This window comes from Parapedobacter sp. (genome assembly GCF_035556095.1).
In the GTDB taxonomy this organism is placed as follows: Bacteria; Bacteroidota; Bacteroidia; order Sphingobacteriales; family Sphingobacteriaceae; genus Parapedobacter.
In genome coordinates, this window is the sequence record NZ_DATMFT010000021.1 from 288357 (window position 1) to 403699 (window position 115343).

General features: G+C 49.2%; 92 protein-coding genes, 1 tRNA gene and 1 pseudogene (2 of these 94 cut by a window edge). 50 read left to right on the forward strand and 44 right to left on the reverse strand.

The genetic code is table 11. The annotated features are described in order from the left end of the window. The 9 genes from VNQ80_RS11705 to VNQ80_RS11745 form a co-directional block, all read left to right on the forward strand. Positions 1 to 299: the 3' end of a sugar phosphate isomerase/epimerase family protein gene (locus tag VNQ80_RS11705; RefSeq protein ID WP_325638742.1), read on the forward strand. It extends 553 nt beyond the left edge of the window; only the last 299 of its 852 coding nucleotides appear in the window; its start codon lies beyond the left edge, outside the window; its stop codon occupies positions 297 to 299. Positions 300 to 426: 127 nt separating this feature from the next. Next, positions 427 to 1851, forward strand: coding sequence for a Gfo/Idh/MocA family oxidoreductase (locus VNQ80_RS11710; RefSeq protein ID WP_325638744.1), 1425 nt, complete (start codon positions 427 to 429; stop codon positions 1849 to 1851). Between the two features lie 94 nt (positions 1852 to 1945). Further along, the gene (locus VNQ80_RS11715; protein ID WP_325638746.1) at positions 1946 to 2740 is read left to right on the forward strand and encodes a hypothetical protein; all 795 of its coding nucleotides are present in this window, start codon (positions 1946 to 1948) and stop codon (positions 2738 to 2740) included. After that, positions 2730 to 4784 (forward strand): helix-hairpin-helix domain-containing protein, encoded by a 2055-nt coding sequence (locus tag VNQ80_RS11720; RefSeq protein ID WP_325638748.1) that lies wholly within the window; start codon positions 2730 to 2732, stop codon positions 4782 to 4784. Before VNQ80_RS11715 ends, VNQ80_RS11720 begins: the two co-directional genes overlap by 11 nt. Continuing rightward, positions 4772 to 6919 carry a ComEC/Rec2 family competence protein gene (locus VNQ80_RS11725; protein ID WP_325638750.1) on the forward strand — a complete coding sequence of 716 codons (2148 nt, stop codon included), beginning with the start codon at positions 4772 to 4774 and terminating at the stop codon, positions 6917 to 6919. Before VNQ80_RS11720 ends, VNQ80_RS11725 begins: the two co-directional genes overlap by 13 nt. Then, entirely contained in the window at positions 6916 to 8802 is a 1887-nt protein-coding gene (locus VNQ80_RS11730; protein WP_325638752.1) for an ATP-dependent DNA helicase RecQ, read from the forward strand. The genes VNQ80_RS11725 and VNQ80_RS11730 overlap by 4 nt, the downstream gene beginning before the upstream one ends. A gap of 57 nt (positions 8803 to 8859) precedes the next feature. Next, positions 8860 to 9345 carry a type II toxin-antitoxin system Xre/ParS family antitoxin gene (parS, locus tag VNQ80_RS11735; protein ID WP_325638754.1) on the forward strand — a complete coding sequence of 162 codons (486 nt, stop codon included), beginning with the start codon at positions 8860 to 8862 and terminating at the stop codon, positions 9343 to 9345. 1 nt (position 9346) lies between these two features. Further along, a complete protein-coding gene (locus VNQ80_RS11740; protein WP_325638756.1) occupies positions 9347 to 9808 on the forward strand; it encodes an RES family NAD+ phosphorylase in 462 nt (153 codons plus the stop codon). A gap of 97 nt (positions 9809 to 9905) precedes the next feature. Continuing rightward, positions 9906 to 12125, forward strand: coding sequence for an NADP-dependent isocitrate dehydrogenase (locus tag VNQ80_RS11745; protein ID WP_325638758.1), 2220 nt, complete (start codon positions 9906 to 9908; stop codon positions 12123 to 12125). A 154-nt stretch (positions 12126 to 12279) separates the two neighbouring features. On the opposite strand, the gene VNQ80_RS11750 is transcribed toward VNQ80_RS11745, so the two are convergent. Both VNQ80_RS11750 and rpsA read right to left on the reverse strand, forming a co-directional pair. After that, on the reverse strand, positions 12280 to 12804 hold the full coding sequence (locus tag VNQ80_RS11750; protein WP_325638760.1) for an SRPBCC family protein: 525 nt from the start codon (positions 12802 to 12804) through the stop codon (positions 12280 to 12282). Positions 12805 to 12921: 117 nt separating this feature from the next. After that, positions 12922 to 14859 (reverse strand): 30S ribosomal protein S1, encoded by a 1938-nt coding sequence (gene rpsA, locus VNQ80_RS11755; protein WP_325638762.1) that lies wholly within the window; start codon positions 14857 to 14859, stop codon positions 12922 to 12924. A 266-nt stretch (positions 14860 to 15125) separates the two neighbouring features. On the opposite strand from rpsA, the gene VNQ80_RS11760 reads away from it, so the two are divergent. Beyond that, a complete protein-coding gene (locus VNQ80_RS11760; RefSeq protein WP_325638764.1) occupies positions 15126 to 16052 on the forward strand; it encodes an OmpA family protein in 927 nt (308 codons plus the stop codon). A 37-nt stretch (positions 16053 to 16089) separates the two neighbouring features. Here VNQ80_RS11760 and VNQ80_RS11765 read toward each other — a convergent pair whose 3' ends face one another. The 4 genes from VNQ80_RS11765 to VNQ80_RS11780 form a co-directional block, all read right to left on the reverse strand. Further along, on the reverse strand, positions 16090 to 17103 hold the full coding sequence (locus VNQ80_RS11765) for a YihY/virulence factor BrkB family protein (RefSeq protein ID WP_325638766.1): 1014 nt from the start codon (positions 17101 to 17103) through the stop codon (positions 16090 to 16092). 3 nt (positions 17104 to 17106) lie between these two features. Further along, complete coding sequence (locus VNQ80_RS11770; RefSeq protein WP_325638768.1) at positions 17107 to 17514, reverse strand: thioesterase family protein; 408 nt, start codon at positions 17512 to 17514, stop codon at positions 17107 to 17109. Continuing rightward, positions 17514 to 18554, reverse strand: a complete 1041-nt coding sequence (gene mltG / locus VNQ80_RS11775) for an endolytic transglycosylase MltG (RefSeq protein WP_325638770.1) — start codon at positions 18552 to 18554, stop codon at positions 17514 to 17516. Before mltG ends, VNQ80_RS11770 begins: the two co-directional genes overlap by 1 nt. 67 nt (positions 18555 to 18621) lie before the next feature. Then, positions 18622 to 19383: a PASTA domain-containing protein gene (locus VNQ80_RS11780; RefSeq protein ID WP_325638772.1), complete on the reverse strand. Its 762-nt coding sequence runs from the start codon at positions 19381 to 19383 to the stop codon at positions 18622 to 18624. 203 nt (positions 19384 to 19586) lie between these two features. On the opposite strand from VNQ80_RS11780, the gene VNQ80_RS11785 reads away from it, so the two are divergent. Continuing rightward, a complete protein-coding gene (locus VNQ80_RS11785; RefSeq protein WP_325638774.1) occupies positions 19587 to 20588 on the forward strand; it encodes a D-alanine--D-alanine ligase in 1002 nt (333 codons plus the stop codon). Positions 20589 to 20644: 56 nt separating this feature from the next. Here the strand turns inward: VNQ80_RS11785 and VNQ80_RS11790 are convergent, their stop codons facing one another. From VNQ80_RS11790 to VNQ80_RS11800, 3 genes are all read right to left on the reverse strand, one after another. After that, complete coding sequence (locus VNQ80_RS11790) at positions 20645 to 26236, reverse strand: alpha-2-macroglobulin family protein (protein WP_325638776.1); 5592 nt, start codon at positions 26234 to 26236, stop codon at positions 20645 to 20647. Positions 26237 to 26341: 105 nt separating this feature from the next. After that, the gene (locus VNQ80_RS11795; protein WP_325638778.1) at positions 26342 to 27463 is read right to left on the reverse strand and encodes an MBL fold metallo-hydrolase; all 1122 of its coding nucleotides are present in this window, start codon (positions 27461 to 27463) and stop codon (positions 26342 to 26344) included. A gap of 96 nt (positions 27464 to 27559) precedes the next feature. Further along, entirely contained in the window at positions 27560 to 28396 is an 837-nt protein-coding gene (locus tag VNQ80_RS11800) for an alpha/beta fold hydrolase (RefSeq protein ID WP_325638779.1), read from the reverse strand. Positions 28397 to 28550: 154 nt separating this feature from the next. Between VNQ80_RS11800 and VNQ80_RS11805 the strand changes: the two genes are divergently transcribed. The 3 genes from VNQ80_RS11805 (at position 28551) to obgE (ending at position 30379) form a co-directional block, all read left to right on the forward strand. Then, positions 28551 to 28624: transfer RNA gene (locus VNQ80_RS11805), tRNA-Arg, on the forward strand. 63 nt (positions 28625 to 28687) lie between these two features. Further along, entirely contained in the window at positions 28688 to 29260 is a 573-nt protein-coding gene (locus tag VNQ80_RS11810; RefSeq protein ID WP_325639581.1) for an adenylate kinase, read from the forward strand. A 120-nt stretch (positions 29261 to 29380) separates the two neighbouring features. Then, the gene (obgE, locus tag VNQ80_RS11815) at positions 29381 to 30379 is read left to right on the forward strand and encodes a GTPase ObgE (RefSeq protein WP_325638780.1); all 999 of its coding nucleotides are present in this window, start codon (positions 29381 to 29383) and stop codon (positions 30377 to 30379) included. A 53-nt stretch (positions 30380 to 30432) separates the two neighbouring features. Here the strand turns inward: obgE and panB are convergent, their stop codons facing one another. Together panB and VNQ80_RS11825 are read right to left on the reverse strand one after the other, a co-directional pair. Next, entirely contained in the window at positions 30433 to 31248 is an 816-nt protein-coding gene (gene panB, locus VNQ80_RS11820; RefSeq protein WP_325638781.1) for a 3-methyl-2-oxobutanoate hydroxymethyltransferase, read from the reverse strand. Between the two features lie 155 nt (positions 31249 to 31403). Beyond that, on the reverse strand, positions 31404 to 31865 hold the full coding sequence (locus VNQ80_RS11825; RefSeq protein ID WP_325638783.1) for a cold shock domain-containing protein: 462 nt from the start codon (positions 31863 to 31865) through the stop codon (positions 31404 to 31406). A 218-nt stretch (positions 31866 to 32083) separates the two neighbouring features. Between VNQ80_RS11825 and VNQ80_RS11830 the strand changes: the two genes are divergently transcribed. Both VNQ80_RS11830 and VNQ80_RS20960 read left to right on the forward strand, forming a co-directional pair. After that, the gene (locus VNQ80_RS11830) at positions 32084 to 32806 is read left to right on the forward strand and encodes an SDR family NAD(P)-dependent oxidoreductase (protein WP_325638786.1); all 723 of its coding nucleotides are present in this window, start codon (positions 32084 to 32086) and stop codon (positions 32804 to 32806) included. 15 nt (positions 32807 to 32821) lie between these two features. Further along, positions 32822 to 33052: pseudogene (locus VNQ80_RS20960) on the forward strand (DoxX family membrane protein); the annotation flags it as partial. Here the strand turns inward: VNQ80_RS20960 and VNQ80_RS11835 are convergent. Both VNQ80_RS11835 and VNQ80_RS11840 read right to left on the reverse strand, forming a co-directional pair. Beyond that, entirely contained in the window at positions 32965 to 35784 is a 2820-nt protein-coding gene (locus tag VNQ80_RS11835; RefSeq protein WP_325638788.1) for an OstA-like protein, read from the reverse strand. The pseudogene VNQ80_RS20960 and the gene VNQ80_RS11835 sit on opposite strands and share 88 nt — an antisense overlap. Next, positions 35711 to 36511, reverse strand: coding sequence for a DUF6266 family protein (locus tag VNQ80_RS11840; RefSeq protein ID WP_325638790.1), 801 nt, complete (start codon positions 36509 to 36511; stop codon positions 35711 to 35713). Before VNQ80_RS11840 ends, VNQ80_RS11835 begins: the two co-directional genes overlap by 74 nt. A gap of 284 nt (positions 36512 to 36795) precedes the next feature. Between VNQ80_RS11840 and tilS the strand changes: the two genes are divergently transcribed. From tilS to VNQ80_RS11865, 5 genes are all read left to right on the forward strand, one after another. Next, positions 36796 to 38133: a tRNA lysidine(34) synthetase TilS gene (gene tilS / locus VNQ80_RS11845; protein WP_325638792.1), complete on the forward strand. Its 1338-nt coding sequence runs from the start codon at positions 36796 to 36798 to the stop codon at positions 38131 to 38133. A 4-nt stretch (positions 38134 to 38137) separates the two neighbouring features. Further along, the gene (locus VNQ80_RS11850) at positions 38138 to 38623 is read left to right on the forward strand and encodes a hypothetical protein (RefSeq protein WP_325638794.1); all 486 of its coding nucleotides are present in this window, start codon (positions 38138 to 38140) and stop codon (positions 38621 to 38623) included. A 166-nt stretch (positions 38624 to 38789) separates the two neighbouring features. Further along, on the forward strand, positions 38790 to 39086 hold the full coding sequence (locus VNQ80_RS11855; RefSeq protein WP_325638796.1) for a DUF4834 family protein: 297 nt from the start codon (positions 38790 to 38792) through the stop codon (positions 39084 to 39086). Positions 39087 to 39166: 80 nt separating this feature from the next. Further along, the gene (gene recF, locus VNQ80_RS11860; RefSeq protein ID WP_325638798.1) at positions 39167 to 40291 is read left to right on the forward strand and encodes a DNA replication/repair protein RecF; all 1125 of its coding nucleotides are present in this window, start codon (positions 39167 to 39169) and stop codon (positions 40289 to 40291) included. After that, the gene (locus tag VNQ80_RS11865) at positions 40278 to 40568 is read left to right on the forward strand and encodes a DUF721 domain-containing protein (protein ID WP_325638800.1); all 291 of its coding nucleotides are present in this window, start codon (positions 40278 to 40280) and stop codon (positions 40566 to 40568) included. Before recF ends, VNQ80_RS11865 begins: the two co-directional genes overlap by 14 nt. Here the strand turns inward: VNQ80_RS11865 and VNQ80_RS11870 are convergent. Next, on the reverse strand, positions 40560 to 41270 hold the full coding sequence (locus VNQ80_RS11870) for a response regulator transcription factor (protein WP_325638802.1): 711 nt from the start codon (positions 41268 to 41270) through the stop codon (positions 40560 to 40562). The two genes, VNQ80_RS11865 and VNQ80_RS11870, sit on opposite strands and share 9 nt — an antisense overlap. A 7-nt stretch (positions 41271 to 41277) precedes the next feature. After that, the gene (locus tag VNQ80_RS11875) at positions 41278 to 42708 is read right to left on the reverse strand and encodes a HAMP domain-containing sensor histidine kinase (RefSeq protein ID WP_325638804.1); all 1431 of its coding nucleotides are present in this window, start codon (positions 42706 to 42708) and stop codon (positions 41278 to 41280) included. A gap of 256 nt (positions 42709 to 42964) precedes the next feature. Here VNQ80_RS11875 and VNQ80_RS11880 point away from each other — a divergent pair, with 256 nt between their 5' ends. Continuing rightward, positions 42965 to 43675 (forward strand): basic secretory protein-like protein, encoded by a 711-nt coding sequence (locus tag VNQ80_RS11880; protein WP_325638806.1) that lies wholly within the window; start codon positions 42965 to 42967, stop codon positions 43673 to 43675. Here the strand turns inward: VNQ80_RS11880 and nhaA are convergent. From nhaA to sucC, 4 genes are all read right to left on the reverse strand, one after another. Beyond that, positions 43654 to 44841: a Na+/H+ antiporter NhaA gene (gene nhaA / locus VNQ80_RS11885; protein WP_325638808.1), complete on the reverse strand. Its 1188-nt coding sequence runs from the start codon at positions 44839 to 44841 to the stop codon at positions 43654 to 43656. The two genes, VNQ80_RS11880 and nhaA, sit on opposite strands and share 22 nt — an antisense overlap. 43 nt (positions 44842 to 44884) lie before the next feature. Beyond that, positions 44885 to 45505: an L-threonylcarbamoyladenylate synthase gene (locus tag VNQ80_RS11890; RefSeq protein WP_325638810.1), complete on the reverse strand. Its 621-nt coding sequence runs from the start codon at positions 45503 to 45505 to the stop codon at positions 44885 to 44887. A 43-nt stretch (positions 45506 to 45548) separates the two neighbouring features. Further along, positions 45549 to 46994: an asparagine--tRNA ligase gene (asnS, locus tag VNQ80_RS11895; protein WP_325638813.1), complete on the reverse strand. Its 1446-nt coding sequence runs from the start codon at positions 46992 to 46994 to the stop codon at positions 45549 to 45551. A gap of 193 nt (positions 46995 to 47187) precedes the next feature. Beyond that, positions 47188 to 48378, reverse strand: a complete 1191-nt coding sequence (gene sucC / locus VNQ80_RS11900; RefSeq protein ID WP_325638815.1) for an ADP-forming succinate--CoA ligase subunit beta — start codon at positions 48376 to 48378, stop codon at positions 47188 to 47190. A 122-nt stretch (positions 48379 to 48500) separates the two neighbouring features. Between sucC and VNQ80_RS11905 the strand changes: the two genes are divergently transcribed. The 5 genes from VNQ80_RS11905 to VNQ80_RS11925 all read left to right on the forward strand — a co-directional run bounded on the left by VNQ80_RS11905 (position 48501) and on the right by VNQ80_RS11925 (position 52949). Further along, positions 48501 to 49163, forward strand: a complete 663-nt coding sequence (locus VNQ80_RS11905; RefSeq protein ID WP_325638817.1) for an ABC transporter ATP-binding protein — start codon at positions 48501 to 48503, stop codon at positions 49161 to 49163. A gap of 6 nt (positions 49164 to 49169) precedes the next feature. Further along, positions 49170 to 49655, forward strand: coding sequence for a hypothetical protein (locus VNQ80_RS11910; RefSeq protein ID WP_325638821.1), 486 nt, complete (start codon positions 49170 to 49172; stop codon positions 49653 to 49655). 80 nt (positions 49656 to 49735) lie between these two features. Continuing rightward, positions 49736 to 50386, forward strand: coding sequence for an HAD family hydrolase (locus VNQ80_RS11915; protein WP_325638823.1), 651 nt, complete (start codon positions 49736 to 49738; stop codon positions 50384 to 50386). Then, a complete protein-coding gene (locus VNQ80_RS11920; RefSeq protein ID WP_325638825.1) occupies positions 50383 to 51837 on the forward strand; it encodes a S41 family peptidase in 1455 nt (484 codons plus the stop codon). The genes VNQ80_RS11915 and VNQ80_RS11920 overlap by 4 nt, the downstream gene beginning before the upstream one ends. 101 nt (positions 51838 to 51938) lie before the next feature. Next, on the forward strand, positions 51939 to 52949 hold the full coding sequence (locus VNQ80_RS11925; RefSeq protein WP_325638827.1) for a LacI family DNA-binding transcriptional regulator: 1011 nt from the start codon (positions 51939 to 51941) through the stop codon (positions 52947 to 52949). A gap of 76 nt (positions 52950 to 53025) precedes the next feature. Here the strand turns inward: VNQ80_RS11925 and lpdA (VNQ80_RS11930) are convergent, their stop codons facing one another. Continuing rightward, complete coding sequence (gene lpdA / locus VNQ80_RS11930; RefSeq protein WP_325638829.1) at positions 53026 to 54414, reverse strand: dihydrolipoyl dehydrogenase; 1389 nt, start codon at positions 54412 to 54414, stop codon at positions 53026 to 53028. Between the two features lie 243 nt (positions 54415 to 54657). On the opposite strand from lpdA (VNQ80_RS11930), the gene VNQ80_RS11935 reads away from it, so the two are divergent. Next, on the forward strand, positions 54658 to 54966 hold the full coding sequence (locus VNQ80_RS11935) for a DUF3817 domain-containing protein (protein WP_325638831.1): 309 nt from the start codon (positions 54658 to 54660) through the stop codon (positions 54964 to 54966). On the opposite strand, the gene VNQ80_RS11940 is transcribed toward VNQ80_RS11935, so the two are convergent. The 7 genes from VNQ80_RS11940 to VNQ80_RS11970 form a co-directional block, all read right to left on the reverse strand. Then, complete coding sequence (locus tag VNQ80_RS11940; protein WP_325638833.1) at positions 54951 to 55328, reverse strand: acyl-CoA thioesterase; 378 nt, start codon at positions 55326 to 55328, stop codon at positions 54951 to 54953. The two genes, VNQ80_RS11935 and VNQ80_RS11940, sit on opposite strands and share 16 nt — an antisense overlap. A 52-nt stretch (positions 55329 to 55380) precedes the next feature. Further along, entirely contained in the window at positions 55381 to 56787 is a 1407-nt protein-coding gene (gene lpdA, locus VNQ80_RS11945; RefSeq protein WP_325638835.1) for a dihydrolipoyl dehydrogenase, read from the reverse strand. Between the two features lie 120 nt (positions 56788 to 56907). Next, complete coding sequence (locus VNQ80_RS11950) at positions 56908 to 57441, reverse strand: azurin (RefSeq protein WP_325638837.1); 534 nt, start codon at positions 57439 to 57441, stop codon at positions 56908 to 56910. 135 nt (positions 57442 to 57576) lie between these two features. Next, a complete protein-coding gene (locus tag VNQ80_RS11955; protein WP_325638839.1) occupies positions 57577 to 59190 on the reverse strand; it encodes a response regulator in 1614 nt (537 codons plus the stop codon). A 69-nt stretch (positions 59191 to 59259) separates the two neighbouring features. Then, a complete protein-coding gene (locus VNQ80_RS11960) occupies positions 59260 to 60072 on the reverse strand; it encodes a protein-glutamate O-methyltransferase CheR (RefSeq protein WP_325638841.1) in 813 nt (270 codons plus the stop codon). A gap of 11 nt (positions 60073 to 60083) precedes the next feature. Further along, positions 60084 to 63101: a response regulator gene (locus VNQ80_RS11965; RefSeq protein ID WP_325638843.1), complete on the reverse strand. Its 3018-nt coding sequence runs from the start codon at positions 63099 to 63101 to the stop codon at positions 60084 to 60086. A 199-nt stretch (positions 63102 to 63300) separates the two neighbouring features. Continuing rightward, entirely contained in the window at positions 63301 to 64467 is a 1167-nt protein-coding gene (locus VNQ80_RS11970) for a hypothetical protein (RefSeq protein WP_325638845.1), read from the reverse strand. A gap of 145 nt (positions 64468 to 64612) precedes the next feature. Here VNQ80_RS11970 and VNQ80_RS11975 point away from each other — a divergent pair, with 145 nt between their 5' ends. The 4 genes from VNQ80_RS11975 to VNQ80_RS11990 all read left to right on the forward strand — a co-directional run bounded on the left by VNQ80_RS11975 (position 64613) and on the right by VNQ80_RS11990 (position 68039). Beyond that, the gene (locus VNQ80_RS11975) at positions 64613 to 65326 is read left to right on the forward strand and encodes a head GIN domain-containing protein (protein ID WP_325638847.1); all 714 of its coding nucleotides are present in this window, start codon (positions 64613 to 64615) and stop codon (positions 65324 to 65326) included. 118 nt (positions 65327 to 65444) lie between these two features. Next, positions 65445 to 66452, forward strand: coding sequence for a flotillin-like protein FloA (gene floA / locus VNQ80_RS11980; protein ID WP_325638849.1), 1008 nt, complete (start codon positions 65445 to 65447; stop codon positions 66450 to 66452). 481 nt (positions 66453 to 66933) lie between these two features. After that, positions 66934 to 67449, forward strand: coding sequence for a 3-deoxy-D-manno-octulosonate 8-phosphate phosphatase (locus tag VNQ80_RS11985; protein ID WP_325638851.1), 516 nt, complete (start codon positions 66934 to 66936; stop codon positions 67447 to 67449). Next, positions 67446 to 68039: a Maf family protein gene (locus tag VNQ80_RS11990; protein WP_325638852.1), complete on the forward strand. Its 594-nt coding sequence runs from the start codon at positions 67446 to 67448 to the stop codon at positions 68037 to 68039. Before VNQ80_RS11985 ends, VNQ80_RS11990 begins: the two co-directional genes overlap by 4 nt. Before the next feature lie 105 nt (positions 68040 to 68144). On the opposite strand, the gene VNQ80_RS11995 is transcribed toward VNQ80_RS11990, so the two are convergent. The 4 genes from VNQ80_RS11995 to VNQ80_RS12010 form a co-directional block, all read right to left on the reverse strand. Then, entirely contained in the window at positions 68145 to 70712 is a 2568-nt protein-coding gene (locus VNQ80_RS11995; RefSeq protein WP_325638854.1) for a TonB-dependent receptor plug domain-containing protein, read from the reverse strand. Between the two features lie 117 nt (positions 70713 to 70829). Beyond that, on the reverse strand, positions 70830 to 71282 hold the full coding sequence (locus VNQ80_RS12000) for a hypothetical protein (RefSeq protein ID WP_325638856.1): 453 nt from the start codon (positions 71280 to 71282) through the stop codon (positions 70830 to 70832). Between the two features lie 63 nt (positions 71283 to 71345). Continuing rightward, complete coding sequence (locus tag VNQ80_RS12005) at positions 71346 to 72926, reverse strand: flotillin family protein (RefSeq protein WP_325638859.1); 1581 nt, start codon at positions 72924 to 72926, stop codon at positions 71346 to 71348. 164 nt (positions 72927 to 73090) lie between these two features. Continuing rightward, complete coding sequence (locus VNQ80_RS12010; protein ID WP_325638861.1) at positions 73091 to 73687, reverse strand: hypothetical protein; 597 nt, start codon at positions 73685 to 73687, stop codon at positions 73091 to 73093. Positions 73688 to 73864: 177 nt separating this feature from the next. On the opposite strand from VNQ80_RS12010, the gene VNQ80_RS12015 reads away from it, so the two are divergent. Beyond that, complete coding sequence (locus VNQ80_RS12015) at positions 73865 to 74314, forward strand: PepSY-like domain-containing protein (protein ID WP_325638863.1); 450 nt, start codon at positions 73865 to 73867, stop codon at positions 74312 to 74314. 10 nt (positions 74315 to 74324) lie between these two features. Here VNQ80_RS12015 and trpA read toward each other — a convergent pair whose 3' ends face one another. The 8 genes from trpA to VNQ80_RS12055 form a co-directional block, all read right to left on the reverse strand. After that, a complete protein-coding gene (trpA, locus tag VNQ80_RS12020) occupies positions 74325 to 75098 on the reverse strand; it encodes a tryptophan synthase subunit alpha (RefSeq protein WP_325638865.1) in 774 nt (257 codons plus the stop codon). Between the two features lie 3 nt (positions 75099 to 75101). Continuing rightward, positions 75102 to 76286 (reverse strand): tryptophan synthase subunit beta, encoded by a 1185-nt coding sequence (gene trpB / locus VNQ80_RS12025; protein ID WP_325638867.1) that lies wholly within the window; start codon positions 76284 to 76286, stop codon positions 75102 to 75104. Then, positions 76279 to 76905, reverse strand: coding sequence for a phosphoribosylanthranilate isomerase (locus VNQ80_RS12030; protein ID WP_325638869.1), 627 nt, complete (start codon positions 76903 to 76905; stop codon positions 76279 to 76281). Before VNQ80_RS12030 ends, trpB begins: the two co-directional genes overlap by 8 nt. Positions 76906 to 76907: 2 nt before the next feature. Continuing rightward, on the reverse strand, positions 76908 to 77894 hold the full coding sequence (gene trpD, locus VNQ80_RS12035; protein ID WP_325638871.1) for an anthranilate phosphoribosyltransferase: 987 nt from the start codon (positions 77892 to 77894) through the stop codon (positions 76908 to 76910). 296 nt (positions 77895 to 78190) lie between these two features. Then, positions 78191 to 78412, reverse strand: coding sequence for a DUF2795 domain-containing protein (locus tag VNQ80_RS12040; RefSeq protein ID WP_017258669.1), 222 nt, complete (start codon positions 78410 to 78412; stop codon positions 78191 to 78193). Between the two features lie 222 nt (positions 78413 to 78634). After that, positions 78635 to 79393: an ABC transporter ATP-binding protein gene (locus VNQ80_RS12045; RefSeq protein WP_325638882.1), complete on the reverse strand. Its 759-nt coding sequence runs from the start codon at positions 79391 to 79393 to the stop codon at positions 78635 to 78637. Positions 79394 to 79434: 41 nt separating this feature from the next. Further along, positions 79435 to 80139 carry a lysophospholipid acyltransferase family protein gene (locus VNQ80_RS12050; protein WP_325638884.1) on the reverse strand — a complete coding sequence of 235 codons (705 nt, stop codon included), beginning with the start codon at positions 80137 to 80139 and terminating at the stop codon, positions 79435 to 79437. A gap of 68 nt (positions 80140 to 80207) precedes the next feature. Beyond that, entirely contained in the window at positions 80208 to 81575 is a 1368-nt protein-coding gene (locus tag VNQ80_RS12055) for a dipeptidase (RefSeq protein ID WP_325638886.1), read from the reverse strand. 419 nt (positions 81576 to 81994) lie between these two features. Here VNQ80_RS12055 and VNQ80_RS12060 point away from each other — a divergent pair, with 419 nt between their 5' ends. From VNQ80_RS12060 to VNQ80_RS12070, 3 genes are all read left to right on the forward strand, one after another. After that, the gene (locus VNQ80_RS12060; protein ID WP_325638888.1) at positions 81995 to 84793 is read left to right on the forward strand and encodes an outer membrane beta-barrel family protein; all 2799 of its coding nucleotides are present in this window, start codon (positions 81995 to 81997) and stop codon (positions 84791 to 84793) included. Positions 84794 to 84798: 5 nt separating this feature from the next. Then, positions 84799 to 85581 (forward strand): GLPGLI family protein, encoded by a 783-nt coding sequence (locus VNQ80_RS12065; protein WP_325638890.1) that lies wholly within the window; start codon positions 84799 to 84801, stop codon positions 85579 to 85581. Positions 85582 to 85650: 69 nt separating this feature from the next. Beyond that, entirely contained in the window at positions 85651 to 86595 is a 945-nt protein-coding gene (locus VNQ80_RS12070; RefSeq protein ID WP_325638892.1) for a homoserine O-succinyltransferase, read from the forward strand. Positions 86596 to 86624: 29 nt separating this feature from the next. Here VNQ80_RS12070 and VNQ80_RS12075 read toward each other — a convergent pair whose 3' ends face one another. Then, entirely contained in the window at positions 86625 to 87443 is an 819-nt protein-coding gene (locus tag VNQ80_RS12075) for an NYN domain-containing protein (protein WP_325638894.1), read from the reverse strand. A gap of 307 nt (positions 87444 to 87750) precedes the next feature. Between VNQ80_RS12075 and VNQ80_RS12080 the strand changes: the two genes are divergently transcribed. The 6 genes from VNQ80_RS12080 to VNQ80_RS12105 all read left to right on the forward strand — a co-directional run bounded on the left by VNQ80_RS12080 (position 87751) and on the right by VNQ80_RS12105 (position 94525). Next, on the forward strand, positions 87751 to 87942 hold the full coding sequence (locus VNQ80_RS12080) for a cold-shock protein (RefSeq protein WP_325638896.1): 192 nt from the start codon (positions 87751 to 87753) through the stop codon (positions 87940 to 87942). Between the two features lie 75 nt (positions 87943 to 88017). Further along, positions 88018 to 89082: a 3-oxoacyl-ACP synthase III family protein gene (locus tag VNQ80_RS12085; protein ID WP_325638898.1), complete on the forward strand. Its 1065-nt coding sequence runs from the start codon at positions 88018 to 88020 to the stop codon at positions 89080 to 89082. Between the two features lie 393 nt (positions 89083 to 89475). Further along, a complete protein-coding gene (locus VNQ80_RS12090) occupies positions 89476 to 91353 on the forward strand; it encodes a tetratricopeptide repeat-containing sensor histidine kinase (RefSeq protein WP_325638900.1) in 1878 nt (625 codons plus the stop codon). A gap of 203 nt (positions 91354 to 91556) precedes the next feature. After that, positions 91557 to 92678, forward strand: a complete 1122-nt coding sequence (carA, locus tag VNQ80_RS12095; protein WP_325638902.1) for a glutamine-hydrolyzing carbamoyl-phosphate synthase small subunit — start codon at positions 91557 to 91559, stop codon at positions 92676 to 92678. A 130-nt stretch (positions 92679 to 92808) separates the two neighbouring features. Further along, positions 92809 to 94101, forward strand: coding sequence for a phosphopyruvate hydratase (eno, locus tag VNQ80_RS12100; RefSeq protein WP_325638904.1), 1293 nt, complete (start codon positions 92809 to 92811; stop codon positions 94099 to 94101). Positions 94102 to 94228: 127 nt separating this feature from the next. Beyond that, positions 94229 to 94525: an FtsB family cell division protein gene (locus VNQ80_RS12105; RefSeq protein WP_325638906.1), complete on the forward strand. Its 297-nt coding sequence runs from the start codon at positions 94229 to 94231 to the stop codon at positions 94523 to 94525. A gap of 94 nt (positions 94526 to 94619) precedes the next feature. Here the strand turns inward: VNQ80_RS12105 and VNQ80_RS12110 are convergent, their stop codons facing one another. Then, on the reverse strand, positions 94620 to 95516 hold the full coding sequence (locus VNQ80_RS12110) for a DUF3078 domain-containing protein (RefSeq protein ID WP_325638908.1): 897 nt from the start codon (positions 95514 to 95516) through the stop codon (positions 94620 to 94622). A gap of 126 nt (positions 95517 to 95642) precedes the next feature. Here VNQ80_RS12110 and rlmH point away from each other — a divergent pair, with 126 nt between their 5' ends. After that, positions 95643 to 96116, forward strand: a complete 474-nt coding sequence (rlmH, locus tag VNQ80_RS12115) for a 23S rRNA (pseudouridine(1915)-N(3))-methyltransferase RlmH (RefSeq protein WP_325638910.1) — start codon at positions 95643 to 95645, stop codon at positions 96114 to 96116. Between the two features lie 418 nt (positions 96117 to 96534). Here the strand turns inward: rlmH and VNQ80_RS12120 are convergent, their stop codons facing one another. Both VNQ80_RS12120 and VNQ80_RS12125 read right to left on the reverse strand, forming a co-directional pair. Next, positions 96535 to 96969: a DUF5606 domain-containing protein gene (locus tag VNQ80_RS12120; RefSeq protein WP_325638912.1), complete on the reverse strand. Its 435-nt coding sequence runs from the start codon at positions 96967 to 96969 to the stop codon at positions 96535 to 96537. Then, on the reverse strand, positions 96966 to 97415 hold the full coding sequence (locus tag VNQ80_RS12125) for a peptidylprolyl isomerase (protein WP_325638914.1): 450 nt from the start codon (positions 97413 to 97415) through the stop codon (positions 96966 to 96968). The genes VNQ80_RS12120 and VNQ80_RS12125 overlap by 4 nt, the downstream gene beginning before the upstream one ends. A 205-nt stretch (positions 97416 to 97620) precedes the next feature. Between VNQ80_RS12125 and radC the strand changes: the two genes are divergently transcribed. The 6 genes from radC to VNQ80_RS12155 all read left to right on the forward strand — a co-directional run bounded on the left by radC (position 97621) and on the right by VNQ80_RS12155 (position 104141). Beyond that, the gene (gene radC, locus VNQ80_RS12130; protein WP_325638916.1) at positions 97621 to 98316 is read left to right on the forward strand and encodes a RadC family protein; all 696 of its coding nucleotides are present in this window, start codon (positions 97621 to 97623) and stop codon (positions 98314 to 98316) included. A 101-nt stretch (positions 98317 to 98417) separates the two neighbouring features. Continuing rightward, positions 98418 to 100814, forward strand: coding sequence for a phenylalanine--tRNA ligase subunit beta (gene pheT / locus VNQ80_RS12135; protein WP_325638918.1), 2397 nt, complete (start codon positions 98418 to 98420; stop codon positions 100812 to 100814). 78 nt (positions 100815 to 100892) lie between these two features. Further along, positions 100893 to 101201, forward strand: coding sequence for a hypothetical protein (locus tag VNQ80_RS12140; protein WP_325638920.1), 309 nt, complete (start codon positions 100893 to 100895; stop codon positions 101199 to 101201). A gap of 34 nt (positions 101202 to 101235) precedes the next feature. Next, a complete protein-coding gene (locus VNQ80_RS12145; RefSeq protein WP_325638922.1) occupies positions 101236 to 101526 on the forward strand; it encodes a cell division protein ZapA in 291 nt (96 codons plus the stop codon). A gap of 445 nt (positions 101527 to 101971) precedes the next feature. Further along, entirely contained in the window at positions 101972 to 103522 is a 1551-nt protein-coding gene (rny, locus tag VNQ80_RS12150; RefSeq protein WP_325638924.1) for a ribonuclease Y, read from the forward strand. An 85-nt stretch (positions 103523 to 103607) separates the two neighbouring features. Further along, positions 103608 to 104141 carry a hypothetical protein gene (locus VNQ80_RS12155; RefSeq protein ID WP_325638926.1) on the forward strand — a complete coding sequence of 178 codons (534 nt, stop codon included), beginning with the start codon at positions 103608 to 103610 and terminating at the stop codon, positions 104139 to 104141. Positions 104142 to 104146: 5 nt separating this feature from the next. Here the strand turns inward: VNQ80_RS12155 and VNQ80_RS12160 are convergent, their stop codons facing one another. Next, a complete protein-coding gene (locus VNQ80_RS12160; protein WP_325638928.1) occupies positions 104147 to 106657 on the reverse strand; it encodes a hypothetical protein in 2511 nt (836 codons plus the stop codon). 810 nt (positions 106658 to 107467) lie between these two features. Between VNQ80_RS12160 and VNQ80_RS12165 the strand changes: the two genes are divergently transcribed. Further along, positions 107468 to 115343 carry the 5' portion of a gliding motility-associated C-terminal domain-containing protein gene (locus tag VNQ80_RS12165; protein WP_325638930.1) on the forward strand. The gene runs 1979 nt beyond the window's last position, so only the first 7876 of its 9855 coding nucleotides appear in the window; the start codon lies at positions 107468 to 107470; its stop codon lies beyond the right edge, outside the window.

Sequence of the window (115343 nt, forward strand, 5' to 3'; positions counted from 1 at the left end):
TATGTTTCGATATGGGGCACAATATGCGAGACGGCCAAGACCCTGTTCGTGATATAAAACGGTACCATAAACGGATATTCGATATCCACTTAAAAAATGTAACGGCGGCCGATAAAGATGGTAAGACATGTGAATTAGGTAGGGGTGTGATTGACATTCCAGCATTCATCAAGGCTTTGCGTAAGGTAGGCTACGATGGAAAATGTAGCCTCGAATTCGAGAAAGACATGAAAGACCCACTGGCGGGGCTCGCGGAAAGCGTCGGTTATTTCAAAGGCGTATCGGACGCTTCTTCATAGCGGTAAGTATCGTTCGCGATGAACCCGATAGGATAAAAAAATAAAATGTTGCTTTTGCGTTCATTGGCCCTTCGGGGTGTAATCGCCAAAGGCTCCATCTGACCATTGAAGATTAAATTATAAACAGATGAATAAATATGAATATTCGAGGAGAGCATTCCTCAAGCAGGCTATGCTAGCCTCTGCTGCTGCGGCTGTTACGCCCAGTATACTGTCAGCTATGCCGAAATTGGCCGGTCCAAACGAGCGTGTTAACTTAGCATGTATCGGTATTGGCAATCGGGGCGCACAGATCATTGGCGATTTATACGCGACCGGGTTAGCCAATATCGTTGCACTTTGTGACGTGGATATGGGGGCACCGCATACGGTTAAAATATTGGAGCAATTCCCCGATGTGCCGCGCTTCCAAGATTTTCGGCAAATGTTCGATAAGATGGGCAACGAAATCGACGCCGTATCTATCGGCGTGCCCGACCATTCGCATTTTCCCATCACCATGCATGCCATGGGGCTCGGTAAGCACGTGTATGTGGAAAAACCGCTTGCCCGCACATTCCAGGAGTGTGAGCTGCTGATGCAAGCAGCACGCAAGTATAAGAACGTGGTTACACAGATGGGAAACCAAGGGCATTCGGAGGCAAACTACTTTCAGTTCAAGGCATGGGTGGATGCCGGTATTATTAAGGACGTGACCGCTATTACGGCTCATATGAACTCTCCACGCCGTTGGCATGGATGGGATCCTAATATCAAATCGTTCCCACCCGCAGAGCCGATACCGGATTCGCTAGACTGGGATCTTTGGCACATGGCCATTGCTGAGCAACACAACTATAACCATGATTACATCAATGGGCAGTGGCGTTGCTGGTATGATTTCGGTATGGGGGCACTGGGCGATTGGGGAGCGCATATCATCGATACGGCCCATGAATTCCTTGATCTAGGACTGCCTTATGAGGTAGAATGCACGAAAGCCACCGGGCATAACGACTTTTTCTTCCCCATGTCATCCACCATCGTATTCCGGTTTCCGAAACGCAAGCGAATGCCAGCGCTCGATATCACGTGGTACGATGGGCTCGACAACCTGCCTCCTATCCCGGAAGGGTACGGCGTATCGGGATTAGACCCCAATATTCCGCCGCCAAGTACGGGCGATATTGAACCTGTGAAGTTGAATCCGGGTAAAATCATTTACGGCAAGGATCTTACATTCAAGGGCGGATCTCACGGCAGCACACTCTCCATCATACCCGAAGAGAAGGCATTGGATATGGCATCGCGCCTACCCGAAGTGCCGGTGAGCCCATCCAACCACTTTGCCAATTTCCTGAAAGCATGTAAAGGAGAGGAAAAGACGCGGTCACGATTTGAGATTTCAGCGCCATTGAGCCAAGTATTCTCGTTAGGTGTCATGTCTCAGAGACTCCACACGAAATTGGAATTTGATCGGAAGAAAAAAATAATTACGAACAATAAAATAGCGAATGAACTTCTGGTAGGTCCACCGCCGCGTAAGGGCTGGGAACAATACTATAAAGTGTAACAGTTAATAATTGACAGTTGATAATTGATGGTTGGGAACTGTTTACGCTGTAATCGGTTTTCAACTATCAATTTTTCATTGTATATTCACCTCCATGATTGGAAGGTGCTTATTACTCCTCCTGATCTCCTATGAAAGCTTCGCCCAAACCTATGTCGGTCCAAGCCATCAAGCCATGGGTCAAACGGGCACTGCCCTTGAGGGGATTTATAGCATAACGGCGAATCCGGCAGGGTTGGCCGGATTGGAGCGTGTTGCCATGAGCGTTGGCTATCAATACCATTTTTTTGCAACCGATATTACTACGCAAGCCGCCTTATTGGGTATTCCAACTAGATTGGGTACCTGGGGGCTGGTGGCACGCCGGTTCGGGATGGATGGGGCGTATCACGACACCAAAATAGGGTTCGCCTTTGCCAGACGGCTCGGCCCTCGGTTATCAGCGGGAATGTCGGCGAGTTACCATCAACTTTATATCCCAAACTATTTAAGTGTCTATTCTTTCGTTGCCGATATCGGGGCTCAATACCATTTCGATCAAGGAGGAACCATCGGCATTCAATATACAAATGTAGGCAATGCCGACTATGGTGCCACGGTTTATGGCACTATCCCATCATTCGTTAAGGTCGGTTTCAGTTACCCGCTGGCGATGGTTACCCTCGCCGCCGATCTGGCCTATCGGTTTGAAAACAGCGTGAGTGGCCACCTCGGTATTGCGTATCGGATAGGCGATGTTTTGTGTTTGCGGGGCGGGTTATCGGTTAATCCCTTACTGCAACACGCGGGTTTCGGCTTCCGTTGGCAGCAGTTTGTATTTGACGCAGCGGCGACATTCCATCCGCACTTGGGGATGTCGCCACAAATCGGTGTGGGATATGCGTTTTAGTCGATGCTTCCTCGTGGCGGCTACGTTATGCTCGGCTTACGCTGCCCATGGGCAAACGGATGTGGATATGCTCATGGAGCAGCTCACGGAATTGGCTATTGAAGACCTTGGTGAAGATTTCGATTTGTCGGACCTTGCCGACCGTTTATATTACTACCAGCAGCATCCCATCGACTTAAACCGCACCGATGGTAGCGAATTGAGAGAACTCCAATTTGTACCCCAATTGTTTATCGATAATTTATTGGACCACCGTCGCCGCTCGGGAGCGTTTGTTGCGATCCAAGAGCTGCAGGCGATCGATGGACTGGAAACCGAATTGCTCCGTTTGCTATTGCCGTATGTAATGGTGGGGGAAAAGGCTCCACTGGCCGGTGTCGGCATGGGCGAATTGCTGCGAACCGGGTCGCACGACCTGATGGTGAGGTACGGCCGGACAGTGCAGCAACGACGAGGATACGCGATTACTGATACAAGCCGCTCGCGGTATCTTGGAACCCCCGATCAGGTATTCGTGCGCTATCGCTACCGATATGGCAACGACCTGCAGGTTGCGTTGAATATGAAAAAAGATGCTGGCGAATCGTTTTTCAACGGCGCACAGCGGCACGGGTTTGATTTTTACTCAGGGAGTATTTACCTACGTGACCAAGGCAGGTTCCGGAATATCGTGGTTGGCGACTACGCACTTCAATTCGGGCAGGGGTTGGCAATGTGGAATGGACTGGGATTCGGAAAGGGGGCCATGGTGCAGGGCATCGTTAAACAGGCTACGGGTTTACGGCCATATACCTCATCCAATGAGCTGTTGTTCTTAAGGGGCGGGGCGGCTACGGTGGCGTTTGGGAAATTCGAAATCACACCGTTTTTTTCGTGGCGTGGTCTCGATGGATCACTGTCGATGGCAGACAATGGCCGAATGAGCGTGGGTTCCCTTGGTCAAACCGGTTTGCACCGTACGCCTACGGAGGTTGCTAACCGCGATGCCGTGCAGCAATGGGTGTCGGGAGCGAACCTACTATATCAGCGCACACGGTTTCGCACCGGGTTATTGACCTATTATACCCGGTTCGACACGGCAATCGAACCGCAGCCGTTACTTCGCAACCAATACGCGTTTCGTGGCGACGCGCTTTGGAACAGCAGCTTATACTACAGTCACTCATGGCGGGGCGTGTACCTTTTTGGCGAGGCTGCACATAACTATGGTGGTGGTTTCGCGGTTATGCAGGGGTTGGTAGCCACGTTGCACCACCACCTGTCTTTGGCCTTACATTACCGCAACTATCAGCGCAACTACCAATCGTTTTTCAGTCAGGGACTAGCTGCCGGGAGCGATGTTGCTAATGAACGTGGCTTCTATGCCGGTTTGGTGTACCATCCTAACCGGAAAGTAGAATGGACGATGTACGGTGATTTTTTTCGATTCCCCTGGTTACGATACCGTATTGATGCGCCATCTTATGGTGTGGATTTGCTGACACAATTTACCTATAACTGGTATAAAAGGGCACATATTTCCGTGCGTTATCGGTATCGTCAGCGTCAGGAGAATGCGGTAGTGGGTGATGGGCAGTCCCATCGTCTCGTTGCCGATGTGCGGCACCAACAGATTCGGGTGAATGGTCAGTATAAACTCAGTGCCCGATGGACCATGCGCAATCGTGTCGAATTTTCCCATTACCGGAAGGAAGGAGTGAACACGGAATTGGGATTTATGGCCTACCATGATGTGATCTATAAGCCGCTTAGTGCGAAGCTGAGTGGTAACATGCGACTGGCGGTATTCGGTATCCCGAGTTACAATACGCGAATGTATGCTTATGAAAATGATGTATTGTATGGGTATTCGTTTCCAGTATACCATAACGATGGTGTCCGAGCGTATATCAACGCCCGTTACCGTATCGGTCGGCAAGTAGATTGCTGGCTGCGGTACGCTACATTTATTTACCGTGGTGTTGACGAGGTAGGCAGTGGTTTGGATGTTATTGCTGGCAATCGACGTTCGGACGTAAAAGTGCAGTTAAGATGGCAGTTTTAGCGACATCACAAACATATGATAATCACATTTACCATAGTGGCCATGCACCTTTTGTACGTTTCCTGATCGCGTTGATGGCTGGTATCGGGGTCGGATGTGCCGTAGTGCCAACGTGGCCATTATACCTCACAGCTTGGGGTGCGCTGGTCGTTGTTGTGAGTGTTTTTATAGCTATCCGATGTATGACACGGTTGCGCCAACACCGTTATTACAACATGATGGGTGTGTCTATCCTGCTGGCGTGGAGCGTCCTCGGTTGCCTGCTTACTTGGCAAACGGACCCGACGATCAACCGGACACATTTCAGCCATTTCAAATCCAAGGCACTGATCGGGTGGATTGCCGATGAACCCACAGTGCGGGGGAACCATATTCGGTTCCCTTTTAACACGACGCATGCGTATGCAGGCGATGGAATGCGCAACGTGACGGGTACGCTCATGCTTACCGTCCGGGTAGATGACAGTTTGATGTCCGAACAATTGAGTTATGGCGATGAATTCCTGGTTCCATCGGGCTACGAAACGGTTCCACCACCGTATAATCCTGGTGAATTGGATTACCAAAGCTACCTCGCCGGTAACCATATCTGGCATCAGGACTATCTTGTATTCAACGAATTGAAGAAGTTGAGCCGGGGAAAGGGGAACCCGATTATCGCTTATGCGCTGACCTTACGGCAGCGAATGGTCGCCAAGTTCGCTGAATACATCCACGATCGTGATGCCTACGCTGTGGCTTCTGCCTTAATTTTAGGCTACCGCGCCGAGATGAGCGATCGGTTAGTGCAGGCATTTTCCAATACAGGCACTATCCATGTATTAAGCGTGTCGGGCATGCATGTGGTTCTCGTGTTCTGGTTGCTAGCCAGATTGTTGTGGTGGATGGATCGGAGCAAGGGGTTGCGGGTAGCTAAGTTCATGCTCTTATTGCTTGCTGTGTGGGGTTATGCCTTGCTGACCGGATTTTCACCACCGGTATTGCGCGCGTCCATCATGGTGAGTTTTGTAATGGCGGCCACTATCTTCGGGCGGCAAAACCGGATTTACAACAGCATTGCGGCATCCGCGTTTTTCCTCTTGTTATATGAACCGAAGTTCATCATCGACATCGGGTTCCAGCTTTCCTATTTGGCAGTATTAGGTATTGTTTTCCTGCACCCTTTAATGCGTATTGTTTTTCCTGCAGGCAATCGGTGGCAGAAATCCGTAACCGACTATATTGGAATGTCAATCGGAGCCCAGGCCGGAGCGGGTCCACTAGCGGCGTATTATTTCCATCAATTTCCACTGTATTTCCTTCCTGCCAACCTGCTTATTGCCCTACCCGCCAGCGCCATTATGTATGTTGGGTTTGCATTATTGGTCTTGCCGGTTGGCCAACTGGCGCTATGGGCGGGAAAGGTATTAGAAAAGCTTATCCTTGCAACCAACACCTCGCTGGCATACGTTGAACAATGGCCGATGGCCAGTATTCGGGGTATTTGGGCGACTTGGTGGGAATCGCTGTTGGTATATGTGCTGATTTGGACGATAGCAACGGCCATTATGGCCCGGCGTAAGCCGTGGGTTTATGGTGCGCTGGGATGTGTCACCCTGTTGGTATGCACATCTTTTTCAGCGGCATTCAGCGATGTAGGTCCGCGAATCATCGTGTTTAATGTACGCCACAACCTGGCTGTTGGTTTGGTCAATCGGGAGGAAGCTTGGTTGTACACCAATCTGCCGTCTATGGACGACCGTACAATTGGTTACGCTGTTTTACCGGCACTGGAAGCCCATGCACCTACCGAAACCATTCATTTTGTGCCGGATGATAGTACATACGTTGACCGCCACGTGTACGCGAAAGGTGGTGTCTTACAATTCGGGGATGCCCGGTTCATGGTATACGATGGAACCCTCACATACGACGGTCGAATGAAGGTCGATGTTGTCATTTTACGTAATAATCCCCGAACATCGTTGGCCGTACTCTTGGAAGCCATTGATTGCAAGCAATTGGTGTTGGATGGATCTAATTACGATTCAACCATCGACCGATGGAAGGCCGAAGCCGAGGCCGCCGCACTTCCGGTGTATGTGTTAAAAGACAATTTTGCGTATGTTTGGCCATTGCAATCACCGGTCCCATGAACAGTGTAGACGTCCTTCGGAAATACTGGAAGCACGAGTCGTTTCGACCGTTGCAGGAAGAAGTCATCCGGTCGGTACTGGCAGGGCGTGATACGCTTGCGTTGATGCCGACCGGCGGCGGGAAATCGGTATGTTTCCAGGTGCCTGCCTTGATGAAGGAAGGCATATGTATCGTAGTGACACCGCTTATCGCGCTGATGAAAGACCAGGTTGAAAACCTGCAGGCTAAAGGCATTAAAGCGACAGCTGTTTTCTCGGGCATGACCAAGCGAGAGGTCGATATCGCACTCGATAACTGCATCTATGGTCCCATTAAGTTCTTATACCTCTCACCCGAGCGGCTTGGCAGCGATTTGGTGCAAGAGCGCATACGCCATATGAACGTCAATCTCCTGACGGTGGATGAAGCCCATTGTATTTCGCAGTGGGGGTATGATTTCCGGCCTTCATACCTGCATATCGCCACACTACGATCGTTGCACCCTCGCGTGCCCTTCCTTGCACTTACGGCCACGGCTACTGTCCGGGTGGTAGACGATATCCAAACACAGCTGCAGTTTTCTACGAACAATGTGCTGCGGAAGAGTTTCGTACGTGAAAACCTAGCGTATATGGCTTTTGATGAGGAAGATAAGCAAGGTCGCATGCTACGTGTCATCCGTAAGTTGCAGGGGAGTGGCATTATCTATGTGCGCAATAGGCGGGAAACGCAAGAGACGGCCCGTATCTTATTGAATGAGGGCATTTCGGCCGACTTCTACCACGCGGGTCTGGAAACCCCCGAGCGGGCGCGCAAGCAGGAAGCTTGGAAGGTGGGTGAGATCAGGGTGATTGTGGCCACCAATGCTTTCGGAATGGGCATCGATAAACCGGACGTACGATTCGTTATCCATCTCGATATTCCCGATTCGCTTGAGGCATACTACCAGGAAGCTGGACGGGCGGGACGGGACGGTAAGAAAGCCTTCGCAGTACTGCTCTACCACCAGAGCGACCGTAACCAACTGCTAAAAAATCATGAGCTGAGTTTTCCGGCAATCGAATATATCAAGCAGGTTTATCAACACTTGGCCAACTATTATCAATTGGCTCATGGCGCAGGAGAGGGGCTAGTGCTTGATTTTGACGTAGCCGACTTTTGCAACCGTTATAAGTTGGACGTGGTGATGACACTCAACGCCCTGAAATTCCTCGAACGTGACGGATGGATCAGCGTGAGTGAATCGGTATACATCCCTTCACGGGTGAAGTTCGAAGCAAACCAACAGGATTTATATAAATTCCAGGTGGAAAACGTTGCATACGACGGCCTGATTAAAACCGTCCTTCGCAGCCATGGTGGCGCATTTGATGATTTTGTACCGATTCGTGAGTATGAATTGGCCAGGAGGATGGGAAAGCAACGAGCCGCCATTGTTGACATGCTCGAATACCTTCAGCAGCTAGAAATCCTTTCTTATCTACCCCAGACCGATAGCCCGAAAATCCAGTTTTTACGGGCTCGGATTGACAGCAAACGGTTGCATGTAGATAGCCATTATATCCGTGAGCGGAAAACGGTCAAACAAGGCCAGCTGGATGCGGTCTTCGCCTATCTCGATGGTATGGATTGCCGGAGTAGGCAACTATTGGCTTATTTTGATGAGCACAATGCCAAACTTTGCGGCATCTGTGATCGTTGCCTGGTACGAAATAAGGTAGAGAACGTAGAGGAACGTCTTATGGCCGAAATGGCCGAGCTGCTTTCAGATGGGCCATTGAACATCGACCAGTTGGTGTTGGGACTGCAAACAGGCGATGAAACAACCCGGCTGGCATTTATACGCAAAAGGCTGGACGAAGGGCGGTTGAAAGTGAATGGCGACAAATACTATCTGGAATGATTGGTAAACCAAGAAAAATGTCTTATATTTGGAGACAGATTTCAAAAAGGAGGTGTCATGACCTACGAAAAGCAGCTAGACCAAGAAATTAGAAACATTTTCAAAGAATTTGATACGGATCGTTACCGTACATTGACCAACGACGGCCCCACCTTTAATGAACTTTTTACAGATCGGTTGATGATGACCACCGTGGTCCAAAGCGGTATATCCTATCGTTTTTTTGAAAAGATACAGCACATTACACCGTTTACAGAAAATGAATGGGCTGTTTTTCTCGAACTATCCACGAAAACACTAAACCGCTATAAGATGGAAAATCGTCATTTCAAAACACTGCATTCTGAGAAAATCATGGAACTGGCCGAAGTCACCCGCGAAGGGCTTGAAATATTTGGCCATGCCGAGCAATTTAAACAGTGGCTTCATACCACCAACTATGCCCTCGGAAACAAAAAGCCCATGGATCTTTTGAAAGATTCGTACGGTAAGGAACTTGTTTTGAGAGAGCTTACGCATATCAACCACGGTATTTTCGTGTAGTATGATTGTTTTCAGGTTGGTCCGCGAAAAGTTCTCTTCCACATTGTCGGGCAGAGGAGCTGCGTTGCGCGGTGCCCGTTGGAATTCCATAGGAGTTGAGCTGATTTACACGGCAGGGAACCGGTCGTTAGCGATGGCCGAGGTAGCGGTTCATCTTACATTGGCATCGCTGCCTTCGGATTACCTGATGATGGCGATATGGATTCCAGATGACTTGAAGGTAATCGACCTTTCCATAAATGATCTGCCGGATAATTGGAATGCGTTCCCACATCCACTGTCGACACAGCGGATTGGGAATGCTTTTGTGATGGATGCCAAATGTGCCGTATTAAAAATACCTTCTGTGGTCACATCGGGTGATTTTAATTACCTGATTAACCCGAAGCATCCCGATTTCCACTGCATAACGGTCGAATCGCTGGAAAGGTTTCCCTTCGATCGGCGCCTCTTTAAAAGTTAATCGTCCGATTGTAGAGTGTGCGGGTGCAGTGCATTCGCGATAAACTTGTAAAACAGCTTATTTTTAGCTATTTTCGCGACCGAAATTCATTCAGATTATGTCGAAAAATACCACCATTTCTTATACCAGGACAGATGAGGCCCCAGCGTTGGCCACGTTCTCTTTTTTACCCATTGTCAAAGCATTCACAGGTCCGGCCGGTATATTGGTCGAGGAAAAGGATATTTCATTGGCAGGGCGCATCATGGCAAATTTTCCAGAGCAGCTCACGGATAACCAGAAAATCACCGATGCGCTTGCCGAACTGGGGCAGTTAGCTACTACACCCGAGGCTAACATCATCAAGTTACCCAACATTTCGGCTTCCATTCCACAGTTGAAAGCCGCTATTGCCGAATTGCAAAGTAAAGGATATGCGGTACCCGATTATCCGGAGGAGCCGAAGAATGACGAGGAAAAGGCCATCCAAGTACGCTATGCGAAAGTGCTCGGGTCTGCAGTAAACCCGGTGTTGCGTGAAGGTAATTCCGACCGCCGCGCACCGCGTGCCGTTAAAAATTATGCCAAGCAGCACCCGCATTCCATGGGGGTGTGGGCCACAGATTCCAAAACCGAGGTGGCTTCGATGGCATCCGACGATTTCTATGGCAACGAAAAGTCGGTTACCGTGTCGCAGGCTACGACATTCAAGATTGAATTCGTAGATGAAAGTGGTAAAAAAACGGAGTTGAAAGCACCGGCTCCACTACAGGCAGGCGAAGTTATCGATTCATCGCATATGGGCATTTCCGCGCTGAAAAAATTCGTGGCGAAGCAAATCGGTACGGCCAAACAAACCGGTGTGCTGCTGTCGGCGCATTTGAAAGCGACGATGATGAAAGTTTCCGACCCCATTATCTTCGGTGCCATCGTGGAGGTCTATTTCAAGGACGTATTCAATGGATTTGCGGATCTTTTCAAAGAACTTGGTGTAGATACCCGCAACGGCTTGGGCGACGTATATGCGAAAATTGCTGGGCATCCGCAGGAGGACGAAGTGAAATCGGCCATTGCCGTGGCTATTGAGAACGGTCCAGACCTAGCCATGGTCAATTCCGACAAGGGAATCACCAACCTACACGTTCCGTCGGACGTCATAGTCGATGCCTCTATGCCGGCGATGATCCGTAATTCTGGCCAGATGTGGGATAAAAACGGCGAAGTTCGCGACACATTGGCACTGATTCCCGACCGTTCATATGCCGGTGTGTACGCAGCTACGATTGCCGATTGTAAGCAACATGGTGCATTTGACCCGGCGACTATGGGGTCTGTATCAAACGTCGGACTTATGGCCCAGAAAGCCGAAGAGTACGGCTCGCACGACAAAACCTTCCAAGCGGCCTCTAAAGGGACGATTCAAGTGGTGGATGCGGATGGAAATGTGCTGATGACCCAGGAAGTGGAAGCGGGAGATATCTTTCGGATGTGCCAGACTAAGGATGCACCGATTCGCGATTGGGTGAAATTGGCCGTTAACCGGGCACGCCTTTCCGATACACCTGCGGTCTTTTGGCTGGATGAAAATCGAGCCCACGATAGCCAACTCATCGAGAAAGTTAATACCTACCTGGCCGAGCACGATACATCGGGACTCGATATCCGTATCCTGAATCCGGTCGAAGCGACCAAGTTTTCTTTGGCACGCATCCGAAAAGGCGAAGATACGATTTCGGTAACAGGGAACGTACTCCGTGACTACCTTACCGACTTGTTCCCTATCCTGGAGCTAGGTACCTCGGCGAAGATGCTTTCCATTGTGCCGTTGATGAATGGTGGCGGACTTTTTGAAACCGGTGCCGGCGGATCAGCGCCCAAGCATGTGGATCAGTTCGTGAACGAGGGATACCTACGTTGGGATTCCTTGGGTGAGTTCTTGGCATTGGCCGTTTCATTGGAACATGTGGGGCAGACCCAGGGTAATGCCAAAGCACTGGTATTGGCAGAGGCGTTAGACACGGCTACCGAGAAGTTTTTGGAAACCAATAAATCGCCAGCACGAAAAGTTGGACAAATCGATAACAGAGGATCGCATTTCTACCTAGCGTTATATTGGGCCGAAGCTTTGGCAGCACAAACAAAAGACAGCGAATTGAGTACGCTATTTTCGCCGGTTGCGGAAAAGCTTCGTGCCAATGAAAGTAAAATCAATGACCAACTGATCGGTGCACAAGGCAAACCGCAGGATATCAATGGTTACTACTGGCCCGATAAAGCGAAAGCGGAAGCTGCCATGCGGCCAAGTGAAACGCTGAACGCTATTATCGCATCGGTATAACCTTTTTACTCGCTTCCAAATAGGTGGAGAGTGCCGCGGTCCATACCAATCAAAAAGCTCCGCTTCCAGGAGCTTTTCTTTTATGGCAGGGTCAGTTTGTAACATTGCCTCCACTTCCGCTCCTATAAGTATAAGGGAAGGCTTGCTTTCCTATCTATCGGCTTTCAAGTATGGTCTTTAAATGCTGCAATCCCTTGTCGAAATCGTCGCCCATATCGAAGAAGAGCGACATCAAGTTGAACGGGTAGGGCGACTTGCCCGAAATTCCCCATTTTACAACCGTTTGGTTTTCACCTTGCGCCTCGGTAAGTAGATAGCAAGATGCTTCCGATTCAAATGGTTCTTTGAATCGCAATTGTGTATCCATCCGCTCACCTTCAACGATGTTGGTGATTTCCTGTTCCCCTTTGCCTATTTTATCGCCGTCCCACGTATAAACGAAGCCGACGGTACCATCGGTACCACTGGTAGTTGTTTTGGCCTCAGGATCCATCTTATGCCAGGTGTCATATTCTTTCTGGTTGTTGAGATGTTTAATGTAATCGAATACTTCCTGCTTCGGTTTATTGATGGTGATTTGCCGTTCGCTGGTAAACTCACGCTTGACAAAAAGCGCCGCAATGAGCGGAATAGCGATGATAATCGCTAAGATGAGGAGGATTTTCTTTAAGGTGTTCATTGTACAGAGGTTAGTTATTTAAAACAAACTTAAGTAAACCACATTTTATATGCAATAAAAAACGCTCCCTGAAATTTCAGGGAGCGTTAATTTATGCATCAATAATAGCTTGGGCTATTATTTTTTTGACCGGCTTTCCTCGCCTTCCAACTGTTGCTTCAGTTGTGCAAGTACATCAAGGTCGCCCAGCGTGGATTTTTCTACGGATTCCTTCACTTTCTTCACCGCCGATGAAGCAGCTTTAGCTTCTTTCTTCCGGTTGTTGAAGTCTTCCATCCGCGCTTCAGCGCGTTGGTCTTCCCAAATACGGGAATGTGAGATCACCACACGCTTGTTGTCCTTGTTGAATTCAATGATCTTGAAATCAGCTACTTCATCAAGCTTCAATGGGCTACCATCTTCCTTGATGCTGTGTTTGGCAGGGGAGAACCCTTCCACACCATAAGGTAGGGCCACGATGTTACCTTTTTCGCCTACTTTGATTACCGTTCCCTCATGGATGGAATCAAGGGTGAAAATGGTTTCAAATGTGTCCCATGGGTTTTCTTCCAGTTGCTTGTGGCCAAGGCTCAGCTTACGGTTCTCTTCGTCGAGTTCCAGTACAACGACCTCCAGCTCTTCACCAACTTTGGTGAATTCGTTGGGGTGGTTGATTTTCTTTGACCAAGAAAGGTCAGAGATGTGGATTAACCCGTCGATACCTTCTTCGAGCTCAACAAACACACCGAAGTTGGTCATGTTTTTTACAACAGCTTTCTGTTTTGAACCGATGGGGTAGCGATCAGCAATGTTCTTCCAGGGGTCTGGAGTCAATTGCTTGATGCCAAGGCTCATCTTACGGTCCTCGCGGTCGAGCGTAAGGATTTGTGCTTCCACTTCATCGCCCACTTTGAGGAATTCCTGAGGGCTACGCAGGTTTTGCGACCACGACATTTCAGACACGTGGATAAGTCCTTCTACACCTGGAGTGATTTCGAGGAATGCTCCATAATCTGCCACGGTAACGATTTTGCCTTTCACTTTGGAGCCTACTTCCAACGAAGTGTCCAACGATTCCCAAGGATGCTCGGTAAGTTGTTTCAAGCCGAGTGCAATCCGTTTTTTCTCGTCGTCGAAATCAAGTACCACCACATTGACGGTCTCGTCAAGCTGCAACACTTCCCGCGGGTGCTCGATGCGACCCCAGGAAATGTCGGTAATGTGTAACAGGCCGTCCACACCGCCCAGGTCGATGAATACACCGAAATCTGTGATGTTTTTGACTGTACCTTCCAATACCTGTCCCTTTTCGAGTTTGGAGACAATCTCGGTTTTTTGGTTTTCCAAATCGTCTTCGATGAGCACTTTGTGAGACACGACAACATTCTTGAATTCATGGTTGATTTTCACCACCTTGAATTCCATGGTTTTGCCCACATAGATGTCGTAGTCACGGATGGGTTTAATGTCGATTTGAGAACCGGGCAAGAATGCCTCAACGCCTTTGATGTCTACAATAAGACCACCTTTGGTGCGGCTTTTCACGAAACCATCGATAATGGTGTCGTTCTCGAGCGCCTCGTTGATTTCTTCCCATGATTTCTGTGTTTTCGCACGTTTCCGTGAAAGTACCAACTGGCCGTTGGCGTCTTCCTGTGATTCGACGAAAACGTCAATCGGGTCACCTACCTTCAAATCGGGGGTGTCACGGAATTCAGAAAGGGATACCAAGCCATCGGATTTGAAACCGATATTAAGCACCACATCCTTGTTGTTTATGGAAACAACGGTGCCTGATACGATTTCACCCCGGTTGATTGAATTGAAGGTTCCTGCATACTGTTCTTCCAACTTAGCGCGTTCTTCGTCGCTGTAGTTGCCAAAACCTTTTTCGTCCTTGTCCCAATCGAAATCGTTCCCAGGGGTTTCCCAGGTAGTCGATTTGATTTCGTCAATGAACTTCGAATCGGCTTCCGACTCGATGTCCTCCTTTTCTTTCACCAAGGTCTCCTCAGTGTCTTGAAGTTCAGCTGTTTTAGCTGCTAATTCCTTTTCTGCTTCTTGTTTTTTTGCCATTAATTCATTTTTCTCCTTTTCCCCGATTTTTATCGGGACTGCAAAGGTATGAAAAACTTTTATTTATAGGGAGTTATTGTTTTTTTATTTAAAATAAAGCATCAGATTACAAGCACATTAGTTTGTAATCGTATGTTGACAATCCGTTTCGATTCCGATACATGTCGATATACCGTTTTATACCGGTGCCGGCCGCCTGGCCATTTTTGGCACCATGTTGGCATATATACGGGTAAAAACGTTAAAAACGAAAGGAGAATAGGTTTATGAAACGATTATCGATATACGCGGTGTCGGCTTTGGTGGCTACAGCATTACTCTTGCCCGGCTGCGTGAGCAATAAGAAATACCGTTCGCTGCAAGCAAATTATGACGAGATGCAGCGTAAAGAGCAGGAGTTGAACAAGCGCTACCAGGATGCCCAGCAGCAGCTGTCGTCAGTAAATACCCAAGTGAAAAGCCTGGAAGACCGGATTGCTTCCGAGCGTTCGAACGTGGCGGCGTTGCAAGACGCACTCAACAAGTGCCTCACTTCGTCCAACCAGGGGAATGTGAATATTTCCAAACTTGTTGACGAGATCAACGCATCTAACCGGTACATCCAACATCTGGTGAACACCAAAAATAAGAGTGATTCGCTGAACTTGGTATTGACCAACCGGTTGACACGGTCATTGAGCCGCGAGGAGATGCAGGATGTCGATGTGCAGGTGCTGAAGGGCGTCGTGTATATTTCGCTATCGGATAACATGCTTTACAAATCGGGAAGCTACGAAATATCCGACAGGGCCGGGGAGACGCTCAGCAAGATTGCGAAGATTATTATGGACTACAAAGACTACGACGTGCTTGTGGAAGGTAATACCGACAACGTGCCTATTTCGAAGCCGAACATACGCAACAACTGGGATTTGAGCGCATTGCGAGGTTCCTCAGTGGTTCAGGCCCTACAAGAAAATTACGGGGTAGACCCCAAGCGCCTTACCGCTGCCGGACGTGGTGAATACAATACCATCGCTAGCAATGCGAGCGAAAGCGGCAAAACACGTAACCGACGTACACAGATCATCATCACACCAAAACTCGACCAGTTTATGGAGTTGATCGATAAGGCGCCAGAGAGTGAACCGTCGACTGATACAGCGGTAATGCCAGCGGATACCACCATGGTCCTTCCCATTGAACAACCCTAGGTAGGCACCGAACCGATTTCTGCGGCCCGCAAAATTTTTAATCGCCGTGAATTTTTCGCTTGTCGGATTCCATCGATTTATCGGGGGTTTGGGCCGACTTGAAGGTGTTGAAGGAGCGGGGCCGTACGATCTTGATGCTTTGTTTCGATAGTGCAATGCTCGCGTTCAATTCAAAGCCTACGAGTAGGATAAGGGAATTGAGGTATAGCCAAATCATGATGACGATAAGCGTACCGATCGAGCCATAAAGTTTGTTATAGGCGTTGAAGTTATTGATGTAGAATGCAAATCCCGAAAAGGTCAAGATGGCGAGGATGGTTGCCAACATGGCGCCTGGGCTGAACAATTTCCACTTCCGTGACGAGGCAGGGCCAAATTTATAAAGGATGCTCACGGTAAGAAAATAGATTCCGAAAAGGATGACCCATCGCGCAGCTGCGATGATGAAGCCCCAAAATGCGGCATTGATTTCGATGTTCTTCCGGAGATAGCCCACCACGTAGCCCGCCGCGGTGAAGATGGTCATACCCACCGCCAACGCGATGATGATCATGAGTGTTAACCCAATGGCTACCAACCGTTGTTGGCCCCAACTGCGGCTTTCGATAAGCAGCGACGCCTTGTTAAAAGCCAGCATCAGGGAGCTGACACCGTTGGTGGCGAAAAAGGTTGCCAGGATAAAACCGACGGAGAGCAATCCGCTGTTTTGGTTTTTCACGATGTCTTCCAAGGTCGACTCAACCGTAAGGAACGCATTTTCGGGTATGACCACTTCCATGAAATCCAAAAGTTGTTCCTGGAAGTTATCTATCGGGATGTAGGGGATGAGCGTAAACAGGAAGATGATGCCCGGAAAAATGGCTAGCATAAAATTATAGGCCAGCGAAGACGCTTTGTTGAGGATGGATTCACGTGCGATTTCCTGGAAAAAGAAAGTCGCCACGGTATAAAGGGGCAATGCACCGAACCCGGGCAATACAACGATCTTGGTCCATTCGATGAATTGAAAATAGGGCCGGAATTTCAGTAATGTATTGTGAATCCAGTTCATTGCTTAATCGAAATACGCTGCTAACCGTTCCATGAAATCGCTCGGCGCTACGCATGGTTTGTTGCGTTTCATATCCACGAAAACCAATGTGGTGCTACCCGTGTTGAGCAATTCACCCCGTTGGTTAAACAATTCATATTCAAAGCGGATTTTAATACCGGGTTTTTCTTTCAGGTGTGTGCGTATGGTGATCTCCTCGTCATATCGCGAGGGCTTCAGAAAGCGGGAATGAAGCTCCAATACGGGCATCATTACCCCGCTATCTTCCAGTGCTTTATACGAAAAGCCAAGGCTGCGGAAGAGTTCCACGCGGCCTACCTCGTAGAAAGCGGCGTAATTTCCGTAGTAAACATACCCCATTTGGTCGGTCTCTGCGTAGCGAACCCGTACACTTGTTTCAAACGTATACATCAGCGCTTGATGTTTCGCTCGTTGAGAGCTTGTTGGAATTTGCGTGCGTTGATGTTGTGTTCAGCTTGCGTTACCGCGAAATTATGGTAACCCGAAAAATCATCTTTTGCACACATATAAATATAATCGTGTTGTTTGTAGTTTAATACCGCGTCGATCGCCGCAATGCTTGGCATCATGATGGGGCCCGGCGGCAATCCCCGATAGAGATAGGTGTTGTACGGTGAATCGGTACGCAGGTGCCGGTACAGCACACGCCGTATGGTAAAGTCGTTATTTGCAAAAATAACGGTGGGGTCGGCCTGTAGCAGCATGCCTTTCCGCAGCCGGTTCAGATACAGGCCGGCAATGGTGGGCATTTCGTCGGTATGCAGCGCTTCGCCTTTCACAATGGAAGCAAGGACGGCTACTTCCTGCGGATTGAGGTCGATTGCGTCGGCTTTCTTTCGGCGCTCATCCGTCCAGAATTTCTCGTACTCATTGTGCATGCGTTCGGCAAACTGTTCGGCAGACGTATTCCAATAAAGCTCGTAGGTGTTGGGTACGAACATGCTGAGGAAATTTTCGGCATCGAATCCAAAATGCGCTGCCAGGCTGTCATCGTTCAGCAAGTCGACAAAGGCGATGGAATCAGGCTCTAATTGCTTCGCCAATACGCTAGCCAAGTTTTCCTTGAGCCTTACGTTCTCGAATCGCAGCCTTACCGGCTCCTGGAAACCACCACCAAGCCTGTTTATCAATGTTCGGTTGTTCATGCCCGCTTCCAACTTGTATTTACCCGGTTTCACACGGCCGGGGTAATCCATTTTGGTAGCAGCCCACCTAAATGCGACCGTATCTTTCACAACGTGTAGCTCGCCAATACTTGTCATTACATCCTCGAAATCCCAGTGTGTGTAGATGTAAAGGTGTTCGGCGTCTGCCGTTACACTTGGGGCAAAAAAGGATTTGTAATACTTATAGGCGATAACCCCTCCGATGACGAGCGCTAGAACGGCGACGACGCCCAGTGTAATGAGTGTTCCTTTCTTCTTGTTCATGTGGCTATTTGCAGTTTCACTTGTCTGCCATTCCGTTTTTAACCGCTGGTTCTCTACCAGCGGTCACCTATTGCTGATTTGTTAGCGCAACATTAATGGGTGTCCCGATGCTTACTTTTGGGTCTGTGGGGGTAGGGGTTTGTGACACAACCGTTGCCCTGGCGGTATCGGTTACCAGCCCCATGTAGTTGACGGATCCCAACGTCAATGAATTGCCCTGTAATGCAAATTTCACCTGTTCCAGCGTGAGACCGGTCAGGTCGGGTACCAGTACCTCGTTGTCGCCGCGCCCATCACCCAATACAAGGTCTACGATGGAACCTTTGGGTATGGGGCGCCCCGCATTAAGCCGTTCGTTGCCAAACTTTACGTCGAGCACCACATCCCTGGCAATATCGGGGATATAGGTGGTGTCGCCGAGCTTGAGGCCATAACTATTAAGGACGGCACGTGCTTCCACAAATGTTTTCTCGACCAGATCCGGGAAAGCCACCTCGGGTGCCACGCGGGTAATGATGGTGAGATACAGTGTTCGGTTTTTCTTTACCTTGGTTTCGGGATCTGGGTCCTGTTCGATGACCAGTCCCGGTTTTGCATCTACTTGGTAAACCGAGTCGAGGTCGTATTCAAAACCCTCTGCCTGCAATTTTTTAATGGCTTCGTCAACCGATATTCCCCGAAGGTTGGGTACGACGACCGATTCATTGTGGCGCGTGTAGGTGCGTAGGCCAAATATAATGAGCAGGAAAAAAGCTGTCAGGCCAATAAGCGCACCGATGAGGTGTTTTCTGAAGGTCTCGGTCCGTAAGTATTTTAAAAATTTTACCATCGTTAAGTCTTAGCGTTTTTGCACTGCATGGGAATTCCCACCGGTGCAGAGCAATATTAGCGCCATTGTTTGATCAGTGTAAACGAAATGCCGCGCATATCGCACAAAATTATTCGTTTTTCTGGGCATAGCAAATTATATTTCATCCTTCCGAGGTTTTCCATCTTGTATAAAATCTGTAAGTTAGCTATGTTTGCCCAATCATGGGTATACGCATCGCATTAGTTACCGGTGGTTACACCGCCGAAGCCGAGGTTTCGCTGAAAAGCGCTGATTTTGTTTACCAGCAATTGGATAAGTCATTGTACGATGTTTATCCCATTACGATTACTACCGACAGTTGGTTCCATGTGGGCGACAATGGCGTAAAGTATCCTGTTAACCGCGATAACTTCACGCTTTCGATGGATGAGCGCACCATTCGTTTCGATTTGGCTTTCATCATGTTGCACGGGTCGCCGGGCGAAGATGGGCGTCTCCAGGGTTATTTTGACATGGTGGGGTTGCCCTACACATCGTGCGATGCCCTGACGTCGGCCCTGACGATGAATAAGGCCTATACCAAAGCGGTGTTGGTAGGTATCCCCGATTTACACGTGGCCAACTCCGTCCAATTGTTTGCGTCGCAACGCGAATCGGCGGTGGAGAGGGTACGCGATGCGCTTTCGTTGCCATATTTTGTCAAGCCTAACGCCGGGGGTAGTAGTATCGGTATGACTAAGGTGAAAACAGACGCGGAGCTTACTGAAGCGATTGATAAGGCGTTTAACGCAGCGAACACCGGCAACCAGGTTATCGTGGAGGAGTTTGTGGACGGTCGGGAATTCTCCGTCGGTGTATACCGTAGAAGAGGTGAGATGGTCGTGCTGCCCGTATCGGAGGTGATTACGGAAAGGGAGTTTTTCGATTTCGAGGCGAAATATATCGATGGACAGACCATTGAGATCACTCCTGCTGATTTAACTGTTGAGCAGCGTGACCGTGTGGAGCGTGTTGTCAAGTCCGTTTATACCCGTCTCAATTGCAAAGGTATGGCGCGGGTCGATTTTTTCCTCGAACGGACTACCGACCGGTTTTATTTCATTGAAATCAATACCATTCCTGGGCAGACGGCGCAGAGCTTCATCCCGCAGCAAGTGCGTGCAGCAGGAATGACAGAGACGGTGTTTTACAGCGAACTGATAGACGAAGCTTTGCGCAATTGATTTCTTAAATTGATAATTGATAATTCAATCAATTATCCACTATCTACTATCCACTATCAATTATCAACCACTTCCACCCATTGCCCCGGCGTGGTCGCTTGTATTCGGTTATCATACATGGCCTCTACGCTTACCGCTGGTAAAAAATACCGCCCAATATACGATGCGTTCAACATCACCCGGTAGGTCAGCGTTTCCTGCTGCCTGATGTTAAAATGGGTCAGTACACGATCATCCCTGATGTCTTGGTACGTAGATGGGGATGACTTCACTGCCGACTGCGTATCGTTCAGCCGTGTGTTGATGATTTCCCAGCCCGAAGGGAATATCTGCGCAAGTGCCATGTGTTCGTACGTACCCATGCCACCTGTGTTCTTGAGTGTTACCTCCGCAACGAAGTCCGTACCTTGTGGCAATGCCATGGGGTCTATCGATTGGCCCTCCTGATTCGTATAGCGCACGTTCATGGTGAGCAATTCAGGGTTGTTGCGCATCGGCGGATTTTCTCCCACGGGTAGTTGCCCCTCACGGATTATGCGGATATATAACTTATTCGTGCCTTTGTTCTGGATACCTAACGAATTGTTGGCCTTCTTCAAGTCTACATTGATGCGGTATAGGTACGTGTCGGCGTCTACGCTAGTCGATTCGCCATTCAATGTGTATTCGAAGCTATTTTTTCGCTGCTGGTTTCCTCCAAACTTACCAATGGCAAGCAAGGCGTAAGCGGTGGTCTGCGTACTATACCACTGCTCGTTGTCGAGGCCCGAGGCGACGGAAAGCAAGAGACGTTCGGCGTCCTGTCGACGGCCCATCAGGTCGAGCGTTTCCAGGATCATGGCGCGGTCGCGCAGTGCCGATCCGAATGTGTATCCAGCGTGTTCATAGGGTTTCACATCCATAGTCCGGCCTTTTACCAGCTGGTTGGCCACAATGCTTTGACCGGCAAGTTGGTATGCCGCGGCAAGCCGCCATGCGGCCTCGTCAGATAGATAGGGGAATTCTTTGAGCCGGTTCATTGCCCCGATCTCAGGGGCTTTAGCCAACGCCAGTAGGTAAAGCCGATAAGCCTGCACCAGATCGCCACCACGCCAATTGTATTGGTTGGGTGTCCATCCTTGCGCTGTGCTCCGTTGGAACCTGAGCCAACCGTCGAGGAATCCCGCGGGCAGCGTATACCCTTTGGCCTGTGCTTCCAAGACGAAGTGGCCAGCATAATTCGTGCTCCATTCGTTCGCTTCGGTAGCCCCGGGCCAGTATCCAAGCCCACCATTGGGCAGTTGGTAATTGCGTAGCCGGTTAATTCCGGCCTTGATGTTCCGTTCGACGGCCGTTTTATCTTGTTCCTTCAGTTCGACCAGCCTATCCAACATCAGCTGCGGGAATACGCTTGATGTCACCTGCTCCAGGCATCCATAAGGATAGCGGATCAGGTAATTGAGCCGTCTGGAGAGGTTAATGGGCGGCAGCGACGACACCTCCACCGAGGCGGTATTATTATTGCCCGGGCCAAGAGGTTCGATGGCCCGTTGCCACGATCCATTGCCTGCTATTTCATCTTTATCAACCGACGTGATGAACGGGTTGGGGTTTCGGATGTCGATCTCGATTTCGTACACCGCCGTTTCGGACCCACTTTTTGCCACGGCACGGAGCTTGCCCACACCGGTCTCGTTGCCCACCGTCACGGTAGTATAGGCCATTTGCTCGCCAGGTTTGGCGAAGGCCACCGTTTGTTTTCCGTTTTGCACGGTCAGTCCGCCCGATGCGGTGACATCGAGGCTCACTTGTTTCACCTGCTCTTCCATGGCAAATACGGTGAGCGGCAATTTGAACGTCTCGTTCGGTCCGATTACGCGCGGCAGGGTGGCTAGCAGCATCAGTGGTTTTTTCACGGCTGCGGCTTTTTCGGCAAACCCGTAAGCCCCGTCCTGCCCGGCGATAACCATGGCCCTCACCGAGCCGATGTATTGTGGCAGGGTGAAGTTGTGGGTATTGGTACGGCCCTTGCCCAGTGTGAACGGGCCGAGGAATTTGACCACCGGCTGGAACCTGTTTGCTTTGGCCGGGTTTACGTTGCGGTCGATTTCCCCATCGCCGCCGATACTGAGTATCCGCTCCAGGTCGCCGCCCCAAGCGCCGAGCACTTGGTCGAACAGGTCCCACGAGTTTACGCCCAGTGCTTCGCGGGCGTAGAAACTTGCGTGCGGATCAGGTGTTTTGAAGCGTGTAAGGTCGAGTAGCCCCTCGTCTACGATGGCGATGGTGTAGGTCATGGCCTTGCCACTCGATTCGGATACAGAGATGCGCGATTCGGTTTCCGGCCGTAGCGTCTCGGCAATGCCGATCTGTGGTTTGAGGACCGTTTTTGGATTTTCGATGAGCAACGGTATCACACCATACATGCGTATGGGCAGATCGTTTGCCGTTTGCTGGTGCGGTTGCAGCAGGGTTACATTCACAAACACATTGGGAGACATATCTTCGGTAGCCTCAAAGCTGTGTACGGTCTGCCCCTGTTCGGTATCTATCCACCAGCTTTTCAGTACGCGGCTACCATTTTCGATGCTGATGAGCCCACGTCCACCAGCCGAAGAGGGGATGGTGAGGGTGACCTTCTCGCCGGCGCGGTAAGTCTCCTTGTCGGCCGTGAATGACAGCATGGAAGCCTCGGTGGGGTTATTCTGTTGTTCACGCTGTGCCCAACCCGGCCAGTCGATGTATAGCGTTTTGCCTGTGGCGTGCCCGCTTTCAAGGTCCACCACGCGCACGAGGTAGCGGCCCCAGTCGGGATAATTTACCCGGACGTTCCACTTGCCAGTACCGTTCTCAAGGGCGATGGTCTCTTTTTTGAGCAGCTGGTTGTATTTGTCCTGTGTGAAATTGCCGAGGTATTCGTCCTCTTGGTTCCACCACCAACGCCAGCGTATTTTGTAAAATTCTACCTGTACGCGGCGCTTCCCTGTTAGTTTCTTGCCCGTCGCGTCTACCGCCACAATGTCTACTTCCTGATCTTCGTCGGTGAGCAGTCTTCCCGACAGGCGGTCGCCTTGGGGTGTACGCACGCCGATATAACTCGCATAGGGGCTATATGGCATGTTCACGTTGTCGATACTGAAATTTCCCCCCGGCTCGAATACACGGGTGGTAAAACTGGCGCGGAGCATGCCCGGCGTACCGTTTGTTCCGGTAATATCGGCGGAAAAAGCCGCCGTTCCCGAGCCATCCAACGTGCCATCAAACAGTACTTCGCTTTCCCTGGCAAAGCTGCGTGTCGGGTCGTCAAACGTATATGACCGATAGTCGTCGAAGGTGGTCGTTACCGGGGTCACCACGGCTTCCACACGGGCTTTTAGCCCTTGTACGTCGGCGCCGAATAGCCATTTCGCTGAAAGGTTGACAGGTATGGCGCTCCCTTTACTTAACACGGATTTGCCACCGAAGTCGAGGTCGATTTTTAGCCGGTTGGGCATCACGGTCTCGATTTTCAATGTCTTCTGGAATACGGCGCCGCCCACGCTTACCTTAGCGACCCAGTTGCCCGTGGGGGCGGTGGTTTCCGTTTTCGTCTTGAACGTATAAAAGCCGTTGGTGTGTTTTGATTCCACAAGCCGCTTGTTGAGCTGTCCTTTGGGATTGTACAGCTCGAAGGTGACCGGATGGCCTTCCGGTAGGTTGGCTGATTGGTTTTCCATGATGAAGCCCACGAATAGGGAATCGCCCGGCCGCCATACGCCACGTTCGCCATAGATAAACCCTTTGATGCCTCGCTGCACCACATCACCACCCACGTCAAAGCGACTCAGCGGAAGGGAAGAGCCATCGTCCAGCTTGAGGTAACCACGCTCTTCGTTTTTGGCAGCGACGAGCATGAAGGGTTTGCGCGGCACTTCTACTTTGGCAAATCCGTCGCTGTTTGTGCTGGCGGTTTGGATTACCTGCTGCTGGTAGTCGAGCAGTTTCACCTCTACGCCCGCCATCGGTTGGGCCGTAAGTATGCTGGTGGCGATTACGCTTACGCTATTGTCGTTGCCACGCTTGGCAATGAGCCCAATGTTCGATGCCAGCATGTCGCGGCTGGCCCAGCGCTCGGCAGTGTAGTAAGCACTGTGGCACGGGTTGTCTCGCTCATTCCAATCGTAATCATACGGGTAATAGCTGTCGTAGCGCCCCCAGAATTCATCCTCATCGTCAATTGGATCACCGTAGTAATAGCTGCGTTGCTGCGCCTCGGCCTCGGCGATGGCTTCTGTATCCGCATCGCTACACGGATACACGGAGTAGCTATGGCGGAATCCGATGAGTACGCGGTAGATTGCCCCTGGCTCGGCTTTGAGCAGCTGGTCGATATCAAGCGAGAAGCGGTTTTTGCGGTGCAGGTTTACGCTTTTGTCGGTATCGAGCGCAATGGTTTTCTGTACCACGGGCCTAGCCACACGCCGCAATTCGTATTTGCTGTCATACGTCTGCTGGAAATATTGCGGCACATTGTTTTCGAAAATCTTCACGATGGTTACATCCACGGCCTTCAGGTTTACCGCCTCAAATGGCATGGTGAGTTTGCCCGAGCCCGGTAGGATGGTTCCCTTCCCGGGAATGCTGACGGAAGGCAGCCGGTTTTCAAAGTTGACATTGGCAGCATAAGCAGCTGTTATTTTCTGGCTGTTGATGTTTTCCACGCCTTCGTTCACCGCAATGGCATAGTCGCCCTCCAGGCGGTCGGGTGCATATACCTTCACTTCGCTGCCATCGATGGTATAACGCAGGTCCTGCATATCCGCGATATCGATGAGGCCGCTGAGCTGCTGCGCAACAAGGATGGGGTCGGAGAATTGAACCAGTACGTATTGCTCAGGCTCGTGCACTGCGCGGATATCCAGTACCTTGAATGCGCCTTTGGCTGGTATTTCGATGTTTTTTTTACCGTCTTTTGAAGCCGCGATGGGGTTGCCATCCCAGTTTATGGTCAGGCTGCGTGCTTCATCGCCGCGTGGTATCGAGTCGATTATATAGGTGGACATTCGTGTTTGGCCATTATGCTGCCACTTGATGCCGTACGTTGTGCCATCTTGCGAGGATACCTTCAATATTTTCTCGATATGTTCCGGTTGTTCAACATCGGCAAAAGCGATGCGTCCAGTAAGTTTCATCAGGTCGGTAGCCGTGGTGGTTTGCGACGTCAGCCCGTCTATTTCCACGTTATATGATGGCTCGATGACCTTGAAATTAAAGATGAAATTTTTGAGGTCATCGCGTACGTCCGCAACTTCGTCGAGGTGGAACGTCACATGATACCCGCGGCCAGGTTTCAGTTGCTCGTCGGGCCTGAACTCCACCGTACGCGCGTCTATCCAATAGGTTTTGCCCTTTATGTGCGGGTTGATGGAGAAAAGCTGCCTGCTGTCTTCCTGATTGGTCTGCTGGAAGGTGCTTACCTGCGATGCCAGCCGTACGCGTATGGTACTTTCACGCGATACGACACCCGAGGTATAGGCTTCCACGTATTTGGCGAAAGCGGTATTGTTGGCATTTACCGGGTTAGTCTGGCCGTATTTCCAGAGGAACAGCGCAATGATGATGACAACGATAACTCCTCCCGCGGCAATCAGGGTAGTTTTGCGGGCGGGAATCCAATTGGCCTTGTTCATAGTGACGTATTTTATCAAGGCGAATGTACACAAACTGGGGGTAAATCCTTAAAATCCGCCAGACGAAATTGGAAAATAGCGGTTTTCGGGGACGGTTTGTCTGCATCAATTGATACCTTCCCACCACCGCGTGGAGGCCTGTACCGTGTCTTGCAGGTACACGGGCTGGCCGATCATGGGCGTAAGTAGCGGCAGATTAGCTTTCCCATTGGCCTCGGTAATTTCGATAAGCGGGTCGTCCCACGCGTGCATGGCCAGCGAGAACTTGGAATTATGTACAGGCAATACGCGCTTGGCACCTAAATCTCGTGCAGCGAGAAGTACCTGTTCAGGCAATGTATGGATATGTATCCAATAAGGGTGGTACTGCCCGTTTTCGAGGATGGCGAGGTCGAACGGTCCATATTGCTGGCCGATTTGTGAAAAATGCATCCCGTAGCCACTATCACCACCGATGAATATCCGCTGTGTCGGTGTGTTTAACACAAAAGAGGCCCATAACGTGCCGTTTCGTTTAAAGCCGCGGCCCGAGAAATGGCGTGCGGGTGTGGCACGCAGTGTGAACCCGTCTGCCAGCAAGGTTGATTCATGCCAATCCAACTCCACGATTTTTTCGGGCGGATAGCCCCAGTATTCGAGGTGCGCGCCCACACCCAAAGGGCAGATTACATGGCTGACTTTTGGCTGCAGTCGCTTGACGGTGTTATAATCCAGGTGGTCCCAATGATCATGCGTGATGATGAGGTAGTCGATGTTCGGCATATCCGTTACGTGATAGCCAGTGGTGCCCGGAAAGCTCTTCGTAGTAAACGACACCGGTGAGGCATGGCCGTTAAACACCGGGTCGATCAACAGCCTCTTGCCGTCTACCTGCATGAAATAAGACGAGTGGCCAAACCACACGAGCGCGTCGGTTTGGGTGTCGAGCCGATGGAGATCCGTTTTGACTGAAGGAATACTGTCTACAGGAACCTGCCGGGGTGTTTTCTTAAATAGAAAACTCCACAGTACGGTAAGCATATTAACGCCTTCAGCCAAATCGGGGGTATCTTCAAGATTCTGAAAGCGTCCGTTTTTATAATTCGGCGAGTTTTCGATCCGCTCCAACCGATGTCCTTGTGGAGCCCTGCCAAAAGGAGGCTGCCTGGTAAATACAACAATCCCCGCTGTGATTAGTGCACAGACGATAAACGTGTATAGTAACATGCGTATGATGGTTTTCTTCATGCCGGTGTAACGGGCGAAATACGCCGCAAAGTAACTATCCGACACTTGAAAATGCAATTCACTGCCCGATTTTTACATTGGCTTGACCGCGACGGTTTACCCAACGGGGATACGGTCAAGAAACCCGATCAGCTCCATATTGAAGCGGGTAGCATCTTCCAGGTTGGGTAAGTGGCCGCAATCGGGGATTTCCAGGTACGTTGCGTTGGGTATCTTGGATACCAGTATATCGGACTGCTCGCGTGGGGTGATGCGGTCCTCGGCACCGCGGATAACCAAGGTGGGTGCCGTGATATCTGCCAGGCTATCGGTCGTGTCGGTGCGTGATGCCAGCGCGAGCAAGGTGGCACAGATGCTGCTTTCGGTATTCCGGCGGATGCTACTTTTGATTAAGTCGATGGCTGCTTGATTTTCGGTTAGGGCCTTTTGTCCAAATACGTTATTGACAAACCCGATGGAAAACGCGCGCTTACCATTTTTAAGTACGGATTGAATGCTGTCAAACCGTTTTTGTTTTGCTGCGTTGTCATCGGCAAGGGAGTTTGTATCACACAGCACCAAGCCTGCAAATGTTTCGGGCTGGAGCTGGTATGCGCGGAGCGCAATGTACCCACCCATGGAAATTCCGCATAAGACGACACGGTCAAGTGCTGTTTTCCTCAAGAATACCAATAGGTCTTTGGCAAATACATCTACACTGAAAAAGCCATGGCCGGTGGTACTATTGCCGTGGCCCCGTACGTCCATCGCAATGGCCCTGATCGAAGGGGGTAGTCCCTCCAGTTGCGGTATCCACATGTTTTTGTTGAATGGGAAACCATGTACAAACACCACCGTCTGGTCGGCAGGTTCTGCTTCTTTCAATAAATAACTGATACTAATGTCACCGATGCGGATCCGCCGCCGTTTGATTAGGCTTTTATTGTAGTCCATAGAGGATTTAACATTTAATGCGATGAATATGTTTGCCTTAAAGGTAATAAAATCAGGGAACTAATGCAATACCGATCACGTTACCCGGTATTTTTTCCAAAAATATTTCGCTCGTATCAATCAGATTCCTATCTTTGCAAACCGAATCGGGAATGCGCTTGTAGCTTAACTGGATAGAGCACCTGACTACGGATCAGGAGGTTAGGGGTTCGACTCCCTTCAAGCGCACATGTTTTACCCACATAGCCTAATCAATACACCGGTTAGGCTATTATTTTTTACGGATATATGATGCTAAACCTTGTTTTATTTGGCCCTCCGGGAGCAGGGAAGGGAACCCAATCGCAGAAGCTTATCGAACAGTACCAACTGGTGCACATTTCTACGGGTGACATTTTCAGGGCACACATCAGTAACCAAACGGAATTGGGGCAGCGTGTAAGCAAACTGATTGCCGATGGCGAATTGGTGCCCGATTCCATTACCATTGCTATGCTGGAAGAGGAAATCGACCAAAACCCGGGAGCACAGGGCTTTATTTTCGATGGTTTCCCACGTACGGTGGCCCAAGCAGAGGCCCTCGACCGCTTTCTTGAATCGAAAGGGTCCGCTATTACCGGCGTAATTGCGCTCGATGTCACAGAGGAGGAGTTGACGGAACGTATCGCGAAGCGTAAAGCCATCAGCAACCGTGCAGACGACGATAGCGAGAAACTGAAAAAGCGCATCGAAGAATACTTCAATAAAACCATCCACGTGTTACCCTATTACGAGCAGCAGGGTAAACTCACTAAAGTAGACGGCATCGGCGACATCGAAGCGATTTTCAGCGAGATACGCGAAGTTGTTGATTCGTTGGTTTGATCATTCGGTGATGATTATTAATTGCGTGTTTGCTTTTAACAGAATTAATGAACCCTTCAGGGTTTGATAATATAGATTATCCACTATCAACTATTAATGATCAACTATCAATTGTAAAAGGTGGCACAAGGTTCAAACTTCGTCGATTATGTAAAGATATGCTGCCGCTCCGGCCGGGGCGGGGCAGGGTCTGCGCATTTGCATCGCGATAAGTTTACCTCCAAAGGCGGCCCTGATGGGGGCGATGGCGGCCGTGGCGGCCACATCTTCCTGAAAGGCAATGCACAATTGTGGACACTTTTGCACCTGAAGTACCGCAAGCACGTTATCGCAGAAGATGGTCAGCCCGGTGGAAGCGCATTGAAGCACGGAGCGAATGGTAAGGATGAAGCGTTGGAAGTGCCGTTGGGTACGGTGGCGCGTAATGCCGAAACCAATGAAGTGTTATTTGACATCACCGAAGATGGTGAGGTGAAGGTGCTTACCGCTGCGGGCCGCGGCGGATTGGGTAATTGGCATTTCAAAAGTCCCACGCAGCAGACGCCACGGTATGCGCAACCCGGTGAGCCAGGTAAGGAAGAGTGGATCATTTTGGAACTGAAAGTGTTGGCTGATGTAGGGCTGGTGGGTTTCCCTAACGCCGGAAAGTCCACGTTACTTTCGGTGGTATCGGCTGCAAAGCCCGAAATCGCAGATTACCCGTTTACCACACTGGTACCAAATCTAGGCATCGTTTCTTATCGCGACAATAAATCGTTTGTGATGGCCGATATCCCCGGTATCATCGAAGGGGCATCGGAGGGAAAGGGGCTTGGCCATCGCTTCCTGCGCCATATTGAGCGTAATTCTGTGTTGCTGTTCATGGTGCCTGCAGATACCGACCGAACCATCGCTGAGGAATATGGCATCTTACTGGACGAGTTGATTGCATTCAATCCGGAATTGAAAGACAAGCCGCGCATCCTTGCCATCACTAAATCCGATATGCTCGACGATGAACTGGAAGCAGCAATGAAGGCCGAGGTGCCCTCCGGAATTCCCCACCTGTTTATCTCATCAGTAGCGGGTAAAAATATCCAGTCATTGAAAGACATGATCTGGCAGGCCATCACGGGCTAAGCGTCATCGGCAGGCTCGTTAGCTACCGCCGAATTCCGTACAGATCAACTTGATCAATACTGCTCCTTTTCGTTTGGAAAGGCTGACGACTTCACATCACGGATGTAACTACTTACGGCATTGCCTATTTCGTCATAGAGGTTGGCATACTGGCGGAGAAACCGCGGTTTGAATCCTTTGTTGATACCCAGCATATCGTGCACTACGAGTACCTGTCCGTCGCAGCCGGCCCCAGCACCGATCCCGATGGTGGGGATGCCGACGGATTCCGTTACCTCCGTTGCAAGTGCAGCCGGTATCTTCTCAAGTACCATGGCAAAGCAACCGGCATCTTCCAATATTTTGGCATCGGTTTTAAGCTTGTTGGCCTCGGCATCTTCTTTTGCCCTTACCGTATAAGTCCCGAATTTGTAGATGGATTGTGGCGTGAGGCCCAAGTGGCCCATCACGGGGATGCCCGCGTTGACGATGCGCTGTACAGTTTCCTGGATTTCGATGCCGCCTTCCACTTTCAGTCCATGCGCACCGGTTTCCTTCATTACGCGCACGGCAGCCTTCAAGGCGTCGCTGCTGTCTCCCTGGTAAGAGCCAAAGGGCAAATCTACGATCACCAACGCGCGCTTGGCCGCACGTACTACCGCCGACGCGTGGTACATCATCTCTTCGAGTGTGATGGGTACGGTGGTTTCGTAACCAGCCATCACATTGGCCGCCGAATCACCCACGAGAATGATATCGATGCCCGAATCGTCCAATACCCGAGCCATGGAATAATCATATCCGGTGAGCATCGCAATTTTCTCACTACGATTTTTCATCTCCCGGATCGTATGGGTGGTAATACGCTTTATTTCCTTGTTTACAGACATAACACAAACGTAGTGAAAAAATAATAACTGGTAGATTTTATTTAATCACCAACGCGTTATAAAGTAGTTGCACTATCCATGGCGGATGGTACCACTAAAAAAGGTGCTATTTAAGTTTTAGCACCAACGATCATGCATCATGCTGGTGATAAGGTTCAGCTGATTTTTTTGATGTCCGCCGCTTGCGGGCCACGTTGGCCTTTTACGATGTTGAATTCGATGCGGTCGTCTTCAGCAATGGGTTCGGTCAGGTCGTTGACGTGGAAAAAGATGCGTTCGCCTGTCATCCCGTCGTTGATAAAGCCATACCCTTTAGACTCGTTGTAAAATGCTACGCGGCCGGTACGCATACCGCCAGCGTCTTCGATGTCTTCGAGCTTCGGCGTACTGATCATGATCTCATCGGCCGATACCGGTTTGAGTTTCTTCGGATCCGGCGGAGTAGTCGTGATATTGCCATACTCATCTACATAAGCAAGCATATCGTCCAAGCTTTTGCCTTTGTTAGATGCAGCGGCCTGCCGCTTTTCTTCACGGCGCTGTTCTTTTTCTCTTTTCTTCTGTTGTCGTTTCTTAGCGTTTTCTTTTTTACTGAATGTCTCTTGTGATCTTCCCATTGATGATTTTAAATTAAACATTTCTATCAGGGTCAGTACCGCTTTTCGATGGTTTGCAAGCTGGGGTGGGGAGCAAAACGAAAGGTAATAATATGGCCCTTTATGCAAAGGTACGAAATAGTATCGGATAACCAAAGCGGGAAGCAACCTGTAATTGACGAATTGTTTCTACCTTTGGCGGCTGGCTGTAGGCATAAGGGCGAACGGCCTATAGGGCAATGATAGGTAAAAGAATCATCATCATCGGGGCGACTTCCGGCATAGGGCGGGCACTGGCGGAGGTTTCGGTGGCCGAAGGCCATACAGTGGGCATCACGGGCCGTCGTGAGGTATTGCTGCAGGAAATAGCGGCGGAACGGCCACTGTGTTATCATACTGCGGCATTTGACATAACGGATACGGATACGAGTATTGCCCATTTAGAAGGACTTGCTGAAGCTATGGGCGGCGTAGATGCCATCGTGGTCAGTGCCGGGGGTGGCAATACCAATGCCGCATTGGATTTTGAGATAGAGCAGCACATGATTGATCTCAATGTACGGGCATTTACCCAACTGGTCGATTGGGCGTTTACCTATTTCAAGGCAAAGGGCGGGGGGCACCTGGCAGCTATTACATCCGTGGCGGGGATGCGTGGCAGCCGCCAGGCTCCGGGTTACAGTGCCACCAAAGCCTATCAAATCAACTACTTAGCGGGATTGCGGCAGAAAGCGCGTAAAGAACAGTTGAATATCGTGGTAACGGATATCTGTCCAGGCTTTGTGGATACACCGATGGCCAAATCACCGGTGCGGTTCTGGGTGGCGCCGGTGGACAAAGCGGCGTGGCAGATTTACCGGGGATTGCACAAACAGCGTAATAAGGTGTACATCACACGCCGGTGGAGGCTGGTTGCGTGGCTGTACCGCTGGCTCCCCGATTGGCTGCATGAGCGGATGTAATAACAATTTATTCGAATGAAAAAACTACTTGTAGGAGGCCTCAGCGCTTCCACTTTCCACTTCGCTGCATTGCTCCTCCGACTGGGATTCGGCGGGTTGATGATTCCCACTTATGGATTTGGTAAATTGATGAGTTATGATGCCAAAAAAGGTGATTTCTATGACTTGTTTGGTCTTGGGGGACCGCTATCCATGGGGTTGGCCATTTTTGCGGAGCTGTTTTGCGCAGCACTGCTGATGGTGGGATTATTTACCCGGCTGGCTACCATTCCATTGATCGTCACCATGCTGGTGGTTATATCGATACACGATTGGGACCTGTTCAATAAGCATGAATTGGCGCCTGCATTCCTCACGGGGTACCTGGCAATCTTGCTGCTCGGCCCCGGAAGATATAGCCTGGACGCCTGGATTTTTGGCCGCAAGGCGCGTGGTAAATAGGTCTCCACGTTATCGGGCGGGATACGGCCTTGCATGAGGCTATCTGCCGGCAATGGTTCCTTATGTAAGCTATCGATTGTTAAACTGTCCGTCGTCAAGCTGTCTGTCGCTGTCGTCAAACTGTCCGTCGCTATGCTGTCCCGCTGTTGCACAGGTGGTTCCGTAGGCACAGAATCATCATCATTGTCAATGGGGCGCCCCGCTGCAGGCTGTCCTTCGGTACCGGTCGAGTCGGCCGGTACTTCCAATCCCGCACCCATAGGCGGACGTCTGCGCGCCAACAGGTCCTCTTTAGAAGTGGGGCGGTCGCCTGGTTTCCATACAAAACCATCCAATATTTCCGCTTCTTGTGGAACGAGGTGCATGGGGTACAACTTGCTGTCCATGCGGCGTATGGGGACGAATTCTACAATCTGATTGCTGTCCACGACGATTTTGATACGGCTGCTCCGGCTGTGATACATGTTCGTATAAATCTGCTGTTCTTCGTCGACGTTGTAATAGATGCTTTCGGCGTTTCCGTCTACAAACATCCGATCCAATTCGTTGTTGGCGAAAAATGCGGTAATCCGCCTGCCTTTGATCTGGTTGTACTTGCTCGAATCCAGCTGCGTGTTCACCATGAAAGCGTTGTTCACCAAGATCATATTGTCCAACTGTTCGTTGTGTACCTGCATGAAGATGGTGTCAGCGGTCATTTGCGATCCCTGGGCCCAGATCATGGGCCGGCCGAAAAAGCGCATCATCGAATCCGGGTAGCCGTAGTACACCGAATCTGCTACGGCCTGCAAGTCCGATTTGAACAACCGGACGTTGTAGTAAGCCTTAATAATACGTGTTTTAGCCGTGTCACTGGCCAGTGAGTCGGATGGTATGGTATCCGTTGATGGGTTTGAGAGCGCGGCGATGGCGCCCGCCATCAGGCTATCCACTTCGCCCCCCGTGGGGATAATGGCCTCTCCCCGCAGCACGCTATCAGCCGCAAGGTTCTGCGACAATGCATCGTGGCCCAGCTCGATGCTCAATGGTACGGCTTCTACCCGTTCGATGTGAGTGGCCAGTAACACGGAGTCGGTTAGGACCTGTCCATCGGTAATAACCGTATCTTTTTGAATGGTTGTATCTTCCGATACCTTGGTGAGACTATCGGGCGGCGCACGAAGCGAATCCACTGGCACCGTGCCAACGGTATCTGTCGGCGAGTTCCCAACGGTTTCCGCAGTCGGTGTAGCCGCGATGGCACTGTCCAGTTGAGTGCTGTCTACGAGTGGCGGACGGGCTAATGCATGTGTGCCATCCTCCCCCGGGGGGGCGAGTTCGTCTAAGTCGCCAAAATCACCCGGATCGCCAAACTCGTCGGTAAACTCTCCATCGTCGTATTCATCAAGTTCACCCCCTTCGCGGTCCAGTTCAAAAACCCGTGGCACATAATCTTTCAAAGGTATGAGCCGCGAGAACAGCGTATCGGCAGTGAGGTAGATGGTGTCTACAACCGACGGTTGCGTCGGTGGCATCCGTAGGCTATCTGGGGACGCGAATTGCAGACTTATACGATCCGTATGGAGACTATCTGGTTGGCTCTCAAGACGGGGGGTGTGCAAGGTATCAACGGTGATGCTGTCCGTAGACAGGCTATCCGTCGCCGAACTATCGCTTCGAGTTACGGTCATTACCAGGGGGTTGCGGGTCATGGTGATGGACTCATCGGCCCGGTTGTATACCCCTTCGCCGCCGTAGCTGAAATATTGGTCGGCTGTATCGATGAACACCACGTTATCCACGGCGCGGCCATTGCCGGTTAGGCCGTCGTAATAAATGCTATCTCCACGGAGAAACTTGCTTCCTTCCGTGTATAGGTTATTGTAGTCAAACCACGCCTGTTCGGTCTCGGTGTTGTACTCGCCGCGTTCGGTGTATAAGTTTTCGCCATCGTTGCCCTTAATGTTGGTTGGCCCATAGAAGTACGTCACTTTGGTGCCCGAATTATACCGCATGGTATCGGTATATATTTTCACGTCGGGCGTGCGTACGACGACGTCGTAACGGAAATAGGCATCTTTCGTGTTGTCAAAGTAGTAGGCGTTCTTACTGGTGATCGTATCGGTGGTATTTATAATCCGGCCCCCCCCAGTGTAGGTGCCCATACTACTTTTCATATTATAGGTGAGGTAGTTGGTGGTGAGTACGGAAGAACCATCTACCATGCGTACGTTGTTGGTTAAGGTAGCCAGCTGCGTTTCGGCTACGTAGTGCAACTTATCGGCATAGATTACCGTGCCGTTGGGTTGGGTAATGATGACTTTGCCGAAAGCGTCGAAAAATTGCCGCCCCTCATCATCGTTGTAGATGTAACCACTGTCGGCGGAGAGCGTAGATCCCTGATGCTCATATACCGGTCGGTAATTAATCGTACGGCCTGTAACGGCATTCAGCCGACTATGTGATGACGATAGGAGACGCAGCTCATCCCGCTGTTGGGCAAGTAGCGCCGAACAGCTTAGTGTAGAAACGTATATGAGCAATAGCCATTTTTTCACGGCGGTAAAAATAGCTAAAAAGCGTGGTATTCCTTAAGGTCTGGACAAATTCCAGCAGGGTTAATCCATAGGGGGTTGATCCAAAAACAAGCGGACCTGCATAGACGCTATTCGATACCGCTCCTGTTTCTTCGTCGATAAAGGCTATATAAGCATAGCAGGTACCTCCGAACAGGTTATGCGCCCCGATATCCAAAACATCCTCGCGCTGGGTGGCTAAACTCCCGTATGTTTTATAGCAACAGCTGCGGTTGTTGGGGTTACATACCATCAGTATCGTCCGGGTGGTAAACCGAATATCCTGACTGTCGGGATTCTTCCATGAAAACCGCAAAAGGTTCCCATCCTGCGCTACGGTAGCCTCTAAAGGGCTTGGGAGCGGTCCGCCGCTGAATGCAAATGCTTCGGGGTCGATTTCGTACCGTGCTTCTTCTTTATTGTAGACTACTGTGTGCGTAAGGTTATACGACATGGCTGCATTGTGCCCTGTCTGCGGTAGTGCATACTTGCCAAACCCGACCTTAACCACCCTGAGTAACGGTTTGAGCCATTCCTGCACCACTTTAAACCGTTCCCGCTGGAATGCTTGCAGCGGTGTTGGTTTGCGTTTTTTTCGTGAGGAACGCGGCAATGAACGTGCAATATTCTGCCCATTTGCGGTGTAGAAAACTACACCCCCTACTTTTCCATGGACATGTCCATGAATACCATCTATTAATTTTCCCATCGTGATTTACTTTTGATTTATCCGTTATTTAACCCGAAGTTACTTTTTATTTTCTATTAACCGTAAAATACTCCGTAAATTATTCGGTGATTATTCGCTTTTATCCGAATAAACTCCGTATAAATCCCGGATATACTCCGATTAATTATTAAGCAATAATTAAATGGATGTCGGAGGAAAGGTAATGTTACAACCTTGTCGTTCCGTGGCCAACCTGGTGTGGTTAATAAAATTATCCCTGTGATGGTATTTTTGTATATCCGATATCCCGTACCTTTGGCCGTATGAGCGTGCAGGAACGATTCGCGCAATATCTTGAGGAGGAGATCCACTGCCAACCCGGTGATCGGATACTGCTTGCCGTGAGCGGCGGTAAGGATTCGGTGCTGATGGCCCATCTTTTTGCCCAATCGGCGTACTCCATCGGGGTAGCCCATTGCAATTTCAATTTGCGCGGTGCTGAATCCGATGCCGACGAATTGCTGGTGAACCGGCTCGCGCGACAATTGGATGTGCCGTTTTATACAACGACTTTTGATACGGAAGCCTACGCGGAGGCGCATGGTGTTTCCATCCAGATGGCAGCGCGCGACCTCCGGTACGAATGGTTGGAGACCATCCGTGCTTCGCAAAGCTACGATCACATCGCGGTAGGGCAACATCAAAACGACCACCTCGAAACCTTGCTGCTTCATTTGGTGCGCGGCACGGGCCTTCGTGGCCTCCGCGGCATCCAGTCCAGGCGCGGCCACATCATCCGTCCGTTGCTGTTCCTCACTTCAGACGAGGTAGCGTCTGAAGTGGCAAAGCAGGGCCTGGAATACCGTGACGATGCGTCCAACTTTTCCACCAAATACGTTCGTAATAAAATTCGACTGGAAGTCATTCCCAAGCTGAAGGAACTGAATCCGTCATTGGAGCGGACGATGGCCGCGAATATGGCACATTTTACAGATGCCTATGTGGTATTGCAGCGTTATTTAGCAGCGCTGCGCGATCGGCTGCTGGTGCAGAAACAGGTAAGCGGAGACGAAGAGTGGCACATCCCCATCGCGGAACTGGCAGCGCTCGATCCGCAACGGTTCCTGCTGTATGAACTGTTTAGGCCCTACGGTTTTTCCGAGGCGGTGTTGGATGATTTGGCAGCGGCATTGCCGGGAATATCCGGTAAGCAGTTTTTTTCGCCTTCGCATGTGCTGTATCTCGACCGCCGGGTGGTGATCATGAGGCGGAATGAGGTGCTTACGAACGATGTGGCAACCATCCATAGGGCCGGTGAAGCCGTGTACTGGGGCGGGCGCCGTTTCGAATCCGGTTGGACTGCCGATACCGTGATACGCACCAACCCGAACGTCGCGCAGTTCGATGCCGACCGCCTTGTCTTTCCGCTCCAAATCCGTTCATGGCATACTGCCGACGCTTTCCACCCGCTCGGGATGAACGGCCGAAAGAAGTTGAGCGACTTCTTTGTGTCGTTGAAAGTACCCTTGTATCGCAAGCACCAAGTGCCCGTGGTAGTCAATGGCAACGGCGATATCATCTGGGTGGCCTGCTATCGTATAGACAATCGCTATAAAATTACGGCCGAAACGAAAAAAGTGTTTACATTAGCACGTCTTTAATGCCATGGAGGAAAAACCGATTTACGTAGAAAACCAGTACTTGGGGCGGGATCGTGGATGGCTCAGCGTGCGGCTGGTGCTGGCGCTGTTCTGTTTTACGGCCTACTACATCAACATCGAGCGCGAAAGCGAAAGCCAACTATTCCTCGTGGTGGGGATTGCCATCTTATTTGTATCGATTGTGATGATGTATATGCTGCAATACCGCATTACCGTGGAAGGCAGCTGTGTGAAATTGAGTGGCCTGTGGACGACCCGTCTGGTGAAAATCGACCTCAATAGTATCACCAAGATAGAACGCAAACCTTACAGTAAGTTTTTTATCAATAACCCGGTGTATAATCTTCACCAAAAAGGGCGGATTAAATTTTACGCGGGCGGCAAGGATGCGATATGGCTTACGGACCGTGATGGCTTACAATATATCATCGGTACCCAGCGGCAGGTGGAGCTGGAGCAAGCGATTCTTAAGGCAAAAGCCAAGTTTTAAGCCATTACCAACATGTAGCGAAACGGTATTTGGGGCCGCTACGATCGAAATCTATCCGACGGATATACTGTGGGGGAAACGGGTCAGATTAAGAGTCCATGTTCTGGAGTAACTCGCTAGTGACAAACTTGCATCTAAAACCATTTTTACTTAAGTTTGTATCAATATGGGATTATTGAAATTTTTACTCATCGCAATAGCCGTCCTGTGGTTGGTACGTGTGGTAGCACGGCTCCTTTTCCCATGGGCGATGCGGAAAATGGCAGAAAAGGTCATGGGCAATGCCCAACAACAATACCAGTACAGAAATACGACTTTCCGTGGTGCCAACCCCAATGAGCGGCACCAATCTGACGGAAAGGTGCGTATTGATTATATGCCACCGCAGGACAAACCGAAAAACGGTGCCAAGCATGCGGGGGAATTCGTGGATTTTGAAGAAATCAAATCTTCTGCCGAGTAATATCGAAGCCGGGTCTGCAATCGGAAATCTAAAATCGCAAATACAACCTAAAATCGTAAATCATTTCTACCTTTGACGGTATGTGGTTGAAACGGCTCGCTGTCCTTAATTTTAAGAATTGTGCCGAAGCTACCTTGGATTTTACGCCGGTGGTAAACGCATTTACCGGTGCCAACGGAGCCGGTAAGACTAATCTGCTGGACGCTATCCACTACCTGTCGCTGTGCAAAAGTTTTTTCAACCCGATAGATTCGCAGCAAATTCGGCGGGGCTCGGACTGGTTTATGGTACAAGGCGAATTTGAGAAGAACGGGCAGTTGGATGCGGTGTCATGCAGCCTGAAACGCAACCAAAAGAAGCAGTTTAAAAAGAATAAGAAAGCCTATACGCGGTTGGCCGACCATATCGGCCTGTTTCCGTTGGTGATGGTATCGCCCAACGATTCGGCTATTGTAACCGATGGGAGTGAAGAGCGCCGCCGCTTTATAGACAACGTCATTTCGCAGACTGACCTCGCTTACCTCGATGGTCTGATTGCCTATAACAAGTGCTTGGCTCAGCGCAACAGCTTGCTGAAGCAGGCGGGTAAGGGTGGTGTATTGGACAGCAGCCTGCTTGATGTGCTCGATGTCCAACTGGTGGAATTGGGGGTGCCGATTTTTGAGAAACGCCAAGCGTTTATGGCTGAATTTATCCCCGAGTTTGATAATCATTATCGGTTCCTTACCGAAACGGCCGAAACGGTGTCATTGGTATACGAATCGCAGCTGATGCACGGTTCGTTTTCCACACTGTTAAGCCAATACCTGGAGCGTGACCGCTTATTAGAACGGACTACGGTAGGTATTCATAAAGACGACCTATTATTCTCCATACATGGCGATATGCCGCTCAAAAAATTCGGTTCGCAGGGGCAGCAAAAATCATTTCTGATTGCTTTAAAGCTGGCACAGTATAGCTTCTTGCACCACCGGAAAAATTTCAAGCCGTTGCTGCTGCTGGATGATATCTTCGATAAGTTGGACGACCAGCGGACGCGAAAGCTGATGCAGATGGTCTCGGCCGATGATTTCGGGCAAATATTCCTAACTGATACGGACTCCACGCGGATAAACCGTATATTTGAAGAGATAAACCGGAGCGTGCGTATCTTTGAAATCAATGCGGGTACAGCGCGTCAATTGGAAGAGCATGAGCAGGGGTGATGACATGACCATAAAAGAAGCCATCGAGAAAATGCTCGATGTGTATCGGTTGCGGCGTAAGTTTGACGAGACCGCATTGGTATCCGCTTGGCCGGAGCTGATGGGGAAGGCAATTGCCAACCGTACTAAACAATTGTATATCCGCGATAAGAAATTGTTTGTAAAGGTAGAGTCGTCTGTTATCAAAAGCGAACTGGTGCTCATGCGGTCGCAGATCATCGGCCGCTTGAATGAGCACGTAGGCCAGGTGGTAATCGAAGACCTCGTTTTACTCTGATGGCGGCACAGAGAGGATGAACCCCACTCCATAACTGTTTTCAATCCGGGCTCCCGATGAAGAATGTCGTAACAACTTGCGCAATCGGGATATGAATACGTCGAGGCTACGTCCCATGAAATAATCGTTTTCACCCCAAAACCGGATTAATAAGTCTTCACGCTTCACAATCGTATTCCGGTGCGCGTACAGGTATTCCAGCAGTTCGGCTTCGCGCATGGTTACGGTGGTTTTTACCCGGCCATCTACGGAGAGGCTCAGCGCCTCCTTGTTTAAGGAAATGTTGCCGATTTGGATGATATCGGCGGTAGGCTCCACCTCCTCAACAACCTGCTTGCGGCGGACGATATTCCGAATGCGCAATACTAACTCGTCAATATCAAAAGGTTTCGTAATGTAGTCCATTGCCCCCATGTCCAGTCCCAATAGTCGGTCCTTTTTCTCCTTGCGCGCGGTGAGGAATAAGAAATAGGCGTCTTTATCGTGGGCTACGATTCGCTGTGCCAGATCGAATCCGTTGAAGTCTGGTAGTTGTATATCGATGACGACCAAGCTGAACGCTGCCTCCTGGCGCAGGTATTCCTGGTAGGCACTTTTGCCATCCAAGCACCATGTAACGTCGAAATTCATCGCTTCGAGGTATTGTTTGGTTACGTTGCCCAGGTCTGCTTCATCTTCTACGTATAATAATTTCGGTTTCATGTGCGCGCTAGCTTTTGTAAGGGATGTGGATGGTGAATTGGCTGCCAACGTTTTCTTTGCTTTCCACGGAAAGTGTCCATCCATGGCTTTTGATACATTGGTAAGTATAATAAAGCCCCAGCCCAAGTCCGGAAATATGTTGGGCGCCCTGTTTTTGAAAACGGTAGAATTTTTCGAAAACGTGTTCTATTTCCTTGTCAGGAATACCGGTACCGTTGTCTGATATCCGTAGTTTGATGGTGTATTCGGCTACCGTGGTGTCCACGGTAATCCGCTTATGTTCGCTGCGGTTGTACTTGATGGCGTTGTCAAATAGGTTTAATAACATTGTGGTGAAAAAGAACTTATTGAGTTCCACATCGAGGGGCCTTGAGGCGGCATTCAGGATTACGGCGGTGTTTTGGACGGATAGCTTTACGTTATAATCCGTAATGATTTCGCTAAGCAATTGGTTGAGTTCATAGGATTCTTTTTGTAGGGAGGAATCGTCCATTGTGGTGATGTCCATCACCTGGTCGAAAAGCTTCTGTAGACGAAATGACTGCCGCTCGATGATTTTCGTGAGCGGTTTGATATTTTCCGCATTTGCGAGGATACTATCATTTTGCATATTCTTGTTTGCAACGATGATGGTTGAAAGGGGGGTGTTAAACTCGTGGGTAATGCTGTTGACGAAATCGGATTTCATTTCGGCCAGTTTTTTCTGGCTTAGCCAATTCCGGTAGGTAACGTAATATATGGATACGACACAACCGATGGCGAATAATGCGACCAGGAAAGTGGGCATCATCAGCTTCATAACACGCCATGTACGGTTCCGGTGGTCGGCATGTAAGGAAAAAGTCATCCAATAGTTATAGTCTTCAGCGTTGCTAACCGTGATATTGGCAATTTCGTTTTGCGGCAGCGGAGTGTTAAGCTCGCCACCTATGCGCACACCGACGGGGGTGTTGAGACTATCCGCCAGGAAAGATGGAGGATTGGCGGAGTGATAGGCATTGACGAGCATCATATTGCTGAAAACCAGCTGGATGGCATTGATGGTGAGCAGATACTCAAGGTCTTCATCCAACTCGTATTCTGTTTTAACGGCTGCAAAAAGACTGTCCATAGTGTTGCCTTGGCGGAGGGCAAGAAACATGCTGTCTAATACGAGGTCTCTTTCGTGCGCAAAGACGCCCGGTCCATGCTGGTATGCGGTTTCCAATGCCCGGATGTTATCCATCAAATAGCGATCAATGATGGCTACGCCGCCGGGGAATACCTTGTCATTGCGGATACGTTGGGTATAGCGTTCGTTGATGAGGCTTTTTTCGACCGCTTGGTATTGTTCGTCCGTCAGTTTAAAGGTGTTGAAGGTAAGATAGAACACCACGGAAATCAATAAGACGAGCCCTACTAGCGAAACACCTTTATGTGTCTTCAACGAATACCGCATGTATTTATCTGATTAAGCGCTGCTTTAATATGAGCGAATATAACAATGAAATCAGAAGAATACGTGCCATATGGCCGTCTATTTGAATTTCATTAACATTTCGTTGGGCATTTGTTAACAGGTGCCGAAGGGTGGATGTGTTATTTTTGTTGTGGTAGATGTAATTGTACCCTATTAAAACAAAATATTCCAATTTGCGATGGGCGATTTTTGCGAAGACAAAGATTGCCCATTTCAATTCTAAACAAACATGGTAATGATGCGCTTTTTTGTAGTCAGTCTTCTTCTCGTCGTTTTCCAAAGTGGCTTGATTTCATGCAATGCAGCCAAGCATACGGTTATGGCCAGCCAAAAGGATGGTAGTACCGCGGATACGTTGATCAGGGATGGGTTTGCGCTGGTGTTTGTCCAACAGGATACTAAATTCGACACCACTGTGGCCAGTAGGCTGCAGGAAGTGTTTTTCAACGTATACCCGCCGCTGGTAGCGGCATTTAATCCTGAAGCGGTGCGCCAGGTAACCCTGACGATAGATACGGCGTACGACGGCGTTGCCTATGCGCACGACGGTCGGGTGGTGATCAGTCAAACTTGGTTGGAAAAGAAACCGGGCGATGTGGATGTCGTTACGCACGAAGTTATGCACATCGTGCAGGCCTATCCGTCTGGCAGCGGACCGGGTTGGCTGGTGGAGGGGATTGCGGACTACGTGCGCTACAAATATGGCATCGACAATGCCGGGGCGGGGTGGTCATTGCCTGATGTGCAAAATGACCACCATTATAGCCAGAGCTACCGGATTACCGCGCGCTTCTTGGATTGGATAGAGACCAATCGGAAGCCGGGACTGGTAAAGGTACTCGATACGGCGATGCGCACCCGTGCCTATACCGACGGTATCTGGGAAGCAGAGACCGGCCTTGACCTGGATGGGTTATGGGCAGTTTATACGGCAGATTTTGACTGACGCTGGTGTACGAATTTCTTCCCAATATTTCGGAGGATTACGTATCCGATTATGCCCGAGAGGGCTGAGGCAATGAGGATGGCGAACTTGGCTTCCGTCTGGTGGTAGGCATCATCAAACGACAACAGGGCGATGAATATAGACATCGTGAAGCCGATGCCACCCATTAGCCCCATGGCCAATACCTGGAACCACTTGGTGCCTTTGGGCAGTTCGCTCAATCCAAATTTGACCGAAATCCATGAAAACAACGTTATCCCGATAGGCTTGCCGATAAACAGGCCGGCAATAATACCCATACCCAGCGGACTGGCAAGGCCTTCCATCATCCCACTCTCAAACCGGATGTTGGTATTGGCCAGGGCAAACAGCGGCATGATGATGAAGTTGACGGGTGTAGCGATGGCGTGTTCTACGGTCTGGATGGGGGAGTGCCCCCGCTCCCGGCCTTTGATGGGAATCGTCATGGCGGTGAGCACGCCCGCTATGGTGGCATGGATGCCCGAATGATGGATGAAATACCACATGAATATACCAGGGATCAGGTAAAACCATACCGATTTGATGCCGATGCGGTTCAGGAACATCATCACCACGAATATGCCGAGTGCATACAGCAGGTAGGTGCTGTGGAGCTCCGTGGTATAGAAGATAGCGATGACCAGGATGGCCCCCAGGTCGTCTACTATGGCCAATGCTGTTAAGAATACTTTCAGCGCCACGGGCACCCGTTTGCCTAAGATGGATAAGATGCCGATGGCGAATGCGATATCGGTTGCCATAGGGATGCCCCAGCCATGGGCGGTCTCGGTGCCGGTATTGAACAAGGCGTAAAGGCCTGCGGGGACCAGCATGCCGCCCAAGGCGGCAAATATAGGCAGGGACGCCTTTTTTGCAGATGAAAGCTGGCCATGGGCTAGCTCCTGTTTAATCTCGATGCCCACCATCAGGAAGAAGAGAGCCATCAGTCCGTCATTAATCCAGAGTAGCACGCTGTATTTGAGGTGGATTTGTGGCGTTTCGAAGCCTATTTGCTGTTCAAGCAGGGATTCAAAAGCAGGCCCTAGTGAGGAATTGGCGATAATAAGCGATATAATCAAAAATATCAATAAGGTGATACCGCTTGCGGAATCGGCTTCAAAAAACTGCTTGATCTGTTTGCGCATCTTGGGGAAAATCGTCGTTCGTTAATTAATTGGTTACTGATTACTACATGAAGAGGCCAATATCGCCCTTGCCTTCACGGACGATTTCAAAATCGCCGGAGGTGGTATCCACCACTGTGGAGGCGATATTGCCTCCATACCCTCCATCGATAACGACGTCGACCAGGTCCCCGAATTTTTCATAGATAAGCTCCGGGTCGGTAGCGTATTCCACGATTTCGTCTTCGTCGTGAATGGATGCCGATACGATGGGGTTCCCCAATTCGTGCACGATTTCGCGGGCGATGAGGTTATCGGGTACGCGGATACCTACCATTTTCTTTTTCGAACTCAATAGCTTTGGGACCTGTCCGCTGGCATTGAAGATGAACGTGAATGGACCCGGTAGCGCCTTTTTCAACACCCGGAAGGTTGCTGTATCAAAAGGCTTAGTGTATTGGGATATCGCGGTGAGGTCGTAACATATGAAAGAGAGGTTAGCTTTTTGGGGCTTTATGCCACGCAGTTCACAAACGCGCTCGATAGCCTTGTGGTTGTTGATGTCGCAACCGAGGCCATACACCGTGTCGGTAGGGTAGATAATCAATCCACCGCGTCGCAATATCGCAGCCACCTGCTGGATGGCTTTGGGGTTGGGGTTCTCTTCGTAGATACGTAGTAACATCGTTTTCAATCATTAAGCGCCGGTCGAGCGATATGCATGACCATCAAAACTCCGCGTTGTGCGGTGTACGCGGGAAGGGGATAACATCGCGGATGTTGGTCATCCCGGTAACGAACAGCACCAGTCGTTCAAAGCCCACTCCGAATCCCGAATGGGGTGCCGTGCCGAACCGGCGGGTATCCAGGAACCAGTCCATTTCGGCCACCGGGACGTTCATCTCTTCCATCCGTTGCGTTAACTTGTCCAGCCTCTCCTCGCGTTGCGAACCACCCACCATTTCGCCGATACCGGGGAAGAGGATGTCCATGGCGCGCACTGTACGGCGGCCTTCGGCGTCGGGCTCGTTTTGCCGCATGTAAAATGCTTTGATGTCTGCCGGGTAGTCCGTCAGGATAACCGGTTTCTTAAAATGTTTCTCCACCAGATATCGCTCGTGTTCGGACTGGAGATCGGCACCCCAGCCTTCGATGAGGTATTTGAATTGTTTCTTTTGATTGGGCTTGCTGCGCTGGAGGATATGAATGGCCTCCGTGTAAGTAAGCCGCTCAAAACTGTTGTCCAAGCAGAAATTTAGTTTGGCCACGAGATCCATATCAGACCGTTCCTGCTGCGGTTTGTTTTTTTCCTCGTCAAGCAGCCTATTACGCAAAAACTCGATTTCATCGGGACAATGGTCGAGGGCAAAACGGATCACATATTTGAGTAGTTCTTCGGCCAAATCCATGTTATCGCTGAGCTCATAGAATGCCATTTCGGGTTCGACCATCCAAAACTCGGCCAGGTGCCGGGTGGTGTTCGAGTTCTCGGCGCGGAAGGTGGGGCCGAAGGTGTAAATATTACCCAGGGCCATTGCGGCCAGTTCGCCTTCCAACTGCCCCGATACGGTCAGGTTGGTTGGCTTTCCAAAGAAATCCTCCCGATAATCGACCGATCCATCCGGATTACGTGGTGTGTTGTCGAAATCGAGCGTGGTTACCTGAAACATTTCGCCAGCGCCTTCGGCATCGGACCCTGTAATGATGGGTGTGTGCAGGTAGACGAAGCCGCGCTCATAAAAAAATTGGTGGATTGCAAATGAGAGTGCCGTGCGTACCTTGAAGATTGCATTGAACGTATTGGTTCGGAAACGCAGGTGCGCAATTTCGCGCAAGAACTCGAGGCTGTGCTTTTTGGGTTGTAACGGAAATTTATCTGGATCGCTATCGCCCAAAATTTCAAGCGTCTCTACCTTGATCTCCACGCGTTGCCCTTTGCCCAACGATTCTACCAACGGCCCCGTCACCGCAACAGCCGCGCCTGTAGTGATCCGTTTAAGCAATGATTCGTCGGTGTTTTGAAAATCAACTACGGCTTGGATATTACCCAAAGTAGAACCATCGTTGATGGCGATAAACTGGTTGTTTCGGAATGTCCGCACCCATCCTTTCACGGTGATCCGTTGCCCATATTCGGTGGAATTCAACAAGTCTTTTATACGTGTATGTGTCATTGTTGTTATTTGCTATCTGCTGTTTGCTTTTCTGTTTTTCCAGTTCACTTCGTTTCTTATACGTATACGTCGTTGCGTTTAACAACTACAACGTACGCCTATTGCTTCAAAAACAAAAACCCCCATAATGATTGGAGGTTTTGCTGGGGCATCTAAAATCGTCAACTTACGACTTAAAATCGCCAATAGTAAATCAAGCCAGGACTTTGGTTACCAAATCGGCGGCCTCTTTAAGTTGAATCGCGGAGTAAACCTCCAATCCGGATTCGTCAATCAACCGTTTCGCTTCTTCAGCATTGGTGCCTTGCAGGCGTACGATAATAGGAACGGGGATGTTGCCGATTTCCTTATAGGCATCGATAACGCCCTGTGCCACGCGGTCACAGCGGACAATGCCGCCGAAGATGTTAATCAGGATGGCTTTTACATTCGGATCTTTCAGAATGATATTGAACCCCGCCTTGACGGTTTGTGCATTGGCTGTTCCGCCCACATCGAGGAAGTTGGCCGGCTCCCCACCCGCCAGTTTGATGATGTCCATCGTGGCCATCGCCAAGCCGGCGCCGTTAACCATGCAACCTACATTGCCATCAAGCTTCACATAATTCAAATTAGACTCCCCGGCTTCAACTTCCGTGGGATCTTCTTCGGCTATATCGCGCATGGCGGCATAGTCCGGATGGCGGAACAAGCTGTTTTCATCCAAGTTTACTTTGGCGTCTACGGCCAGTATCTTATCGTCAGCTGTTTTCAGTACAGGGTTAATCTCAAACAATGATGAGTCGGTTGCTTCATATGCTTTGTAAAGCGCGGCGACGAACTTGGTCATGTCTTTTAAAGCGGCTCCACTTAGCCCCAGGTTGAAGGCAATCTTGCGTGCTTGGAAGCCTTGAAGGCCTACCTTCGGATCGACTTCTTCCTTGAAAATGAGGTGTGGTGTTTTTTCGGCTACCTCTTCAATGTCCATGCCTCCTTCCGTAGAATACATGATGATGTTCCTCCCGCGGCCCCTGTCCAGCAGCACGCTCATGTAGAATTCTTTCGTTTCGCTCTCGCCGGGATAATATACATCCTGCGCAACCAATACCTTATTGACCTTTTTGCCTTCGGGCCCGGTCTGTGGGGTAACCAGCTGCATGCCGATGATGTCGGTGGACCGTTGCTTCACTTCATCAAGGTTTTTTGCAAGTTTAACTCCGCCGCCTTTGCCGCGGCCACCGGCGTGGATTTGGGCTTTTACCACTACCCAGTCCGAATTGTAGTCTTCCTTCAACTTCTTGGCTGCTTCTACAGCTTGGTCAGGTGTTTCGGCTACGATACCTTCCTGTACCCGAACGCCAAAACTTTTCAGTATTTGCTTACCTTGATATTCGTGAATGTTCATTTGTGTGAAATTTGGTGTAAAAGTAGGGTTTTAATCGGGAATGGGCAAGCAGTAGACGCGGTATTTTCGTGTATGATTGCTTTCTTAAGGCGATTTTTGTTGAAAAGTCATACCTTCGCATCATGCTACATGCAACGGGGATATACAAATCGTATGGTGCGCTGCCCATCCTGAAGGGGGTAGACCTGCACGTGGGTAAGGGAGAGATCGTTAGTCTTGTCGGAGCGTCCGGTGCTGGCAAGAGCACCTTGCTCCATATCATCGGTACGTTGGATAAACCGGATCGGGGTGTGGTATCCCTCCACGGCACGGATATCAGTAGGCTTACTGCGAAGCAGCTGAGCGCATTCCGCAACGAACATATCGGGTTCGTCTTCCAGTTCCACCACCTGCTGCCGGAATTTACGGCGTTGGAGAATATATGCATTCCCGCGTATATTAAAAAAGTGGGCCCTCAGGAGGCTGAACGGCGGGCATCCGAACTGTTGGAGCTACTTGGGCTGTTGCACCGCAGAAACCACAAACCCAGCGAACTATCCGGAGGTGAGCAGCAACGGGTGGCGGTAGCACGCGCGCTGGTAAATCGGCCGGCGGTTATTCTTGCGGACGAGCCATCCGGTAACCTCGATTCGGAAAGTGCCACCGCATTGCATCAGTTGTTCGTAAGCCTGCGCGATCAGCTCGACCAAACGTTTGTGATTGTAACGCATAATGAGGAACTGGCAGGGATTGCCGACCGTGTGGTGCATATCAAAGATGGTATAATCGTGCCTAATCAGCAATAGGACGGAATGGCGAGGACGGTGTTAGTCACACAGGGTATGCGGCCGTTTGCCCAACGGGTGGGTAAATTGCTGCAAGTCGATTACGCGGTACGGTTTGGCTCGGCGGACGAAATCCCGCACGTGTTATTGCAGCTGGATAGTTATATCCAAATTCCCGGCGTAGACACCGGGGCTTTCGAGCATGAAGTACTCCGGATATGTTTGGATAACCGCATCGATGTGTTGATTCCATTGGGAGAAAAAGAGATCGATTTACTGGACAGGGCACAACAACTATTTGCCGAATATGACATTGCCGTCTGGCTACCTGATGCTACGCATCCCGGAGTGTTAAACCGCGTTAAGAATCCTGAGCGGCGCCTACCGCTGCTGATACTTGATCGTGGTGTTGCTGTGGCAGGCGCAACGGAAAGCAAATACCGTAATACACTGTCGGGTGTGTTTACACAGCCGACGTCTGATGAATTGGCGCTGTGTTGTATCGCTGATTAACTGGGTGAAGCGATCTAAATGATTCCGGTAAAAATGAGTGCTCATTAAACCAATATGATTGTTTTGAATCAAACCGATATATGTTGACATACGCTGATATCGACGTTAGCAAGAAAGCACTGCTCTTTGAAGTGGATGATGTGCTGTTTCCGAAAAAGGACTATTTGCTACAAGTGTATTATCTGTTTGCCCACTTGCTGGAGTACACGGAGGCCGTGCCACCCGCAGGGGAGCTCACCGGATTCATGAAAACCGCGTACGAACACCACGGCGAGGCCGGGCTGTTTGACCGTGCGGTGGAAGCATTCGGTGTAGACACGAAATACCGCGTGCAGTTTGAACGTATGCACAAAACCGCCCGGCTTCCCGCCAAGCTCCTGCTCTACCAAGCGATGCTGGACCTCATGCGCCAGGCTAGTGCACATGGAAAGCAGCTGTTGGTTTTTACGGATGGCGATCCTGCCATGCAATTGAATAAGCTTCGGCATGTGGAATGGAATGGACTGGATCAACTGGTGAAAGTGTATTTCAAGGAGGAGCTTCGAGCAAAAGGCCATGCGCCCCTTGATTACTTATTGGAGGAGAATGGACTGCAGATGAATGAAGTGCTTTACATCCACGCCGGAGATACGGCTGACCTTGCCATCGCGAAAGATGTGGACTGCCTCGCTGCCGGCCGTTTCCTTGAGTCCACTGCCAAATTATCAACCTTTCATACCGACAACGAATGAAAAAGCTTCACTTCGCACGTCTTGTAGTCTTGTTGGCCCTATCGGGTGCAGTTGCTGGTTGTAACCGAGATACCGTGATGCCCGAGTTGGAGCGGCCTGTGCGACTCGATACGGACGAAGATCTATTGAAGGACTCGGTGTACCATTATACTTACGGGTTTTACTTGTGGCAGGCTGATCTGCCGGATTGGTTTGATGACATTCGCGGCCACACCCGGCGGTACAACTCGGCCGATAAAGTGCTGGAAACGTTGAAAGGATATGCACACGATGAAGCAGGAGACCCCTACGATCGGTTTAGTTTTTTGGATCGGTGGGGTACAGTAGATGCTGAAATCCAACAAGGATATGCGGGGAGCTTCGGATTGGACGTGCGGTATAATAACGAGACAGACCTGTATGTGAAAAAGGTGGATGCCGGCTCGCCGGCTTACCAGCGTGGCATACGGCGCGGTTGGCAAATCGTGCAGGTAAATGGAATCAGCGACCTGTCCCTCCCGTCCATGGAGCAGGATAACTTTACCTTCCTCTTCGGCGCATTAGATGCCGGCGAGATCAGCCTTGTGCTCCGTAAGCCGGATGGCGAAGAGGTTGGCGTGGATATGCAGCGGGCTAATTATAGACTGGTGCCGATTACGAATCAGCGCGTTTTCAATGTGGCGAACAAAAAAGTAGGGTATTTTGCGTTTGACATATTTGTGTCTACACTCGATAACCGGGGTAACCCAACCCGTATGAAAGACGAGCTCGATCAATTGATGGCCCAATTCGAAGCAGCGGGTGTGGGGGAGCTGATCGTAGACCTCCGGTATAATGGAGGTGGGGCGGTAGTTACGGCCGAATATCTCTCGAACCTCCTTGTCCCGGCGGCTGTTGGGAACGACCTGATGTATACCAATAAGGTCAATAGCGGGCTCGACGGGTTTCTCCGCAGCTATGGGGTTCAGATTGATTTTTCGGATGTACATTTCCATAAAACCAACACCCTTAATCTCAACCGGATTTACTTCCTGGTTACGGAAGGCACGGCATCGGCCAGTGAACTACTCATCAACAACCTGAAACCTCATATGGATGTGACGTTAATCGGCGAGCATACCACCTACGGCAAACCGGTAGGATTTTTCAATTGGAACATTTTGGGCGTAGACCTGTATGCCGTGTCGTTCCAGACATTCAACTCGGATGGGTATGGTGACTACTTTTCGGGCATATCTGTTGATAAAGTAGCGTTCGACGATCTGACGAAAGATTTTGGTGATGCGCAGGAAGATATGATTGCTGAGGCGTTATACTTTGCCGAAAACGGTAATTTTTCGTCCGAAAACCGGAGCCAGCAATCCAATGGGCGCACGCGCATTTCGGGAAACCGGTCTTATCAAATCAACCGGTCGCTCGATCGGCACGGGCGCAAGGGAATGTTTGCTTTTCCTAATCGCGCGATGCCGTAATAAGAACAACGTACGTGCTTTGGCCATACGTTCCTTCGTCAATAATTCGTATATTGCGCTCTCCAACAATTGTTGGAACTGACCACAAAAAGGGATAGCTGATGAAGGAAGGTAAGCCTGCAACGATTAAGGAAATTGCGAAGCGGTTGAAGATTTCACCGTCTACGGTCTCTAGGGCACTGAATGACCATCCGAGTATTGGTTTGGTAACGACGATGCGTGTAAAAAAGGTGGCTAAGGAACTAAACTATGAACCGAATCAGACAGCCATCTTTTTTAAGCAACGTAAAACATTTACCATCGGCGTTGTGCTACCGAGCTTGTCAGAGCCCTTCTTTTCGGCTGCCATCAGTGAAATCGAGAACGTAGCCAGCGGAAGGAATTACACGGTCATCATGGGGCAATCGCTCGACGACGCCGACCGCGAATTCCGCATCCTGCAAACATTGAAGACACACCGCGTGGATGGTGTACTCATGTCGATTGGTAAAAATACCCGAGATTATCCGTTTGTCGAGTTGTTGGAAAGTGCCGGTATCCCTATTGTCTTTTTTGATTGCGTGCCGGATTTGGAAAATATCAATAAGGTAGTCAGTAATTTGGAAACGGGCATGTTGGAGGCGATTGAGATGTTCGTCTCCTGTGGTCACCATGCCATATCCCTCATTAACGGCCCGCCGCTATTACCCGCCAGTATCGAACGTAAACGGGCATACCTCAAAGGGCTGAAAAAGTCGGATATCCCGTTCCGCGAGGAATATATCGTTAATACCGATCTTACCGCTGAAGGAAATGAAGCAGCAATATCCCAATTATTAGCCCTGCCGGAGCGTCCGTCGGCGGTTGTCTCTTTTAATGATTATGTCGCATTAGACGTAATGAAGGTGGTCCGTGAGCGAGGGGTTACCCTCAATCAAGATATCCACTTTATCAGTTACGCCAATTATCCGCTTTGGACGTATATGGAAAACCCGCCCATGGCATCTATCGAGCAGTTTCCCGGTGAACAGGGGAAAAAGGCGGCGGAGTTGCTTTTTGGTTTGATAGAAGCCGAGGAACGGCCGGCCCCCGTAAAGGTTGTGTTTGAATCAAGGCTGGTCAGCCAAAGTTAGTCTTTAGTCGTTTTTTAGTCGTAAGCCATTCGCACTTTGCAGTTGACTTACGACTAAAGACTTACGACAAAAATAACTATAAATGAATCACTTCACCGTAGGCATCGGCAGCAGCTTCCATGATGGCTTCGCTCATGGTCGGATGCGGATGTACGGTTTTGATGATTTCGTGTCCTGTGGTTTCCAGTTTTCGGGCCACCACCACTTCGGCAATCATCTCCGTTACGTTGGCACCAATCATGTGTGCTCCTAGGAACTCACCGTATTTTGCATCGAAGATAACTTTTACAAATCCGTCTTTCGCACCGGCAGCACTTGCTTTTCCTGATGCTGAAAAAGGAAACTTACCTATTTTTACTTCATAGCCAGCATCTTTGGCACCTTTTTCGGTATAACCCACTGAAGCGATTTCGGGCGTACAATAGGTACAGCCGGGGATGTTGTTGTAGTCGATTGGCGAGACATCCAATCCTTTAATTTTTTCGACACATGTGATGCCCTCGGCTGACGCGACGTGCGCGAGCGCCTGGCCCTTAACGATGTCGCCGATTGCGTAAACGCCATCTACGTTGGTTTTGTAGAAATCGTCCACAATCACACGACCCTTGTCCGTCTTAACCCCAGTCTCTTCCAAGCCGAGGTTTTCAATATTTGGCGTGATGCCAACGGCCGACAGGACCGTTTCTGCTTCGATGGTTTCGGTGCCTTTGGCGGTTTTGATTTGTACTTTACACAGCTTACCAGCGGTATCCACCGATTGCACCTCGGCGCTGGTGAGGATATTGATACCCGCTTTTTTAAGGCTCCGTTCCAATTGTTTGGATATCTCTTCGTCTTCTACAGGCACCACGCGGTCGAGGTATTCTACCACGGTAACTTTCGTGCCGATCGCATTGTAGAAATAGGCGAATTCAACGCCGATAGCCCCGGATCCAACAACAACCAAGGATTCGGGTTGCTTTTCGAGGCTCATCGCCTCCCGATACCCGATGATGCGCTTGCCGTCCTGTTTCAGGTTGGGTAGTTCGCGCGAGCGTGCTCCAGTGGCCAATATCGTGTGCTTTGCGGTATATGTCTTGGTGCCGCCGTCTGAGCCTTTAACGTCCACTTGGCCTCCTTTTTTGATTTTGGCGGCACCCATGATTACGTCGATCTTGTTTTTCTTCATCAAAAACTGGATTCCTTTGCTCATGCCGTCGGCAACACCTCGGCTACGTTTTACAATAGCACCGAAATCGGCTTCGCCGCCATTTACCTTGATGCCATAATCGGCGGCATGGTTGAGGTACTCAAACACCTGTGCGCTTTTGAGTAGTGCTTTTGTAGGGATACAGCCCCAATTAAGGCAGATACCGCCTAAGGATTCCCGTTCTACAATGGCGGTTTTGAATCCGAGTTGGGAAGCCCTAATGGCCGCTACATAACCACCCGGTCCACTTCCGATTACAATGATGTCGTAGTTCATATATCTTCGTTGCTTTCTTGAGATTGATTCACGTTTCTGTTGCTGTTCCGAACACGTACGGTGGCTACAAACTTACGTATTTTTTTTAGGAAATTCCGAATGTGGCTGCCATAGTCAATTGACCCGGCTGGCCGCCGACCATTCGCTTATGGCTTACTACCTACCGTCACATTTCCGTCAAAGGGTGCGGGAGCGACGGGTAGGCCGGGATAAATAGCTATCTTGCGGCCTCAAATTAATGATATGGATACAACGAAGAAGACGCTCACGTATTTTCGGAACATCGCTGTAATTGAAGGTATTTCAACCGTCATTCTGTTTTTTGTGGCTATGCCACTGAAGTATTGGGCTGATATGCCCATGGCCGTCACCTATGTGGGATGGATTCACGGCGTACTTTTTATCGCTTATGCCTATTTACTTGTCATGTGCTGGGATAAATACAAGTGGGCGCTCGGGCGCGTAGTTACCTATTTCTTAGCTTCATTGGTTCCGTTTGCACCGTTTTTCGTAGAGCGGAAATTGCGTGAAGAGACTCAGGTTCGAGCGTAGGTAATTTCCGTTTTACCATGTGGTGTTGGGTTGCCGTATCCATCTAAGTTCACAAACACTAGTTTTTCTATCGTTAGGATACTTTTTCGGGTGATCTTATTGCGTACCTGGCATGTAAGCGTAATGGATGTGCGTCCGAATTCCGTAGCGGTGATTCCCAGTTCGATAATATCTCCTTTGCGTGCCGAGCTTACGAAATTAATTTCGGAAATAAATTTGGTGACCACATTCGGGTTGCCCAGTTGCACGATGGCATAAATGACCGCTTCTTCGTCTATCCATCGGAGCAGTGTGCCGCCAAAGAGTGTTCCATTCGGATTGAGGTCCTCGGGCTTGACCCATTTTCGAGTATGAAAATTCATGAGCGACTGTTTTTCACCGTTTCTAAGGCAAGAAAGTTGGTAGCGATATTATTTACATGTGTATGGCCCGATTGGCTGTCGCGGCAAGCGATGCTTCCCGGAATGCCTCTGTATAGGTCGGGTGAGCGTGGCAGATGCGCGCAATATCTTCAGCCGAGGCACGATATTCCATCGCTACCGTAGCTTCGGCAATCATGTCGGCAGCCCGCGGCCCAATCATATGTACGCCAAGTACTTCATCGGTGTCGATATCTGCCAGCACCTTTACGAAGCCGTCCGTGTCGCCGCTTGCTTTGGCGCGGCCACTGGCTTTGAACGGGAAAGAGCCGGTTTTGTAGGGACGATTTTCAGCTTTCAGCTGCTCTTCGGTTTTACCCACACTGGCAACTTCGGGCCAAGTATACACCACGCCCGGAATCAGGTTATAATCGATGTGGGGTTTCTGACCGGCAATCCGCTCGGCGACATAAACTCCTTCATCTTCCGCCTTATGGGCTAGCATGGCGCCCTTCACCACATCGCCGATGGCATATATACCTGCAACGGGGGTTTCGAGGTGTTCGTTCACGGGGACCTTTTTCCCCCGGTCTTCCAGTGTGATGCCGACATTCTCCAGCCCTAGTGCCTCGGTATAAGCGGTACGCCCCACAGCTACAATACAGTAATCACCCTCCCATTTGACAGCCTCTCCTTTCGCATTTTCCGCGCTGACCGTTACTTTTTTCCCCTTCGCTGTGGCACCGGTTACCTTATGGCCCAGGTAGAACTCCATACCGAGCGATTTCTTCAATACGCGCTGCAATTCTTTGCCCAATCCGCCATCCATGGTGGGTATGATGCTTTTTTCATACTCGACTACCGACACCTTCGCACCCAGCCGGGCATAAACGGAGCCCAGTTCCAATCCGATGACCCCGCCACCGATGATAATCAGGTGGTTGGGTACTTCTTTCAGGGTCAACGCTTCCGTGGATGTGATAATCCGCTTTTTGTCAACCGGTAAAAAGGGTAGGGCGGTGGGCTTGGATCCCGTTGCGATAATGATGTTTTTACCTGTGATCTGCTCCGTCTTCCCTTCCGTACCGGCTATCTTCACCGTATTTTTATCGACAAACGAACCAACACCGACAAAGCTGTCAATTTTGTTCTTTTTAAACAGGAATGCAATGCCCGCTACGTTTTGGCTAATGACGTCATCTTTTCTAGCGATCATCTGCTTCATGTCTACTGCAAGGTTGGTAAGGTTGATTCCGTGCTCGCTGAAGCGGTGGGCAGCATTATGGTAATGTTCGGAGGAGTCCAGTAACGCCTTCGACGGGATGCATCCTACATTCAAGCAGGTTCCACCAAACGTATTGTACTTTTCGATAATGGCTGTTTTTAAACCTAGTTGTGCGCAACGGATGGCGGCCACGTAACCTCCGGGTCCACTACCGATTATAATGACATCGTACTGCATGTATTGAAGTTATTCGATTCGATGGTCAAAGGTACATAATAATTAGGGTTGTACAGAATAAGGAACAAAAAAAGACAGCCTATTGGCTGCCTTCCTTTATATTGTTTATCGCGTAGTTTATTATTCAGCTACGATTTTTCCCTGCATAACGCCATAGTGGCCGGGGAAACTGCAGACGAATGGGTAAACGCCTTTGTCATCCAGCGTGAATTCAATCACATCTGTTTCGCCGGGGCCCAGGAGCTTGGTGTGGGCAACGATGGAAGAAGCGAAAGTTGCTGGGATGTATTCCGAATCAACGGCTTTAATGGCTTCGCCGCCGAAAGCAGGTAAGTCGGTTCCGGGCTGCAGCACAACGACGTTATGTCCCATGGATTCCTTCGGCATCTCGCCAGCATTCTTGAAGGTCAATTTTACGGATTCACCGGCTTTAACACGGAAGAGTGTCTTGTCATACTGCATCAAATCGTTGCCTTCCAGTGCGATTTCGTTGCTTACAGCGACATCTGCGAGGCCGGGGATGTCTGCTGCTGGAGCTTGTTGCTCGGTGGTTGTTTCGGTAGCCTCGGTCGATTCTTCACTTGTTTGGTTGCCTCCGCAAGCTGCGGCTAGCATTGCTCCCGCAACTACGGGGACTAAAAAAAACTGTTTCATTTTGTGTATAAATCTAATGTTCAGATAGTACTTTATCCTTGCTAACAGTACAGCGAGCTGTTTGTTTGCGCCCCAAAGGTAGTTGAATTTGCAATGTAACAAAAGTGTATTTATCACTAAATTGTAATTTTAGCATTACGTATTCAAGCCGGTTTTGGTTTCTGTGAGTGTTTTGATGAGTTGATAAAGTGATACGGGGTCGAACGGTTTTCCTACTACCGCATCGGCTCCCGCCGCATAGGCCGCTTGTTGTTCGCGCTGCAATACAGACGCCGAAATGGAAATAATGGGAATTTGTCGGATGTGCTCCCGATGGTCATTCCTGATGGTCTTGATGGCTTCAAAACCGCTCATTACGGGCATGTGCGCATCCATAAGAATTAAGCTGTACGGGGTGCTTTCCACTTTTTCTAGGGCTTCTTTTCCATTTTTTACCGCATCTACTGTAATCCCCCATGTTTTCAGCATGTGGGTGACCATAAAGCTGTTCAGCTCATTGTCTTCGGCAAGGAGTACATTGACGTCGTTAAGAGCCGGCATGTCTGTGTATTGCTTTTTATCCGATTTGGGCGCCGTATCTGAATCGGCCTCGTCAAACCAGCACTGAAATACGAATTCACTGCCTTTCCCCAATTCGCTGTAAGCGTGTATCTGTCCTTGATGCAGGATTACCAACCGTTTCACGATTGCCAATCCGAGTCCGGTGCCACCGAATCGTTTGGTAATCCCTTCTTCACCCTGTTCGAACGATTGGAAGATTTTATCGATCGCGTTGCTGTTGATGCCAATACCGGTATCTTTCACCGAAAACTGGATATGGAGGCGTTGCTGCGCACGGTTGAGTAGTTTGGTTTCGAGTGTCACGCTGCCCTGCTCCGTGAATTTGATGCCATTCGAAATGAGATTACTCAATATCTGTGTGAGCCGCAGCGAATCGGCTAGGATGTGTTTAGGTAGGTTACTGTCGGTAATGGCGTGGAAGACGATACCTTTTTGTTCGGCCTTGTAACTGAACAGGTTGTTTAGTTCCTCGATAATGCTGGGGAGCGATGTCCGCGAGTAATCGAGTCGCATTTTTCCAGAATCGATTTTCGACAGGTCTAGGATATCGTTGATGATAAGTAACAGCTGTTGCGATGCGTTTTCCAAATAATCCAGCCACTCGGATTGCTGGTCGTTGAGCGGGGAATTGCGTAACATGGTAGTGATACCCGTTATGCCGTTGATAGGCGTACGGATTTCGTGGCTCATATTGGCCAGGAAATTCTCCTTCGAACTGCGCGCCTGATCCGCTTCTTTTTTAGCTTTTACCAGTTCGATGTGTGAGCGTTCGAGTTCTTCATTTTTACGTTTCAGTTCCCGCTGGATATACACCTGTTGCATGAAAGATTTCACTTTCGCTACGGTGATGTCGGGGTTAAGTGGCTTGTAGAGGTAATCTACAGCTCCACTGTGTAGCCCTTTGAGCAAGAATTTATCTTCCTTGGAGATGGCAGTGACCATGATTACCATGATTTGCCAGGTTCTTGGATTACTCTGAAGCAGCGAGACAAACTCAAACCCATTGATTTCGGGCATCTGCACATCTACCATGGCGATGGCAATATCGTTGTTCCAGCAATAACGGAGGGCCTCGTTTGGCGATGTGCTGCCCCAGATTTCGAGGTTATCTATATCCGCCAGCAGCGCTTTTAGACTAACCACGTTCTCTTCTTTGTCGTCTACAATTACTAACTTCAATTTCTCCATAACTAGTTCCTAAAAATATGGTTGTTCAGCTTTTGGCTGAAGGTGATTCGTTCGCAGTGGTTATCTAGCTCAAGCAATTTTTTGATAAATGTTATGTGTTTTACTGATTATCCTGAATTTGTCCTTCACTTTGTCCGGTGCGAGTGTTTCTTTCGCGCCGAGGCAAAGGAAGCCAAATAATGCGAGGCTCGCATAAAGCAAATCAACTACTTGGCGCTGTAAGCCGGTATCAAAATAAATCAATACGTTGCGGCAGGTAATCAATTGGAATTCATTGAAAACACCATCGGATACGAGGTTGTGCGTAGAAAATAAAATGTTCTTGCGTAGTTCGTGATGGAAAACAGCGGCGTCATATTTGGCCGTATAGTATTCGGAAAGGGAATCGCCCGAAGCTGTTTGGAGGTAATTGTCGGAATAGATCTTCATCTTCTTGAGGTCGACAATTCCCTGTTTCGCACGTTCGATGACCTCGGTGTTGATATCAGTTCCGTAGATGAACGCACGGTTATATAGTCCTTTTTTGTTAAGCAGGATAGCGAGCGAGTACACCTCTTCGCCGGTAGCGCATCCGGCACTCCACACCTTGATATGCGGAAACGTAGCAAGATAAGGGGTGATTTCTTCGCGCAGCGCCTTGTAATATGCAGGGTCGCGGAACATCTCCGTGACGGTGACGGTCACCTCCGCGAGAAACTTGTTGAAAAAACCGGGTGAATTCACCAAGTTGTCTTTCAGGACGGTGAAATCGATGTGGTAAACCGTTAGGATCCGCGATACACGCCGTTTGAGCGATGACCGGGAGTAGCCGCCTAAGTTGAAGCCGTAGATGTTGTTGATTAGGGCTATCAGCTCGTCCAGGTTTCCAAATGATACTGCCATTTACCTATCGTTTAACTTAACCAGACCCGTAATAACGAAAGTAACTTATTTACATCAACTGGCTTAGCAATATAATCGCTTGCGCCGACCTCGAGTACGCGTTGCCGATCTCCTTGCATTGCCTTGGCCGTAATCGCTATTACGGGTAACGCCGAAAACTGCTTGTCGGCCCGAATTTTTTCGATCGCTTCATAGCCGTCCATTTCAGGCATCATGATGTCCATCAAAATCAAGTCAATGTCTGGTTTTTTTTGCAGCATATCCAGTGCTTCTCGGCCATTGTTAGCTGTATCGATGGTTAGCTTATATGGAGCAAATACGGTGCTCAATGCGAAAATATTCCGCATGTCATCGTCAACGAGTAAGATATGCTTTCCGGTCAGGATATCATCCATGTGGATCGTTTCCGATTCTGGACTGGCGGATTGAAGCCGACTCGAAATCAGTTTATCGCTATTGAGCCGATTTATGAATAGGCGAACCTCATCGAGAATACGGCTGTTGGACTTTTCTGACTTCAATACCATGGTTTTAGCATGTTGCAAAATGCGGCTAGCCATTTCTGTGGTAAGCTCCATGGCCGTGTTGATGATCACCGGTATATCTACGTATAATGGGATACACTTGATTTCATCCAGCAGATCAACCCCCGATATATCGGGCAAATCGATATCCAGTACGATGCAGTCGTAGTATTCGCCTGCCGTTAGACAGGCCATCGCTTCAGCGCCCGTAAATGCCTGTTTCACATCTATACCACCATCTCCGAGGAATGATTTAAGATTATTGCTTTGAATTTCATGGTCCTCGATGACCAATACTTTCTTCAGCGGAGAAGCGATTGTTTTATGTAAGTGGCTAAACACTTCGTCTAGTGATTTTTTGTTGGCCGGTTTCATCAGGAAACCGACCGTTTTGTCTTCAATATCGCGTTTCTCAGGTTGGTTTGCGGACATCAAATGCACGGGGATGTTCCGAGTAACAGGGGTGCTTTTCAGTTTTTTAAGGACCGTCCACCCATCCATTACGGGCAGCACGATATCGAGGATAATCGCGTCGGGTAACGAATCGATAGCTAGCTGTAGGCCGGTATCCCCTTGCTGTGCGACGAGCGTTTCAAAGCCTTGCTCCTTGGCATATGCTTCGAGGATATCCGCAAAGTACGGATCATCTTCTACGATCAACAGCCGTTTGGGTACGTTCACCTTCGATATATCCTTGTGTACCTGTATTGGTTGCTCTTTTTGGGTGTCGGGATGATTCGATCGGACTCCTGTATCTTCCCTGGAGGCTTCCGTTACCTTTCCGGATCCTTTGCGCAGTGGAAGAAACAAGGTGAACGTGCTCCCCTTACCCACTTCACTGGTTACATGGATCTTGCCTCCTAGCAGCGTAGCGAGCTCTCGGCAAATGGATAGCCCTAAACCCGTGCCACCGAATTGGCGGCTGGTAGACCCATCTGCCTGTTTGAAAGCCTCGAAAATGAGTTGCTGTTTTTCTTCGGCAATGCCCACACCTGTGTCTATCACGGCGATTGCGATGGTCTGATTTGCTGTTATTTCGTCCAGCATTCCCGGTTGCCAGCCGGGCAATTCGTTTGCCGACGCAAACTGCAGCGCTACACGGCCGTTTTCTTTGGTGAACTTGAATGCATTGGAGAGGAGATTCTTAAGTATTTGCTTTAACCGTTGTTCGTCTGTCGTGATCCCTGTTGGCAACCCTTCGTTTACCGTGATACGGAAGTCGGTATTTTTACTTTCTGCAACACCGTTGAACAGGTCGAGCATGTCGTCTGCGATAGACGACAGAGTGACATCTTCCAATACTAATTCGACATTACCCGATTCGATCTTGGATAGGTCAAGGATATTATTGATAAGATCGAGTAAGTCCGAGCCTGCACCGTGGATGACGGAAGCATATTTCACTTGTTCGGGTAAGAGATTGCCTGTTTTGTTGTCTTCCAACAACTTGGCGAGGATGAGGATGCTGTTGAGTGGTGTGCGTAGTTCGTGGCTCATATTAGCCATGAATTCCGATTTGTATTTGCCCGATTGCTCCAGCTCGTCTACCTTCATTGCGATGGATTGGCGCGCCAGCTCAATGGAAATGTTGCGCTCTTCTAGCAGGCGGGCCTTTTCTTCGAGCGCTAGGTTGGCGTGTTTGAGTTCTTCTTGCTGTACCCGTAATTCTTCCTGTTGTGCTTCCAGTTCTTCCGCTTGTTGCTGTGTTTCTTCATAAAGATGGGTGAGCGTAGTGTGGGTCTGCGCTACTTTGCTTGCCACAGCCAACGAGGTCCCCGCCCGTTGAAGGAATTGAAGCGTTTCCTTATCGATTTCGCGGAAAAAGCCAATTTCCATTATGCCAAGCACTTCATCTTCGTAAATCAGGGGTTGAATAACGATATTTTTTGGTTCCGTGTGGCCCAGTGATGACGTTACCGTGAGGTAATTTTCGGGTATATCGGAGAGCACGAGTTGTTTCTTAGCGATGACGCTTTCGCCCACTATGCCCTGGTTATTCATCATCTTCGGTGGCATGACTCGCGTTTCAACGGCATATGACCCGGCATGGATAAAAACATCTTCGCGGGAAGTGCTTCTGAGGTAGATTGTGCCTACTTTCGCCTGTACATGCTGGCAGGTTATTCGAATGGCATTTGCGGCAATTTCACGTTCGCTGCGACCGCCGCGTGTATGATTATCCAGGGCAGCCAACCCGCTCAGTATCCAGTTGTCGATCTCTTTCTCCCTCGACAGCCTACTTAGATCGCGGTTGGATTTGCGGATTCTGTAGGCTATTTTTTTGTAATGTTCGAATGATTTCGTGATGTAAATCAGCAACCACACAATGAGTACGAATGCCACTACAGTGGTTGTGATGAGAATGGTCCGGATACCTATAAACCTGGTGTCGGCCATGTCAACTTGCCCGAACAGTGAGATGAGGTAGAATAAGCTAACGAGCAGGATTGCAATCAAGAGCGAGAAGCCCAAATAGATATGCGCACTGAACGTTAGTCTTTTCATCGGTTCTTTTTAATTTCAGTTGTCAGACGGAGCCTTTGATGATTAATTCGTCAATTGGCGGAGCCCAGTGTGCTTCCCGCCAGCTGGCGGATTAATTATGCCGGGTTCATAATCAATTTGCTTCCCTTGTGTGTGGCAAAAGTACGAAAAGTCACGATAGGAAACGATACGGTCGCTCCGGTCTGGCATTATACCTTTTTTAAAGTATAGGGTGCCTTTCAAACGGCTTGGTTCGGTCAAATAGATAGCGATAAGTGTGGTGTGTTTTGTAAATCGTTCCGCCGATATACCGAGCTACGTTCATCATTTTTGGGTTGAAATCACCGATCCAATTCATTTGTATGTCCTCATACCGAACTTGCGAGGGGTCCTGTACGACTTTTGTTGCGGCTACGATAAGTGCGGCCTCCACGCCTTTGCGCTGGTGGTCGGGCGCAACACCAAATACAATACCGAACATGGTTTTGCACTGCTTCCGCCATCGGTTCCAGGCGAAGCGCAGTTTGCCCCATGTGGTCAGTTTACCATCCATGTATTTCACGATGAGTTGGTTTACATCGGGTATGTTCACCCAAAATGCAACCGGCGTACCGCGGTAGTAAGCAAACCAAATAATCTTTGGATCAATGATGGGTTTCATACTTTGCATGAGCTTACGGGCACTTTCCAGACTCATGGGGCCCACACCTTCATGCCTCGCCCAAGCTTCGTTATATACTGTACAGAAGTCTTCTGCCGCTTTATCGAGCTTATTTCTCTGTATATGGCTGAACGTATACCCGGCGTCCTGTAGCGTATTCATTGCTTTCTCACCTACTTTGCTTGATAGCTTGGTTGCGATTTCCCGGCGGTACGTGAATTGCCTGAAATACAATTGAAAGCCATACTGCTCAAAAAGTCGTTGATAATAAGGTGGGTTGTAATTGCAGCAATAACATGGCGGATGGAAGCCGTTGACAAGCAGACCCCACCAGCGTTCGCGATTGCCAAAATTGATTGGTCCATCCATGGCCAGTATCCCTTTTTCCTGCAGCCATTCTTTTGCGGTATCAAAAAGCAAATTGGCAGCCTGTTTGTTGTCGATGCATTCGAAAAAACCGCAACCACCTACAGGAAACTCGTCCCGCTCGAAGGTCTGGTTACTGTAAAATGCGGCGATGCGACCGATGTAACGGCCTGTGTCGTCGCGGAGCAACCACCTAGCACAACCGCCGGTGTGATGGCGGGGATTGGCGGAGGGATTGAATACCTGGTGCACGTCGCTATCGAAAGGCCGGATGTAATGTGGATCATCCGTGTATAAAGCGGGTGCCATCGTTACAAACGACTGGGCTAATTCTTCTCCTATGACGGGTATGATATCCATAATTGCTGTAGAATCGATTCTGTCGGTGCTAAAAATAGCGGTTTGTTCCCGCTTCTCCAAGCGTTGTAGCGCACCACGCGGAAAAAAGCGCCTCTCGGTTTGCAACGAATTGCCGTTTTATGCGTCTAATAGGAAAATAAAGATCATGAATACGAGATTATCATCACTGGGTTGGCTGGTATTATTGCTGCCATTTTTTTGTGTAGGTTTGGCACACGCGGCCCTGTCTTCTCCGCGCGCTGATGAAACGCGCAACGTGACGGGCTTCCATGCCATTGCCAACAGCGGGCACATCGTGGTTGAGGTACGTTTGGGCGATAGCGAGTCGGTCCGGCTTGAAGGGGATGACGCGGCCATTCGGCAAATCGAAACCGTAGTAGAGCGGGGTACGCTGAAAATCAGGTTTAAACGGCAGTCCCAACGGATGAATTGGGGAAAGGTGACCGCTTACGTGTCGGCAAGGCAACTTGATGAGTTAACACAGTCCGGCTCTGGGAGTATCTCTGTTTTAGACCCCATTGTCGGCAAAGAGCTCAACATGTCGCTTAGCGGCTCAGGGAAAATAACGTTTGAATCGGCGGCCGATGTGGTTAACGCATCGATAAGCGGTTCGGGTAGCGTATCAGCCGATGGGCGGGCTGGGCAATGCAATGCATCCATAAGTGGGTCGGGGCGTTTCGATGGTGCAGACCTGAAGACCCAGGTGGCCAACCTCAGGGTATCGGGATCGGGCAATATGAGCATCCATGTTGACCGGCAATTGGATGTTTCTATCAGTGGCTCTGGAAACATCGTTTACACAGGCGATGCACAGACGAATATACAGACATCCGGTTCGGGGAAGGTAAGGAAGCGTTGAGCAAATACGACGCAGTTGGGGTGCCAGTCGGTGGAAAGGTTATTTTTTTTGTCGTTTACTCGCAAAAAACCGTATCTTTAGGAGCATTAAACGCACTTAATAAAACGTATTGAACCTTATGGATCCGAGTTTCACCCCCATTCTGATTATTGTAGGAGCTATCGTAGCCTTTTTTGTATTGCTGTACCTCCTCCCCGTAAACCTTTGGTTTACCGCCCAATTGTCGGGCGTCCGCATCAACTTGCTTAATCTACTGTTGATGCGGTTGCGTAAAGTTCCGCCGGCGCTGGTTACCAATGCCATGATTACTTCCACTAAAGCTGGATTAGATATCACATCAAATGAAATCGAAACTCATTTTTTGGCCGGTGGGAATGCCAACAACGTCATTAAGGCATTAATATCTGCCGATAAAGCAAATATTCCGTTGGACTTCAAATTGGCAACGGCGATTGATTTGGCAGGCCGGGATGTATTCGACGCTGTACAGTTATCGGTAAACCCGCGAGTTATCAATACGCCCCCCGTGGCGGCGGTAGCAAAGGATGGTATCCAGCTTATCGCCAAAGCACGGGTAACGGTAAGGGCCAATATCAACCAATTGGTAGGTGGAGCCGGAGAAGAAACCGTCCTTGCCCGGGTAGGGGAGGGAATCGTCACGACTATTGGCTCGGCTGCTGACCACAAAGAAGTGTTAGAGAATCCCGATCGCATTTCAAAGACCGTTCTAGCCAAGGGATTGGACAGTGGTACGGCTTTCGAAATCCTATCGATAGATATCGCCGATATTGACATCGGTGAAAACATCGGGGCGAAATTGCAGACCGATCAGGCTGAGGCCGATTTGAAAGTGGCTAATGCGCGCGCGGAAGAGCGCCGGGCGATGGCTGTAGCGTCTGAACAGGAGATGCGCGCCAAGGCCCAGGAAGCCCGCGCCAAGGTGATTGAAGCTGAAGCACAGGTACCTCTAGCAATGGCCGAAGCGTTCCGCAGCGGTAATTTAGGTGTTATGGACTATTACCGGATGCAAAATATCCAGGCAGATACCGATATGCGTGGGTCTATCGCCAAGCCGGGTGCTGATTCGGGCAAAGGCGGAGGTAGCGGAACTGGTAAGCAGGGTTAATCGAATAATTTGTAATAACCAACCATTTGCAGATGGTTGGTTTTTTTATGACATAATCAAAAACAAAACCCCGGTGATGGGCACCGGGGCTTGTTACTAACCAATTATAAACCTAAATTATGAAAAGACAACTTAAATTCCCGGAACTGAACCGGGTTAAAATATTTGTGCAAAAATAGGGAGTTTCTTTATTCAATCCAATTTTGTTTTGTCGATAAACTGTCAAAAGAACGCCTATTTTTTTCTCGCTCATCGACAAACAATCGCACGTTCAAACAATATTTATCAAACTGTATGCCAATTGCCGTCCTAGCCGCTTTGTCATATAAGGAGCATTGCTTAATGTCATTTCGTCACTTGGGATGGATTCGTACATGTCGTCAAATCGTACGGGATGTTTGGATTGGCCAACAGGATGTTTTTTGGATTGTACACTTTTAGGTTGCGGATTTTGTTTTAAGTTTGGCTTATAATAAATGATATGATGCTATTTGATCAGTGCAAGCAAGTAAAAGCATTCGTCTTTGCGATTGACGGCGTGTGTACGGACGGTAAAGTTTGGCTATCGGAACGAGGCGATCGGTGGATGGGGTTTCATAGCCGCGATCGGTATGCGCTGCGATTGGCGGCGCAATACTATCCGATAGCACTCGTTGGAAACGATCCTTTAGTGATGGGCTGGGTTAACGACTTGGGTATAACTGACCTATTTCATTATGGGGGCAGCGGAATTTCGTTATTTCGCGATTGGATAGCAGCTAACGGGCTAGCTACTTCCCACGTATTATATATGGGTGGAGATGTGGGAGACCTGGATTTCATGGCATCGGGTGGGTTCAGCACATGCCCGGCTGATGCCACTGATGATGTCAAAGCCGCGGCGGCCTATATCTCGCACTGTAATGGTGGTGCCGGGGCGGTACGGGATATCATTGAAAAGGTAATGAAACTCCAAGGGACATGGAATCGGACGGATGTTAAAACTTCGCCCATATGAAGGTCATCCTCGCTTCTCAGTCGCCGCGTCGTCGGGAATTATTATCACATATGGGGGTGTCTTTTGACGTTATTGTACGTGGGGTCGACGAGTATTTCCCAAAGCAACTGGCCCCAGTTGATGCCGTACGATATATTGCCGAAAATAAGGCAGCGGTTTTCAAAACGGAAATCACTGATGAGCTTGTTATAGCGGCAGATACAATTGTGGTGATCGAAGGTCAAATTCTCGGCAAGCCGAAAGATCGGGTTGATGCCGTAGAAATGCTGACGCGCCTGTCGGGTAAAAAACATGAAGTGATCACTGCCGTGGCCTTACTCCACAAAGGAAGTGTTCACACTTTCCATGAGGTTACCGAGGTTTATTTCCGTAAATTGACCGAAGGAGAGATGGGTTATTACGTTGATCATTACCGGCCTTATGATAAGGCGGGTGGGTATGGTATTCAGGAATGGGTAGGGATGGTGGCCATTGAGAAAATTGTAGGCTCATATACGAATGTGGTAGGACTACCAACCCAACAGCTCTACCATATCCTGAAAACAACCTACCCCGGCGCGTTGGTAAGCACCGACGATTATAAGGGATAGCATTTTAGGCAAAGGGAGAAATCCGGTATCGATGAATGCTTAATCGGTAGTCAAAAGGTACAGGGATAAAAGGCAAGGCTCCTTTCATCCCTATACCTTGCTTTGTTAATTGATGCTAAACCTTACCCCTGCATAAAACATCCTGCCGGTTAAAGGCCCCCATAACATGGATGTGTCGAAAAACTCGCTGAATGGCTGGTCAGCGGCTAATATCGGATGCTGTTGGAAGAAGTTAGTCAGGTTTTCACCCCCGATATAAACGTCGACGGGCCGTACCTTGCCGATCGTTTTGCTCACTTGTGCATTCATCGTGATATACGCTTTTGAATAGTCGGACATCCGGTATTCAACAGGATTGGCGGCTGTGGATGGCAACCGTTTTTGGCCGGTAATATTTAACGTATAGTCGAAATGCCATCCACCGCTATGGGTGTTGTAAGCCAGATTTGCGAAACCCCTGTGACGTGCTACAAGTGGTTTCTGTAATAGTTCTTCCCCATAGGTTGCCTTCACATCGAAGAAGCGATAGGCCAACCGGGTTTCAAAGTGGGGAAGTGGCATAAACCTAAACTCCGTTTGCAGGCTATTCGAATACGACCGGCCATCGAGGTTATAAAAGGCTAGCTCCCGCGGGTTTTCATAGTCGACCACCACCTGATTGGTAAAGTCGTTACGGAAAAACTCGGTACTGAAGGAAGCTTCTCTATGGAACATGCGGAATGACTGGTCGAAGCTGATGCCCGTGTTCCAGGCGACCTCCGGTTTAAGACCATATGCATTTTCGGCCGTGTTGGCTGCAATGATGCGAATGATCCGCGCACTGGCTAATGCTGCCGTGTTTTCGGCAAAGATATTCGCCGTGCGTTGCCCCCGCCCACCGCTTAAGCGGAAGGTAGTTCCCATTACAGGTTGGTAGCGCAGGTGTACACGGGGCGTGGTGAACCAACCGTAGAGGCTATTGTAATCCCCACGGATACCCGCTACCGCGTCGAATTTGTCTGATGGGCTGTAGGTGTATTCAAAGAAAGCGCCGGGTACTACCTCGGTGCGGCCGAATTGATCAGCCATGTATTGTTCATCATAACGGTCGTATTGCATGCTTAGCCCCGTGCGGTACTTATGCACAACCGTGCCGATAACATCTTGGTAAATGAGGTTGGCATAGGCATTCTGTTGTTTAGCGTCGTAGGTGCGTATACCGAAATAAGACCGCTGGTTATAGGAAGTGCCTGAGAGCTGCAGCCCGATGCTGCGTTGTGTATGTTGCGGGAAAACATAGCCGATTTTGGCAAATGCTTCATAGCGGTCAATATCGAAGGCGAGCCCGTACCTGTCCTGGGTTAATTTGTCGGTAGCGGGATTGAAGTCAATTTCGCCACCTGTGCGGTCGTCGCTGAGGAATTTAACACCGAATTGTAGGATGAAGCCTTTGCCATCTTCATATTTCCAACGGGTCACCCCCGAGAATAGATTACCCACAGGCGCATCGCGGAAACCGTTATTGCTGAAATTCATGTGCTTATTATACATGAAATTATCGTGCAGCAATAGACTTCCCGCCCAGCGCTCGTTGAAACTGTGAGAAAGATTGAGGTTGACATCGGTACGCCCCATATTGTTGCCATAAGCGTTGAAAAATAGTTTTTCAGATGTACCTGGTTTCTTGAGCTCCACATTGATCTGCCCAGCGATGTTTTCGAAGCCGTTTACCACGGAACCGATACCTTTGCCGATCTGGATGGATTCAATCCATGTCCCGGCGATGCTATTAAGCCCCAAAGGGGTGGCTAAGCCACGAGGCCCGGGCAGGTTTTCCACCGTAAGCTGTGTGTAGTTTCCACTGAGTCCCAACATCTGAATCTGTTTGCTACCGGTCACGGCATCGCTGTTCACCACATCTACTGAAGCATTGGTTTCGAAACTTTCGCTGAGGTCGCAACAGGCAGCTTTGAAGAGCTCTTGCCCCGTTAGCACTTCAAGTCGCGTGGGGCTGAGCGCCGCTATGTAGTTTGAGCGGCGCCGTGCTGATACGGTTACCTCCGCCAATACGTGGTCTTTAGCGGTTACCACCACCACTTCGTGGGGATCTGTTACCACCACCGTATCAGATTGGAGCCCTGCATGAGCAATGACGAGCTGCTTATAGGTTGCTTTATGCGCAATCCGGAACACTCCCGATTCGTCGGAACGGGCATTTACCGATGCGTCTTCCAGCCAATGTACGTTTGCATTCACGATGGGACTAAGCTCGCCGCGGTTGGTTTCCTGCATGATTACACCGGTTACAGTGTGGTCGTCATGATCATTATGGCCGTCATGGCCACTGACTTTATGGACATTTTTTTCGTCGTGGTACTGGCAGCAAGCCGGTAGTTGCTCATAAGCTGCTTGCGAGGCCGCAAGATTGTCCACATCATGTCCCGCCGCCAGGATACGCTGCCTAGCCGCTTCCACATCGTAAGTGGCATTATGGTGAAGGGTGAGTAGCTGTGTGTTTGCGTCCCATTTTGCGTTTGTCAATCCGCTGCCATCCGCAGCTTTCTCAATCCGTGCTTTGCACATGCCGCAAACACCGGCAACGGTAAAGGACGTGCTGTCCTGGGCTGTGGCAGACCAAGTGGTCGCTATCAGCAGCAACCCTAAGATGATATTCGTTTTAATAAAATGAGTCATTATTGTAAGTGATTTTAATCCTTAAACATCTGTAAAGAAATATCGTGCGAAATGGCACGATGGCGTGAGGAACAAGGCATTTAAGCCGATTCCTTGGTCACGGATGCGTGGATTGAATCAGATACGATAGGTGCAGTGCCGGATGAAGAGGGGAGTGGTGGCGACACGTGGTGGGGCATTGGCTGTTTCCGCTTGGATATAACTATCGAAGGGTAGGTTCGCCATGTGTACCAGCGTAAAGAACAGCAGTTCCAACGACTGTATTTTCAGTAGATTCTTATCGCTGCTGGGTAGGTGATCACCTGTTGTTTTTTGAGCGTCTACCTGAACGTCTTGGCAATGGTCGTGCGATTGCACATCGGTGGTACAATGTTGGCTGCTATCGCAATTTGGATGTTCCTTGCTTTCATGATGGTTCAGGCAAAGCGTGCAGTCGTTTTCATCGAGTGTATGCTCCTTATCCATAGTCATGTGCTGGAGTTTTCCGCAGCAATAATGGAGATGCACAGTTGCTCCTGTTGCCGAGAAGGCATATATCAGGATAAGCCATATGGTGAGCACTTTTACCATGGTTAGGTACAAAGATAAGAAAAAAACCCCGTAGGTTTCAATTGCCTACGGGGTTTTGTGTCGTTACACTTCTTCGGCATCCTGGACATCGCTTCCCGGCCCGTCATCTTTACGCTTTCTGCCGTTTGCAGCACCGGGAGCTTTCTGTGTGTTTTTAGCCTCGCCGAGGTAGTTGGGCAGCTCCATGCCTGCCATATCGAAGATGTCTTTCAGTGGTGGCACAGATTTGTATAATCCCGACACGAAATTGGCGGTCGAGGTCTTTCCGTCTTCGTTAGCACCGTTTCCACCATCCCAAACGGTTACTTTATCGATCTTGATGTTCTTGATGGCTTCCGTCTGCAGTTTCACGAGTTCGGGGAGTTTGTCGGTGATCAGCAGCAATACCGCATCTTTCGGGTTATTCCCGGCAGATTTAACAATCTCATTAAGCCCTTCCGCCTGTTTGGTAAGCATTTCGTATACCCCCCTTGCTTCGGCTTCCAGCTTGGCGAAGATGGCATCAGCTTCACCGCGCGCTTTTTCGCGCAATTGTTCGGCTTCGGCCTGTGCTTCAATGATGGCTTTTTGCTTCTGGATTTCGGCTGCAACCACAATGGTCGCATTTTGGGCGGCCCTGTCACGCTCCGCACGGGCTTCTTCGGCCTGTTGTTCGGCTTTATATGCTTCTTCCAGCGCTTTCGCCTGTTGTACTTTCTCGGCAGCAACGGCTTTTTTCAGCGCTTCTGCTTCCCGCTCACGACGCTGGGCCTCGGAATCGGCGATCTGTATTTTGGATAGGTTTTCGCCCTGCACAGCGATGGCATTGGCGTCGGCCACTTTTACGCGAGTATCCCGCTCGGCTTCGGCTTTACCGATATTTTCATCCCTTCCAGCACCCGCGATACTTACTTCCCTGTCCTTCTCGGCTATAGCCACCTCGATATCTCGGTCGCGTTGCATTTCGGCCACCTTGATGTCGCGTTCTTTTTCGGCTTCGGTTTTCCCGACATCGCCGAATCGCTCCTGTTCGGCCACCCGGATTTTGGCCTCATTGATGGCCTTCGCGGCAGCCTCTTTGCCCAAGGCATCGATATAGCCGCTCTCATCCTTGATGTCAGTGACGTTTACGTTGATCATCTTTAGCCCGATTTTATTGAGCTCAGCTTCCACATTAGTGCCGATGTTGTGCAGGAACTTGTCGCGGTTGTTGTTGATTTCCTCGATGTCCATCATCGCAACTACGAGACGCATCTGCCCAAGGATGATATCTTTCGCAAGCTCATGGATTTCGGGGCGTTGCATGCCCAGCAGGCGCTCGGCGGCGTTCATCATTACCGCCGGCTCGGTAGAAATACCCACCGTATAGCGCGAGGGGACATCTACCCGAATATTTTGCTTACTGAGTGCGCTGGTGAGGTTAACCTCAATCGAAATGGGGGTGAGGTCGAGAAAAGCATAGTCTTGGATGACCGGCCAGATGAACGCGGCCCCTCCGTGTATGCATCTGGCCGCACGGGTGAGGTCAGCCGCATTTTTGCCTACTTTACCGTAAACGACCAGGATGCGGTCTGACGGGCACCGTTTGTAACGCTTAAACAGTGAAACGATAAATACAAAGATAATGATGATGCCAACGGCAATCGCTATTAACATAAATTCCATACGGCTTTCAGTGTTAGTGGTGTAAATATATATGTTCGTAAATAATTTTAATTACCTGTTTTCAGTTATCAGCTCATTAAGTGCTTTTTACTTTCCGCCTTTTGCGCTTTGCTTTTCTGCTTTTTGCTGTGGGTCAATTATTAAATCATCAAATCATCACATCATCAACCCTTTCCGGTTACTAGTAATACACTCTCGTTTACGATTCCTACCACTGTTACTGGTTTCCCGGTTGGAATATCATCGTCGTCGTCTGTGAGTGCCCGTAGTTCTCTGAGGGAACCCTGTACGCGGATATGTACCTTGCCATAGCCGCTGCGAACAGCCGGTATCCGGAGGTAGGTTTCCGCTTGTTTATGTAATGCATTCTGAATCCGTAATGTGCCGCTCGATCGAAGTTTTGCCATCCGTGAAAAGAGGTAGAACATAATCAACACGATGCCGACGCCCGATAAGGTGGACCAGAGGATGACCTGTCCTAAAGGAAGATTCCCTTTTAGGCAGCCTAGTCCCACCCAACCGAAAACGGTGAAGAACGTAATGAAGTTCTTAATGGTGAAAAACTGATAGTCAATGCCGCCGTCGCCATCGATATATTCATCGGAGTCGCCAAACGCGCCATCATCATCGCCTCCTCCGATAAATGCAAGGATGGTTTGTACGATAAACATGAAGGAGAATAATAAGGCAATTGCCCAAAAGAATTTCTCGACGCCTCCGAGGGCTTGCCACCAATTGGTTATAGCGAGTGTTGTGTTCATTTGTTGCTTAGATTAAGCGATTTAACAATGGTTGCGCGCAGGCCGCTCACGGTGTCCTTACGCGGTGTGTTTGTTTATTTGATGTCAAATTTGGGAAGATGTTACAACATTTCCTAATTTCCAAAGTTTTTCCTGTTTTAGACACTTTTTTTGTGGGTGAAACAAAAAAGTAACATCATGAAAAAATTACTGTTTGGCTTATGTGTGTTGTCGCTGGCGTGTTTGTCTGTCAGCGCACAGGATGTGCAGCGGCGCGGTGTGCCTGCGGTGGTATTGAACGCGTTCCAACAGCAATTCCCCAAAGCACGGCAAGTGGAGTGGGAGAAGAAGCGCGACGGAAACTATGAAGTAGAATTTGACAACGGTCTGTTCAGTCGGGACCACCAGGCGATTATCAGTCCCGAGGGGAAAGTATTACGCCATGAGGAGGAATTGGCGTCTTATTCGTTGCCCGATGCGGTTAAGCAACAAATCAAAGCAACGTTTGTTGGGTACCGCGTGGGGGATGTGAAGAAAATTGATGCCGGGGGCACCATCACCTACAAGGTGGAATTGGATAGTCGGCAGGGTGATTTAGAGGTCGTTTTCAATGCAGACGGCAAGGTTTTAAAGGAGCGGATGGACTAAGGTCCATCCTTCATTTTTTCAATTGCCGGATAAACGGCGTTATTTTCGTGCGATAATCAGTGTCGCCCAGTAGCTTCACGAACGCACTTCCTATAATGGCGCCGTCGGCGTGGTCGGTAGCATGCACAAACGTGCGGCGATCCGAGATACCGAATCCGATGACTGTTGGGTTTTCGAGGCCCATGGCACGGATACGGGAGAAATAGCTTTCCGTGTTTTCCGAAACCGCCAGATTTTTGCCGGTAGTGGCTGAAGAAGACAGCAGGTAAATGAAACCAGTTGATAGGCTGTCAATTTTCCGGATGCGTTCTTCCGATGTTTGCGGCGTTACCAGGAAAATGTTGCTCAGCCCGTGCGCATCGAATACCGATTGGTAATGTGCCTCGTACTCGTACATGGGCAAATCGGGTACGATTGCGCCATCCACACCGACCTCCGCACACGCTTTGCAGAACTTTTCTACTCCATATTGAAGCACCGGGTTCACGTATCCCATCAGCAGTACCGGTATCTTCACCCGTTTGCGTAAATCTTTCAACTGGTCGAAGAGTACATCCAGGGTCATACCATTGCGCAAGGCTACTTCCGAGCTGTGCTGGATGACCGGCCCATCGGCTACCGGGTCGGAGTAGGGGAAGCCGATTTCAAGGAAATCGGCACCAGCACTTTCCAACGCTTCGGCGATGTCCAGCGTACTGTCGATAGTCGGATAACCGGCAGTATAATAGATGGATAGGATACGTTTATCGCCTTTGTTGGTAAATAAATTCTTGATACGGTTCATCGTCTAAAATCCAAAATATTTCATGTAATTGTCCAAATCTTTGTCGCCGCGGCCGGACAGGCATACAACCACGTTTTCATTGGCTTTAAAGGTCATTTTCTCCAATTGGGCGAGTGCGTGGGCGCTTTCGATGGCGGGAATGATGCCTTCCAGTCGGGTAAGCAGTAAACCAGCCTGCATGGCCTCGTCGTCCGTGGCATTGGCATAAGTTGCCCGGCCTGCTTTATGCAACCAGGCATGTTGCGGTCCGATGCCTGGGTAATCGAGGCCTGCCGAGATGGAGTACGGTTCCACTACCTGGCCGTCATCGGTTTGCATGAGGATCGATCGGCTCCCATGCAATACGCCTTCGCGGCCGAGCACGGTGGTTGCCGCTGATTCGCCGGAATCGACACCTTTTCCGGCTGCCTCCACCGCTACGAGTTTCACCTGCGGGTCGTCTAAGAAATGATAGAACATACCGGCAGCATTGCTGCCGCCGCCTACGCAGGCGATGGCATAATCCGGTGTTTCGCTGCCGGTTTTCTCGAGCAGCTGTTTCCGTGTTTCAGCAGAAATGACCGACTGGAAGCGGGCAACCATGTCTGGGTAGGGGTGGGGCCCTACCACCGATCCGATGATGTAGTGGGTATCCACGGGATTGTTTATCCAGTCGCGCAGCGCCTCATTTGTAGCGTCTTTAAGCGTCTTGCTGCCCGATGTTGCCGCTATGACCTCGGCACCCATCATTTTCATCCGGGCCACGTTGGGGGCCTGCCGTTCGATATCGATGGCCCCCATGTACACCACGCATTTGAGGCCTTTGAGTGCACACACCGTGGCGGTAGCCACACCATGTTGGCCTGCCCCGGTTTCGGCGATGATTCGTTTTTTGCCCAGCCGTTCGGCAAGCAGGATCTGGCCAATGGTGTTGTTGATCTTGTGGGCACCGGTGTGGTTGAGGTCCTCCCGTTTCAGGAAGATGTTGGCACCGTACCGATCTGAAAGCCGCTGCGCAAGGTACAGTGGCGACGGGCGTCCTACATAATCGCGTAGCAGTTGGTCAAATTCCTGCCGAAAGTCAGTGCTTTGGATAATAGCCACATATTGTTGCCGCAGCTCTTCCACATTAGGGAACAGCATTTCGGGGATATAGGCCCCGCCGAAATTGCCGTAATAACCGTTGTCGTTTACTTGATATTTACTCATCGTTGATGGTCTGTAACGTATTTCTTAATAATGCAATGTCTTTGACGCCCGGTGCGGTTTCAAACCGCGAGTTCAGGTCCAGCGCGTAAAGGCGACTGTCGCCAAGCCGTAATGCGTCTACTATATTTTCTGCGCCGATGCCACCACTCAGGAAAAAAGGCTTGCTGCCCATGTAGTTCTCAAGCAGTGTCCAATCAAAACGCTCACCCGTGCCACCGTGTTGGCTACTTTTGGTATCAAAAAGATAATAATCCACGACTGTTTCATACTTCGCTATCATCGCCCAGTCGAACCGCTCACCGATACCGAAAGCCTTGATGATTTCCACACCGTTGCCCATTAATTCCGCGCAGTATGCCGGTGTTTCTGCCCCATGCAGCTGCACCGCTTGGAACCCGTATTGTAGGATAGCCGATTTTACGTCATGGATAACCGCATCTACAAAAACACCTGTTTTTTTGACGCCGTGTAACCCAGTTACCCAATTTGCATCGAGTTGGCCCACGAAGCGCTTGGAGCCGGGGTAGCAGATAAAACCGATATAATCGGGGTCCAAAGCCACCACGTCCCGGATGTTATCGGGATGTTTTAAACCACATATTTTTATTTTCGGGTTCATCCCTATCCTATCAATTTTTTAAAACTTGCCAATGCTTTCTTGCCGATAAGCGATGCTTCAGCCTCGTAGTAGCAGTCGGCGAAGCGCTTTTGCGGATGGAAGGTCTGGATGGCAACGGCGGCGTTGGCCAGTACCACGTTATTCTGTTCCATGGTGCCTTCACCATTGAGGACAGTCGCGAAAATCTTGGCCGCTTCTTCCACCGTTTCGCCGCCATGGATCTGCTCCGCCGATATCGGTGTAAAGCCCAGCTGGTCAATGCTATGGAGGTGCTCTCCCTGGTTGCTGATGGTCTTGAAATCGCCCGTCAGGGAAACCTCGTCGTAACCATCCAACGCATGGAGGATGGTGTACTGCTTGTCCGTTTGTTGGTACAGATAGCCGTATAGCCGGGCCAGTTCCAAGCTGAATACCCCTACGGATTGGTAGTGAGGGTTGGTGGGGTTAACCAGGGGCCCAATCATGTTGAAAAATGTCTTGACGCCCAGTTCGCGGCGGATGGGGGCCACGGTCTTCATGGCCGGATGGAAAAGGGGCGCGTGGAGGAAACAGATGTTGGCCTGTTCCAGCTGGCGACTGATGACATCTTTATCATTGGTGAATTGATAACCGAGGTACTCCATCACATTGGATGATCCGCAGCCTGATGATACCCCGTAGTTGCCGTGCTTGGCCACGTGATAGCCTGCACCTGCTACCACGAAGGAGGCTAGGGTGGAAATGTTGAACGTGTTTTTGCCATCGCCCCCCGTGCCACAGAGATCGATGAGTTTGTAGCCCGGAAAGTCCAATTGCAGGCACAGGTCGTACATGGCATCGCGGAAACCTTCCAGTTCTTCCACGCGGATGCTCCGCATGCCGTAGGCTGTCATGAATGCTGCTATTTGGGAATTATTGTATTTCCCGGAGGCGATGTTGGTCAATATTTCATAAGCTTCACGCCGCGTGAAGGTTTTGTATTCGAAAAGGTGCGCCAGTATTTTTTTCATCTGGTTATTTTTTATTTTCAGTTGTCAGATGGAGCCTTTTGATGATTAATCCATAAAAAAAGGCCTGCCGATGATGGGCAAGCCGCTATACAGTTCAGTAACTATTACTTACAATAGGAGGTTGCCACAGCGTTAATTGCTATGCCACCACCAAGTAATATGTCCTCTCGTAACGTTCATTTCCGTTGTGAGGCAAATATGGGTTTTTGTTTTGAAAGATGCAAGACGCGGCGTTGTATTTTATGGGACTTGTTTAACAAAACCGCCCCGTACTCATCGTGCGGGGCGGCTATTTCTTAATATTCATCTTCGTTGAAGAAAAAATCATCTTTGGTGGGGTAATCCGGCCAGATCTCTTCTATATTTTCATAGGGCTCACCATCATCCTCCAGGGCTTGCAGATTCTCAATTACTTCCACGGGGGCTCCTGAGCGTATACCATAGTCGATAAGCTCGTCTTTTGTGGCCGGCCACGGTGCGTCTTCCAAATGTGAGGCTAACTCTAATGTCCAGTACATAACCTTTCAATTTAAGCTTTTCAATTTTGCGCAAAAATATAATATTTATAGTATGATTTTTAAATTTTTTGCCAATAATTTATCATGTTGCTATAAATAGCTGTTTTGCAGTTCATTAATGTTTCGGTTGGGGGTTATTTTTACAAAAAAATGGTATTTGCGGCCGTGGTCGACCCTATTTCCGAATTGCTGAAACGCGCAGCGTTTTGATGACCACTACATTCAGATGTTTTCGAAATCAGTGCCTTTTTCGCGTAAGGCTGACAGCCGGGGCGATACATTCCGGATGTCTTTGTTGGGATAGTCATCTTCGATGAGTCCATCTCGCATGCGGACGATTCGGTGGGCGTGCTGGGCGATATCTTCCTCGTGGGTGACCAGGATAATTGTGTTACCCTTGTCGTGTATTTCCTCCAGCAGTTCCATAATTTCTACCGAAGTCTTGGTGTCCAGGTTACCCGTCGGTTCATCGGCCAATATGATAGACGGATTGTTGATCAAGGCACGGGCCACGGCTACTCGCTGGCGCTGGCCACCGGACAGCTCATTGGGTTTGTGGTCTACCCGATTACCCAGCCCCACACTTTCCAAAGCGCTTTGCGCCATCTCGCTTCGTGTTTTCTTGTTATAGCCCGCATAAATAAGTGGTAGGGCTACATTATCGAGCGATGTGGAGCGGGGTAGTAGGTTGAACGTCTGAAATACGAACCCGATTTCCTTGTTTCGCACATCAGCGAGTTCATCGTCGGTCATATCGCTCACATTGATGCCATTGAGGATATATTCACCGCGTGTAGGTGTATCCAAACAACCAAGAATGTTCATCAGTGTCGATTTGCCCGAACCTGAAGGGCCCATCAGCGCAACGAACTCTCCTTTGTTGATTTGGAGGGTCACGGACTTCAACGCATGGATTACTTCCGAACCAATGACATATTTACGTCCAATATCCGTGATTTGAATGAGCGGCTGTTGCGACATATACGTTTTTTTTGTAATGAGACGTGCTAATATAGGAAAAGTTACAGCCCGCCGGTTTTGTTCCAGTGTTTTTTTATGAGGGCGTGCACTTCGTCGCGCAACCGGTCGGCATGTTCCAACGTTAGCTGAGCGGTGTCAATTGGCGCAAGTACATCAATCAGCACCGTACCTGGGCGGCTGCCGAACTGTTTGGCGTCATCCCAAAAAATCTTCCAAGCGTTGTGGATCACTACCGGTACAATGGGTGCCTTCGTTTCGATGGCCAGTTTGAATGGCCCGTTCTTGAAATCATAAAGGTGTGGGGGAAATTCCTCACCGATGTGTCCTTCCGGAAAGATGACCATACTTCGACCATTCCGGAGGTTATTATCGGCACGTTTGAACGCTTTGAAGGCCGAGATGTTGCTTTTTCTGTTCAGCGGGATGTCGATTGTTCGGAAAAACATACCCGTGACAGGGTTATCGAGGAGTTCAATTTTTCCCATGAACGAGAAATCAGCAGGACAGAGGAGCACCATTGCCGTAATGTCGAGGTTGGATGTGTGGTTGGCACAGATGATGCAAGGCCTTGACCAGTCGATCGTGGTCTCGTGGTTGAATCGATAGCAGATTCCTACGCACGTGGAGCTCAGCCAGCCAATGAGGCGGCGGCAACGTGCGATACGGCTGGAGTGCCGCTCGGGGTTTTTTGCCAGCACATACAATAGCGGGTAACAGAGTACAAAGAAAAATAAAACAGATGCCAAATACAGGCATCTGTGTGTTTTTCTCAGCAAACGTAGGATCCCGTTCACGCGTGCAATTTCTCGTTTAGTTAACTCAATTCCGCAAAATACTTATGGAAGAGCGGGATGGTCTCGATGCCCTTGAGGTAGTTGGCAATATCGTATTTTTCATTGGGTGAATGCAAGTTGTCGCTATCCAGGCCGAATCCCATCAATACCGTTTTCAGCCCCAGCTCGTTTTCAAACAAGGAGACAATGGGTATACTTCCGCCACCCCGAGTAGGGATTGGCTTTTTTCCAAACGCTTCTTCAATGGCTTTCTCTGCCGCGCGGTACGCCGTGCTATCGGTGGGGGTCACCGCCGGTTGGCCACCGTGATGGGGCGTCACTTTGACGGATACATAATCCGGCGCGATGCTTTCGAAATGCTTGGCGAAGAGCGCGGTGATGGTGTCCGAATCCTGGTTGGGTACCAAGCGCATGGAAATTTTTGCATGCGCCTTCGATGGTAGCACTGTTTTCGCACCTTCGCCGATATAGCCGCCCCAGATGCCGTTGAGTTCCAACGTCGGCCGGATGCCGGTACGCTCAATCGTTGTATATCCTTTTTCGCCCCACAGCGCTTTGACGCCAAGGTCTGTTTTATATTCCGTTTCGTTGAAAGGCGCTGCATTCAGCGCTTTCCGCTCGGCCTCATCCAATTCGGCTACGTTGTCGTAAAAACCGGGGATGGTGATATGGTTGTTTTCATCATGTAGCGAGGCAATCATCTTCGCCAGGATGGTGATGGGGTTGGCCACGGCACCACCGTATACGCCCGAATGGAGGTCGCGGTTCGGACCGGTTACTGCGACTTCGAGGTAAGACAGCCCACGCAACCCGGTTTCCAGCGATGGCGTGTCGAGACTGATCATGGCTGTATCGGAAATGAGTACCACGCCGGCTGCCAACCGTTCTTTGTTGGCTTTCACGAAAGTACCTAGGTTGTCCGACCCTACTTCTTCCTCGCCCTCGATCATGAATTTGATATTACAGGCGAGCGTATCGGTGGATTGCATCAATTCAAAAGCTTTCACGTGCATGTAGAACTGGCCTTTATCATCGCACGCGCCGCGGGCAAAGATTTTGCCGTCGCGTATCGTGGGTTCAAAAGGTGGGGTTTCCCAGAGCTCCAGCGGGTCGGGTGGTTGCACATCATAGTGGCCGTATACCAAAACTGTGGGCTTGGCGGCATCGATGATTTTTTCACCATATACAATGGGATGCCCTGCTGTACGGCAAACTTCGACGTTCTCGGCACCTGCGTCGCGCAATTTTTGAGCTACGAATTCTGCGGTGTTCCGTACATCGTCCTTGTATTTGGGGTCGGCACTTACCGATGGGAAGCGGAGCAGCTCAATTAATTCGTCGAGGAAGCGTTGCGTATTCGCTTCTACATATTTTTTGATCGTTTGCATATCCTAAGGCTTTGGCGCAAACTTAGGTAATTTGCCGAAGACAGGCAAATTAGCAAAGTTTCAGCTGCCTTAGAAAAGATACGTATTCACATAAAGCGTAACGAAAGGTGATTTGTTATGCAACATTTGGGATTGTTGTACGTCAAAAGAGAAGCAGCTTAATAGGCGGTCAGGCCTTTTTTCTACGGCTAGGTATAATGAATTACTAATTTTTCGTAGTTTTACGGCGAATGCGGAGTTTGGGCTCTGGTGGGGTGGGATAGTTTGCTAAAAAATGTTAAATAATAGTGAAAAAAACGGAAACTATTTTTTTAGTTATATATTTGCCATCGTTGAATGCTGGTGGACAAGTGAGCGGGAACACGTGATGGACATCAAGGCATTTTCCCTTATTCTTTAAAATGTAGCATAAACCAACTATGAAGAGATTGTTAGTTACGCTTATTATGGCCTGCGCGTGCGGGTTTCTGGTATCCGCCCAAGAAGGAGGTTATTCCATTAGGGGGGCGGTTGTTGATACGGCTTCCGGCCAAACACTCGCGAAATCTTCCATTGTTCTGGTTCATGCCAAAGATTCGATGTTGTATCGGTTCACGCGGTCGGGCCCGACGGGCAATTTCAATCTCGACAACCTTGATACCGGTGAGTATATGCTATTTGCGACGTTTCCCGAATATGCGGATTATGTGGAACACTTTACGCTCGATGGTACCACTAAGGTGGTGGATTTCGGTCATGTTGGGTTAGTGGTTCGGGCCAAGTTATTGGAAGAGGTGTTGGTGAACCGTAGCCAGGCAATCACCATCCGGGGTGACACTACGGAGTACGATGCGGCTAGTTTTACCATACAGCCCAATGCAAAGGTAGAAGACCTCCTCAAGCAGTTACCCGGCATCCAGGTTGACCAGGACGGCAAGATCACGGCGCAGGGACAGACAGTGAACAAGGTGCTGGTAGATGGCGAGGAGTTTTTCGGTGACGACCCTACGCTTGTGACACGCAACCTCCGTGGGGACATGGTAGATAAGGTGCAGTTGTACGATAAGCGCAGCGACCAAGCTGAGTTTACCGGTGTGGACGACGGTGAGCGGTCCAAAACAATCAACATCAAGTTGAAGGAGGATAAAAAGAAAGGCCATTTCGGTAAGGTTGATGCGGGCGTCGGTACGAACGAAATGTACCAAGGGCAGGCCATGTTCAACCGCTTCGATAACAAACAACGGTTCTCCGCTTTCGGTACCATTGGCAACACGGGGCGTACGGGGCTTAATTGGCAAGACGCCGACCGGTATGCACCATCGGGAACGACCACGTTGATGGATAATGGTGGCATCATGATCTCTTTCGGTGGCGGCCAGGACGAAATCGAATCGTGGGGTGGGCGCTACGATGGGCGCGGCATACCCGCTGTGTTGAATGGAGGCGCTTTCTACAGTAACAAGTGGAACGACGGTAAGCACTCGATCAATGGGAATTACAAAGTCGGTGAGCTTGGTGTGAAAGGATCCAGTAACACCATTAGCCAAAATAACCTTCCTACCGGCACCATCAACACGGTGTCTGGTCAAACCTTCGACCGGCGGATCTTCCGCCAGCGTGGCGGTGCTATCTTCGACGCTCAGTTCGATTCGACGTCCAATTTGAAAGTAACCTTTAACGGATCACTCAAAAACGGTGAAACAACGGAGCTTAACGAATCGGAAGGCACCAACGGTGCCGGAAACTTGCTCAATGAATCCATGCGCCGCACCAACAACCAGACCGAAGGGCAAGACATGTACTTATCGGCGCTATGGACGAAGAAACTACGGAAAAAGGGACGTACCCTCTCTTGGGAGGTCAACGAGACTATCAATCAAAGTACGGCCACCGGCTTCCTTTATTCCGAAAACTCATTTTATAACGAAGTGGGTGAGGTAGATAGCTTGTTGTTGGTTGACCAAATGAAGGTCAACGATACCAAAAGCGCGGTGTTTAATTCGAATATTACTTACTCTGAGCCTTTTACCAATACGCTTTCGTTGGTATTGAACTACCGGCTTACGGCCAATAACGGTACTTCGCTCCGGCAATCGTTCAATCCAATAGGCAGCGGTTATACAGAACTTGACTCGCTATACAGCAACGATTTCAAATTAAACCAGTTAGCCAATCAGCTAGGTGCCATCTTCAATTTCCAGAAGGGGAAATCCACGCTCAACTTCGGTACGCGGGTTAGCCGGGTGCAATTTGACCAGACCGATCGTTATATCAACGATCGTTTCGAGCGAAGTTTCACCAACTACAATCCGCAACTACGCTGGCAGTACCGGTTTTCCCAACAAAAATCGTTCAATGTTTCGTACAATGGGAGCAACACACAGCCTACAATCAACCAGATACAACCCGTACGGGTGAACGATGACCCAATGAACATCGTTTTGGGTAACCCCGACCTAAAACCATCGTACACCAACCGATTCAATATATCGTACAATTCATTTAAAGTACTGGGCAATCAGTACATGTATTTCTCCGGCAGTTTTTCCAATACCAATAATGCTATTGTGAGCAACACCTATACCGATTCGGTGGGCCGCAATACCTTCCAGTATGCCAACCTGGACAATCAGACGCCGATGAACTACTACTTTTATTCAAACTTCAGCAAGAACCTTAAGAAGTGGAACCTCGATGTGGGCGCGGGGCTGAATACGAATGGTAATATCTATTACAACCTCGCGAATGGTGAGCTTAATAAAACGGTGAGTTCGAGCTATTCGGGAACCATAAACCTACGGCAATACATCCAAAAAAAGTACGATTTTAATATCAATTTCGGGCCTAGTTATAACTATGGTGAGTCTTCGCTGCAGCCCGATCAGAACAATAATGGCTGGGGAATGAATGGTCGATACTCGTTCAATATTTACCTGCCCTGGAAATTCCAAGTCAGTTCGGAGGGAAATTATATGTATACGGCAGCTACCCAGTCGTTTAACGAGGATTTCGAGCGATTTATTGTCGATGCGTCGGTGAGCAAGAAATTCCTGAAAGACGAGACGCTTCGATTTTCCGTGGGCGTGAACGATATTTTTAACCAGAATATCGGTTTCAACCGTTCGGCTAGTAGTACCTATATTACTCAAAACCGTTACACGACCATTACCCGTTATTTGATGTTTTCACTCACGTGGGATTTTAATAAAATGGGTGGCGGTGCACCTATCCAAAACTAAAGATTATGAAAATAAGAACGTTTCAGCTATCCATCTGTTTGTTTGCGTTGGTACTTTGTGCCCAGTTGGTGCAGGCACAATATGCCCGGTTTGTGGAGAGTGGTGTCATCGAATTTGAAAAGCGGGTAAACATGTATGCCAAGATTAAAGACCGGGTTGGCAAGAGCAGTTTTATGGAACAGGCATTTGAGCAGTATCAGCGGGCCAATCCCCAATTTAAAGCATTCAAATACAACCTCGCGTTCAACGGTACTAAAACGCGATTTTGGCCGCAGGATAGTCAGGCGGCATCATCGGGTGGCTTCTTCGGTAGCGATCCGTCGATCGATATGGGTAATATCATCGCTACGGACCTACTCGCCCAGCAGGGCACCAGTCAGAAAAGTATTTATGAAGAAACCTATTTAATTACGGATAGTCTTCGACAGATCCAGTGGCGTTTTACCAATGAATCGCGTGAAATTGCCGGTTATGAGTGCCGCCGTGCCAACGCAATTGTGCTCGATTCCATTTATGTCGTTGCTTTTTATACTGACCAGATTCCAGTTTCGGGCGGTCCGGAGTCGTTTTCCGGTCTGCCGGGTATGATATTGGGTGTGGCGCTCCCTTATGAACATGTCACTTATTTTGCCACCAAGGTGGATGATCGGCCGGTATCCGCCAAAGAGCTGGCGGCTCCAACCAAGGGAAAAGCGGTCAACTACGGCGAACTCGGGGAACAACTTAAAGCCAGCTTGAAGAACTGGGGCGACTATGCGCAATCTATTTTGAAGGCGATGCTACTGTAAATTTCGGTTATTTACGTTCCAAAAAATTCTCCTTAAATTTGCACCTTAATTAAGGTGCAAGGAAATAGCATGCCAGTAAAGATACCCGACAATCTCCCCGCCATCGCGCAACTGAAAAACGAGAATATTTTTGTGATGAATGACCTTCGGGCCAACACGCAGGATATCAGGCCGATGCGTATTGTTATTCTCAATCTGATGCCATTGAAAATTTCAACGGAGACCGATTTCGTTCGGCTATTGTCTAACAATCCCTTGCAGGTAGAGATTGAATTTTTGCGTTTGGATACCCATACGCCAAAAAACACGCCGCTGGAACATTTGGAGTTGTTTTATAAAGGTTTTGGGGAGGTAATGGACAATTATTACGATGGTATGATCATTACCGGTGCACCGGTAGAGTTGTTGGCGTTTGAAGAGGTTTCGTATTGGGAAGAGGTGAAGATGATTTTCGAATGGGCTAGAACGCATGTCACTTCCACGTTATACATATGCTGGGCGTCGCAGGCAGCGTTGTATCATTTTTACGACGTGAAGAAGGTACCGTTGGATAAGAAGCTGTTTGGTGTTTTCAAGCATACGGCGTTAGATAAAAGACACCCGTTATTCCGTGGTTTTGACGATGAGTTTCACATTCCGCATAGCCGTCACACCACACTTGCCGATGAAGACGTGGCCGTTGCTTCGGGAGTGGATGTCCTGGCAAGGTCTGCGGATGCAGGCATCGCAATCGCCGCATCGCGGGGCGGCCGCGAGTTTTACTTGACGGGGCATTCGGAGTACGCTCCGTTGACGCTCCACGAAGAATATACCCGCGATTTGGAAAAAGGGGCCTCGATTGCTATGCCGCAATATTATTATGCTGGAAACGATCCGAAAAACGGACCTATTGTCCGCTGGGCGGGCCATGCGAATCTGCTATTCAACAACTGGTTAAACTATTTCGTTTATCAGGAGACACCGTATGAGTTAGCGGAAATCGCCCGTTTAGGGGAAATTAAACCGCATGGGTAGCCCTCTTTAGGCAGAAACTACGCTGTTCGTTATCGCTGAATGGATTTTTTACGCACTGTCTTCAGGGGTTCTCTGATTTTAATGTAGACGTGCTTGATTTTCGTTTTTTCCGTTGATTTCTCTTCTACCTCAAAATATTTTTTTAGCGATTTGAATAACGGTGTGAGTTTCGAAAACCCATAAATCCTCGGGTCGAAATCGGGCTTTCGCTTATTAATCAGCCCACCTATTGCCGACAGCGGTGCCCATCCCCCCTCATCGGCCACGTCGTTGACTGTTGCCTTCAGTAGCTCAACGGTTTCATGGTCGATCAGTTCATGTATTTTTTCGCTACGATTTGATTGTTTTGGTAAATCCGTTGAGGCAATTTCCTTTCCGATAGGCATCCGTTCCGTGGGTTGTGGTTGGGTGCCAGTTTCGTTACCTAGGATTTCGATGTATATGAATTTGTCGCAGGCTGCGATGAATGGTTTTGGCGTCTTTTTTTCCCCGATACCGATTACCACCTTCCCCGATTCCCGGAGTCGTACGGCCAAGCGGGTAAAATCGCTGTCGCTTGATACGATGGTAAATCCGTCCACCTGATGGCTATGCAAGATGTCCATGGCGTCGATGATAAGGGCGGAGTCTGACGAATTCTTACCCGTGGTGTAGCTATATTGTTGTATTGGTGTGATGGCATGTGTAAGCAGCGGCTCTTTCCATCCCGCCACATGCGGTTTAGTCCAATCCGCATAGATTCGCTTAATGGAAGGAATGCCATACCGCTTCACTTCGTCTAAGATGTTCTCGATGGTCGAGCTAGACACATTGTCGGCATCGATCAGTACGGCTATTTTTAGGTCCATATAATTAAGAGGCGGATTAGTCTTTTCTTTTTTTCTCCGCCTGTTTCAGCTTTTTGTCAGCGCGTTTTTCCTTCAGGTTCTTAACCGCTGTTTTTTTGCTGCTTTCTTTTTTTGCTCCTTTGTCTTTAGCCATGGCCTTTCGTTTAATTTTTGGTAAGGTAGTGTTTTTAATCGGTAATCGCTATGAATTTCACGTTCGCGATAACTTATTGTGAATCTAGGATTTGTTGAAAAAAGATGGTGTTCATAAATTTATTCTTACCTTCGTCTGTAATTAATTACTTTATTCATTTAATATCCAAATGCCATGCAAGAAGGCAAAGTAAAATTTTTCAATGAAACCAAAGGTTTCGGTTTCATTACTCCCAATGACGGTGGACGTGAGGTTTTCGTTCACTCGTCGGGATTGATAGACCGTATCCGTGAAAACGATGATGTTTCATTTGAAGTCGCCCAAGGTCAAAAAGGCCCTAACGCAGTAAATGTGAAATTGATTTAAATCCATTTTTCAGATATTGTATTGACCATCCGGCGAAGACCGCCGGGTGGTTTTTTTGTAACAGACAATGATCATATGATCCGATCAAAGATAATTGCAACCGGCGCCTACATACCTACGGAAAGAATTCCAAACGAATATTTCTTGAATGCCACATTTTTCGAAGGTAATCAATCGATGGTTCGCAATGCAACGGAAACTGTTATCGATAAATTCAGCGCCATTACCGGCATCATGGAACGGCGCTATGCATCATCAGGCATCGCTGCTTCTGATATGGCAGTAATAGCGGCTCAGGAAGCGATTGCCAATGCGGGCATCGATCCCGAATCTATTGATCAGGTTATTGTAGCACACAATTATGGTGATATGAGCTATCCCGGGGCTCCTCGGGATGCGGTGCCTTCGCTTGCCTCCCGTGTTAAGCATAAGCTTGGTATCCATAACCCACGTTGTATCCCCTACGATATTATATTTGGTTGCCCGGGTTGGCTGCAAGCGGTTATTCAGGCCGATCTGGCCATGCGGTCTGGTATGGCGCATACGAGCCTTGTTATTGGGTCGGAGACCCTTTCTAGAGTGCTGGATCCTTCAGATCGTGACAGCATGATTTTTTCTGATGGTGCGGGCGCTTCTATCCTTCAGGTGAACTCGGAAGATGACAGTGGGATATTAAGTGTGGCAATGAGGTCGGATACAACGACAGCGGCAAGTTTTATCTTTTCGGGGGGGAGGAATGACATGGTCGATAGTGAACCTCGATTTATCAAAATGAACGGACGTAAGGTATACGAATACGTTCTTGATTATGTTCCCCGAGCCATGAAAGAATGTTTCGACCAGATCGGTGAGTCGATTTCAGCATTGAAAATGGTGTTTCTCCATCAAGCCAACGAGAAAATGGACCAGGCGATCATTAAACGATTTTATTCCCTATATGGTTTGGATCAATTTCCGGAAAATATCATGCCCATGAATATCGCATGGATGGGAAATAGTTCGGTAGCGACGATTCCTACATTACTTCACCAAGTGGTGCAGGGGCAATTAAAATCGTTCGAATTGAAAAAAGGCGACACTATTCTAATGGCTTCTGTTGGTGCAGGAATGAATATCAATGCACTGACGTACAGATGGTAAATGTGGTTTGTTTGGAGCGTATTATCGAGGATATGACGAGCTGAAACAAAAGCAGTTGTTGTTTGCAATCTTTATATTTTTACCGCTTCAGCCTTACATACAAGATGAGCAAACAAATTGCCACAGCGACAAAGAAACAAGTGATTCCAAACCTCCGGATCGACTTTCGGCCGGTTGCTGGAAGGAAGGGCCTACGACTATCCCGCGACAACAGGTAGATGCATACATAGCCGCTACCGAACAAACCGATGATGAAGAGCCAAACCAATTTCATGGAAATACAATATGCTTTTGCATGTCTGTCAAAAGTACGGAAAAGGTAACAAAGCAATTTCCGAGTCCTGCTTTTTTCCAAAATAATTGTAAATTAGAACAGCAAATACCTCATTGCCTATGTGCGCCTTCACAAAACGGTTTCTATTGTTGTGGTTGATGTCGTGGCAGTTCCATATGTCGAGTGCTTCGGCACAAGGGGATGCGGCGACGGATTTGAAACGGAGTCTCGGCCGGATTACCGATAGCATAGCTTACGTAGACGCTTTGAACCGGTTGGCGCTCATCTCATATGAGCAAAGTGCAGATACCACTTTTCGTTATGCTGTCCGCGCAAGGCAGATGGCCGACCGCCTCCACTACCAAAAAGGGAAAGCGGACGCGCTTAATAATCTTGGTGTGGTATATGACATTAAAGGGAACCAACAATTGGCGTTGAAGTATTACAATGACGCCCACTTGATCTATACCCAGATAGACGATTCAGTGAACGTTGTCCAAACCTTGATGAATATTGGCGGTGTTTATCAGCAGCTTGAGCGCGTTAACCGATCCCTTGCATATTTTGAGTCTGCACTTGACCTCGGATATGAGCTCTCAAACGACTCGATTTTGTCGCTGGTCATCTATAACTACCTTTTGCTTTTCCCTGAGCGTACTAACCAAGCGGAAATGAACCGTTATCTGCACGATGCCCGCAACATCGCCATCCATTATGAAGACACGCGTACGTTAATCGCACTCGATCATCTGGCGGCACAGGCACTGATCGACAACGGTGAACGGGAAGCCGGGTTAGCAGCGTGGGACAGTGTGATTAATCTCGCTATTGAAAAACGGCTTTATTACGTGAGCATGGACATGCTTATTGGTATTGGCGACTTACTGGCGCCCGACGACGCCCATGCAGCCGGCTACTATCGCACGGGACTGGACATTGCCACCAACCACAACTACCTTTTCTATAGTAGGGTAATGGCCCGCAAATTGTTTGACCTATACGCGGCCCGTGATGAGCCGCAGGAGGCAAGCCGATACAGCCGGCTGCTGGTCAAATTGTATGATGAGCAGGAGCGATTGGATAATACCGCAAATATCGATTACCTCGATTATGCCATTAAGGAGCAAGAGCTGGAACGGCTGGTGGAACGATCGCGTAGCCAGACCTTTTTTCTGTTGCTTGCTCTATTGGGATGTGTTATGGCCGCTGGCATTATCCTAGTTATCCGTCGTACACTGCGCGTGAGCAGACGGCTAAATGCACGTATTGTAGCGCAGAATTTAAACCTGCAGGAAACGTTGACTGCATTGGAACAAAGTCAAGCTGAAAACAGCCGAATGATGGGTGTTGTGGCGCATGACCTGCGGAACCCGATTGGAGCTATCAGCTCGGCGGCATCGATGCTGTTGGAAATGGGCAGCCCCTCGGCAGATGAACGCAAGATACTCGAATTAATCGGCAAATCGGCAACGGATTCCCTTGAACTCGTAACTGGTCTTCTAGAAGTAAATAAGGAACTGGCCGATATGCCGAAAGATCCGTTGGACCTCGATGAGCTCCTTCGTTATTGCGTAGCGCTGATGCAAAGCAAGGCTGCTGCGAAGCGGCAAAGCATCACATTACGCAGCCAGCCGGTGATCATCATGGCAAATCGCGAAAAGTTATGGCGTGTGGCCAGCAATCTTATTGCCAACGCCATCAAATTTAGTCCGCTAGGCGAGCAAATCGATGTATTACTCCATGTAAATCCGAATGATATACGCATATCAGTGAAAGATCGGGGAATCGGTATACCGGAGGACCTCCGCGCCAAGGTATTCGACATGTTTACCGAGGCAAGGCGGCCTGGTACGGACGGTGAGCAGCCATTTGGACTTGGGCTAGCTATATCCAAACAAATTGTAGAAGCACACGGTGGTCGCATCTGGTTCGAAAGTAATCAGAAGGGGAGAGGTACCACGTTTTTCGTGGAATTGCGACGCATCAATAAATTCTAGTAAAAAAGTATCTATAGATGCATAAAAATCCTTACCTTTGTCCCTCGTGAAATTTAGCGTACACTGCTACCAAACGAAATCCCAAAACCCGGAAACCTTTCCGATGTATGTTGCATTTCTGATTGTATTTGGCCCGTAGCGGGCTTTTTTTATGGCTTTAAGGCTCGAGACTAACGAACATAACAACAACACAATAACAACGAATGACGAATTACAGCAAGCTACCGGCGATCTTGTTACTGGAAGACGGAACGGTCTACCACGGTAAGGCGGCGGGAAAGATCGGTACCACCACCGGCGAAATCTGTTTTAACACCGGCACTACGGGTTATCAGGAAATCTTCACGGACCCCTCGTATTACGGTCAGATCATGGTTACCACCAATGCTCATATCGGAAACTATGGAATAGCCGATAATGAGTCGGAATCCAACCAAATCCAGATTGCTGGACTGGTTTGCAAGAACTACAGCGTAAACTACAGCCGCAACCAGGCGGATTCATCCATCCAGAAGTATTTCGAAGATGGCAACTTGGTGGGGATCTCCGATATCGATACACGGTCGCTTGTACGCCATATCCGAAACAAAGGAGCGATGAATGCTATCATTTCTTCGGAGGTATTGGATGTGGCCGAGTTGAAAAAGCAATTGGATAAAGTGCCTTCCATGGCGGGTTTGGAGCTCTCGTCGGTAGTAACCACCGAGGCTCCGTATTATTATGGTAATGAAGACGCTCCTTTGCGCTTGGCTGTGCTTGACCTCGGTATCAAGCGAAACATCCTACGCAATTTCGATGCACGCAAGGTGTATGCTAAGGTGTTTCCAGCCAAAACGTCGTTTTCGGAGATGGAAGCCTGGGGGGCGGATGGGTACTTCGTGTCTAATGGCCCCGGTGACCCCGCAGCAATGGATTATGCCGTGCAGACGATGAAAGATATCCTGGCATCAGACAAGCCGCTGTTCGGTATCTGCCTTGGCCACCAACTGTTGGCCTTGGCCAACGGGATACGCACCACAAAAATGTTCAACGGGCACCGCGGCATCAACCACCCAGTAAAAAACATTATCGAAAACCGGTGTGAAATTACCAGCCAGAACCACGGATTCGGGGTGGTGGCTGAAGATATCGAAAGGTCAGACAAAGTAGAAATCACCCATGTAAACCTCAACGACCAGTCCATTGAAGGCATACGCGTAAAAGGAAAGAACGCATTTTCGGTGCAATATCACCCTGAGTCTTCTCCGGGACCGCACGACTCACGTTACCTGTTTGACGAATTTGTAGAATTGATGGAAAATGGCAAGCCGGTATTGGCAAGCTAAGGTTTGGCAAATAGGGTAGAAAGGGCTATATTTGCCGTCATTATAATTATGGTGTAATATTTACACTAAGGGCTTTCGGTCAAGATGGCATACTAAGGACTAAAGACTAATATACTAAAGACTAAAATACATGAGTTTAATCATCGATGTACATGCGCGGCAGATATTGGATTCGCGCGGCAACCCCACCATCGAGGTGGACGTAACCACAGAAAACGGATTTGTAGGCCGCGCAGCGGTACCTTCGGGTGCTTCCACAGGGGTGCATGAGGCCGTGGAACTGCGGGACGGCGATAAGTCTACCTACCTCGGTAAAGGTGTGCTGAAAGCGGTTGAAAACGTAAACACCAAGATTGCAGATGCCCTGCAAGGCATTGATGTGTTTGAACAAAACGCCATCGATAAGGTGATGATCGATCTCGACGGCACCGAAAACAAAGGCAATCTGGGTGCCAATGCCATCCTAGGCGTTTCGTTGGCTGTTGCGAAGGCCGCAGCGCAGGAAAGCCGCCAGCCGCTCTACCGCTATATAGGTGGGGTGAACGCCAACACGCTACCCATCCCAATGATGAACATCATCAATGGTGGATCGCACTCGGATGCGCCTATCGCCTTTCAAGAGTTTATGATCATGCCCGCCGGTGCTCCCTCGTTTTCCGAAGCACTGCGATGGGGTACCGAAGTATTCCACAATCTTAAAAAGATCCTGCACGACAGGGGGCTTTCTACCGCTGTGGGCGACGAAGGTGGCTTCGCCCCTGCATTTGACGGTACGGAGGATGCCATCGAAACGATTCTAAAAGCTATCGAAGCAGCGGGTTACAAAGCGGGCAGCGATATCTACCTAGCGCTCGATTGCGCGTCGTCAGAATTCTACGAAGCCGGCAAATACGACTACAGCAAGTTTGAAGGCGACAAAGGTGCAGTGCGTACCAGTGAAGAGCAAGCCGCATACCTGGCTGAGCTTACAGCCAAGTATCCCATTATTTCCATTGAAGATGGCATGCAGGAAGATGATTGGGCCGGTTGGAAGCTGCTCACCGACAAGATCGGTGCTACCGTACAGTTGGTGGGTGACGACCTGTTTGTGACGAATACTAAGCGCCTGCAGCAGGGTATTGATACCCATACGGCCAATTCCATTCTCGTGAAGGTAAACCAGATCGGTTCGCTCACCGAGACCATCAATGCCGTGTCGTTGGCACAGACTAATGGCTACACTTCAGTGATGAGCCACCGGAGTGGCGAGACGGAGGACTACACCATTGCCGATTTGGCCGTAGCCCTCAATTGCGGACAGATAAAGACCGGTTCGGCATCGCGCTCCGACCGGATTGCCAAATACAACCAGTTGCTCCGCATTGAAGAGGAACTAGGTGGCAATGCACGGTTCTTGGGAAAGAACTTTAAGTTTGCCCGGTAGTTGCTAGTACCATAAAATTGAAGGGCTGTCTCAAGAAAGTAAATTGAGGCAGCCTTTTTTTTGCGGTATACACGGATTCGTAAATCCCTGTTTTTGCTTTTCAGAAATTTTACCTAAGTTTGTGTACATGGAACGTTTTCTGAGTGCTATACGCAATAAGTACCTCATCGCGATCACCGCATTCGTTGTATGGATGTTGTTTTTCGACCGACATGATATGGCTACCCAGTACAGCTATTATAGTCAGCTTAAAGGCCTTAAGGCCGAAAAGACGTTTTACACGACGGAGATAGATCGAATAACCAAAGCTATCCACGACCTAAACACCGACCCACAAGAGCAGCAACGCGTAGCCCGCGAACGCTACCAGATGAAGAAAGATAACGAAGATGTTTTCGTGATTGTGGAGAAAGAAGAGGAGTAGACGTAGGTCATTAGTCATTAGTCGTAAGTCGTAAGCTAAGAGGGGCCTTGCGACTGAAAAACTTACGACTTACGACTAAAAAAGAACTTACGACTTAAAACTTATAAGTAATCCCGGCACCCAGAACTTGCCTTACCTGCAAGGTCGGCCTTTCCGAACCGGGGATAAATACCCCACTTTCTTGGCGTGGAATAAGCGTATTGTCGTCGTAAATCAACTGTACGCCACCATTTACGGTAATATAGTCGTTAACCTTCATGAACAAATTGAATGTGTAATCTACATCCACATTCTGCGGATCTTCCAAGTAATTTGAATACAGCTTAAGGATATTCTCCACACTGACGTTTTCCATCAGGTCGGTTTTATAATATGCATCGAATGATGCACCAAATTCAAAACGGGATGTCGATCCGGGGTCCACACCAAAAGCGCCTTGTGCCGAGAGGTCATCGTTGGTTACAAAGATAAAACGGGCCGCGGCAGGTGAGAGATTGAACCGAAAATTATCCGACTCCTTGTAGGCAAAACCGGGACCGAAGCTAAGGTAAGCTGGAGCGAAGGCCGTTGAAATGAGGGTGCCGTTGTTGTCGGCATCGTACTGGAACCCGTCTGCAAACTGCGTATTGAAATTGAGGTAGAACGTGTACAACCACCGTTCTGCCGCTTCGTAGCCGAGCAGGCTGTTCAATACAATCCGGTCGTCATTTTTGCGCCAGCCAATCGACTTTTGTTTGGTAAGCCCGTAAGCGGCGATCACCTTGTTGTCCCAACTCCACTTGTTCCTCTTGTAATTGAAGTCGTAGTTGAAAATCAGGTTGGCGGCGAAAGAGTTGATGCCGCCAGCGGCCCAATTGGAAAAGGAACTCTGGTTGAGCAGCAGTGTGTTTTCACCCGAAATCCGCCAGGCTGTATCCGCCTCCGTTTCTTGTGCTTGAACATGCCAAACCATAATCACTGCTATGCAAAGCAAGGATAGTGTTTTTTTCATGATGATAAATCTGATGTGAGTTAAAATGCCCATCGAATGCAAAAGCGGTGCCAAAATACCTTTCTAACAACAACGTTCGTTAATCACAACGCTTGCAGATAAACCAAAATTAGCTAAGTTTGTGGAATGCGGATAACCCTGTTGTGTGTAGGTAAGACGGATGATTGCCAACTGGCTGCAATCATTGACAAATTCCAGCAGCGGCTGAAACATTATATTCCGTTCAGCATGGTTAGTATTCCGGATGTGAAAAATACGAAGCACTTGCGTTCGGATCAGCAGCGAACAAAGGAAGGGATAGCCATCCTCAAATACCTGTCGCCCGGTGATTATGTGGTATTGCTGGACGAGCGAGGCAAGGAATACCGTTCGGTCGACTTTGCCTCCTACCTCAATAAGCTGATGGTGGGCAGTATGCAACAGGTGGTGTTTGTGGTGGGTGGCCCTTATGGTTTCGATGAACCCATCTATGAACGAGCCAATAGCCGGATTTCGCTTTCAAAAATGACGTTTTCACACCAGATGGTCCGGTTGTTTTTTGTGGAGCAACTCTATCGGGCATTCACCATCCTGAAAGGGGAGCCGTATCACCACGAATGATCCTATAGCGGTTGTGAATTTGTGAAGCCGTGAGATTATCGTGTGTGGAAACAGCAGTGTTTTGGCATCTAAACAATATAACGTAGTACTTGTTATTTAATCAGCTCATGAATATACCCAAACGGAAATATCACTATAAAGGCGCTGATACTACCAGCGAAAGCCGCCTCTTCTGGATTATGGTCATTATCGGCTTGGCCCTTGCGGCAGCAATTATTTTTTTGCTATGATGGATGAATGGTTGACCTACAGTGTTTTAAGATTATTCATGGTTGTGGCTGCATGTGCTTTCGTGGGTCGCTCTAGCGGCGCCCTTGTTTGTCATGGTAAAATACAGGATCAGGTTTTTTAGGAAGTAATGCAGCTAACAGCCCATATCATCCGTCCAGACGATATGGGCCCGTTATCGTGGCGTTAGTTATTCCTCAGTCGTTTTCTTTTCTGGGGATTCCGCGTCTGCCTGTTCCGGAACTTCTTCATCAAACAACGGCAATTCCTTGATGATGCCGTACCACGTGATGATTTTTTTGATGTCGGAGCTATATACGCGAACCTCGTCGTGGCCCGGTGCTACCTCCCTGAAGAACTCACGGAGCGTTTTCCCGTCCGATTTGCTGTCGGGCACGCTGCCCTTGGCTTTCATGCGGTTCATGATATCCGTGAGTTTCAGATCTTCCTCGTCACCATACACAGTGATGTCTTCGAGCGTGGCCAGCTTGGTGGTAGCCAAATTGACCACCGATTTTATTTTCTGCTCATCGAGGGTTTCCAAAACGAAGCCGCTTTTGTTTTGTCCGACCAGCTTAAACAACCCCGGTTTTCCCGTTACGGATACAAGTGCTTTTAAATTCATGCGGTAGCGTCCTCCTCGATGATGTCTATACCCAAAATCTTGTCGCCTTGGCGAATTTCGTCGATTAGGTCGATATTTTCAACGACCCTGCCGAAACAAGTATGATTTCTATCGAGATGCGCTGTATTGTTGCGGCTGTGGCAGATAAAAAACTGCGAGCCGCCGGTATCACGACCACGGTGCGCCATTGAAAGTACGCCCCGATCATGGTACTGGTTGTCACCGTCCAGCTCACAATTGATGGAATATCCCGGTCCGCCGGCACCGGTACCCGTGGGATCGCCCCCCTGGATGACAAAATCGGGGATAACCCGGTGGAACGTTACGCCATCATAGTAGCCTGACTTGGCTAGCTTCAGGAAGTTGGCAACGGTGCCCGGGGCATCTGCATCGTAAAACTGAACGGTGAGGTCGCCTTTTTCGGTCTTGATAATTGCTTTGCTCATCTTTTTAAATTTGGAACGCAAACTTAGGAAAGCGAGTCAATAAAAACAAGCTTTAATTGCCCGGCTTATTCTGTCACCGTGGAACCGCCGTATTAACCGTCTAAGCGCTCATGGATGATGAAAGCGGACCAATGCGAATAAAGTTGCATATTTGAGCAACTTTATCTAAGTTTGGTTGTCGATGCGATAACCTTAACATACACCTATGGATAACTTATTACGTGTCACCATCAAAGCCTGGGCGGAAGCGGACCGCCCGAGGGAAAAACTTTTGGAACGGGGGCGACGTGCCCTCTCCGATGCGGAACTGCTGGCCATCTTGATTGGTAGTGGGTCGCGCGATGAATCTGCGGTGGAGCTTTGCAGGCGCATTCTGCACGACCGGGGCAATGACCTTAACGACCTGTCGCGACTTTCCGTGGCCGAACTATGCCGCTACAAGGGTATCGGCGAGGCCAAGGCAATCAGTATTGTAGCCGCGCTCGAACTCGGCCGACGCCGCAAAGAGCAAAAAGCCGAAGAGCGCCCCGTGCTCAATAGTAGCCAACGGGTTTACGACCACTTGGAGCATGTCTATCGGGATTTGCCTTACGAAGAATTCTGGGTGCTGTACCTTGGGGGTGGATGCCGATTCATTGCCAAACAACTGATTGGTAAAGGGGGCAATGATTTTACACCCGTCGATATCAAACAGGTATTGCGCCTCGCATTGGAATACCGCGCTACGGGCATTGTACTTACCCACAACCATCCTTCTGGCTCACTCAAGCCCAGTACAATGGATATGCAGCTGACCAAGAAACTGACCGAAGCTGCTATGCTGTTTGACCTGTCCATCAATGACCATGTTATCTTTACTAATGCCGGGTATTACAGCTTTCGGGATAGTGGGCTACTTTAGTCATCGATGTTTTTACGGAGATCGGTATATGATGGTCTGGTGTCAAGCAAATTTGAGAAACAAGAAAAAAAATCTAAGTTTGCACAAATTCCGAAATCAGGATGACTATATCATATACTTGGCTTAAAGACTTTATACAAACCGATCTTACACCAACGGAGCTCTCGGCAATCCTTACGGATATTGGGTTGGAAGTAGAATCGCTTGATGCGGTACAACGTGTGCCAGGCGGACTTGAAGGGTTGGTTGTTGGCGAAGTGCAAACCTGCCGGCCGCATCCCAATGCCGACCGCTTGAAAGTAACCACCGTAGCTATCGGGGCCGATGAACCGCTGCATATCGTTTGTGGCGCACCCAACGTGGCTGTAGGCCAGCGGGTAGTGGTGGCTACCGTGGGTACTACGGTATATCCCACCAACGGTGAACCTTTCAAAATCAACAAATCAAAAATCCGTGGCGAAGTATCGGAAGGCATGATCTGCGGCGAAGACGAAATTGGCCTCGGTACGATGCACGATGGTATTATGGTGCTCGCTGACGATGCCCCCATAGGTACGCCTGCCAAAACCTTTTTCGGACTGCAGGACGACTACGTTTTTGAGATTGGCCTCACCCCGAACCGTGCGGATGCAGCATCGCATCTTGGAGTGGCACGTGATGTAGCGGCCTTTTTACGCAGCAATTATCACCTGCCCGATGTGTCGGCATTCAAGGCCGGTGAAGCACAGCCACTGCCAGTTGCCGTGGAAGATGTAATTGCCTGTCCGCGATATACATCGCTGACAATCAGCGCTGTGAAAGTGGCTGAATCGCCGCAATGGCTCCAAGATCGGCTTATCGCTGTTGGCGTGCGGCCCATCAACAATGTAGTCGATGTAACGAACTATGTGCTTCATGAGTTGGGGCAGCCGCTGCATGCATTCGACGCGGAGCGGTTGGCTGGTAATCGGGTGATTGTACGTCGAGCCAAGTCCGGAGAGCCGTTTACCACGCTTGATGGTGTCGCGCGTAAGCTGGATGCGGAAGACCTCATGATCTGTGACGCTGAAAAACCCTTATGTATCGCCGGTGTATTCGGTGGTATGCATTCGGGGGTCACCGAAACGACCACCCGTATATTCTTGGAGAGTGCCTACTTCAACCCGGTATCGGTGCGCAAAACGGCTAAGCGGCATGGGCTCAAAACTGATGCATCGTTTCGTTTTGAGCGTGGTACCGATCCAAATATAACGGTATTGGCGTTAAAAAGGGCGGCGGTACTGATTGCCGAACTCACCGGTGGTCAGGTCTCCACTGCTGTATCTGACAACTATCCCAATCCGGTTCAGCCATTCACCTTTGACGTAAGGTATGCGGAGGTACGCCGGCTCATTGGGAAGGCCATCTCCGATAGCGAAATAAAAGCCATCATCGAGGCCCTTGGGATTATTGTGGTGGCGGATACCAACGGCACATTGACTGTACAAGTGCCACCTTACAAGGTAGACGTAACCCGTGAAGTGGATATTATCGAAGAAGTGCTTCGTATCTATGGGTATAACAATATCGAAATCGACAGACAGATCAAGGCTTCGCTCAATACATCGCCGAAGCCGGATAAGGAAGTGGTGCAGAACCAGGTGGCCGACCTGTTGATTGGCAATGGCTTCCGTGAGATTTTGTCCAATTCGTTGACCAAATTGGAATATGCAGATGATTCTAATTTTGCGGTACGCATCTTGAATCCACTAAGTGCCGATTTGGATACCATGCGGCAAAACCTCCTGTTTTCTGCGCTGGAAGTCATAGCATACAACCAAAAGCGGAAGCAATCGAACCTTAAGTTCTTCGAATTTGGTACCACCTATCGGCTTGATGGCGACAAGTACAGCGAGCGGCAACACCTGGCGCTGGCGGTAACTGGCAGCCGCTTACCTCAACAGTGGAATCACGTGGACAGGGCGGTGTCGTTTTACGATATGAAAGCAGCCGTGGATGCTATTTTACGTCGGTTGAATATTTCAGGTTGGCAGGAAACCGATGTGCCCGAGTCGCATTACGCGTATGGAGTGCGTTATGAGCGGGCCGGAAAAACCCTGGTTTCGTTCGGAGCAGTCAGTCGGTCGGCACTTACCAAAGTAGACGTAGCGGGGGATGTGTATTATGCGGATTTTGACTGGGGTGTAATGCTGAAAGCGATACGTAAAAATAAGATCACATACCGTGAAGTTGCCAAATATCCGGCTGTGAGACGCGACCTCTCGCTGCTGGTGGATGCCGAAGTCACTTTCGGCGTGTTGAAGGGGATTGCGGAGCGCACAGAGCGTAAGCTGCTTAGGGAGGTCTCCGTGTTTGACGTGTATAAAGGAGATAAGCTGCCTGCGGGAAAAAAATCTTATGCACTGCATTTCGTGCTGCAGGACGAGGAGAAAACCCTCAACGAGAAACAAATTGATGCGATTGTTAAAAAATTAATTATTAATTTTGAAAAAGAAGCCGGTGCAACGGTGAGGAAATAATTGCACGAGCGAGGTTAGTGGGAGTCTGCGTTTGTGAACAGCGGAACCATTGAAGGGCGATAAGCAAAGAATGCAACGATGTCATCATTATCGAAACAACTGACGGGTGTGGTGGAGAATACGCGTAAATTATTAGATTTATGCGGTTCTTTGCAAGCAGAGAACGATCTGCTGAAGTTGGAAGTGCAGTCGTTGAAAGTTGCGGTTGAGACAAGCACCGATAAGAACAAGCAGTTGGAAGAGAAAGTGAAAGCCCTTGCTGTAGCCCGTTCGCTTGATGAGGCCGAGGTGGACGAGGTGGGGATAAATGAAAAAATACTTGACACAAAACAAAAAATTAACGATTTTGTGCGGGAAATAGATAAGTGTATCGGGTTGCTCAAGTAGCATGAGATACGTGAAGTAGTGAATTAGCTCAAACATGGGAGAAATTTCCATTAAAATAAACATCGCGGACCGAATTTATCCATTGCGGGTAGACATGGCAGAAGAGGAGGTAATCCGGCGAGCGGCTAAATTGATAAACGACAGGATTAAAGAATTTCAGGAAAATTACGCTGTACGGGATAAGCAGGATTTATTATCGATGTGTGTACTTCATTATGCTACCGGAATGCTGAAAGCAGAACAGAAAACAAATGCGGATGACGTAGGCGTTGCCAAGGCAGTGGGGGAGCTGGACAGCATGTTGACTGAATTTTTTAACAAATAACGTTCTTATTAATAGGAATAGAGCTTTAACAACGAATTAACCGCAGTTAAATTCGGGTTTCACTATTTTAAACTTAACGCTTCAATATCACAAGGCGTAAACGAGATGTAGGCCATTTTGCGAAAGCCATCTGGTCAGGATCAATACGCTAAACCTGTGTAGATGAAGTTTATGATACATGAGACTCGATTTATTTAATTGCGGTTTTTTTATGCCATTTTTTGCGTTTCGCTATTTGTGCATTGCAAATAAGCCAACGGCAAAAGGAGAGAAAAGGATTGATGAACGAAGAGTAACGACGAATGATCTAAGGAGCAAAGATTAAGGATTTAAGAACAACAACTAAGGGTTATAAAGCGTAAACGGAGCATAGCGACGTTTCGAGCAACAAAGTAAACCGGGAAAACAACAACAAAAAAAACAAATAGCAAACAACAAACAAAACATGGATATCATATACATTATTATAGCTTTTGCGGTGGGGGTGGTTATTGGCCGCTTCGCACTGCGGATTTTATTTAAGCGGCAAGAGGTAGCTGCCCAAAACAAAGCCAAGAAGATACTCAAGGAAGCGGAACAGACCGGCGAGCACCTGAAGAAGCAACGCCAATTAGAGGCCAAAGAGAAATTCCTGCAGCTGAAAGCAGAGCACGAGAAGGAAACTAACCAGAAGAACAATAGCCTTAATCAGCGCGAAAACAGTATCCGGCAGAAGGAGCAGTCGCTCAATCAGAAGCTGGAAAACCTGAACCGTGAGAAACAAGAGGTAGAGAACCAGCGCAAGAACCTGGAGCGGCTTACGGAAATCAGCGAAAAGAAACAGAAGGAGGTCGAGCAGCTCAAGGCGCAACATATCAAACAATTGGAAACCATTGCCGGCCTTTCGGCCGAAGAAGCCAGTGCACAACTCATTGAAAACCTCAAAGAGGAGGCACGCTCCAAAGCCGTCATCCAAATTAAGGATATTGTAGACGAGGCCAAGCTTACCGCTACCAAGGAAGCCAAAAAAGTGGTCATCCAAACGATACAGCGCACAGCTACGGAGAGTGCCATCGAAAATACGGTGTCTATATTCAACATCGAAAATGATGAGATCAAGGGTCGTATTATTGGTCGCGAGGGCCGTAATATCCGTGCACTCGAAGCTGCCACTGGGGTAGAGATTATCGTTGATGATACACCCGAGGCTATCATCTTATCCGGGTTCGATCCGGTGCGTCGAGAAATCGCGCGGCTAGCGTTGCACCGCTTGGTAACAGATGGGCGTATACACCCTGCACGCATCGAGGAAGTGGTGGCGAAAACTAAAAAGCAGATTGAGGACGAGATTGTGGAGATTGGTGAGCGGACAGTTATCGATCTGGGCATCCATGGGCTTCACCCCGAATTAATCCGGATGGTAGGACGGATGCGTTACCGCTCGTCTTACGGACAGAACCTATTGCAGCACTCGCGTGAAGTTGCCAATTTTGCCGCTACGATGGCTTCTGAGCTGGGGCTCAATGTAAAGCTGGCGAAGCGTGCCGGATTGTTGCATGATATCGGTAAGGTACCTGATGATAACCCCGAGTTGCCGCACGCCATTCTCGGCATGCAATTGGCAGAAAAATACAAGGAGCACCCCGAGGTGTGTAATGCAATCGGTGCCCACCACGATGAGGTTGAGATGACTTCATTGATATCGCCGATTGTGCAAGCCTGCGATGCCATTTCAGGTGCACGACCCGGTGCGCGGCGGGAAGTCGTTGAAAACTATATTAAGCGGCTTAAGGAATTGGAGGAATTGGCGTTGTCGTATCCCGGCGTTGAGAAGACTTTTGCCATCCAAGCCGGTCGCGAATTACGTGTTGTGGTTGAAAGCGAGCGCGTATCCGACCAGGAAGCCGAGCTGCTGGCAGCAGACATATCGACCCGTATCCAGACGGAAATGACCTATCCAGGGCAGATTAAAGTAACTGTAATCCGTGAAACACGGTCAGTTTCCTATGCCAAATAGTTAAATGAGTTGATAGTTGACAATGGGCAATAGTTAACCTTTATTGTCAACTATCAATTATCAACTGTCCATTGTCAATTAGAAGATGTCAGCAGCTAAAAAAACGAAAAAGGGGAGGGAAGCACCAAAGCGACCGGTGGATGTGTATTTCGAGACATTTAATCGGCAATACCAGCATCCTGTTAACCGGGCAATCCAATGGATCGCCCTTCCAGTTTTTGCGTTCGGTATTCTGGGGTTGGTATGGATGATACCTTTTCCGGAGATCGCTTTCTTGAAAAAGTATGGTTATGACACTTTCGTAAACTGGGGGTCGTTTTTCATTGCGGGGCTTGTGTATTACTATCTTCGTTTAGCGCCGACCTTATCTTATGCGATGCTACTAACCATCGGGATATATAGCTTTTTCATTGTCCGATTGGAATATGTGGAGCAAGCCGGCGGGCCGGCAGTTTGGTCGGTATGTGCATGCTTGCTGTTGGCGTCGCTGCTCGTATTGTACCTTGGTAAAGGTATGGAAAGGGTTGCTGTTCCGTTCCGTAGTTTCCTCAAATTGTTGTTGATCGGGCCTATCTGGCTTTGGCATTTTGCGTTTAAAAAGTTAAACATACCTTACTGACCACATTAACCATACCGCTTGGTCAATGCCCCGAGCCCAGCTGTATAACCGTAAGCTGCAAATTGGAATTTGAGGTTATTGATATGCTGTAGGCGTTCTTCTTTCGACACCCGTTCCAAGATAAGCATCCTGCAATATGCTTCAATCAGTTTAAACCCGCGCGCTTCGCACAAGGTAATAGCGCGTTGGCTGATTTCAACCATGGCGTGGTTGGTGCTCGAATCATCTATTTGCAGTTGGAAAATAATATATAACAAGCGGTATGTGGAGTTATCGTGTGTGTTTAGTGAGAGTCGTTTGACGCGCGACAGCGCTTCGTCGACATCTCCATTCTCCCATAGGTAAAACGCTATAATCAGTGTTTCAATATCGATTTCAAACCGGTTTATCGGCGGCATTTTTTGGAACCGCTCATTGATTAGTTTTTGGTAGGGAAGGGCTACGGCTCTATTCCCAGATACCTTAATATAAAGATAAAGCAATATATCGATATGGAATGGTGCAGCCAGCGCCTTCGCCAGCGGCAACCGATATGGCAATGCATTCAATTCACGAACAACCTGTGGGTCAATGGCTCCCCCTTTGAAGCGTTGATACAGGTAAGACAGCAGTAGGAATGGGTTAATGGCAAAAGGCGCGTACGCTTCACGCGGCATGGCAGCCAACGGTTCGAGCTGCTTAAGTAGGGTTTCTTCGTCCCACTTCAACAAAGCGATGGTGGCGAGCTTGCTGCGTACGGAAATTTCGTGCTTTTCGGTCAGATCAAAATAGAGTAGTTTCTCCAAACTGGGCTCAAATTCGACTTGAAAACTAATGTAATGGAGCAGGTAGTCGATAAATGCCGTATCGTGGAGCGCTATATTTATTTTTTCCCGCACGGCTGTGTCGTATTTAGCAAGTCGGTGAAGGCCGTCGCAAATGAAGGTAATTATATCAAAGATGTCCTCCTCGATGAACGAGATATGGGCCAGCTCGTTGACTAGTTGTAAATCACCGGATTTGATTTGGAATAGCAGCAGCCATTTCAGCTGCGCGGTCTTCGACTTGTTGTCGAAATGTGATATGCTAATTGCATCGATCAGTTCTGTGGCATCCGTATGCGTGCTGAATAATTCGAGTGCAATGAAGTAATTCGCAATGATATCTGATTGAAATTGCACGACTGTGTGTTGCCGCAACTCAAGATCGCAATTTGTTTCGTGCAGCAATCCTGAATAGAGCAGGTCGTTGTAAGCCACCCGGTGCTGCCTGATGGCAGGGTAGGCTTGCTTTCTATTGATTTGTAACCTCCCATCTTGCTGTTCGATTACGAGTGATAGCTCTTCCAAAAGAGACTGTTTACCTAATGTATTTACACCATTGAACACTTTCTTTTTCAGGTATTGCGTAATGATGAGGTATTCTTTGAATGAGGTTATCTGATAAGGATCTACGTGGTCGCCAGCCAGTTCATAATAATATTGGAAAAACAACGGTGTATGGATGAGCCGTATATCTCGAGCTTTCTGCAAAGGGTATGCGCCGGATGACCCATTGATGTTTTGGGCTAACTGATGGAGTTCGGCATGAGTGAATGCAGGCATGCCAGAGGCTTCCCTTGCCTTCCTGCCATGCTGCATCGAAAACCACTGGGGATTGATAACCGTTTCTTTGAATAAGCTCTCGAACTTCAGCAACGATGCGGTGCGTAATATCAAGATGATACGAAACCAAGTAAATTGGGCGAAGTGGTTAACCATATCCATAAATTGGCAAATCACCATATGGAATTGCCTATCGGCCACCAAGTCACTGTGCAATTCATCGATGATGAGGTAGAAATTTCCCGGTGCTTCCGTACGGTGGTTTTCCATAAAAGCATCCAAGAGGTCGGTAGTTTCGAAGCCGAGGAGGTGTGCCAGCCAGCGGTTGCTATGATAACCGAACGCAGTGCCTTGAAGCAGTGACAGCCCGTTGATAAACAAGTAGATGTCGTTTGAAGAGTCGACGTGTATCTGGCCGATTTGTTTTTCCACCCAACGCGATATGCCGATTGTTTTTCCACAACCTACAGGGCCATGGAGGATGCCGGTGGTTGCACCGCTTTGGAGGAAGCGCTCAGCGAACTGACCGATGTATTCCCGGTCGATAGTCAAATGGTAAGGGATGCCACACTTATACTTGTTGCTCTGGATGTTGAAAAGGCTGATTTTTGTCGCGTTTAGTGAAATTTCGCCCCAGGTACGCTGTTGTGCCGTCTGTAGTTTGTTTTGTTCCAAATCGGTATAAAACACGTCCCAGCTTTCGAATCCGCAGTACTCGGCTAGCGCATTCAATGTATAAATGGAAGGTTGGTGTACCGATGAGGCGAACCCAAATACCCGTTTGAGTGTTGTTTCGCTCACACTTTTATTGGTAACACCCTTAATTTCGAGCGCCAGCCGATAGCAGTCCGCTGGTACGAGCTGTGTGATTTCTGCTTTCTTTAATACGAGCGTTTTTAACTTATTAAAATAAGCATGTAAATATGTCTTCATATGGAGATAGTAGATGTTATAACGACGACTGCTTCACGTTACCAACGGATTCGACTCACGTGGTGATCGTTTCTTCAGATCGTCGGCTGCTAAAAAGGCTGCATAGCTATATATGTTTTTCGTTCGTATCTGTTGTCGGCCGCTGCCCCTTTCATCCAACAGCGGATCTTTATCTTTTTTGCAACAGTGAAGGCTTTGGGCAAAAATATCATATTTCTTTTGTTTCCAAAAAAACTATTACAATGAATAATTTGAATGTATTTATATCCATCGACTGTTAAGTCCAGCAGTATACGGTTGTGATTGCTTCATGACTGGCGCTATTACATTCTTCCTCCCTATGGTCAAAAATTGCGTATTTAAAGGCTTTCTGTGTCAAATTTAAGGAAAATACACGGGAGTTTACGGCTTAATTTATTGCGTGAACGAAACGAATAACAGTCATTAAAATGAACACAGTGAACAAAGGTTTGGTGTAATGACCGAGTTATCTTTGCGTGTAAATCGGAAGGCCAGGCATGTGTCACACCGGAAAATAGACACTTCCGAAGAGCGAGGGCCGCTCTCCAGAAATGTCAAAACATCTACCGGAAGGATAGTTGCAATAACCGTACCGTTTTTATTTCGGCAATGTTTTTCCATGTAATACATTGTCTATCAGTAATTAACGGATTGGTTTGCCTGTCAGTGACCGATTCCAGTCTACTACGAAAAACATTGGTTGCCGCGGGGAACACAGCAGCGTGAGCGCGGCAACCGAACATATAACATCTATTGATAAACAATTTACGATTATAATCCCATAGCTAAATGGAAACATCTTCTACTTATCCGAAATTTTCTTTTTTGCGTTTTTTCTACACGCTCGTGCTCGTTCCGCTGTTGCTTGTTTCCCCGGGTTTGGTGGGGGATGTGATGGGGCAGGATCAAGTGAGGAAATACGCAAGCGACCAGAAATTTCACGGACAAGCATTGCTTGGCCTCTTACTTCCCGGAACCATTGATGGTGCGGGGAATGCAGTCGATCAGAATCCCAAGACACATTCTACGTTATCGGTTACTGCCGGAGTTCTCAATCAAATGTTGGCCACCCAATATTTGGATTTTGAGAAAACGGTTCCTGCGGGTACACCGGTTACGGTGAAATTAACACTCCCCGCATCTGCTCTAGGTTTGGTGGATAATTTCCGCATACAACCGTATACCAATTTGAATTATGGAGGCGGGGTTCTTGGCTTAGGTGACCATTGGCGGGCTGATGCTGCCGGAGCTGAATTTCAGGGGACGAATCTGCTGAATTTGTTATCCGGGAAAGGATCGGTTGAATTTACAATTACACCTACAGTCGCTTTTGAAGGCGTATGGATAGAAGTGGGGTCCGTTCTTGGCTTGGGTGTCAGCATGGATGTCTACCATGCCTATATTATGGAAGATGCTACTTTGCCTTGCGACGAGAAAGACGAGGCCATTGATGTTTTAACAGGTGTACGTGCCGGTACTATTGTTGGTGGAGTTGCCAATGCAACCGGATCGGTTACCGATCCCTGGGATATAATCGATGGTGATCCGGCTACCTATGGTTTGATGAGCACCGGTGTCGGCGTATTAAGTGAAGTGTTCCATACCACTATTTTCCAAACCGCTTCTCGGCCCAATCAAGTGGCCAAAGTGATTTTGCAAAACCCTGGTGGTGGCTTGTTGGATTTGGGCTTGTTGAACGGACTGGCGATTCAGCCCTATTTAGGGTCTACAGCCGTGGGTAGTCCGCTTAATAATTCGGCTTTGCTTTCGCTTCGCTTATTACCCGGGGCGAGTGACATCTTTGAACTAATTGTGCCCGTTGCAGGATCGTTTGACCGTATCGAAATTAAAATGGGTGGCGTAGCCGGCGTACTGAATGATTTACGCATATACGAAGTTAGTCGTTTACCTGAATTGCCTGTAGTGGGCGGACTAAATGCCGATGGAGTATTTTTGACTTGCATGGGCGCTCCTGCAGTCCTGAATGCTACAGCGCCAAACGGAAATACGATTAATTGGTATACTGTTCCTGAGGGCGGTACGGCGGTGACCGGCGCAACATTCACTACACCTCCAATTACAGGTCCCGTTACGTATTACGTATCTTCCCAGCCGGTTGGCTGTACCACGGAATCACCGCGGGTACCTGTGAATGTAAACGTGAACCCATTCCCGGTAATATCGTTGGAAGGACCATCGGTTTATTCCCTTCCAATCGGAAGCACCTTTAATTTACCCGCTGCGATTGCAGAGAATGAAGACGGAAGCAATGCTACCATTATATGGAAAGATCCTTCAGGTGGTACCATCAGCGGTTCGAGCATTACTTTGCCGAATACGATTGGAACGTATACCTATCGCGTCGAAGCAACAGGTAACGACGCTTCAGCTTGTACGAATTTCAAAACCATTACCATTACCACCTACGACCCCAATACTTGTCCGGAGGTTTATTTGAGACAGTATGCGACCAATGAAACGCATACCACCAGTAACCTGTTGGGTCTTGTTCAATTGGGTCAGGTGAATAATCCTGAAAGAGCACATGATGGAGGAATTAAATCTTATAGCGAACTAATCGAACCGGTTAACTTATTATCATTATTTGGTGAAACCACGCAAACCTTGTCTTGGGCTTCACCGGTTGCCGCAGGTACACCGGTAACCATTAAGCTGGCGAAAGACTATAGCGCGGCTTCGGTATTGGGCGGATTGTTCGTTGTGGGAGTAGATGCTGCCGGAAACGAAATAGGTCCACGCCTACAAGCTGCACCTCAAATTGCTGCGGCACTGAATGGGGTAAATGTCTTTGAATATACCTTTATCCCTGCCGATAGAGATGCCGTGGCGCAGCCTTATAAGGGTGTAAAAGTTATTCTTTCTGCGGTGCTTGATGTATTGCAAACGGCGCGGGTATACGATGCTTATTACCACAATACAGTCGATCAATTTGCTACTTGCCCCACCGATCCGGTACTGGATATATATGGTGGCTATGTATTGCCGATTGGCGGATTAAACGCGGCCACCGGCTTGTTGAATGTGGAGAATCCTGAATACGCAGTGGACGGCGATCCCACCCATTACGCAGAAATGATTAATGGGGTAGGTGCCCTCGCTTATAGTAAGTTGGACGTTACGTTTTCCAGCCCTGCTCTTTACGGGGACACCTTAAACATACGATTAGATAGACCAGGTGCTCCACTACTCGATTTAAGTGTGCTCAGTGGCATTAGAATACAACGATTCTTAGGCAATAAAGCCGTTGGTGAACCAATTTTGAACACTTCTACACTGCTTACACTTAATCTATTGGGCGGCGGAAGTAGCCAAGCTAATTTGACGCTGGTAGCCGACCAACCTTTCGACCGGGTACAGATTCTGTATGGAGGATTGGCGAGTGCGTTACAGAACTTACATGTATATGATATCCATGTAACAGCCAATACCTCGATAACCGGAGAGGACAAAGATGGGGATGGAAATAACTTGGGTACGATTGAAATCTGTGAGGGCGAGACGCTCACCCTGCCCGAAACAGATTGCGCTAAATTAGTATTATATACGGATGCCGCAGGGTCGACCCAAGTGAATCTGGATGATATCAAGGCTCTGACAGCTGGTACCTACACGTATTATATACAAGCACAGCGTTTTGGCTGCGATGTATTGGGCGAGAGGCGTCCGATTACGGTTGTGATCAACCCGTCTTCCGCTTCCTTGATTACCGGAATTGATGTAGCAGGTATTACTGATAATTGCGTAGACCCTGCGGGCAATGTGACCTTGACAGCACAGTTAAGCACGACTCCTGCTGATGTCACCTACCAGTGGTACAGTGATAATGCGGGTGCCCCGGTATTGATGGCGGGTGAGACGGCCAATGCGTTGACTCTATCTGCCGTTGCAGCAGGTACGCATACCTATTATGTAAGGATCACTGCTGATGGCTATTGCCCGGCGGCTCCTACTCCGGTTGCCTTCACGGTTAACCCTACTGCAACTGATCCTGATATCAATTTGAGCAGTACGATTTTCCAATGTATAGGCTTGGATGTCGTGTTGGCACCTACAAGCGCAACAGTAACCAATCCGATATTTAGGTGGTATACGGATGCTGCGAAAACAACACCAATATTGGATGGCGATAGCGATGGAGCTGTTACCTACGCTCTTGATGCCGCTACAGGTGTGTTGACCATTACAGGCTTAACCGATACGGATAGTCCTTATCAATATTACGTAACCGTTTCAGGAGATAACGCCTGCGAAAATGTGGTGGCAAAGGAAATTGAGGTAACCATCGGCGCTTCTTTGCCGCCGCCAACCTTTGTAGCAGCGGATATTACCTTATGTGGTCCCGGTGATGCAGTGTTTGAAGTGAATAACTCGGCCGGGGGATTAACGTATACGCTCTTTACGGATGCTACAGGATCAACAGTTGTTCCTGGAGCTGGAACTGCTTATACCATTTCCGGTACAACGATTACTATTGTGGGCGTTACGGGTGATGTAACGTATTATGTCGGGGCTTCAGGAGCCTGTGCGTCCGCGGACTTGGGTGAAATCAATATTACTGTCAATGATGTAGTACCTGCTGCCAATATTGATGTCAGTGGTACAGGTCCAATTTGTGCGGGTAGCTCAACGACTTTAACAGCGAGTTTAACTGGTGGTGTAAGTGTTACAAACCCGGTGTTTCATTGGTATAGCGATGCAGCCTTAACAAATAAGGTGCATACCGGTACAACATTCGATGTGGCGCCATTGACAACCACTGAGTATTATGTGACGGTATCTGGAGATGGGGTTTGTGAAAACTTAGCAGATCCCAAGATGGTGACGGTAATCGTTAATCCGGTTCCCCAAATTACCTTAAACGGTTCGGCTACGATTGGCGTATTTGTAGGCGATTCGTTTACCTTACCGGCCGTTACGGTTGATCCATCTGTGGGAACAACAGTGACCATTATGGAGACAACAGGAGGTGCGAATACCATTATAATTGATCCAACGTTACCGATTACTAAAGGTATAGGTACCTATACCTATTTGGTAACCGCTACCAATGGAACGTGTGAAAGCTCGGTGACCATTACGGTTTCCGTAGTGGACCCAGCGGAATGTCCGCCCGGCTTTAACCGGGTTTATAATGATGGTCAATCATTTGATACCAGCGTATTAGGGTCGATCAGTAATGAAACTGCAGCAGCTGATCAGGATCCGAGCACTTATTCGATACTGACCGAAGGAATCAACCTGCTGGGCCTACTGGGTGATAATTACCAAGACCTAGAGTGGACGGGTGATTTGATTCCTGCCGGAACGCCAGTAACCGTTAAATTAGGAAAGGACTTTAATTTGGTGGCTCTTGCGGGCGGTATCCGAGTGGTGGGCATTAACGCTGCCGACGGAGAAATCGGTACGCCAATACTAATTGATGGCAGCCTGGTGTCTGCATTAGGCGGAAACAATAATTTTGAATACACATTTACCCCGACACAAGATTACAAAGCGGTAAGGGTGTATGTAAATGGATTGGTATCCGTTGGACAAAATGCCCGTATTTACGGAGCCTATTACCATCAGGCAATTGATGCTGCCCATCCGGCGGTCTGTGAAGAAGAAGACGTCAGGGATGTAATTACTGGTATTGAGCCGGTATTGCTCGGTGGTTTGCTAGATGTGGCTACGACGTTGGTGAATGTCACCGCGCCTCAGAATGCAGTAGACAATGACCTTAATTCGTATACCACGTTGAAGAACGATGCAGGCGTGGACGCTTATGCCAAACTGGACATTGCTTTTGCAACCCCATCCTTAAATGGCGATACCTTGCAAATTATTGCTGGTATCCCGGGTACTGGCTTGCTAGATGCAACAGTGCTTGGAGGGATTCGTATCCAGCGATATTTAGGCAATGTGCCAGTAGGCGCACCGCTTGTGGGTACATCTACGCTATTGGAGGTCAATTTACTGCCAGGAAGCGCAGAACGCAACCTGATTATCTACGCACCTGTATCCGGTGCGTTCGATCGGATCAGAATACTTTATGGCGGTGTTGCAGACGTTGGGCTGTTAAGTGGTAAAGCGCTTCGTGTCTACGACGTGAGCCGCAAAGCCCCGACGAAAATCGTTGAAGATATTGATGGCGACTATAAAGTTACAATTTGTGAAGGAGGAACGATCTCATTCCCACCGGCAATGTGTAATACGACTTACCGAATCTACGATGCGATAGTTAGAGGGAATTTAATTGCGGAAGGACCTGATTTTGATGGAATCAGCTTACTTGACGGAGGAGTATATACACTTTATATCCAACCCGTACGGCAAGATTGTGAGTCCATGGACAGAACACCGTTCGAACTAACGGTTAATGCAGCGCCTGTGGCTCCCGTTGTCGAAGCGACCGAAGTATGCCAGACAGCGATAGCTGGAGATGTTGCTTACAATGTTACTGCCTTGGCGGGACATACATTGGTGTATTATGCTGACGCAACGACGACCACTGCGTTAACGGCAGTGCCGGTTGCGAACAGTGCGGTTGAGGGAACGACAACAGTTTATGTAAGTCAAATTAACAACACTACAGGTTGTGAAGGCGAGCGCGTGGCGGTAAGTATTACCGTTAAATCGGTACTTCCACCGGCATTGACAGTAATTGAACAAACGTTCTGCGAGATCGATATGGCTACAGTTGCCGACCTGAACACGGCCGGTGGAACGGGAGTTATCTGGTATGCTGCGGCTACTGGTGGATTGCCGCTTGACCCGGCCGCGGAACTGGTTGACGGCACGACCTACTACGCTGCCCAGGTTGTTGGCGGCTGCGAGAGCGTCACGCGCACGGAAGTCGACGTGATCATCACCGAAACGCCTGCACCTAACCTGACCGAACTCGAGCAGACCTTCTGCGAGATCGATATGGCTACGGTTGCCGACCTGAACACAAACGGTGGCACGGGCGTTATCTGGTACAGCGCTGCCACGGGTGGTACGCCGCTGTTGGATACCGACGCGCTTGCCGCGGGTGTTTACTACGCTGCCCAGGTTGCCGACGGTTGCGAGAGCGTTGACCGCATGGCGGTTACGGTGACCATCACCGAGACACCTGCACCTAACCTGACCGAACTCGAGCAGACCTTCTGCGAGATCGATAGGGCTACGGTTGCCGACCTGAACACGAACGGTGGCACGGGCGTTATCTGGTACAGCGCTGCCACGGGTGGTACGCCGCTGTTGGGTACCGACGCGCTTGCCGCGGGTGTTTACTACGCTGCCCAGGTTGCCGACGGTTGCGAAAGCGTTGACCGCACGGCGGTTACGGTAATCATCACTGAAACGCCGGCACCGACCATCGATAACAGAACACCCGAATTCTGCGAGACCGACAATATGACGCTTGCAGACCTAGCAGTTGCCGGTACGGATATTAAATGGTACGCTTCTGCGACGTCAATCGACGTACTGCCTGAAACAACCGTACTAGAAGATGGCGTAACCTATTATGCAACCCAAACGGGCGACAACTGTGAAAGTGCCGACCGCTTAGCCGTAACGCCGATTATCACGGATTGCAGCTCGCTGCTGTCCATCACGAAAACAGCCGATGCCGACCGTGCAACCGCAGGCGAATCCATCAGCTTTACGCTGACCATCACCAACGACGGCCCGGGCGCGATGCACAGCGGCGACGTCATCAAACTTGGCGAACGCCCGAGCACGGGATTGACCATCACGGGCTATGAAGTGACCAGTGGCAACGGCACCGCGAGTGGTACCGGCAATACCGCAACGGTAACTACCAACACCATGATACCGGTGGGCGGTACCATAACCCTTACCGTCACAGCCGATGTAGATGCAGATGCACCGGAAACGGTAGGTAATGGTATCGACGTATGGGGACCGGATAAAGATCCGGAAACCGATCCCAAGGACGACGACGACGATACGCCGCCGATCCCGGTCGATCGTGTCTCGAACCTGAGCATCACGAAAGTGGCTGATGACGCCCGCGTTAAGGCAGGCGAAAGCACCAGCTTTACGCTAACCGTCACCAACGACGGCCCTTCGGTCATCGAAGTGGGTGAGCATATTAGCCTCACGGAGCGTCCAGGTGAAGGGGTGACCATCACGGGCTACGAAGTAACCAGTGGTGCAGCTACTGTTGCCGGTGAAGGCAATGCGGCGGTGCTCACGACAACCGCTAAGATTGCTGTGGGCGGAACCATCGTGGTCAAAGTAACGGCCGACGTAGCTGCCGATGCGGGTGAGACCATCACCAACGGCATCGACGTGTGGGGTCCGGATAAAGATCCGGAAACCGATCCGAAAGATGACGAAGATGATACGCCACCGATACCGGTGGACCATGAGTCGGTATTAAGCATCACCAAGGTGGCTGACGACGACCGCGTGGTAGCCGGCGGAAGCACCAGCTTTACGTTGACCATTACCAATGACGGGCCAGCAGTGGTCGGCAGCGGCGAGGTAATTAGCCTCATGGAACGTCCAGGCACAGGCGTAACCATCACGGGTTATGAAGTGACTAGTGGTAACGGTACGGTCGATGGTAGTGGCAATGCCGCTACGTTGACCACCAGCGAGACCATTGCCGTGGGCGGAACGATTGTAGTAAGCGTGACAGCCGATATCGATG

What these genes read in the sequence shown, in the direction of transcription:
- VNQ80_RS11710 (WP_325638744.1), top strand. Translation starts at nt 427, where the DNA reads ATGAATAAATATGAATATTCGAGGAGAGCATTCCTCAAGCAGGCTATG.
- VNQ80_RS11715 (WP_325638746.1), top strand. Translation starts at nt 1,946, where the DNA reads ATGATTGGAAGGTGCTTATTACTCCTCCTGATCTCCTATGAAAGCTTC.
- VNQ80_RS11720 (WP_325638748.1), top strand. Translation starts at nt 2,730, where the DNA reads ATGCGTTTTAGTCGATGCTTCCTCGTGGCGGCTACGTTATGCTCGGCT.
- VNQ80_RS11725 (WP_325638750.1), top strand. Translation starts at nt 4,772, where the DNA reads ATGGCAGTTTTAGCGACATCACAAACATATGATAATCACATTTACCAT.
- VNQ80_RS11730 (WP_325638752.1), top strand. Translation starts at nt 6,916, where the DNA reads ATGAACAGTGTAGACGTCCTTCGGAAATACTGGAAGCACGAGTCGTTT.
- parS (WP_325638754.1), top strand. Translation starts at nt 8,860, where the DNA reads ATGACCTACGAAAAGCAGCTAGACCAAGAAATTAGAAACATTTTCAAA.
- VNQ80_RS11740 (WP_325638756.1), top strand. Translation starts at nt 9,347, where the DNA reads ATGATTGTTTTCAGGTTGGTCCGCGAAAAGTTCTCTTCCACATTGTCG.
- VNQ80_RS11745 (WP_325638758.1), top strand. Translation starts at nt 9,906, where the DNA reads ATGTCGAAAAATACCACCATTTCTTATACCAGGACAGATGAGGCCCCA.
- VNQ80_RS11750 (WP_325638760.1), bottom strand. Translation starts at nt 12,804, where the DNA reads ATGAACACCTTAAAGAAAATCCTCCTCATCTTAGCGATTATCATCGCT.
- rpsA (WP_325638762.1), bottom strand. Translation starts at nt 14,859, where the DNA reads ATGGCAAAAAAACAAGAAGCAGAAAAGGAATTAGCAGCTAAAACAGCT.
- VNQ80_RS11760 (WP_325638764.1), top strand. Translation starts at nt 15,126, where the DNA reads ATGAAACGATTATCGATATACGCGGTGTCGGCTTTGGTGGCTACAGCA.
- VNQ80_RS11765 (WP_325638766.1), bottom strand. Translation starts at nt 17,103, where the DNA reads ATGAACTGGATTCACAATACATTACTGAAATTCCGGCCCTATTTTCAA.
- VNQ80_RS11770 (WP_325638768.1), bottom strand. Translation starts at nt 17,514, where the DNA reads ATGTATACGTTTGAAACAAGTGTACGGGTTCGCTACGCAGAGACCGAC.
- mltG (WP_325638770.1), bottom strand. Translation starts at nt 18,554, where the DNA reads ATGAACAAGAAGAAAGGAACACTCATTACACTGGGCGTCGTCGCCGTT.
- VNQ80_RS11780 (WP_325638772.1), bottom strand. Translation starts at nt 19,383, where the DNA reads ATGGTAAAATTTTTAAAATACTTACGGACCGAGACCTTCAGAAAACAC.
- VNQ80_RS11785 (WP_325638774.1), top strand. Translation starts at nt 19,587, where the DNA reads ATGGGTATACGCATCGCATTAGTTACCGGTGGTTACACCGCCGAAGCC.
- VNQ80_RS11790 (WP_325638776.1), bottom strand. Translation starts at nt 26,236, where the DNA reads ATGAACAAGGCCAATTGGATTCCCGCCCGCAAAACTACCCTGATTGCC.
- VNQ80_RS11795 (WP_325638778.1), bottom strand. Translation starts at nt 27,463, where the DNA reads ATGAAGAAAACCATCATACGCATGTTACTATACACGTTTATCGTCTGT.
- VNQ80_RS11800 (WP_325638779.1), bottom strand. Translation starts at nt 28,396, where the DNA reads ATGGACTACAATAAAAGCCTAATCAAACGGCGGCGGATCCGCATCGGT.
- VNQ80_RS11810 (WP_325639581.1), top strand. Translation starts at nt 28,688, where the DNA reads ATGCTAAACCTTGTTTTATTTGGCCCTCCGGGAGCAGGGAAGGGAACC.
- panB (WP_325638781.1), bottom strand. Translation starts at nt 31,248, where the DNA reads ATGTCTGTAAACAAGGAAATAAAGCGTATTACCACCCATACGATCCGG.
- VNQ80_RS11825 (WP_325638783.1), bottom strand. Translation starts at nt 31,865, where the DNA reads ATGGGAAGATCACAAGAGACATTCAGTAAAAAAGAAAACGCTAAGAAA.
- VNQ80_RS11830 (WP_325638786.1), top strand. Translation starts at nt 32,084, where the DNA reads ATGATAGGTAAAAGAATCATCATCATCGGGGCGACTTCCGGCATAGGG.
- VNQ80_RS11840 (WP_325638790.1), bottom strand. Translation starts at nt 36,511, where the DNA reads ATGGGAAAATTAATAGATGGTATTCATGGACATGTCCATGGAAAAGTA.
- tilS (WP_325638792.1), top strand. Translation starts at nt 36,796, where the DNA reads ATGAGCGTGCAGGAACGATTCGCGCAATATCTTGAGGAGGAGATCCAC.
- VNQ80_RS11850 (WP_325638794.1), top strand. Translation starts at nt 38,138, where the DNA reads ATGGAGGAAAAACCGATTTACGTAGAAAACCAGTACTTGGGGCGGGAT.
- VNQ80_RS11855 (WP_325638796.1), top strand. Translation starts at nt 38,790, where the DNA reads ATGGGATTATTGAAATTTTTACTCATCGCAATAGCCGTCCTGTGGTTG.
- recF (WP_325638798.1), top strand. Translation starts at nt 39,167, where the DNA reads ATGTGGTTGAAACGGCTCGCTGTCCTTAATTTTAAGAATTGTGCCGAA.
- VNQ80_RS11865 (WP_325638800.1), top strand. Translation starts at nt 40,278, where the DNA reads ATGAGCAGGGGTGATGACATGACCATAAAAGAAGCCATCGAGAAAATG.
- VNQ80_RS11870 (WP_325638802.1), bottom strand. Translation starts at nt 41,270, where the DNA reads ATGAAACCGAAATTATTATACGTAGAAGATGAAGCAGACCTGGGCAAC.
- VNQ80_RS11875 (WP_325638804.1), bottom strand. Translation starts at nt 42,708, where the DNA reads ATGCGGTATTCGTTGAAGACACATAAAGGTGTTTCGCTAGTAGGGCTC.
- VNQ80_RS11880 (WP_325638806.1), top strand. Translation starts at nt 42,965, where the DNA reads ATGATGCGCTTTTTTGTAGTCAGTCTTCTTCTCGTCGTTTTCCAAAGT.
- nhaA (WP_325638808.1), bottom strand. Translation starts at nt 44,841, where the DNA reads ATGCGCAAACAGATCAAGCAGTTTTTTGAAGCCGATTCCGCAAGCGGT.
- VNQ80_RS11890 (WP_325638810.1), bottom strand. Translation starts at nt 45,505, where the DNA reads ATGTTACTACGTATCTACGAAGAGAACCCCAACCCCAAAGCCATCCAG.
- asnS (WP_325638813.1), bottom strand. Translation starts at nt 46,994, where the DNA reads ATGACACATACACGTATAAAAGACTTGTTGAATTCCACCGAATATGGG.
- sucC (WP_325638815.1), bottom strand. Translation starts at nt 48,378, where the DNA reads ATGAACATTCACGAATATCAAGGTAAGCAAATACTGAAAAGTTTTGGC.
- VNQ80_RS11905 (WP_325638817.1), top strand. Translation starts at nt 48,501, where the DNA reads ATGCTACATGCAACGGGGATATACAAATCGTATGGTGCGCTGCCCATC.
- VNQ80_RS11910 (WP_325638821.1), top strand. Translation starts at nt 49,170, where the DNA reads ATGGCGAGGACGGTGTTAGTCACACAGGGTATGCGGCCGTTTGCCCAA.
- VNQ80_RS11915 (WP_325638823.1), top strand. Translation starts at nt 49,736, where the DNA reads ATGTTGACATACGCTGATATCGACGTTAGCAAGAAAGCACTGCTCTTT.
- VNQ80_RS11920 (WP_325638825.1), top strand. Translation starts at nt 50,383, where the DNA reads ATGAAAAAGCTTCACTTCGCACGTCTTGTAGTCTTGTTGGCCCTATCG.
- VNQ80_RS11925 (WP_325638827.1), top strand. Translation starts at nt 51,939, where the DNA reads ATGAAGGAAGGTAAGCCTGCAACGATTAAGGAAATTGCGAAGCGGTTG.
- lpdA (WP_325638829.1), bottom strand. Translation starts at nt 54,414, where the DNA reads ATGAACTACGACATCATTGTAATCGGAAGTGGACCGGGTGGTTATGTA.
- VNQ80_RS11935 (WP_325638831.1), top strand. Translation starts at nt 54,658, where the DNA reads ATGGATACAACGAAGAAGACGCTCACGTATTTTCGGAACATCGCTGTA.
- VNQ80_RS11940 (WP_325638833.1), bottom strand. Translation starts at nt 55,328, where the DNA reads ATGAATTTTCATACTCGAAAATGGGTCAAGCCCGAGGACCTCAATCCG.
- lpdA (WP_325638835.1), bottom strand. Translation starts at nt 56,787, where the DNA reads ATGCAGTACGATGTCATTATAATCGGTAGTGGACCCGGAGGTTACGTG.
- VNQ80_RS11950 (WP_325638837.1), bottom strand. Translation starts at nt 57,441, where the DNA reads ATGAAACAGTTTTTTTTAGTCCCCGTAGTTGCGGGAGCAATGCTAGCC.
- VNQ80_RS11955 (WP_325638839.1), bottom strand. Translation starts at nt 59,190, where the DNA reads ATGGAGAAATTGAAGTTAGTAATTGTAGACGACAAAGAAGAGAACGTG.
- VNQ80_RS11960 (WP_325638841.1), bottom strand. Translation starts at nt 60,072, where the DNA reads ATGGCAGTATCATTTGGAAACCTGGACGAGCTGATAGCCCTAATCAAC.
- VNQ80_RS11965 (WP_325638843.1), bottom strand. Translation starts at nt 63,101, where the DNA reads ATGAAAAGACTAACGTTCAGTGCGCATATCTATTTGGGCTTCTCGCTC.
- VNQ80_RS11970 (WP_325638845.1), bottom strand. Translation starts at nt 64,467, where the DNA reads ATGGATATCATACCCGTCATAGGAGAAGAATTAGCCCAGTCGTTTGTA.
- VNQ80_RS11975 (WP_325638847.1), top strand. Translation starts at nt 64,613, where the DNA reads ATGAATACGAGATTATCATCACTGGGTTGGCTGGTATTATTGCTGCCA.
- floA (WP_325638849.1), top strand. Translation starts at nt 65,445, where the DNA reads ATGGATCCGAGTTTCACCCCCATTCTGATTATTGTAGGAGCTATCGTA.
- VNQ80_RS11985 (WP_325638851.1), top strand. Translation starts at nt 66,934, where the DNA reads ATGATGCTATTTGATCAGTGCAAGCAAGTAAAAGCATTCGTCTTTGCG.
- VNQ80_RS11990 (WP_325638852.1), top strand. Translation starts at nt 67,446, where the DNA reads ATGAAGGTCATCCTCGCTTCTCAGTCGCCGCGTCGTCGGGAATTATTA.
- VNQ80_RS11995 (WP_325638854.1), bottom strand. Translation starts at nt 70,712, where the DNA reads ATGACTCATTTTATTAAAACGAATATCATCTTAGGGTTGCTGCTGATA.
- VNQ80_RS12000 (WP_325638856.1), bottom strand. Translation starts at nt 71,282, where the DNA reads ATGGTAAAAGTGCTCACCATATGGCTTATCCTGATATATGCCTTCTCG.
- VNQ80_RS12005 (WP_325638859.1), bottom strand. Translation starts at nt 72,926, where the DNA reads ATGGAATTTATGTTAATAGCGATTGCCGTTGGCATCATCATTATCTTT.
- VNQ80_RS12010 (WP_325638861.1), bottom strand. Translation starts at nt 73,687, where the DNA reads ATGAACACAACACTCGCTATAACCAATTGGTGGCAAGCCCTCGGAGGC.
- VNQ80_RS12015 (WP_325638863.1), top strand. Translation starts at nt 73,865, where the DNA reads ATGAAAAAATTACTGTTTGGCTTATGTGTGTTGTCGCTGGCGTGTTTG.
- trpA (WP_325638865.1), bottom strand. Translation starts at nt 75,098, where the DNA reads ATGAACCGTATCAAGAATTTATTTACCAACAAAGGCGATAAACGTATC.
- trpB (WP_325638867.1), bottom strand. Translation starts at nt 76,286, where the DNA reads ATGAGTAAATATCAAGTAAACGACAACGGTTATTACGGCAATTTCGGC.
- VNQ80_RS12030 (WP_325638869.1), bottom strand. Translation starts at nt 76,905, where the DNA reads ATGAACCCGAAAATAAAAATATGTGGTTTAAAACATCCCGATAACATC.
- trpD (WP_325638871.1), bottom strand. Translation starts at nt 77,894, where the DNA reads ATGAAAAAAATACTGGCGCACCTTTTCGAATACAAAACCTTCACGCGG.
- VNQ80_RS12040 (WP_017258669.1), bottom strand. Translation starts at nt 78,412, where the DNA reads ATGTACTGGACATTAGAGTTAGCCTCACATTTGGAAGACGCACCGTGG.
- VNQ80_RS12045 (WP_325638882.1), bottom strand. Translation starts at nt 79,393, where the DNA reads ATGTCGCAACAGCCGCTCATTCAAATCACGGATATTGGACGTAAATAT.
- VNQ80_RS12055 (WP_325638886.1), bottom strand. Translation starts at nt 81,575, where the DNA reads ATGCAAACGATCAAAAAATATGTAGAAGCGAATACGCAACGCTTCCTC.
- VNQ80_RS12060 (WP_325638888.1), top strand. Translation starts at nt 81,995, where the DNA reads ATGAAGAGATTGTTAGTTACGCTTATTATGGCCTGCGCGTGCGGGTTT.
- VNQ80_RS12065 (WP_325638890.1), top strand. Translation starts at nt 84,799, where the DNA reads ATGAAAATAAGAACGTTTCAGCTATCCATCTGTTTGTTTGCGTTGGTA.
- VNQ80_RS12070 (WP_325638892.1), top strand. Translation starts at nt 85,651, where the DNA reads ATGCCAGTAAAGATACCCGACAATCTCCCCGCCATCGCGCAACTGAAA.
- VNQ80_RS12075 (WP_325638894.1), bottom strand. Translation starts at nt 87,443, where the DNA reads ATGGACCTAAAAATAGCCGTACTGATCGATGCCGACAATGTGTCTAGC.
- VNQ80_RS12080 (WP_325638896.1), top strand. Translation starts at nt 87,751, where the DNA reads ATGCAAGAAGGCAAAGTAAAATTTTTCAATGAAACCAAAGGTTTCGGT.
- VNQ80_RS12085 (WP_325638898.1), top strand. Translation starts at nt 88,018, where the DNA reads ATGATCCGATCAAAGATAATTGCAACCGGCGCCTACATACCTACGGAA.
- VNQ80_RS12090 (WP_325638900.1), top strand. Translation starts at nt 89,476, where the DNA reads ATGTGCGCCTTCACAAAACGGTTTCTATTGTTGTGGTTGATGTCGTGG.
- carA (WP_325638902.1), top strand. Translation starts at nt 91,557, where the DNA reads ATGACGAATTACAGCAAGCTACCGGCGATCTTGTTACTGGAAGACGGA.
- eno (WP_325638904.1), top strand. Translation starts at nt 92,809, where the DNA reads ATGAGTTTAATCATCGATGTACATGCGCGGCAGATATTGGATTCGCGC.
- VNQ80_RS12105 (WP_325638906.1), top strand. Translation starts at nt 94,229, where the DNA reads ATGGAACGTTTTCTGAGTGCTATACGCAATAAGTACCTCATCGCGATC.
- VNQ80_RS12110 (WP_325638908.1), bottom strand. Translation starts at nt 95,516, where the DNA reads ATGAAAAAAACACTATCCTTGCTTTGCATAGCAGTGATTATGGTTTGG.
- rlmH (WP_325638910.1), top strand. Translation starts at nt 95,643, where the DNA reads ATGCGGATAACCCTGTTGTGTGTAGGTAAGACGGATGATTGCCAACTG.
- VNQ80_RS12120 (WP_325638912.1), bottom strand. Translation starts at nt 96,969, where the DNA reads ATGAATTTAAAAGCACTTGTATCCGTAACGGGAAAACCGGGGTTGTTT.
- VNQ80_RS12125 (WP_325638914.1), bottom strand. Translation starts at nt 97,415, where the DNA reads ATGAGCAAAGCAATTATCAAGACCGAAAAAGGCGACCTCACCGTTCAG.
- radC (WP_325638916.1), top strand. Translation starts at nt 97,621, where the DNA reads ATGGATAACTTATTACGTGTCACCATCAAAGCCTGGGCGGAAGCGGAC.
- pheT (WP_325638918.1), top strand. Translation starts at nt 98,418, where the DNA reads ATGACTATATCATATACTTGGCTTAAAGACTTTATACAAACCGATCTT.
- VNQ80_RS12140 (WP_325638920.1), top strand. Translation starts at nt 100,893, where the DNA reads ATGTCATCATTATCGAAACAACTGACGGGTGTGGTGGAGAATACGCGT.
- VNQ80_RS12145 (WP_325638922.1), top strand. Translation starts at nt 101,236, where the DNA reads ATGGGAGAAATTTCCATTAAAATAAACATCGCGGACCGAATTTATCCA.
- rny (WP_325638924.1), top strand. Translation starts at nt 101,972, where the DNA reads ATGGATATCATATACATTATTATAGCTTTTGCGGTGGGGGTGGTTATT.
- VNQ80_RS12155 (WP_325638926.1), top strand. Translation starts at nt 103,608, where the DNA reads ATGTCAGCAGCTAAAAAAACGAAAAAGGGGAGGGAAGCACCAAAGCGA.
- VNQ80_RS12160 (WP_325638928.1), bottom strand. Translation starts at nt 106,657, where the DNA reads ATGAAGACATATTTACATGCTTATTTTAATAAGTTAAAAACGCTCGTA.